This window comes from Streptomyces broussonetiae, from assembly GCF_009796285.1.
In the GTDB taxonomy this organism is placed as follows: Bacteria; Actinomycetota; Actinomycetes; order Streptomycetales; family Streptomycetaceae; genus Streptomyces; species Streptomyces broussonetiae.
Genome location: NZ_CP047020.1, coordinates 2,331,204 through 2,445,804, shown reverse-complemented (window position 1 = coordinate 2,445,804; position 114,601 = coordinate 2,331,204). Strand labels below are relative to the sequence as shown.

Sequence of the window (114,601 nt, the reverse complement as noted above, 5' to 3'; positions counted from 1 at the left end):
GCGCGCGCTCCCACGCTCGACTTCGCTCGCGCGGGAGGTACCCCCATCGCTCATGATCGCTCCCTTGCGCTCCTGCGGCGCGTCTGCCGCGCTCCCTATTCCTATGTATCACCGTAGGAATCGGCGAGGGTGCGCGCAAGAGGGATCCGGCTACTCCGTCCGGGGGACCACGAAGGCTGGCCGGAACCAGACTTCAGACGGATTCGGGAGGCCGGAACGGTGTTCTAATCTCGCGAGCATGCCGTGGACGCCGTGGACCCGCAGAACGCTCACCGCACTGACGGTGTGTGTCCTGCTGCCGCTCGCAGCGACGGGCTGCGCGAGCGGCCATGCCCAGCAGGGCCTGCAGTCGCCCTCGCCGGTCGGCAAGGTCCTGGGCAACACCGACGGGGCCGGCCGGCATCTGCGCGAGGTCGACAGGAAGGACGCGCCCGAGGTCGAGGTCGAGGTGACGGCGGACGCCCGCGGCAGCTGGGACGTGCGCCTCACCTTCCGCCACTTCCGCTGCTCCGCGCCCGGCGCCGGGCGCGGAGCGGTCACCGGGCGCGGACTGGCGTACCTCTTCGTCGACGGCCGCGAGGCCGCCCGGCTGCGCTCCCCCGACTACCGCCTGCCCGGCCGCCTCGTCCCGCACGGCACCCACCACGTCACCGCGCGCCTGTACGCCGACGACGGCACCGCGTGGGCCGTACACGGCAGGCCGGTGCAGAGCACCGCGGACATCACCGTGTCGGACACCGAGCCCCCGCAGCCCCCCGCGCCCTCCTCGACGCCCACCTCCGGGGCGACCCCCGCGCGGTCCCCGGGGGCCGCTGTCGGGCCCACGATGGCGGGCTCCCCGGTGCGATGAGTGCACCGGCCACCTTTGTCCGTACGAGAGGGCGAGGTTCACCGGATCCCGGCGGAGAGGCATCATGAAGCCCGTGCCCCACGCGACATCGCTCCGCCGCGCGCCCGTCCAGCGGCGCAGCGCCGAACGCCTGACCAGGATCCTCGACGCCTGCGCCGAACTCCTCGACGAGGTCGGCTACGACGCCCTGAGCACCCGTGCGGTCGCCCAGCGCGCCGGTGTGCCCATCGGCTCCGTCTACCGCTTCTTCGGCAACAAACGGCAGATGGCCGACGCCCTCGCCCAGCGCAACCTCGAGCGGTACACCGAGCGCGTCACCGAGCGGCTGAAGGGGGCCCAGGAGGGGGACTGGCGGGCCGCGATGGACGCCGTTCTGGACGAGTACATCGCCATGAAGCGCACCGCGCCCGGCTTCTCCCTGGTCGACTTCGGCAACCAGATCCCGGTCGGCGTCCGCCAGGGCGAGCCCAACACCCGGGTCGCCGACCGGCTGATCCGCCTGCTCTCCGGCTACGTCGACCGCGCCCCGGACGACGATCTGCGCCGGGTCTTCCTGGTCGCCGTCGAGAGCGCGGACACCCTTGTCCAGCTGGCCTTCCGTACGGATCCGGAAGGGGACGAGGCGATCATCGCCGAGACCCGGGACCTGCTGCGGGCGTATCTGGGACGCGTACTCGACTGAGGGATCCGCTCGGCATCCGCCTCACGGGGCTCCCCACCATGCCTACCGGTCGGTATGCTCGCCGCGAGCCCGTACGCGCTCGCCCGGCACCGTCGCCGACCCCCCGGGAGGACCCGTGTCCCGCACCGCCCTGCGTATCTGCCCCCTCTGCGAGGCCACCTGCGGACTGACTCTCAGTATCGAGGGCACACGTGTCACCGGCGCCCGCGGCGACCGCGAGGACGTCTTCAGCAAGGGGTTCATCTGCCCCAAGGGTGCCTGCTTCGGCGCCGTCGACGGGGACCCCGACCGGCTGTGCACCCCGCTGGTCCGGGTCGACGGGCGCCTGCGCGAGGCGAGTTGGCAGGAGGCCTTCGACGCGGTCGCCGCCGGCCTGCGCCCGGTCGTGGAGCGGTACGGCGCCGACTCCGTCGGCGTGGTCCTCGGCAACCCCAATGTGCACACCGTGGCCGGCGCCCTCTACCCGCAGGTCCTGCTCGCCGCCCTGCGCACCCGTAGCCTGTTCACCGCCTCCACGGTCGACCAGATGCCCAAGCACGTCTCCAGCGGGCTGCTCTTCGGTGACGCCAACGCGATCCCGGTGCCGGACCTGGACCACACCGGCCATCTGCTCCTCATAGGGGCCAACCCCCTGGAGTCCAACGGCAGTCTGTGCACCGCCCCCGACTTCCCGGGCAGGCTCAAGGCGCTCAGGGCCCGCGGCGGCCGGCTGATCGTGGTGGACCCGCGCCGCACCCGCACCGCGAAGCTGGCCGACCGGCACCTGGCGATCCGGCCCGGCACCGACGCCCTGTTGCTCGCCGCGATGGTCACCGTGCTGTTCGAGGAGGGGCTGACCGATCTCGGCCACCTCGCCCCGCACGTCCGGGACGTCGACGAACTCCGGGAAGCGGTACGCGACTTCACCCCCGAGGCCGTGGCGGGGGCCTGTGACGTCGACGCGGACGTCATCCGCACCCTCGCCCGCGAACTGGCCGCCGCCCCCACCGCCGCCGTCTACGCCCGCATCGGCAGCTGCACCGTCCCGCACGGCACCCTGGCGAGCTGGCTGGTGGACGTCCTCAACATCCTCACCGGCAACCTGGACCGGCCCGGCGGTGCCCTCTTCCCGCAGGCCGCCACCGACAGGACTCCCCGCCCGGCGGGCCCCGGCCATGGCTTCGCGCTCGGCCGCTGGCGTTCCCGGGTCCGCCACCTACCCGAGGCCAAGGGCGAGTTGCCGCTCTCCGCGCTGGCCGAGGAGATCGACACCCCGACCGACGAGGGCGAACCGGTACGCGCGCTGATCGCCGTCGCCGCCAACCCGGTACTGTCCGCACCCGACGGCGACCGCCTCGACCGGGCCCTCGACTCCCTCGACTTCATGGTCAGCGTCGACCCGTACCTCAACGAGACCTCGCGCCACGCCCACGTCGTCCTGCCCCCGCCCCCGCCGTCCCAGAGCCCGCACCACGACTTCGCCTTCAACACCCTCGCCGTCCGCAACCAGGTCCGCTATTCCCGCGCGGCCGTCCCGCTGGAGCCCGGCCGCATGGCCGAGAGCGAGATACTCGCCCGGCTGATCCTCGCGGCCACCGGCATGCACGGCACCGACCCCGGCGCCGTGGACGCGATGGTCATCGACCGGACCCTCGGCAAGGCCGTGCGGGACGAGAACTCCCCGGTGCACGGCCGTGCACCGGAGGAACTCGCCGCCCGGCTCACCGGTGACACGGGCCCCGAGCGGCGCCTCGACATGATGCTGCGCCTCGGCCCCTACGGCGACGGCTTCGGCGCGCGCCCCGACGGGCTGACCCTCGCCGAACTGCTCGCCCACCCGCACGGCATCGACCTCGGCCCGCTGCGCCCCCGGCTGCCGCAGCCGCTCAAGACCCGTAGTGGCAAGGTCGAGCTGCTGCCCGGGCCGATCGCCGCCGACCTGCCCCGGCTGCGGCAGGCGCTGGGGGAGCGGCCCGAGGGGCTCGTCCTCGTCGGCCGCCGCCATCTGCGCTCCAACAACAGCTGGATGCACAACGTGCCCGCGCTCACCGGCGGCTCCAACCGCTGCACCCTGCACATCCACCCCGAGGACGCGGCCCGGCTCGGCGTGCGCGACGGGGCGGACGTGCGCGTCAAGGGCGCCGGAGGAGAGGTGGTGGCCCCCGCCGAGGTCACCGACGGGGTCCGGCCGGGGGTGGTGAGTCTGCCGCACGGCTGGGGGCACGACCGCCCCGGCACCCGCCTCAGCCATGCCGCGTCCGGTCCGGGCGTCAACGTCAACCAGCTCCTCGACGGCAGCATGCTCGACCCGCTGTCCGGCAACGCTGTCTTGAACGGCATCCCCGTCCAGCTCACCGCAAGCCTGTGACCTGGACTTTCGCGCTTATTGCTCGCACGTCAACGTCTTGTTAACGCCAGATGGCCGGGCCTAACGTCGTCGCACCGCCGACCCCCAGGTGGGATGTTCAAGGGCGAACGTTAGGTATCCACTCATGCTGACCATCCTCGGCTTCGCCATGATCGCGACCTTCCTGGTCCTGATCATGCTGAAGAAGATGTCGCCGATCGCGGCGCTCGTGCTCATCCCGGCGCTCTTCTGCGTGTTCGTGGGCAAGGGCGCGCGGCTCGGCGACTACGTCATCGACGGCGTCACCGGCCTCGCGCCCACGGCCGCGATGCTCATGTTCGCGATCGTCTACTTCGGTGTGATGATCGACGTCGGCCTCTTCGACCCGATCGTGCGGGGCATCCTGAGGTTCTGCAAGGCCGACCCGCTGCGCATCGTCGTCGGTACCGCGCTCCTCGCCGCGATCGTCTCCCTGGACGGCGACGGCTCCACCACCTTCATGATCACCGTCTCGGCGATGTACCCGCTGTACAAGCGCCTGAAGATGTCCCTGGTCGTGATGACCGGTGTGGCGGCCATGGCCAACGGCGTGATGAACACACTGCCGTGGGGCGGCCCGACCGCCCGCGCCGCCACCGCGCTCAAGGTCGACGCGAGCGACATCTTCGTGCCGATGATCCCGGCCCTGGCCGTGGGCCTGCTGTTCGTCCTCGTCCTCGCCTACGTCCTCGGCCGCCGCGAGCGCGGCCGGCTCGGTGTGCTCACGCCGGACGAGGTGTTCGTCGAGGAGAAGGAGACGGTGCTGGTCGGTGCCGGTTCGGCCAAGTCCCCGGCGGGTACCGGGGGTTCGGGCTCCGGCACCGGCGCGGAGCGTCCCGAGGGCGAGGACTTCCAGGGCCTCGACCCCGACCGTCCCACCCTGCGCCCCAGGCTGTACTGGTTCAACGCGCTGCTCACGGTCGCCCTGCTCACCGTCATGATCATGGAGTGGCTGCCGATCCCGGTGCTCTTCCTGCTCGGCGCGGCCCTCGCCCTCACCGTCAACTTCCCGCACATGCCCGACCAGAGGGCCCGGATCGCCGCCCACGCCGAGAACGTCCTCAACGTCTCCGGCATGGTCTTCGCCGCCGCCGTCTTCACCGGCGTCCTGCAGGGCACCGGCATGGTCGACCACATGGCGAAGTGGCTGGTGGACAACGTCCCCGACGGCTTGGGCCCGCACATGGCCCTCGTCACGGGCGTGCTGAGCATCCCGCTCACGTACTTCATGTCCAACGACGGCTTCTACTTCGGCATCCTGCCGGTGCTCGCCGAGGCGGGCCACGCGCACGGCGTCTCGACGCTGGAGATCGCCCGCGCCTCGATCATCGGCCAGCCCCTGCACATGTCCAGCCCGCTCGTCCCGGCCGTCTACGTCCTGGTCGGCATGGCCAAGGTGGAGTTCGGCGACCACACCCGGTTCGTGGTCAAGTGGGCCGCCCTGACATCCCTGGTCGTGCTCGGGGCAGGAATTCTCTTCGGCATCGTCTGACCGTCCGGGGACGCGACAGCGTCCTGAGCCTCCAGGGAGGGACCGACCCATGGCGCCCGGTGCGAACCGCGGCTGGCTGCTCCGCCTCGTCATCGCCTTCGGCTTCGCACAGGGAGCGGTGTCGATGGCCCGGCCCGCCGTCTCCTACCGGGCCCTCGCCCTCGGCGCCGACGAACGGGCGGTGGGTGTGATCGCGGGCGTGTACGCGCTGTTGCCCCTCTTCGCCGCCGTGCCGCTCGGCCGGCGCACCGACCACGGCCGGTGCGCGCCGCTGCTCCCGGCGGGCGTGGTCCTCATCGCCGGCGGCTGCGCGCTGAGCGGAGCGGTGAACTCCCTGTGGGCGATGGCCCTGTGGAGCGGGGTGATGGGCCTCGGCCACCTCTGCTTCGTCATCGGCGCCCAGTCGCTCGTCGCCCGCCAGTCGGCACCCCACGAGCAGGACCGCAACTTCGGGCACTTCACCATCGGCGCCTCGCTGGGCCAGCTGCTCGGACCCGTCGCCGCCGGCGTTCTGATCGGCGGCCCGGACATGGCGGGCAGCAGCGCCCGTGCGCTGGTGGTGGCGGGCGCGGGCGCGGCGGTCGCCTTCAGCTCGCTGTGGCGCATCGAGGACCGTACGGCCGTCGGCCCCCGCGTCCCGCGCGGCGCACGCATCCCGGTCGGCGGGATCCTGCGCGCCCGCGGCGTCCCCGCCGGCATGCTCATCAGCCTCTCCGTGCTGTCCGCCACCGACATCCTCACCGCCTACCTCCCGGTGGTCGGCGAGCACCGGGGCATCGCCCCCTCGGTGATCGGTGTCCTGCTCAGCCTCCGCGCCGGCGCCACGATCGCCTGCCGTCTGGTCCTCACCCCGCTGCTGCGGCTGCTGGGCCGGCCCGCGCTGCTCACCGCGACCTGCTTCCTCGCGGCGTTGCTGTGCGCCGGGATCGCTCTCGCCCTGCCGGTGTGGGCGCTCGGTGTGCTGCTCACGGCGCTCGGCTTCTGCCTCGGTGTGGGCCAGCCGCTGTCGATGACGACGGTGGTGCAGGCCGCGCCCGACGAAGCCCGTTCCACGGCGCTGGCCCTGCGGCTGACCGGCAACCGGCTCGGCCAGGTCGCGGCCCCGGCCGCCGCCGGCCTGGTCGCCGGGGTGGCGGGCGTGGCTGCTCCGTTCGTGCTGCTGGGGGCGTTGCTGCTGCTGTCCTCGGGGGTGGCGTTGCGGTCGCCGGAGAGGCCGGAGAAGGAGGCGGGGCCAGAGGGGCCGCGGGGGCGGGGACGGGCTGCGCGGCAGGGGAGGACCGCGGGGCAGGGGCCGACGCGTCCGGGATTGCGCCGCACGAGGGATCTCTGACGGCCCACCGGGTGTCGGTGCGTCAGTCATGGTGTGCATCAAGCACAGTCCAGTCGAAAGAACGATTTGTATGAAAATCGTCTGACTCGGAGGAATGTGCATGCCCACCACGACCTCACCACGTGCCTTCCGCTCCCGTGCGGGCGCCACTGTCGTCCTCACCGCCCTCGCCGTGGCGGGTGCGTCGTGGGTGGTGGCACCGACCGCGGCGGCCCAGGGGGAGAACGGCGATATCAGGGTGCACAGCGTAGGCGTCCCCTACGGTGTGACGAAGGACGAGCCGACGGTCTGCAAGTTCTACCTCGACGCCGTCAACTTCGACATCCTGCCCAATGTCGCCTACATCATCCAGGCGCAGCCCCCGCTGCCCACCTCCGCCACCATCACCGGTGTCATCCAGTTCGCCAGCGGCGCCGGGCACACCGACGCGATCGGCCTGACCGACGGGCAGTACAAGCTCACCTGGGTCGCGGCGGGTTCGGTCAAGGAGAAGCTCTTCCGCGTCAACTGCCACGACCGGCACGAAGACCCGCACGCTCCGAACGGTCAGATCGAGGACCACCGCGACCACCGGCAGGAGGAGGGGCCGGGCTGGGCGAGGAAGGACGACAACGATCCGCCGAGGGGCGGTGTGCACGCGGGCGGCGGCGGGCTCATCGACAAGGCCGCCGCCTACTCGCCCGTGGCTGCCGCGGGTGCCGTGGGTCTGATCGCGGTCGGCGCTGCCGTGTACGTCCGGCGGAACCGCCGGCGGCCTCATGGCGCCGCGTAGGCGCAGACGCAGGCCCTGGCACCGGACCCGCGTCTACCGCCTCACCAGGACGGCCCTGCTGGTGACCGTCCTGGTGACGGTGGGGAGCCGGTGCGGGGGCGGGCACGCCGGGCCTGGCGGTGCCGGTGGCCCGGGCGCGGTGGCGGCCGTCGGCGGCCCGGGCGGGAAGAAGTCCTGCGAGCCCCCTTCCGGGCCTGCGCCCGGTCCGCTGCCCCGGTCCCGGCCGAAGTCCTTCCGCATTCCCTACCTGGGTGTCGACGCGCCGATCACCGGCATCGGGCTCGACAAGGACCGGCAGTTGGAGACTCCGCCCGTGGACAGGCCCCAGCTGGTCGGCTGGTACCAGCGCGGCCCCACGCCGGGCGAGTCCGGCACCGCGATCGCCGTCGGCCACCGGGACACCATGACCGGCCCCGCCGTCTTCGCCCTGCTCGCCCAGGCCGAGCCCTGCAAGCTCATCGAGGTCACGCGTGACGACGGCCGTACCGCCGTCTACACCGTGGACAAGGTGAAGGTCTACGACAAGACGGGCTTCCCGGACAAGGAGGTCTATGCGCCGGCCGGGCGGCCGGAACTCCGCATCCTGACCTGCGGTGGCTACTACAGCCGCAGGACGGGCTACACCAGCAACGTGGTCGTCTTCGCCCACCTGACCGCGACCAAGTGACGGGCCGCACCGGCGCCATCGGCGGTCGGCCCCCCCGGTGACCCGGTCGTATGCGCCGCCCCGGGGGGAGGAGTGGGCGCGGCCCGGCCCGGCGATGATGTCCGGGAACGTCCGGCGACGGCGGGCCATGTATGGCGCCGAAAAACTAACGCCGCTAGTTTGTGTGCCGGACGACGCGGATCCGCCGGGAGGAAGCAGCATGAAGGCACACGACGGCCTGTACATCGACGGCGCCTGGCGCCCCGCCGGGAGCAGGGACGTGATCGAGGTCGTGAACCCGGCCGACGAGCAGGTCATCGGCCGCGTCCCGGCCGGCGGGGCGCTGGACGTCGACACCGCCGTCCGCGCGGCCCGGGCCGCGCTGCCCGCCTGGGCCGCCACACCCGCGGCCGAGCGCGCTGCACGCCTCAGCGCGCTCCGGGACGTCCTCGTGGCCCGCAAGGACGAGATCGCCGGGACCGTCACCGCCGAGCTGGGCTCGCCGCTGTCGTTCTCCCAGGCCGTGCACGCGGCCGTGCCGATCGCGGTCGCGGGCTCCTACGCCGAGCTGGCCGCCACCCACCCCTTCGAGGAGAAGGTCGGCAACTCCACCGTCCTGCACGAGCCGATCGGCGTCGTCGGCGCGATCACCCCCTGGAACTACCCGCTCCACCAGATCGTCGCCAAGGTCGCCCCGGCTCTCGCCGCCGGCTGCACGATCGTCCTCAAGCCTGCCGAGGACACCCCGCTCACCGCCCAGCTGTTCGCCGAGGCCGTCCATGAGGCGGGCGTCCCGGCCGGTGTGTTCAACCTGGTCACCGGCCTCGGCCCGGTCGCCGGGCAGGCCCTTGCCGAGCACCCGGGCGTCGACCTGGTCTCCTTCACCGGCTCCACGGCCGTGGGCCGGCGGATCGGCGCGGCGGCCGGTGCCGCGGTGAAGAGGGTGGCCCTCGAACTCGGCGGCAAGTCCGCCAACGTCATCCTGCCGAGCGCCGACCTCGCCAGGGCGGTGAACGTCGGCGTGGCCAACGTGATGTCCAATTCCGGCCAGACGTGCAGCGCCTGGACCCGCATGCTGGTCCATCGCGACCAGTACGACGAGGCCGTCGAACTGGCCCGGACGGCCGCCGCCAAGTACGCCGACCGCATCGGCCCGGTCGTCAACGCCAAGCAGCAGGCACGCGTGCGCGGCTACATCGACAAGGGCATCGCCGAGGGCGCCCGCCTGGTCGTCGGCGGACCCGAATCCCCGCACGAGAAGGGCTACTTCGTCAGCCCCACGGTCTTCGCGGACGTGACCCCGGAGATGACCGTCGCCCAGGAGGAGATCTTCGGCCCCGTCCTGTCCGTCCTGCGCTACGAGGACGAGGAGGACGCCCTGCGCATCGCCAACGGCACGGTGTACGGCCTCGCGGGCGCCGTCTGGGCCGGTGACGAGGCCGAGGCGGTCGCCTTCGCCCGCCGCATGGACACCGGCCAGGTCGACATCAACGGCGGCCGGTTCAACCCGCTGGCTCCGTTCGGCGGTTACAAGCAGTCCGGAGTCGGCCGGGAACTCGGCACACACGGACTCGCCGAGTACCTCCAGACCAAGTCCCTCCAGTTCTAAGGAAGTACGCGACCCATGGCCGTACGAGCCGCCGTCCTGCCCGCCATCGGCGCCCCCCTGGAGATCACCGCTGTCGACCTGCCCGACCCGGGCCCCGGACAGGTCCGCGTCCGCCTCGCCGCCGCCGGTGTCTGCCACTCCGACCTGTCCCTGTCCAACGGCACCATGCGGGTGCCGGTCCCGGCCGTCCTCGGCCACGAGGGCGCGGGCACGGTCGTGGCCGTGGGCGAGGGGGTCACCCATGTGGCACCAGGTGCCCCCGCGGTCCTCAACTGGGCCCCCTCCTGCGGCCGTTGCCATGCCTGCGCACTCGGCGAGGTCTGGCTGTGCGCCAACGCGCTGAACGGCGCCGCCGACGTCTACGCCCGCACCGCCGACGGCACCGACCTCCACCCCGGCCTGAACGTGGCCGCGTTCGCCGAGGAGACGGTGGTCTCCGCGTCCTGCGTCCTCCCGCTCCCGCAGGGCGTACCGCTGGTGGACGCCGCCCTCCTCGGCTGCGCCGTCCTCACCGGCTACGGCGCCGTCCACCACTCGGCGAAGGTGCGCCCCGGCGAGACGGTCGCGGTGTTCGGTGCGGGCGGGGTCGGCCTGGCCACCCTCCAGTCGGCCCGTATCGCCGGCGCGTCCCGCATCATCGCCGTCGACGTCTCGCCGCAGAAGGAGGAACTGGCCCGGGCGGCGGGCGCGACGGACTACGTCCTCGCCTCCGACACGACCGCACGCGAGATCCGCGCCCTCACCGGCAAGCAGGGCGTCGACGTCTCGGTGGAGTGCGTGGGCCGCGCGGTGAGCATCCGCGCCGCCTGGGACGCCACCCGCCGGGGCGGCCGTACGACGGTCGTCGGCATCGGCGGCAAGGACCAGGAGGTCACCTTCAACGCCCTGGAGATCTTCCACTGGGGCCGCACCCTGTCCGGCTGCGTCTACGGCAACACCGACCCGGCCCGCGATGTGCCGGTGCTCGCCGAGCACGTACGGGAGGGCCGACTGGACCTCTCCGCGCTCGTCACCGAGCGGATCGCCCTCGAGGGCATCCCGGCCGCCTTCGAGAACATGCTCGCCGGCAAGGGCGGCCGGGCGCTGGTGGTCTTCTGACGCCGTGCGTCCTCCGCCGGGCGGCGCGGTGCCTCAGGCGACCCTCTCGGGTCGCGGCTCTTCTCCGGCCGCGACCCGAACCGTCCGCCCGCCGCGCGAGCGGGACCGCGAGACGGCCACACCCGCCAGACACAGCACTCCGCCGGCCAGCGTGACCATGCCCGGCACCTCGCCGAGCACCAGCCACGACATCAGCACCACCAGCGCGGGCACGGCGTACGTCGTCACGCCCATCCGGCTCGCGGTCGTGCGGGCGAGGGCGTAGGCCCAGGTCGTGAAGGCCAGCGCGGTCGGAAAGACGCCCAGATAGACCATGTCCAGGGTCGCCGACACGGGCGCGCGGGCCACCTCGTGCGTCAGCTGGCCGGCGAACGGCAGGCAGGCCACGGCACCGGTCAGACACCCGAACGTCGTCACCTGCAGGGCGCTCCCGCGTCCCAGGGCCGGCTTCTGTGCGACGACACCGCAGGCGTACCCCACCGCGGCGAGCAGGCACAGGACCACTCCGAACAGGGAGGACCCGTCGCCGCCCGTCATCGACAGGCCCACGGTCACCGCCCCGGCGAACGACACGGCCAGCCCGGCCAGCAGCCGGGGCGGCATCGGATCGCCGAGGAAGCGGGCACCCAGGAGGGCGAGCAGCAGCGGGCCGATGTTCACGACGAGGGCCGCGGTGCCCGCGTCCACCTGCTGCTCGCCCCAGTTCAGCAGGACCATGTAGCAGCCGAACCACAGCACACCGGAGAGCAGGATCCCGCGCCAGGCGGCCCTGGGTGGCAGTCCTTCGCGGCGTACGGCCCAGAAGACCCCCAGAGCGAGGGCGCCGGTCGCCAGCCGGCCGAGGGCCAGCGCGCCGGGCGAGTAGGCCTCACCCGCACGCCGGACCGCCACGAAGGCCGACGCCCACAGGACCACGGTCACACAGGCGGCGCCCGTCGCGAGTGTCCGAGGCCGGTTCCCGATGGTGTTCATCATGCTCCCGAGGCTAGGTGTCGTCCGTGGTGCGGACCGGCGGAAATCGGACGCCGCCGTCACAGCGGGCGGCGCGGTGCGCGACCAAGGAGAACTCTCCACCCCCGTGGGCGAGTTCACTGCCATGCCGACGGACGGATGCCGAGCAGCGCCGCCAACTCCCGTTCCCCCGACGGAGTCACCTGCACCGCCCGCTCCGACCCGATCCGCACGCACCACCCCGCGTCCAGCGCATGCCGGCACAGCGCGGCGCCCGCCGCCCCCGCGAGATGGGGCCGGCGCTCGGTCCAGTCCAGGCACGCACGGGCCAGCGGGCGCCGGCTCGACAGGTCGAGGGTGATGCCGGCCGTACCGAACCACTCCACCCCCGCGTCCGTGAGCGCGAAGCCCGTGTCCTGCCGCAGCAGCCCCCGCAGGGTCAGGGCGTCCGTGACCGCCGTCCCGAGTCGCCCGGCGAGGTGGTCGTAGCAGGTACGGCCCCGCGCCATCGCGGACCTGGTGCTCGACTCGCGCAGTGAACGCGGACGCCCGGCCGCCGCGGGCACCTGCGCCGCGAGACCCTCCACGAGCCCCGCAACGCGCGCGTCGGCCAGCCGCACATAACGATGGCGGCCCTGGCGCTCCTGCGCGAGCAGGCCCCCGGCCACCAACTTGTCCAGGTGCTCACTGAGCGTCGACGCGGCGACCCCGGCATGCCGGGCCAGCTCGCCGGCGGTCCAGGCGCGCCCGTCGAGCAGGGCCAGCAGGCACGCCGCCCGGGTCTCGTCGGCGACCAGCGAGGCGAGCGAGGCGAGGCCGGCGGCCTGCGGATCCTTGGCGGTCATGCCTGTCAGCATGCGCCACGGACACTTCGGCCTCCACCGAACTACTGCTGCACGTCCTGCCCGGCCTGCTCGTACTGCTGCGCCAGTCCGTCCAGCAGTGCCGTCAGCCCCGTCTCGAAGGCCCGCTCGTCGATCTTCTCCTGCTGCTCGGCGAGGAGGTGGGCCTGGCCGAGGCGGGGATAGTCGGCCGGGTCGTACGCGCTCGCGTCGTCCACGAAGCCGCCCGCGAACGAGCCGAGCGCCGAGCCCATGATGAAGTACCGCATCAGCGCGCCGATGGAGGTCGCCTGGGCGGGCGTCCAGCCCGCGTCGACCATCGCGCCGTAGACCGCGTCGGCGAGGTGGAGCGCGGCGGGACGGCGTCCCGGGCCCCGGGCCAGCACCGGGACGATGTTCGGGTGGTCGCGCAGGGCGGCCCGGTAGGACACGGCCCAGTCGTGCAGCGCGGTGCGCCAGTCGCGGCCGTCCTCGAACATCGCCAGGTCCACCAGGGCGCTCACCGAGTCCGCGACCGCCTCCAGGATCTCGTCCTTGGTGCGGAAGTGGTTGTAGAGCGAGGGCCCGCTCACGCCCAGCTCGGCGGCGAGCCGACGGGTGGAGACGGCCGCCAGCCCCTCCCGGTCCACGAGGTCCCGGGCCGTCTCGACGATCCGGTCGGTGCTGAGGAGGGGCTTGCGCGGTCGGGCCATGGCGCACATAGTAGGGCTGCGAACAGAAACTAGCAGTGCTAATTTAAATGTACGGTTTTCAAGATCCAGCGTCCGTGACGTCTTCTGTGGGGTGATCTCGTGGTGAACCTGGAGCTGAGCGAGGAGCAGGCCGCCGTACGGCAGCTCGCCCGGGACTTCGTGGCGCGCGAGATCGTCCCGAACGTCGTGGCGTGGGACCGCGCCGAGGAGGTCGACCGGGGCATCGTGAAGAAACTCGGCGAGGTCGGCTTCCTCGGACTGACCATCGACGAGGAGTACGGCGGCAGTGGCGGCGATCATCTCGCGTACTGCCTGGTCACCGAGGAACTGGGGCGCGGTGACTCCTCCGTGCGGGGGATCGTCTCCGTCTCCCTCGGGCTCGTCGCCAAGACGATCGCCGCCTGGGGCGACGAGGGGCAGAGGCGCCGCTGGCTGCCCGGTCTGACGTCCGGCGCGTACGTCGGCTGCTTCGGCCTCACCGAGCCCGGCACCGGCTCCGACGCGGGCAACCTCACCACCCGGGCCGTGCGCGACGGCGACGACTACGTCGTCAACGGCACGAAGACGTTCATCACGAACGGGACCTGGGCGGACGTCGTCCTGCTCTTCGCCCGCTCCACCGACGCCCCCGGTCACAAGGGTGTCAGTGCCTTTCTCGTGCCCACCGACACCCCGGGCCTGACCCGCCGCACCATCCACGGCAAGCTCGGCCTGCGCGGCCAGACCACCGCGGAACTCGCCTTCGAGGACGTCCGGGTGCCGGCCTCCGCGCTGCTGGGGGAGGAGGGCAAGGGTTTCTCCGTCGCCATGTCGGCGCTGGCCAAGGGGCGGATGTCGGTGGCGGCCGGCTGTGTCGGCATCGCCCAGGCCGCGCTGGACGCGGCCGTGAAGTACGCGGGTGAGCGCGAGCAGTTCGGCAAGCCGATCGCCCACCACCAGCTGGTGCAGGAGCTGATCAGCGACATCGCGGTCGACGTGGACGCCGCCCGGCTGCTGACCTGGCGGGTCGCCGACCTGATCGACCGGGGGCAGCCGTTCGCCGTCGAGTCCTCCAAGGCCAAGCTGTTCGCCTCCGAGGCCGCCGTGCGCGCCGCCAACAACGCCCTGCAGGTCTTCGGCGGTTACGGCTACATCGACGAGTACCCGGCCGGCAAACTCCTGCGCGACGCCCGTGTGATGACGCTCTACGAGGGCACCAGCCAGATCCAGAAGCTCCTCATCGGCCGTTCCCTGACCGGGGTTTCGGCTTTCTGAGTACGTGCCTGAGTACGTGGGCGGATGTGGCGCGGACCACGTCCGCCGATGCTCGTCCTCATGAGTGACACATCGGTCAAGCAGCAGAGCACGGCCGCCTTCTACGGCCAGTCCGTCGCCTCCTTCGCCATCGCGATGGCGGCCACGGCCATCGGCATCTACCAGCTCGACACCAACGCCTGGGTCCGGGCCTTCCTCGCGATCGCCGTCCTCTACCTCGTCACCTCCGCCTTCACCCTCGCCAAGGTGATCCGGGACCGCCAGGAGGCCGGGCAGATCGTCAGCCGGGTCGACCAGGCGCGCCTGGACAAGCTCCTCTCCGAGCACGACCCCTTCGAGAAGATCTGAACCGCGAAGATCCGAGCAGGCATGCTAAGCGCCCGCTCACCTTGGGCGGTATGGTGGTGCTCCTGTCACCGAGAGGGGCGAGCGAGCGATGAGTACGGCGGAGGAGACGGCCGGCGGCGAAATGGAGCCGTGGGAAGAGGTCACCCCTGACGCGGCGCGGCGGCTGCTCGTCGCCGCCGTGGAGGCCTTCGCCGAGCGCGGCTACCACGCGACGACGACCCGTGACATCGCGGGCCGGGCCGGCATGAGCCCGGCCGCGCTCTACATCCACTACAAGACCAAGGAAGAGCTGCTCCACCGGATCAGCCGGATCGGCCACGACAAGGCCCTCGACATCCTGCGTACGGCGGCGCGGCGGGAGGGCAGCGCGGCCGAGCGGCTGGCCGACGCGGTCAGCTCCTTCGTCCGCTGGCACGCGGGCCGGCGCACCACCGCACGGGTCGTGCAGTACGAACTCGACGCCCTCGGTCCCGAGGCCCGCGCCGAGATCGTCGCGCTGCGCCGGCAGGTCGACGCCGAGGTGCGCGGGATCATCGAGGACGGCGTGGCCGCGGGCGAGTTCGACGTGCTGGACGTCCAGGGCACCACGCTCGCCGTGCTGTCGCTGTGCATCGACGTGGCCCGCTGGTTCACCGTGGACGGGCCGCGCACCCCCGAGGAGGTCGGCGTGCTCTACGCCGACCTCGTGCTGCGGATGGTGGGCGCCGCGTAGGGCGCCCACCGGGTCACACGTAGTACCGGGACACCGATTCCGCGACGCACACCGGCTTGTCGCCGCCCTCGCGCTCCACCGTGAAGGCGACCGTCACCTGGACGCCCCCGGTGACGTCCTCGACGCCGGTGATCTTCGCGGTGGCGCGCAGCCGGGAGCCGACGGGTACCGGGGCGGGGAAGCGGACCTTGTTCGTGCCGTAGTTCACGCCCATCTTCACGCCCTCGACCTGGATCAGCTGCGGGCCGAACAGCGGCAGCAGCGACAGGGTCAGGTAGCCGTGCGCGATGGTGGTCCCGAACGGCCCCGCCGCGGCCTTCTCCGGGTCCACATGGATCCACTGGTGGTCCCCCGTGGCGTCGGCGAACAGGTCGATCCGCTTCTGGTCGACCTCCAGCCAGTCCGTGTGGCCCAGCTGCTCGCCCACGGCCGCCTTCAGCTCGTCGGGGGAGGTGAAGGTCCTCGGTTCTGCCATGTTCCCGGCCTCTCGCTCGCATGTCTAAGCAACTGCTTAGCATGCTCGGGTGTGCGGCGCCTGTCAACGGACCGCGAGCCGGATCGGGTCGGTAGTCTCGGAGGAGTGCCCCAGATTCCCGAGAAGATCCACGAGCTGACCGTGGGCCAGTTGTCCGCGCGCAGCGGCGCCGCGGTCTCCGCCCTGCACTTCTACGAGTCCAAGGGGCTGATCAGCAGCCGCCGCACCACGGGCAACCAGCGCCGCTACAGCCGGGACACCCTGCGCCGGGTCGCCTTCGTCCGCGCGGCCCAGCGGGTCGGCATTCCGCTGGCCACGATCAGGGAAGCCCTGGCCGAGCTTCCCGAGGAGCGGACGCCGACCCGCGACGACTGGGCGCGGCTGTCACAGAAGTGGCGCTCGGAGCTGGACGAGCGCATCAAGCAGCTGAACCGTCTGCGCGATCATCTGACCGACTGCATCGGGTGCGGGTGTCTGTCGCTGGACAACTGTGTCCTGTCCAACCCGGACGACGTGTTCGGCGAGCGGCTCACGGGGTCCCGGCTGCTGGCGGAGGGGCGCTGACCGCTGCGCCGGTCCGGGGCGCCTACTCGTACTCGGTCCCGCCCTTGCGCGTCAGGTACGCCGGGCTCACCGCCTTCGCTATCGCCCGGCCCCCGGTCACCGTGCTGTGGCGCTCCACCGCGGGCCGTACGACCACGCCCTCGCGCAGATGCAGCCCCTGCCCGGACACGGTCTCCCGGCCGCTCGCGAACTCCCGGACCCGCTCGATGTCGTACGGCCCCGTGTACAGCCGGGGCACCACCGGCAGCTCCCCTCCAGCAGCCCGGCCGCGTCCAGCCACCGCACCGAGCCGTCGATCTCGGCCGCCACGTCGAACGCCGCGTACCCCAGCGTGGCGCGCCGCCCGTCCGCGCCGTACGTCAGGTCCTGCACCCCCGCTCCGTACACCTCCCCGAAGACGCCGACCCGCGCGGCGCCCAGCCGCTCGCAGAGCCTCGCCGCGACCTCGGCGACGCCGTGCGCGCGCACCGCCCGCCAGTACAGGTTCCGCGGGTCCTCCCGCAGCGCCAGCGACCTGGCGCCGAAGCCCTTGGAGGAGACGTACACCCGTCCCTCGCCGGCGACATACGTCAGCAGGCACGCCGAACCGTGCAGCTTCTCCGTCAGGACGACGGGCTCGCCCGGCGTGAACATCTCCGGATAGCGCTGGATGTTCTCGATGTCGACCCACGGCAGCAGTGCGGGGGCGGACTCGACCTCGCCGTCCATGGTCGGCGGGACGAGCGGCACCCACTTGCTGATGCCCAGCCGCTCGGCGAAGTCCGTCCCCTCGGCCGCCGCGCGCGTCAGGTCGACGTCCGCGAGCGCCGTCGGGCGGCACACGATGCCCTGGGACAGCTCGCCCCGCAGCCGCACTGCCTTGACCCGGTTGGCCTCGCCGCCCGCCAGCCGCCCGGTCAGTCCGAGTTCCTCGATCAGCCCGGGCGGCAGCACGGACTGCTCGGGGATGTAGACGGCGGCGTCGCCGGTGCGGTAGGCGCCCTTGGCGACGACCGCTCGGTACAGGCCCACCTGGGCCAGCTCGAGCGCGTCGGCGTTCGGGTGCTCGTGAACGGTCAGCACTTCGGCGGTGACGCGCAGCGTCGACATCGCAACTCCTCGGACGAGTGGGCACGTTGACAGCCCTCAGGCGTGTTTCATCGCGTCCCACTGTCCGGGCCCCAAACGGGTGGAGCCAGCGGATTGGCGGCTGCTACCTTCGTGGTCCCTGCCTGCGCGCAGGCGCAGGGACCGTGCGCGCTGGACCAGCCCCTCTCTCGCCAACTTGCCCTCTCCGCAAGCGCGTTGGCCGTCCAACAGCGGCAGTGTGTCCTCCAGGCCGATCCGGGCGCGAACCGGGCCGCATCCTCGGCGCCGGGACCGGATGCCCGCCGCGACGCCCACGCCCAGGTCCGGCAACTGCTCGGCGACGGCTTCGGCGCCCGGCTCATGCCGGTTGACCGAGGCGAGGTCGGGCCGCACCGACCGGCCGCGCACCCGGGCGAGCCGGGCCGTGGTGGGGCGCACAGTTCCCTGCGCCCCTCGGGGGCGCAGGAAACCCCCCACAGTTCAGGCCGACATCAGCAGTCCACCGCGTCGCGCGTACTCCAGCGTTCGCGGGGTGAGGACGGGCCGGGGCACAAGGATGCCGCAGTCCGTGCAGACGGGGCCGGACGAGGGCTCGTGGTCCAGGCCATAGCGCCAGACCAGGCGGTCGGCGCCGCACACCGGGCAGGACGCGCCCGGTTCGCGCTCCAGGGCGGCAATCAGACGACGAAGCACCTCCGCGAGCGGCTCGCCGGGGTGCACCCGCGGGTCGTCGCACCACGCGACCCCGAAGCCGCCCCAGGTCAGCCGGTGCCAGTCGTCCACGCTGCCCGGCCGGCGCAGTCCGTCGTGCTTCTCCTTCCTGCGCCGCTCGGTGAAGTCGGTCTCGTAGGCGAGCCAGACGGAACGGGCCTCCTCCAGCTCCTGCAGTGCGGCCACGAGCCGCGCCGGGTCCGGAGAGCGGTCCTCGGGGGCGAAGCCCGCCCGGGAGCACAGATGGTCCCAGGTCGCCCGATGCCCGTAAGGGGCGAACTTCTCAAGGCACTTGCGCAGTGAGTACCGCCGCAGTGCCAGATCGCAGCCCGGATCGCGTACCTGTCTCGCCAGACTCCGGAAACCGGCCATCGCCCTGCACCTCCGTCACACCTGCACCTGTACTTCGGTCACTTCGGCGTCATCGCACGGACGTCGTCGAGTAGACGTATCGACAGGCCATTCGGCTCCATCTCTTCGCGTGCGGGTCTCGTGCGTTCTTCCTGTGGACTCCAAAAAGTGACGCATGCTCATCTTCAAACTCGGGGATACCGGCGGTAACGTTCGCGCACCCCTGTCGCGAGGAGCTGCCATGCCACGGCGAACCCCACACACCGCCCTTGACAGACTGAGAACGTCCCGCCGCTTCACCAGGTTCCTGAAGTCCGCGTCGATCTGCGTCCTCGTCGCCGGACTCCTCTCTCCCCTCACCCAGACGGCGTCCGCCGCCGAGGCCACCGCGTCGAACGACTACTGCGGCGGCCAGTGCTCGGACATCCTGCCGCCCGGCGAGAACGGCAACGCGACGCTTGCGCAGATCCTGCTCAACCAGGCCTTCGGTACCCAGCCTTCGCACGCCGAGGACCAGCTGGGCCCGTACGCGAACCTGGCCACCGGCTACAAGGGCCTGACCGACGCGACGATCAACAACTTCTTCAACGACTCGTCGTTCGGTGTCCCCTCCGACCAGGTCGCCTCCAGCGAGAACCCGGCCGGCCGCAGCGACGTGACCATCGTCCGGGACAAGAAGACCGGTGTGCCGCACATCACGGGCGCCACCCGATACGGCACCGAGTTCGGCGCCGGATACGCGGCGGCCGAGGACCGGCTGTGGCTCATGGACGTCTTCCGGCACGTCGGCCGCGGCCAGCTGACCTCCTTCGCCGGCGGTGCCGCCGCCAACCAGGGCCTGGAGCAGGAGTTCTACCGCAACGCGCCGTACACCGAGGCCGACCTGCAGGCGCAGATCGACAACGCGGTGGCCGACAACGGCGCCCGGGGCCAGCAGGCCCTCGCCGACGCCAACGCCTACCTCGCCGGCATCAACTCCTACATCGACGCCTCGGACAGCGGCCGTTACTTCCCCGGCGAGTACGACCTGACCGGCCACAAGGACCCGATCACCAACGCCGGCACCATCGGCCACTTCAAGATCACCGACCTGGTGGCGCTGGCCTCCGTCATCGGCTCGCTGTTCGGCTCCGGCGGCGGCGGTGAGGTCAACAACGCCGTGTCCCTGCTGGCCGCGCAGCAGAAGTACGGGGTCGACGAGGGCACCAAGGTCTGGGAGTCCTTCCGCGAGCGCAACGACCCCGAGGCCGTCCTGACCGTCCACGACGGCGAGAGCTTCCCGTACGTCACCAAGCCCGCCGACGCCAAGGGCGAGGCCCTGCCGGACCCCGGCTCGGTCGCCCAGGAACCGCTCGTCTACGACCGTACGGGCAGCGCGGCCACCACGGCTGCCAAGAGCGCCTCCACCAGTGCCGCCAGGACGACACTCAGCTCCGCCCACCGCGGGATGTCCAACGCGCTCGTCGTCAGCGGCAAGTACACCGCCAGCGGTCATCCGATCGCCGTCTTCGGGCCGCAGACCGGGTACTTCGCCCCGCAGCTGCTCATGCTCCAGGAGATCCAGGGGCCGGGCATCAGCGCGCGCGGCGCCTCCTTCGCGGGCCTGAGCATGTACGTCGAACTCGGCCGCGGCCAGGACTACTCGTGGTCCGCGACCACCTCGGGCCAGGACATCATCGACACGTACGCCGTCGAACTGTGCCAGGACGACTACCACTACCTGTACCACGGCACCTGCACGGCCATGGACGAGGTCGAGCAGAAGAACTCCTGGTCACCGACGACGGCCGACAGCACCCCGGCCGGTTCGTACACCATGAAGGTCTGGCGCACGAAGTACGGGCCGGTGGAGTACCGGGCGACCGTCGGCGGCAAGAAGGTCGCCTACACCACGCTGCGCTCGTCGTACCTGCACGAGGCCGACTCGATCATCGGCTTCCAGATGCTGAACGACCCCGGTTTCGTCAAGGGGCCCAAGGACTTCCAGAGCGCCGCCCAGCACATCAACTACACCTTCAACTGGTTCTACGCCGACTCCCAGCACACCGCGTACTACAACAGCGGTGACAACCCGGTACGGGCCGCCGGCGTCGACGCCGAGTTCCCGGTCTGGGCGCAGCCCGCGTACGAGTGGCAGAACTGGAACCCGGACACCAACACGGCCGACTACACCCCGGCCTCCGCCCACCCCAACTCCGTCGACCAGGACTACTACGTCTCCTGGAACAACAAACAGGCCAAGGACTACACCGCCGCGGCCTGGGGCGACGGCTCCGTGCACCGCGGGAACCTGCTGGACGACCGGGTGAAGAAGCTGGTCGCGGCCGGCGGGGTGACCCGGACCGAACTGGTGCAGGCCATGGCGGACGCGGCCCTCGCCGACCTGCGTGCCGAGGACGTGCTGCCCAAGCTGCTCAAGGTGATCAACTCCTCGCCGGTGACCGACTCCACGGCGGCCGGCGCGGTGAGCAAGCTCCAGGCCTGGGTCACCGCGGGCGCCAAGCGCACGGAGACCTCGGCAGGTTCGAAGTCGTACGCCGACGCCGACGCGATCCGAATCCTGGACGCCTGGTGGCCCCTGCTGGTCAAGGCGGAGTTCGAACCGGGCCTCGGCAGCGATCTGTACACCGACCTCACCTACAACCTGTCGATCGACGAGACCCCGTCGGCCGGACACGGCCCGACCGGCTCGCACGCCGGAAGCTCCTTCCAGTTCGGCTGGTGGAGCTATGTCGACAAGGACATCCGGGCGGTGCTCGGCGAGAACGTGCAGGGCGGGCTGGCCGAGAAGTACTGCGGCGGAGGTGACCTCGGCTCCTGCAGGAACATCCTGATCAGCACCCTGGACCAGGCCGCCGGCATGACCGCCGCCCAGGTCTACCCGGGCGACAGCCTGTGCTCGGCCGGCGACCAGTGGTGCGCCGACTCGATCGTGCAGCGCACCCTGGGCGGCATCAAGCACGGCAACATCAGCTGGCAGAACCGGCCGACCTTCCAGCAGGTGGTCGAGTACACCTCGCACCGCTGAAACAGGCGTGGGCGAACCGGTGCCGGCCCCCCTGCGGGGGCCGGCACCGGGCGGCCGACGGCCGCCTGCGGCGGGTCACGTGATGCGGCCCGCCGCCAGGATCACCCGAGCCAGCTCGGGGTGCACGATGTCGCTGTGCGCCCCGGCCGGCGCCCCGCCGAGGCGGACGACCGAGGCCGCGTCGATGCTCACGCACCCGGTCGCCGGAAGCGCCGACGCCAGCGCGGTCGCGAGGTCCAGCCGCACGGTCCCCGGCACCGCCTGCACCCCGTCGTGCCCCATGGCGCCCCACTCGGGCCCCAGCACGGCCGCGATCTCGCTGCCCACGCACGAGCGGTCGTCCCCGGACAGCCGGGAGGCCAGCGGATAGAACGTGCCGAGCGCCGCGTCGAAGTGCGAGTAGCAGCTCACCAGCGGACCGTCGATCCGACGCTGCAGGTCCTTCAACGCCCCCGACCTGTCCGGGGCCTGCGGCACCCGCTCCGCGAACGCGTAGTGCGAGAAGGCGCCCTGCAGCAGCGTCACCGACTTCACCGCGCGCACGCCGTCCGGCAGCCCGCGCAGCGCGAACGACACCAGCCGTCCGCCGAAACTGTGCCCGGCCAGATGCACCCGCACCCCGGGCGCGGCGTCGGCCAACCTGCCGATCGCGGGCCCGAGTCCGCGCTCGCCGACCGTCCCGGCGCGCCGCTTCATCGTGTAGTACGTCGCCTGCCGCAGCAGTTCCTTGGCGCCGTTCCAGGGGTTCGGGATGCTGAAGCCCTCGGCGGGCGCCCCGGCGGACCGGACCGACGCGAGCGCCTCGGCGAACTCCTCGCACGCGCTCGCCGGGTCCCCGGTGAACACGCGCGGCTCGCCGTCCTCCTCGGTGTCGGCGACCCCGGGCCGGTTCTCCCCGTCGATCAGCTGCCGGACCAGCCCGCCGAACTGCGTCAACCCCTCGGGCCCGCCCGGCCGTTCGTCCAGCATGCGGGCCAGCTGGTCGATCAAGGACGTCCGGTCCGGGAAGACCGCGACCAGGGCGCGCCGGGTGTCCGGATCCAGCCCCGCCGTCGGGGGCGGCGCCAGTGCGGCCGACTCGGGGAAGTCGGGGATCGGCTCGTCGCTGAACCGCATCGACGGCCAGATCACGCCCACGTATCCGAGCCGCGCGTGCGGGGCGAGCCCCGGGACCGGGGCGAAGAAACGGCGGTACAGGGCGGTCGCGCTCGAACGGTCGTCGTTCCAGCCGTGTGCGAAGACGATCAGGTCACGGACGCCGCGCTCCGTGACCTGCGCCACCAGTTGGTCGCGTTCGGGGCCGTCCACGTCCCCGTCGGCGTCGAAGGTCAGCTCCCAGTAGGGAGTCACGCTCATCCCAGGATCCGCCATGCCGGGCTCCCTCGTCCTCCCGGAAAGGATGCGTGACGACGTGTCACGGACACATCGTCCTGCTCCGGGGCGGGCTTGGCCATACAGAGGTCCTCATGTGTAGAGGAGATATTCCCTTCGAGTCCGCCGGAACGCGGCCAGTTCGCCTTGCCAGGCACCGGCCACCTGGTCGGCGCTCGCCCCCGCGTCGATCATCGTGCGCACCCGGGCCGAACCGGTGAGTGTGTCGATCCAGTGGTCCGACCGCCAGGCGAACCCGTCCCAGACCTTCTTCGCGGTCACCAGCAGGCCGATCCCGGTGCGTACCGGGTCGTAGACCTCCCGGTCCGTCACATGGATCTGCAGCCCGCCGACCGTCCTGCCCTCGAACTTGGAGAACGTCGGCGTGAAGTACGCCTCCCTGAACCGCACGCCGGGCAGCGCGAGTTCGTTCGCGGCGGCGGCCCAGCGGCCGTCGATGCCCTCGGCGCCGAGCAGTTCGAAGGGCCGGGTGGTGCCCCTGCCCTCCGAGAGCGTGGTGCCCTCGAACATGCAGGTACCGCTGTAGACGAGCGCCGTGTCCGGGGTCGGCATGTTCGGGCTCGGCGGCACCCACGGCAGCGCGGAGGTGTCGTACCAGTCCGACCGCTGCCACCCGCTCATCAGGACGGTGTCCAGCACGACCGGTCTGCCCAGGAACTCCCCGTTGAACAGCCGCGCCAGCTCCGCGACCGTCATCCCGTGCGCCTGCGCGATCGGCTGCCGGCCGACGAAGGTGGCGAACTCCCTGTGCAGGACCGGCCCTTGGGCCTTACGGCCGGTCACCGGGTTGGGCCGGTCCAGGACGACGAAGCGCTTGCCCGCGAGCTGCGCGGCCTCCATGCAGTCGTAGAGCGTCCAGATGTACGTGTAGAAGCGCGCGCCGACGTCCTGGATGTCGAAGACGACCGTGTCGACGGCGGCGGTGGTGAAGACGTCGGCGAGTACCTGGCCGCTCTTGAGGTATGTGTCGTACACCGGCAGGCCGGTCGCCGGGTCGGTGGAGCGGCCCTCGGAGCCGCCCGCCTGCGCGGTGCCTCGGAAGCCGTGCTCGGGGCCGAAGACCGCCGTCAGCCTCACCCGGGGGTCCCCGTGCATCACGTCGACGATGTGGGACGCGTCCTTGGTGATGCCGGTGGGGTTGGTGACGATGCCGACGCGCTGGTCCTTCAGCAGGGAGTAACCGTCGGCTGCGAGTCTCTCGAAGCCGGTGTGCAGCCCGTCGCGATGATGGTGGGGGCGTGGGGCAGCTGCCAGCGTGGCCGATGCGAGAAGGTTCCGTCGGGACAGATGCATGCCTTGAGGTTGGTTCGGTCACCCTTCCCTTTACACATACCGACTGGTTAGTCTGGCGAGCGCTGAGCCGAGTCGCGTCGTGTCGAAGGAGACCGATGGTGGAAGCCGTGCAGGATGCGGGAGTGGTCGTCACGGGGGCGGGCGGGGGGATCGGGGCCGCACTGGCCCGGCGGTTCGCCGCCGAGGGGGCGCGGGTCGTCGTGAACGATCTGGATGCCCAGAAGGCGAAGGCGGTGGCCGAGGAGATCGGCGGTACCGCCGTGCCCGGCGACGCCTCCGCGATCGTCGGGGCGGCCCGGGACGCACTCGGCGGCACCATCGACGTCTACTGCGCGAACGCCGGAGTCGCCTTCGGGGACGGTGGCGAGGGCGGGCCGCTGGACGAGAGGTCCTGGGGGGCCGCCTGGGACGTCAACGTGATGGCGCACGTCCGCGCCGCCCATGAACTGCTGCCCGACTGGCTGGAGCGCGGCCGTGGGCGGTTCGTGTCCACCGTGTCGGCCGCCGGGCTGCTCACCATGATCGGCGCCCCCTCCTACAGCGTCACCAAGCACGGCGCCTACGCCTTCGCCGAATGGCTGTCGCTCACGTACCGCCACCGGGGCCTGCGGGTGCACGCCATCTGTCCGCAGGGCGTGCGGACGGACATGCTGGCCGCGACCGGCAGCGCCGGGGACCTGGTGCTCCAGCCGACCGCGATCGAGCCGGCGGCCGTGGCGGACGCCCTGTTCCGGGGGATCGAGGAGGACCGCTTCCTGATCCTGCCGCACCCCGAGGTTGCCGAGTACTACCAGGCCCGGGCCGCCGAACCGGACCGATGGCTGAGCGGCATGAACCACCTCCAGCGCAAGTGGGAGGAGGCCCGGTGAGCACCTCCGGCTACGCCGACCGGCCCTGGCTGGCCCTGCTCGACGACGCCCAGCGCGGGCCGATCGAGCCCGCGGACTCGTTGGTGCACGCACTGCGCACCGCTGTCGCCGAGGCCTCCGACCGCACCTTCCTGGCCTACTTCGACGCCCGTCTGAGCTATCGCCAGGTGGACGAGCTGACCGACTCCGTCGCCGCCCACCTGGCCGCGCGCGGGCTGGAGCGCGGCGACCGGGTGGCCGTGCTGCTGCAGAACTCCCCGCACTTCGTGCTCGCGGTCCTCGGCGCCTGGAAGGCCGGCGCGACCGTCGTCCCGGTCAACCCCATGTACAAGTCGGCCGAGGTGGGTCACGTCCTGCGGGACGGCGAGGTCACCGCACTGGTCTGCTCCGACCGGGCCTGGGAGTCGTACCTGAGGGACACGGCCGCCCGGTCGCCGGTGCGGATCGTGCTCACCGGGTGCGAGTTGGACTTCCAGACGCGCAACGACGCGCGCGTGCTCCGTTTCGAGCGGCTGCCGCAGGCGCCCGACGCCGACGACCTGGTCACCGTCGCCCGGCAGGGTGGTACGGCGCCTGCCGACCGCGATCCGCGCCCCGACGACATCGCGCTGATCAGCTACACCTCCGGCACCAGCGGCACACCCAAGGGCGCCACCAACACCCACGGCAACATCATGCACAACGCCGAGCGGCAGAGCACCGGGCTCGGGCTGCCCGAGGCCCCCGTCTACTACGCGCTCGCGCCGCTGTTCCACATCACCGGCATGGTCTGCCAGTTCGGTGCCTGCCTGAACAGCGCCGGCACGCTGGCGCTCACCTACCGATTCGAGCCCGGACTCGTCCTGGAGGCCTTCGCCGAGCACCAGCCGCACTACACGGTGGGCCCCTCCACCGCCTTCATGGCGCTCGCCGCCCACCCGGACGCCACCCGCGAGCACTTCGCCTCCTTCGTGAACATCTCCTCGGGCGGCGCCCCGGTGCCACCGGCCCTGGTGGAGGGGTTCCGGGAGCGTTTCGGGCCGTACATCCGGGTCGGCTACGGACTCACCGAGTGCACCGCCCCCTGCGCCGCCGTCCCGCCCGGCCTGGAGGCGCCCGTGGACCCCGTCTCCGGGACGCTGTCGGTCGGGGTGCCCGGCGCTGACGCGTTCGTGCGGATCCTGGACGAGCAGGGCGCGGAGGTGCCGTTCGGGGAGCAGGGCGAGATCGTCGTACGCGGTCCGCAGGTGGTTCCCGGCTACTGGCGCCGCCCGGACGCCACCGCCGAGACCTTCCCCGACGGCGAGCTGCGCACCGGCGACATCGGCTTCATGGACGAGCAGGGCTGGCTCTACGTCGTCGACCGCAAGAAGGACATGATCAACGCGTCCGGCTTCAAGGTGTGGCCGCGCGAGGTCGAGGACGTGCTGTACACCCATCCGGCGGTGCGTGAGGCGGCCGTCGTCGGTGTGCCCGACGGCTACCGTGGCGAGACGGTCAAGGCCTTTGTCAGCCTGCGTCCGGGCGCCGAGGCGGACCCGGATGAACTCGCGGTGTACTGCAAGGAGAGACTTGCCGCCTACAAATACCCGCGGCAGGTGGAGGTCCTGCCCGACCTGCCCAAGACGGCGAGTGGCAAGATCCTCCGTCGGGAACTGCGTTCCCGCCCGCACGAGACTCGATGATCAGCAAGGAAAGGCAGGTGGCGGCTGTGCCCAGGACGACGGACGGGGACGGCACACCCGTCCCGCAGCGGCTGCTGGCCGCCGCCACCCGGCTCTTCGCGGAGCAGGGCTACGACCGCACCTCCGTGCAGGAGATCGTGGAGGCGGCAGGCGTCACCAAGGGGGCGCTGTACCACTACTTCGGCTCCAAGGACGACCTGCTGCACGAGGTGTACGCGCGCGTGCTGCGCCTCCAGATGGAGCGGCTCGACCACTTCGCCGACATGGACGCGCCGGTCGAGCAGCGGCTGCGGGGCGCCGCGGCGGACGTGGTCGTCACGACGATCGAGAACCTCGACGACGCGATGATCTTCTTCCGCTCGATGCACCATCTGAGCCCGGAGAAGAGCAAGCAGGTCCGCGCCGAGCGCCGGCGCTACCACGAGCGGTTCCGCGCGCTGGTCGAGGAGGGCCAGAAGGAGGGCGTCTTCGCCACGGCGACCCCGGCCGACCTGGTCGTGGACTACCACTTCGGCTCGGTCCACCACCTGTCGACCTGGTACCGCCCGGACGGCCCGCTCACCCCGCAGCAGGTCGCCGACCACCTCGCCGACCTGCTGCTGCGGGCGCTGCGGCCGTAGCGTCGTCCCGCTGTGCCGGTGAGGGGCGGTCACCCTGGGCGACCGCCCCTCACCTGTGTTCCGTTACAGGTACTTCTTCAGCTCCCGTCGCGCCAGCGACCGCTGGTGGACCTCGTCCGGGCCGTCGGCGAGCATCAGGGTGCGGGCGCTCGCATACAGCTCGGCCAGCGGGAAGTCCTGGCTCACCCCGCCCGCGCCGTGCAGCTGGATGGCCCGGTCCAGGATGCCGACCACCGCGCGCGGAGTGGCGATCTTGATGGCCTGGATCTCCGTGTGGGCGCCCTTGTTGCCGACCGTGTCCATCAGCCAGGCCGTCTTGAGTACCAGCAGCCGCAACTGCTCGACGGTCACCCGGGCGTCGGCGATCCAGTTCTGGACGACTCCCTGCTGGGCCAGCGCCTTGCCGAACGCGTTGCGCGAGACCGCCCGTCGGCACATCAGCTCGATCGCCCGCTCGGCCATGCCGATCAGCCGCATGCAGTGGTGGATCCGGCCGGGGCCGAGCCGGGCCTGGGCGATGGCGAAGCCGCCGCCCTCCTCGCCGACGAGGTTCGACACGGGCACGCGCGCGTGGTCGAAGACCACCTCGGCATGGCCGCCGTGCGAGTGGTCCTCGTAGCCGAAGACCTGCATGGCGCGCCTGACGGTCACGCCCGGGGTGTCGCGCGGCACCAGGACCATCGACTGCTGGCGGCGGATGTCGGGCCCGTCGGGGTCCGTCTTGCCCATCACGATGAAGATCCTGCAGTCCGGGTTCATCGCGCCGGAGATGTACCACTTGCGGCCGGTGATGACGTACTCGTCACCGTCCCGCTCTATGTGCGTGGTGATGTTCGTGGCGTCCGAGGAGGCCACCTCCGGCTCGGTCATCGCGAACGCCGAGCGGATCTCACCGGCCAGCAGCGGCTCCAGCCACTGCTTCCTCTGCTGCTCGTTGCCGAACTGGGCCAGCACCTCCATGTTGCCCGTGTCGGGTGCGGCGCAGTTCGTCGCGGTGGGTGCGAGATGCGGGGAGCGTCCGGTGATCTCGGCCAGCGGTGCGTACTGCAGGTTCGTCAGCCCGGCGCCGTACTCCGCGTCGGGCAGGAAGAGGTTCCACAGGCCCTGCCTGCGGGCCTCGGCCTTCAGCTCCTCGACCACGGCGGGAGTGTCCCAGGGCGAGGCGAGCGCGGCCCGCTGCTCCTCGGCGACCGGCTCGGCGGGGTGGACGTACTCGTCCATGAAGGCGAGCAGCTTGGCACGCAGTTCCTCGGTACGCGCGTCGAACGCGAAGTCCATGAGCGGTCAGCCTTCCTGAAGAGTGGTCAGTCCGTGGTCGATGAAGACGGGTACGAGGTCGCCGATCCGGTCGAAGCCGCGTCCGACCGTCTGGCCGAGCGTGTACCGGTAGTGGATGCCCTCCAGGATCACGGCGAGCTTGAACCAGGCGAACGCCGTGTACCAGGAGACGGCGGACACGTCGCGCCCCGAGCGCGCGGCATACCGCTCGACCAGCTCCTGCGGCGTGGGATGCCCGACGGCCGTGGCGGTCGTGGAGATGGGGGAGTCGGGCAGTTCCAGCGGCCGGCTGTACATCACCAGCAGGCCCAGGTCGGTGAGCGGGTCGCCGAGCGTGGACATCTCCCAGTCGAGGATGGCCCTGATCCGGTCGTCGTCGCCGATCAGGACGTTGTCGAGGCGGTAGTCGCCGTGGACGACGGTGGGGGCGGGCGAGACGGGCAGGGACCGGCCGAGGGCCGCGTGCAGCTCGTCGATGCCGGGCAGGTCGCGGTTGCGGGAGGCGTCCAGCTGCTTGCCCCAGCGCCGCAGCTGCCGGTCCAGGAAGCCCTCGGGGCGGCCGAAGTCCGAAAGGCCCACCTCGGCGGGATCCACCGCGTGCAGCTCGACGAGCGTGTCGACCAGGGAGAGCACCGCGTTGCGGGTGCGCTCGGCGCCCAGCGGGGCCAGCTGGTCCGCCGTGCGGTACGGGGTGCCCTCGACGAACTCCATGACGTAGAACGGCGCCCCGAGCACCTCCTCGTCCTCGCACAGCAGCACCGGGCGGGGGACCGGTACCCGGGTCGGGTGCAGGGCGCTGATCACGCGGTGCTCGCGCTTCATGTCGTGCGCGGTGGCCAGCACATGGCCGAGCGGGGGCCGCCGGACGACCCACTTCGAGGTGCCGTCGCAGACCGCGTAGGTGAGGTTCGACCGTCCGCCCTCGATCAGCCGGCCGGTCAGGGGGCCGTTCGAGAGACCGGGGTGCTCGCGGTCGAGCAGGGCGCGCAGCCGGTCCAGGTCGAGTCCGGGCGGGTGGTCGGCGCTCATACATCACTCCTACGAACGGGTGAACAGGACCCATTCATGATGCCGACCGGTCGGTATGTCGTCCAGTGCATGCGACCGACATCAGGTCGAACGTGACCGGGGCCACGATAGACCGACGGCCCCCCGGCGTGCTGCCCGGGGAGCCGTCGGCCCTGTTCGGCTCGGGGTCAGTGGTCGTCCCAGTGGTCCCCGTGCTCGGCGTGCCGGTGTCCGTCGTGCAGATAGTCGACGTGGTCGCCGTGGCGCACCTGTGCGTGCCCGCACTCGTCGTGGTGCACGTGTTCATGGCCCGCGTGCCGGACGTGCCCGGCCGGCTCGCACTCGTCCCAGTGGCCCTCGTGCTCGCGATGCAGATGGCCGTCGTGCGCGTAGTCCAGGTGGTCGCCGTGCGGCACGGCGCTGTGCCCGCAGTCCGGACCGTGCCGGTGCGTGCCGTGTTGGGCGTGTTCGCGGTGAAGGGTGGTCATGGTGCTCACCTTCGGGGGGCAGGGTCTCGCCTTCGGGGGCGGGTTTCCAACGACGCACAGGCTACGCGCGATTCGCGCATATCCCGACATATCGGCCACGTGGCGTAAGGGGTGCCACTAGGCGACCAGGATCACGGCGCACACCGCGAGACCCATCGCGTACAGCATCGCCGCGGTTGCGTGCCGGGGTGCGAGCGCGAGCGGGTGGGGGCCTGCCGACAGGGAGCGGATCCGGTGGTGGGCCACGCCCAGAAAGCCCAGGAAGAGCACGCAGCACAGGGCGCAGACGGCGATGCCGCCGGCCGAGGCGCCACCGTGCAGGGCCGCCTTGACCGCGAGTACGGCGGTCACGGTGGCCGAGAGGGTCGTACGACGCCACGCCAGCCGGGTGCGCTCCGGTTGCAGCCCCGGATCGCGCCCGGGCGCGCTCACCTCGTCCATCCGAGCAGCACCGCGACGATCATCGCCACGGCCACCACCGCGATGACCAGGCTCAGCACCGCGGGGAACCGGGAGGCGGGCAGGTCCTCGCCGCGCCGGATCGCCCGCTCGCAGCGCACCCAGTGGTTCACCGCGCGCAGGGAACACAGCACACCGGCCCCGAGCAGGGCGAGTGCGAGACCGACCCGCCAGGCCCAGCGCAGGTTCGGCAGGAACTGGTCCACCGCGAATCCGCCGCCGATCAGTGCGAGCGCGGTGCGCAGCCAGGCGAGGAAGGTGCGCTCGTTGGCCAGCGAGAACCGGTAGTCGGGTGTACCGCCCTCGTCCCGCACCAGCTCCGGCGCGAACCACAGCCGCACGTTCCGCACGAATTCGCTCACGCCGCCGACCCTACCGGCGTCTCACCTGCTGGAACGGAATGCCCTCAGCCGCTCGTACGCCGCCAGTCCGTCCGGCACCCACTCCCACTCGCCGAGCCGCCGCTCGACCTCCTCGTCGGGCAGGAAGTCATGCCACTGGACCTCCTCCGCCTGGGGGCGCACGGGCAGTTCGCAGCGCACCTCGTACACCGCCGACCACCAGCTGCTCCCGGCGCCGTCGTCGTACAGGAACTTGAAGAGGAACGAGGGCCGGGGCAGCCCGCGCACGCCCAGTTCCTCCTCGGCCTCCCGCAGCGCGGCCTCGTCGTAGGACTCGCCGGCCCCCACGACCCCGCCGACGAAGGTGTCGTACAGGGAGGGGAAGACCAGCTTGGTGGCGGTGCGCCGGTGCACGAAGAGCCGGCCGTCCGCGTCCCGGGCCTCGACGAAGACACAGCGGTGGCGCAGGCCCCGGGCGTACGCCTCGCCGCGCGGGACCCGGTCGACGACCCGGTCGTTCTCGTCGACGATGTCGAGGATCTCCTCAGCAGGGTTCATGCCCCCATCCAAGCAGGGGGGTTCAGCGCCGCTGGAGATCCCGTGCCGAGGGCTCCGCCTCCGCCGTACCGGACGGCATCGCCGGGTGCAGCCCGAGCAGCACGATGCCCACGACCACGGCCGCGAGCCCGGCCGCCTCCCAGGCCAGCGCCCCGGTGTCGGTGCGCAGCCGGTCGCCGAGGAAGCCCACCCCGCACAGGATCCCGGCCAGCGGCTCCGCCGCGGTGAGCGCGGGCAGCGACATACGCAGCGGGGCCGTCTCGAACGCGCTCTGCACCAGGACCAGCCCGGTCACCCCGCACACCAGCACGCCGTACGGCTGCCAGCCGGTGAACAGTTCCGTGAGGCCGCCCGCCGAGAAGCGGGTGCCGCTCACCCGGGTCAGCGCGTCCTGCACGCCGTACAGCAGTCCGGCCGCGGTGGCGAGCAGCACCGGGCCCCAGCTCAGCCGGGAGCGCTTGCCGTACGTCGTGAGCACCAGGGCCGCCCCGACCATGGCGCCGATGATCAGCCAGTGCCGCAGCGGATCGGTGACGGCGTGGCCGGCGCGCGGCTCGCCCGCCGTGATGAACGCGCTCACCCCGCCCGCGAGCAGCAGCAGCCCCGCCCAGCCCTGGCGGCCCAGGGGCTGTTTCGTCTGGTACCGGGAGAGGGCGAGCGCGAACAGCAGGTTGGTCGCGAGCAGCGGTTCGACCAGGGAGATCTCACCCTTGCCGAGGGCGATCGCGCCCAGCACCATGCCGGACGCCATCAGCGCGAGCCCGCCCAGCCAGCGCGGCACCCGCATCAGGTCCAGCAGCAGCCGGAAGGACAGGAAGTCGCTGAGCGGCGCCTTCTCGGCGGCGTTCTGCTGGAGCACGAATCCGAAACCCAGGCAGCAGGCAGCACTCACGGCGAGAAGGAGAACCAGAACGGACACGCTGCGTACCTCGATCATCCGGGGGGACCACGGGCGTGTAATGGCCGACTGTAGCGCCCCCGGGACGGCATTGACCCGGAAGCGCCTGCAACCGGGCGGTCGGTTCGCCATGCTGCGTGGCTCGGCCGTCCCGCGCCATGGCGTACGCCACAGCGGCCCGCCCGGATTCCCGGCCCGCGACCGGGCCCACCTGCGCCGGGATTCTCAAGTTCCGCTTCCAAAACGGTAGTTGAAGCCGGCAACACCGGTGTTCCGCTTGACGCAAACCTTGGCTGGGGGTTTGCTGTGCGTGATCGGTCGATGGCAGCCCGAGAAACAGGAAGTCCCGCGGTGCCCCTACTCCCACCTCTGCTCGGCACCGGCCGGGTCCCGGCGGACCGGTCCGGGGGCACTGCCCCGGACGGCGTGGCCCCGGACGGCCCGGGCGCCTACGACGACGCCCTGGACGACGCCGAACTGCGCACCGCACGCGCCGCGTTGGCCCAGGGCCGCCGCCAGGCCGCCCGCTCCCTGCTGCTGCACACCGGCGACGACTGGGACCGCAGGGGACACCGCCTCACCGTGCTCGCCCAGGAGCCGTACGCCATCGCCTGGGCCCGGGAGTGGCTGCTCGCCGAGCCGGGCTCCGCCGACGCCGGTGTGCTGTTCGCCCTCGCCCAGGTCCACCGCGCCCTGCGCGGCAAGGAGGAGCCCGACCGGGCCCGCGAGGCCTGCGCCGCGGCCGCCGCGCTCGCCCCCGCCGACCCCACCCCCTGGTTCGGCCTGCTCCAGCTTGCCCGCACCCTCGGTCCCGAGCGCGAGGTGCTCGGCGTCTTCGCCGAGGTGCGCCGCCGCCACCCCGAGCACCACCACGGCTACCACCTGCTCCTCGCCCGGCTCGCCGAACGGCCCGCGGGCGGCCGGGGCGCCGAGACCCACGAGGTGTACGACCTGGCCGAGCTGGCCGCCGCCGAAGCCCCGGCGGACTCCCCGCTCGCCGTACTGCCGCTCGTCGCGTACGCCGAGCGCTACCGCGTCCTCGCCGCCACCGGCCTGGCCCCGGCCGACCCGGCCGCCTCCGGGCACTGGTCCGGCCCCCGGGCCCGCCGGATCCTCGGCACCTGCTTCGACTGGTGGCTGGAGTGGGAGCACGACGAGCACCCCCGCCGCCACATCGACCTCAACCACCTCGCGTTCGCGCTGTCCTGCGCCGGCCGCCCGGCCGAGGCGGCGGCCCTGTTCCAGCGCATCGGCCCACACGCCACCCCGGCGCCCTGGTCCTACGCGCACCGCGATCCGTGCGCCGCCTTCCGCGAGGCCCGCGCCCGCGCGCTGGGACACTGAACAACCCGGCCGGGTGAGCCGTACAGATGGCCGTACAGGCCGGTGAGACCCGCGTTTCCGAGATCGGCGTAAGAAGTGATTACGGAAGTCTGACCGGTGCCCCGATCCCCTGGCCCCGCGGGGCCCCGAGTGCTCGAATGAATACGTGAACTCTGAACAATCCGAGGAGCGGGACGGCGAGCCGGGCGGCAGGCCCGTCGGCCGTCGTGTCTTTCTCGGCACCCTCGGTCTGGGCGCGCTCGGCGTGGTCACCGCGCCCGTGCTGCAACGCGGCCTGGAGGGCTTCCTCGGCAGCGTCGCCGGCAAGGACCCCACCGGACTGACCGGCCTGCTGCCCAACGGCGGCGGCTTCCGGTACTACTCCGTCGCCGCGTCGGTGCCGCACAAGAACGCCGCCGACTACCGGCTGACGATCGACGGCCTGGTCGACCACCCGCGCACCTACACCCTGGACGACCTGCGCGCCCTGCCGCAGACCCGGCTGGTCAAGGACGTCCAGTGCGTCACCGGCTGGCGGGTGCCAGGCACCCCCTTCGAGGGTGTCCGCCTCTCCCGGCTGCTGGACGCCGCCGGAATCCACTCCTCCGCCAAGGCCCTGCGCTTCACCTGTTTCGACGGCACCTACACCGAGAGCCTCACCCTCGACCAGGCCCGCCGCCCGGACATGCTGGTCGCGCTGCGCATGCAGGACAAGGACATCGGACACGACCACGGCGGCCCGGTCCGCCTCTACGTCGCCCCCATGTACTTCTACAAGTCCGCCAAGTGGCTGTCCGGCATCACGGTCACCGACCGGGTCGAGCCCGGTTACTGGGAGCACCTCGGCTACGACGTCGACGCCTGGGTCGGCAAGTCGAACGGACGGACCGATGACCCTACAAGCTGACACCCCCGCCCCGCCCGCCGCCCGGATCCGCCGCTTCAGCCGGGCCGAACGCTGGGTGCACCGCACGACGGCCGTGCTGATGGGCGTGTGCGTGGCGACGGCCGCGGTCCTCTACATCCCGCAGCTGGCGATCATGGTCGGGCGCCGGGAGCTGGTCGTCCGGGTCCACGAGTTGGCGGGCCTCGCCCTGCCGGTGCCGGTCCTGCTCGGCCTCGCCTCCCGGGCCTTCCGGGCCGACCTGCGCTTCCTCAACCGCTTCGGGCCGCACGACCGGCTCTGGCTGCACGCGGCGCTGGTCCGCGACAAGCGCCCCTCCTCGCGGCCGGCCGGCAAGTTCAACGCCGGCCAGAAGATCTACGCGGCCTGGATCGGCGGCGCCACGCTGGTCATGCTCGGCACCGGGCTGCTGATGTGGTTCACCCATCTCGCCCCGTTGATGTGGCGCACCTCGGCCACCTTCGTCCATGACTGGCTGGCCCTGACGATCGGGGTGGTCCTGGCGGGGCACATCGGCATGGCCCTGGGCGACCCGGAGGCGAGAAGGGGGCTGCGCACGGGGACGGTGAGCAGGCAGTGGGCGAAGCGGGAGCATCCGCTCTGGCGTCCCTGACGTCAGGTCAGAACTCCAGCAGCACCTTGCAGGACCGCTCCCGGTCGGCGGCCAGCGCGAACGCGTCCTCGGCCGCCCGTACCGGCACCACCGCACTGACCAGCCCGTCGAACTCCCCCTTCGCCGCGAGCAGTGCCAGGGCGTCGTCGAACTCGGCCGCGAAGCGGAACGCGCCCCGCAGCTCGATCTCCCGGCTCACCAGCAGGTTTCCGGCAAGCGGGCTCGGCCCGGGCGGCAGCATCCCGAGCTGGACGACCACGCCGCCGCGCCGTACCCGCCGCAGGCACGTGTCGAGCCCGGCCGCGACCCCCGACGCTTCGACGGCCACGTCCACCTCGTCCGGCCATCCGGCATCCTCGGGATCGTCGGCCCGCACGAGCGTGTCGGCGCCGGCGACGGCCGCGTACCCGAGTGCCTGCGGCACGAGGTCGGTCACGGTCACGCGGGCCGCACCGGCCTCCTTCGCCGCCGCGACCACCAGGCACCCGATCGGCCCGGCCCCGGTCACCAGCACATGCCGGCCGGCCACGTCCCCGGCCCGCCGCACCGCGTGCAACGCCACCGACAACGGCTCGGCGAGCACGGCGCGGCGCAGCCCGAGCCCGTCCGGAAGCTCCCTCAGCTGTCCGGCGGGTACGGCCACTCGTTCCGCGAACCCGCCCTGTACGTGCGGGAGGCGGGCCGCGCTGCCCAGATAGCGGGTGTCCCGGCACACGTTCGCGCGCCCGTCCGCGCACTCCGGGCAGTGCCCGCAGGGGGTGGCGGGGTGCACGGCGACCGCCGTACCCGGCGCGGGACCCGCGGCCCCGGCGCCGTAGGACTCCACCGTGCCCACCACCTCGTGTCCGAGCACCATCGGCTCGCGGAGGCGGAAGTCCCCGACGCCGCCATGCCGCCAGTAGTGCAGATCGGAGCCGCAGATCCCGCCGTAGCGGACGGCGACCAGGGCCTGGCCGGGACCGGGGACGGGCGGGGCGAGCCGAGCGACCCGCAGGTCGCCCGCTCCGTGGATCACACAACCCAGCATTGCCGTGGCCCCTTTCCTGAGGTCCAAAGGCCTAAAGGACGCTCGTCATGCCGCCGTCGACGTACAGGATCTGGCCGCCGACGAAGTCGGCCGCGGGCGAGGCCAGGAAGAGCACCCCGCCCACCAGGTCCTCGGTGCGGCCCCAGCGGCCGGCCGGGGTGCGCCGACGCACCCATGCGCTGAACTCCTCGTCCTCCACCAGGGGCCGGGTCAGCTCGGTCTCGATGTAGCCCGGGCCCAGCCCGTTGACCTGGACACCGTAGGGGCCCCAGTCCGCACACATGCCCTTGGTGAGCATCTTCAGCGCGCCCTTGGTGGCGGCGTAGGGCGCGATGCCGGGCCGTACCACCTCGCTCTGCAGTGAGCAGATGTTGATGATCTTGCCGTGGCCGCGTTCCGTCATCCGGCGGGCCGCCTCGCGGCCGACGAGGAAGGCGCTGGTGAGGTTGGTGTCCAGGATCCGGTGCCAGTCGGCGTCCGCGAACTTCAGGAGCGGGGCGCGCAGTTGCATGCCCGCGTTGTTCACCAGGATGTCCAGCGGGCCCACCCGCTCCTCGACATCCGCGATCCCGGCGGCCACCGAGGCGCCGTCGGTCACGTCGAAGACCGCCGTGTGGATCCGGTTCCCGGGCAGTTCCGCCGCGGCCTCGGCCAGCCGGGCGCCGTCCCGTCCGTTGAGGACCACCGTGCACCCGGCCTCGGCCAGGCCACGGGCCAGCGCGTGGCCGATGCCCCTGCTGGAGCCCGTGACCAGGGCCGTGCGGCCGCTGATGTCGAAGAGAGGATGACTCATCCCCGTACTCCTAGACGATCAGTGAGAGGAGCAGGACCAGGGCGCCGCCGACCACCGAGAGGATCGTCTCCATGATCGACCAGGTCTTGACGGTCTGCCCGACACTCAGCCCGAAGTACTCCTTCACCAGCCAGAAGCCGGCGTCGTTGACGAAGCTGAAGAAGAGCGAGCCGGCGCCGATCGCCAGGACGAGCAGAGCGGTGTGGGTGGTCGAGGTGCCGGCCGCGAGCGGTGCGACCAGACCGGCGGCCGAGACCGTCGCCACCGTCGCCGAGCCCGTCGCCAGCCGGATCACCACGGCGATCAGCCAGGCGAGCAGCACCGCCGGGATCGACCAGTTCTTGGAGATGTCCAGGATCATCTGGCCCACGCCGGAGTCGATCAGCGTCTGCTTGAAGCCGCCGCCCGCGCCGACGATCAGCATGATGCCGGCGATCGGCATCAGGCCCTTCTCGACCGTCTGCTGGAGCCGGTCCCTGCTGAAACCGGCGGGCCGGCCCAGCGTGAAGAAGCCGACGATCACAGCCGCGAGGAGCGCGATCAGCGGGGAGCCGATCACGTCGAAGACGCGCTGGGTCCGGTTGGCGGGGTCGTCGACGACGATGTCCACCAGCGCCTTGAGCAGCATCAGCACCACGGGCAGCAGCACCGTCGCGAGTGTCGCACCGAAGCCCGGACGGCGCTCGAGCTCCTCCGAGGGGCGCTGCGGGAGCATCCGGTCCGGAGCCGGGACGTCCACCCAGCGGGCCGCGACCTTCGAGAACAGCGGCCCGGCGATGATCACTGTCGGGACGGCGACCAGGATGCCGAACGCCAGCGTCACGCCGAGGTTGGCCTTGAGCGCGGCGATCGCGACCAGCGGGCCGGGGTGTGGGGGGATCAGGCCGTGCATCACGGACAGACCGGCGAGGGCCGGGATGCCGATGCGCATCAGGGAGTAGTTCCCGCGCTTGGCGACCATCAGTACGACCGGGATCAGCAGCACGATGCCGACCTCGAAGAACAGCGGCAGGCCGATCACGGAGGCGATGAGCACCATCGCCCAGGGCATCGCGCGCGCGCCGGCCTTGGCGAGGATGGTGTCGACGATCTGGTCGGCGCCGCCGGAGTCGGCGAGCAGTCGGCCGAGGGTCGCGCCGAGCGCGATCAGGACGCCGACGCTCGCGACCGTGGAGCCGAGCCCGGTGGTGAAGCTCGTGATCACCTTGTCCAGCGGTGCCCCTGCCGCCGCCCCGAGCGCCAGTGACCCGATGGTCAGCGCCAGGAAGGCATGGAGCTTGAACTTGGTGATGAGCAGGACGATCACGGCGATGCCCACCAGCACGGCTATGCCCAGCTGGGCGTGTCCGGCGGAGGTGATCGGCGCAGGCGCGTCCGCTGCCAGCATCTCGACGCTGAGTCTGGTCACGGGGGTTCCCTTGCGGTTACGGGGGACTTTTCGGGGGTGTCCCGCGGGGGGAGGGGTGGGGTTACGCGGATGCGGCTGCTTACGCGGATGCCGCGGGAAGCCCGGCCAGCGCCCGTACGGCGCGGTCGGCGATCTCCTCGGGACTGCCGCTGACGTCGACGGCGACACCCGCCTCGTCCGGCTCCAGGGGCTCGAGCGTGGCGAACTGGGAGTCCAGCAGCGCGGTCGGCATGAAGTGCCCCTGCCGGTGGCCCATCCGGTCCTCGATCAGCTTCCGGTCGCCCGTGAGGTGCACGAACACGACTCCCGGAGCCGCGGCCCTGAGCCGGTCGCGGTACGACCGCTTCAGCGCCGAGCTGCTGACCACCCCGCCCAGCCCGGCCCGCTCGTGCGCCCAGTGCCCGATGGCGTCCAGCCACGGCCACCGGTCGGCGTCGTCGAGCGGGATCCCGGCCGACATCTTGGCGATGTTGGCCGGCGGATGGAAGTCGTCGCCCTCGGCGTACGGGACGCCCAGCCGCGCGGCGAGCAAGGGACCGATGGTGGTCTTGCCCGTCCCCGCGACGCCCATCACGACGACGACCTGGGGGGTACGCATTACTGCCTCGCTGTCTTCCTCGACATCCGACGCCACATCGGCGTCGCCACACTGAAACCTATTAGGTACGACGAATTCAAGAGGCTGTGACATATAAGTCTGACTTTTTCCCTCGGTGATCCAGGTCGTACGCTGAGTGCATGAGCACACCGGGCCGAGGGCTGCACGGCCGTGTCCTGGACACCCTCGGCCCCGCGATCACAGCGGGCGAGTACCCGCCGGGCAGCGTCCTGCGTACGGACGAACTCGCCCAGCAGTTCGAGGTCTCACGCTCTGTGATGCGCGAGGCGGTCCGCGTGCTCGAATCCATGCACCTGGTCGAGTCCCGCCGCCGGGTCGGTGTGACCGTCCGTCCCAAGGCCGAGTGGAACGTCTACGACCCGCAGGTCATCCGCTGGCGCCTCGCGGGCGCCGACCGCCCGCACCAGCTGCGCTCGCTGACCGTGCTGCGCTCCGCGGTCGAACCGGTCGCCGCGGGCCTCGCCGCGCGCAACGCGACGGCCGCGCAGTGCGCCGAACTCACCGAGTGCGCGCTCGGCATGGTGGCCAACTCACGTGGCCACAAGCTCGAGCAGTACCTGATCCACGACGTGGCGTTCCACCACGTCGTGCTGACCGCCTCGGGCAACGAGATGTTCGCCCGCCTGGGCGACGTCGTCGCCGAGGTGCTGGCCGGCCGCACCCATCACGAGGTCATGTTCGAGGACCCCGACCCGGCGGCGGTCACCCTGCACGTCCAGGTCGCGGAGGCGGTCCGCGCGGGCGACGCGCCCCGCGCCGAGGAACTGACCCGGCAGATCACCGTGGGCGCCCTGCGGGAACTGGACATCCTGGCGCCGTAGCCGGCTCAGTCCAGGAACTCCCCGTCCACGTACACCCACGCCCCGTCCACCCGCTCGAACCGGCTGCGCTCGTGCAGCGAACCGCCCCGGTAGGAGGCGCGGAACGTCACGGTGCCCGTGGTGTGGAAGGCGGAGCCGTCGGTGCTGTCCAGGATCTCCAGCCCCGTCCACCGCATCCGCGGATCGAGGTCGAGCCGCTCCGGGCGGGTCCGCGGGTGCCAGGTGCGCAGCAGGTACCCGGTGTCCCCCTGCACGAACGCGCTGTACCGCGAGCGCATCAGCAGCTCGGCGGTCGGCGCGCCCGTGGTCCCCGCATGGAAACGCCCGCAGCAGGCGTCGTAGGACCGGGGGAGCCCGCAGGGGCAGGTGCGCGAGGTCATGCCCCCCATTCTGCCCGCACCGGGGCAGGCGCCCGCAGCAGGACAGGCGCCCGCTCGAGGGCGGGTGCACAGTGGAAGGGCAGCAGCTCAGGGAGGCGAGACGGGCGATGACCGATCCCATGCGCAGTCGTCCTCCGGCCGTCAAGGAGTGGCGACTGAACCTGTATTTGTCCGAGCACGACCCGGACACCACGGCACGGATCGTGCTGGACACCGGAGACAACGTCCTGGAGAGCCGCGCCGAGGCCCGCCGCAACCCCTACGACCCCGACGTACCGGAGATCGGCGACGAACTCGCGGCCGGGCGGGCGCTCATCGCCATGGGCCGGGTCCTGCTGCGCGCCGCTGACGGGGACATGAAGGCGGTGGGGGCGGTCGACATGGAGGAACCGTCGCCGCTGTGGCTGGACCGGGAATGACGTCCCTCAGCCCCCCTTGCGCAGGAACGCGCGCAGCCTGGTCAGCGGCCAGGTGTTGATCACGTCGTCCCGGGTGAGCCAGCCGCGCTGGGCGGTGCCGACGCCGTAGCGCAGCGCGGCGAGCTGCGGAACGGCGTGGGCGTCGGTGTTCACGGCGAACTTCACCCCGTGCTCCCTGGCCCGCAGGATGTCCTCGTCGCGCAGGTCGAGCCGGTCCGGCTGGGCGTTGACCTCCAGCGCGGTACCGGTACGCGCGCAGGTCTCGAACACCGTGTCCCAGTCGGCCTCGACGCCCGGCCGCCTGCCGATCAGCCGGGTCGTCGGGTGCCCGAGTATGTTCACGTGCGGGTTCTCGCAGGCCCGCACCAGCCGCCGGGTCATCGCCGCCCGGCCCAGGTCGAAGTGCGAGTGCAGCGAGGCCACGCACAGGTCGAAGCCGGCCAGGAACTCCGGCGGCCAGTCCACCCCGCCGTCCGGATCGATGTTGAGTTCCGTGCCGTGCAGCAGGCGCATCCGGCGGTGGGTGCCGTCCAGCTCCCGCAGCCGCTCCCGCTGGGCGAGGATCTTCTCGTCGGTCATGCGCTGCATGTACAGGTTGGGCGCGTGGTCGGTGACCGCGTAGTACGCGTAGCCGCGCTCGGCCGCTGCCGCCACCATCTCCTCCAGCGGGGCCAGGCCGTCGGTGAGGTCGGTGTGGGTGTGCAGGTCACCGCGGACGTCGTGCTCGCTCACCACCTCGGGCAGCTCACCGTGCAGGGCCGCCTCGATCTCCCCGCGGTCCTCCCGCAGCGTCGGCGGGATCCACGCCAGCCCCAGCCGCTCGTACACCTCCTCCTCGGTGCGGGAGGCCAGCGACTGCCCGCTCTCGGCGTCGAACAGGCCGTACTCGGACAGCTTCAGGCCCTGGTGCACGGCAAGGGTGCGGGTGCGGATGTTGTGCGCCTTGGAACCGGTGAAGTACTGCATCCCGGCGCCCCACGACTGCGGCGGCAATACCCGCAGATCGACCTGGAGCCCCTTGCCGGTGCGGATCGACGTCTTCTTCCTGCCCCGCGCGATCACCTCGGCGGTGCCCGGCAGTTCGCACAGCGCCGCCATGAACCGCTCCGACCGCTGCGCCGCCACGAGGACGTCCAGGTCCCCTACGGTCTCCCGCATCCGGCGCAGCGAGCCCGCGTAGGTGCAGCGCCTGCACCCGGTCAGCCCGGACAACTCGGCGACGATCTCCTCGGCGGTGTCCAGGGCCAGTGACAGCGGCACCCGGGCGCCGGCCTGCTGGAGCAGCTCGATGCCGTGCCGGATGTTCTCCTGCGTCCTCTCGCCGAAACCCTTGAGATCGGCCAGCCTGTCCGCCTCGATCGCCGCGGCCAGCTCGGTCACCGAGGAGATGTGCAGGTCCTCGTAGAGCCGCAGCGCCTTCTTCGGGCCCAGGCCGGGGATCGAGATCAGCTCCCGGACCCCCGCCGGGATCTTCGCCCGGCGCTCCTCGACCACGGCCATCTTCCCCGTGCGCAGGTACTCGATCACCTTGTCGGCGATCGACCGGCCCACGTTGGGGATCTCCCGCAGACCGGCGGCGTCCAGCTGGGCGACGTCGGCCGGGTACCCGCCGATGGCGCGCGCCGCCTTCTCGTAGGCGCGCGCCTTGAAGGCGTCGCCTCCCGTGATCGCGACGAGGTCCGCGTACTCCCGCAGGAGCGCCTCGACCTCTTCGTTCGGCCGGGCCACCCTCCAAGTCTACGGAGCCGCCCCGAGTACCGGCAGCGGCGGCAGCTTCGCCCCGTACACCCACGCCTCGAACAGCGCGGCCGTCGGCGCGTCCGTGAACCGGGCCACGTGCTCGGCGAACGCGGCCGTCGTCACCGTGCCGCCCCGGTGCAGCCGCACCCAGTCGCGCAGCATGCGGAAGAACGCGTCGTCGCCCAGTGCACAGCGCACCGCGTGCAGGGCCAGGCCGCCGCGCTCGTAGAGCCGGTCGTCGAACATCTGCCGGCGCCCCGGATCGGCCAACCGCAGATCCTGCGGCTGCGCGGCCAGCAACCCGTGTGCGGTGGCGGCCAGTTGCTGGGCGCCACGGCCCCCCGAACGCTCGGACCACAGCCATTCCGCGTACTTGGCGAGGCCCTCGTTCAGCCAGATGTGCCGCCAGTCGGCGACGGACACGCAGTTGCCGAACCACTGGTGCGCCAGCTCGTGCGCCACCAGCCGCTCCGAACCCCGGGCACCGTCCACGTGGTTGGAGCCGAACAGCGACAACCCCTGTGCCTCGACGGGCACATCGAGTTCCTCCTCGGTCACCGCGACCGCGTACTCGTCGAACGGGTACGGCCCGAACAGCTCCTGGAACAGCTCCATCATCGCGGGCTGCCGCGCGAAGTCCCGGGAGAACTGCGGCAGCAGATGCGCCGGGATGTGCCCGTGCTGCGGCACCCCGCCCGGCCCCGGGTCGCCCAGCAGCACCGTCTGGTACCTGCCGATCGCGAGGCCGACGAGATAGCTCGACGTGGGTGCGGACTGCTCGTACACCCAGGTGGTCGTGGATGCCTTCGTCGTCCGGGTCAGCAGACGCCCGCCCGCGACCACCGCGTACGGCGACGGCGTGGTGACCGAGATCAGGTAGGACGCCTTGTCGGCGGGCCGGTCGTTGCACGGGTACCAGGACGGCGCCCCGACCGGCTGGCTCGCCACCAGCGCCCCGTCGGCCAGTTCCTCCCAGCCGATCCCGCCGAAGGGGCTGGTCACCGGCTTCGGGTTGCCGGACCAGTGCACCTCGACGGTGAACGCGGCTCCGGCCCGGATCGGCTTGGCCGGCCTGACCCGCAGCCGGCCGGCACGGTGCGTGTAGTGCGGCTGCCGGCCGTCCACCCGGATCCGGCCGATCCTGAAGTCGGCCAGGTTCAGCTGGAATTCGGCCAGCGCCGCCCGTCCCGCGATGGCGTTGATCCGGGCCGTGCCGGACAGCCGGTTCGGACCCGGGCGGTAGTCCAGCACCAGCTCATAGCGGTGCACCCGGTAGCGGGGGTCACCGTTGTCCGGGAAGTACGGGTCCCGATCGACCGACTGCTGAACTGCCACTGCTGTGCCTGCTCCCTGCGCTGTGCCACCACTGGGCGCCGCTGCCGTACCCGGGCGGCCCGCGTTCAGGGACGCCACGCCTCGATCGGGTTGCCGAGCCAGCGGGTGTCGTCCGGAACGGACTCCGCGGCCATGACGAGCGACGCGGGACCCAGAGTCGTACGGGCCCCGACCGTGCTGCCGGGCAGCACGATCCCGCCAGGGCCCAGCGTGGCGCCCTCACGGAGAACCACAGTATCCGTCCGCAAGATCCGGTCGTGGAAGAGGTGTGTCTGGAGTACACAGCCGCGATTGACGGTGGCCGCGTCCTCAAGAGTCACCAGGTCCGCCTCCGGCAGCCAGTAGCTCTCCACCCACACGCCCTTGCCGATGTGCGCCCCGAGCCCGCGCAGCCACGCCGTCACCACCGGCGTTCCGGGCACGCTCCCGGCCAGCCACGGCACCGCCAGCACCTCGACGAACGTGTCCGCCAGCTCGTCGCGCCACACGAAGGAACTCCACAGCGGATGCTCGCCGGTCCGGTGCCGCCCCACGAGCAGCCACTTGGCCAGCACGGACCCGAGGGCGGCCGTGACACCGGCCGCGAGCAGCACGAGCCCGGACAGCGCCGGCCCCCACGGCCCCAGCGCACACAGCGCCGCCACCGTCGCCGCGGTCAGCGCCGCCGAGCACAGCACCGGCACGATCCGGCACAGCTCCACCAGACCCCGCGCCCACAGCAGCCGGGCGGGCGGGTCGTAGGTTCGGCTCTGGTCGCCGTCGGCGGCGCTGCGCGGCAGCTTGACCGGCGGCAGCCCCAGGTACGAGGTGCCCTTCTTCGCCTTCTTCGGCGTCGCCGACAGCACCCCGACCAGGCCGCCCTCCGGCACGCTGCGGCCCGGCGCGGTCATCCCGGAGTTCCCGAGGAAGGCCCGCCGCCCGATCTCCGCGCGCCCGATCCGCACCCAGCCGCCGCCCAGCTCGTACGGCGCGGTCAGCGTGTCGTCGGCCAGGAACGCGCCGTCGCCGACGGTGGTCAGGCTCGGCAGCGCGAGCACGGTCGACACCTCGGCGCGCCGCCCGATCCGCATCCCCAGCAGCCGCAGCCACACCGGCGTGACCAGCCCGGCGTACAGCGGGAACAGCGTCTCGCGCGAGCGGTCCATCAGCTGCGTCACCGTCCACGCCTGCCAGCCGACCCGGCTGTGCGTGGGGTGCGTGCCCTCGCGCAGACCGAGGCTCAGCGCCCGTACGGCGACCAGGATCAGCAGCGCGTACGCCAGCCCGTACGCGAGCGTGGCCGGGACCAGAGCGAGCGCCGCCCCGCGCAGGGCCTCCCCGACGGCCGCGCCGGGCGCCACGAAGAGCCGGGCGACCAGCAGCGCGGCCACCCCCGCGGCCAGCGGCAGGGCGCTCAGCGCGAGCCCGGTGAGCCCGTACATGACCCGCCAGTACGTGCCCCGCTGCGGGCGTTCCTTCGGCCAGTTGCGCTTGGCCTTGCCGAGCTTCACCGCGGGTGCACCCGCCCAGCGCTGGCCGGTCGGGACCTGCCCGCCGACCGCCGAACCGGGAGCCACCTCGGCCCGCTTGCCGACCCGGGCGCCCGGGAACAGCATGCTGCGGGTGCCGACGGTGGCGTGCGCGCCCACCTTGACCGAGCCGACCACCAGCCGGTCGCCGTCCAGCCAGTACCCGGACAGGTCGACCTCGGACTCGACGGCCGCGCCCCGGCCCAGCTTGAGCATGCCGGTGACCGGCGGCAGCGAGTGCAGGTCCACGTCCTGGCCCACCTTCGCGCCCAGCGCCCGGGCATACCGCTCCAGCCAGGAGCCGGTCAGCGTGGTCGCCCCACTGAACTCGGCCAGCCGCTCGGCCGTCCACAGCCGCAGATGCACGCCCCCGCCGCGCGGGTACCGTCCGGGCTCCAGTCCCCGCAGCAGCAGCCGTGCCCCGCCCGCCGCGAGCGCGATCCGGCCCGGCGGAGTGAAGAGCACCAGCGCGCCGGCGCCGAGCAGCCACCACGGGGCGGTCGGCAGCCAGGCGTACCCCGGCAGCAGATTTCCGACGGCGGCCAGGACCAGCGTCCAGCGCAGCCCGAGCAGTGTGAAGAGCGGAAGCAGCAGCAGGAGCTGAAGGGCCTGGGCGCGGACCGGCACCGGCGCGACCGTACGGGTCCCGTTGGCGTCCTGCGCCGACTCCTGCAGTCGGCGGGCCAGCTTGCGCAAGGTGGGCTGCTGGTAGATGTCGAGGACGGCGGCGCTCGGGTAGCGGGTGCGCAGCCGGGTGGTGAGCTGGGCGGCGGCCAGGCTGCCGCCGCCGATCGCGAAGAAGTCGTCGGAGGCGCTGGTCACCGGGATGCCCAGCACCTCGGCCCACTGCTCGGCGAGCCACGCCTCGGTGCCGTACAGGTCGGCCTTGGGCGTCTCGACGCCCTCCAGCGGCCAGGGCAGGGCGTTACGGTCCACCTTCCCGGACGTCCGGGTCGGCAGCTCGGCGACCGGCGCGAGCAGCGGCACCAGCGCGGCGGGCAGCTCGGCGCGCAGCTTCTCGACGGCGACCGCCTGGTCCCAGCCGTCCTGGGTGACGACATAGCCCACCAGCAGCTGATTGCCGCTGCGGGCGGTGCGCACGGCGGCCGCGGCCCCGGCGACACCGGGCAGCGCCTGGAGCGCGGCATCCACCTCGCCCAGCTCGATCCGCCGCCCCCCGAGCTTGATCTGCTCGTCGGCCCGCCCGAGGAAGATCAGTCCCTCGGGCTCCGCTCTGACCAGATCCCCGCTCCGGTAGGCCCGCTCCCACCCCAGCGACTCGAGCGGCGCGTACTTCTCCGCGTCCTTCTCGGCGTCGAGATACCGCGCGAGCCCGACCCCGCCGATCACCAGCTGCCCACTGCCGCCCATGGCCACGGGCTCGCCGTCGTCGTCGACGACGGCGAGTTCCCAGCCGTCCAGGGGCAGCCCGATCCGGATCGGCTCCTCGCCGGTCAGCAGGGAGGCACAGGCCACGACGGTCGCCTCGGTCGGCCCGTAGGTGTTCCACACCTCGCGCCCCTCGGTGACCAGCCGCTGCGCCAGCTCGGGCGGACAGGCCTCCCCGCCGAAGATCAGCAGCCGTACGTCGTTCAGGGTCTCCGGCTCCCACAGCGCGGCCAGCGTCGGCACCGTGGACACCACAGTGATCTCCTGCTCGACCAGCCACGGCCCGAGATCGGCACCACTCCTGACCTGCGACCGGGGCACCGGCACCAGACAGGCGCCGTAGCGCCAGGCCAGCCACATCTCCTCGCAGGACGCGTCGAAGGAGACGGACAGCCCGGCCATCACCCGGTCCCCGGGCCCGATCGGCTCCTCGGTGAGGAAGAGGGCCGCCTCGGCGTCCACGAACGCGGCGGCACTGCGGTGGGTGACGGCGACGCCCTTGGGCTTCCCGGTGGACCCGGAGGTGAAGATGATCCACGCGTCGTGCCCGGTTCCGGGCCGCGCGGCGGGTGCGCCGGTGGTGCCCTGGACGCCGATGGCGTGCCCGGCCCCGATGACGGCCCGCACCGCCGCCTCGCCGAACACCAGCTCGGCCCGCTCGTCCGGATCCTCGGCGTCCACGGGCACGTAGGCGGCGCCGACCGTGAGCACGGCGAGAATCGCGACGTACAGATCGTTGGTCCCGGAGGGCACCCGCACGCCGACCCGGTCGCCGAGCCCGACCCCGTGCTCGGCGAGTCGCCGCCGCAGCCGCTCCACCTCGACGGCCAGCGCACGATAGGTGAGACACGTCGTACCGTCGTCCAGGGCGGGCTCGTCCGGGTAGGTCCGCACGGTCGCCTCGAACACGTCGACCAGGGTCCGCGGCCGGGCGGCGGACCCCGCGGAGAACCGCGCCCTGTCGCCGAACTCCGTGCGGATCTCTTCATCGAGCAGGCCGAGAGCACTGCTCTCGTCTATGGCTGCCATCGGTCCTCGCGTCTGGTCCGGCTGAGTTACAAACCAGAAATTTTAGTACGACGCTAGGCGCCACTTCTGGGTCCGGCCACTCGGGAGGCCGGTACCGGCCGGTGTGAAAGAGTCGGCTCCAGGCCGCTGAGCTGGCCTTCTTCGCGCCGCACGAGACATGTCCCACACACAGCCAAGAAGTGGGCATACAAGGGCAGTTGGTGTGCGAACCTGCTCAGGACACAAGCAAAAGGGCCCCTGATGAAACAGGGGCCCCAGCTGGTGTCCGAGGGGGGACTTGAACCCCCACGCCCGATAAAGGGCACTAGCACCTCAAGCTAGCGCGTCTGCCATTCCGCCACCCGGACAAGGTGTCTGTCGTGCGGGAGATCCCTTTTGGCGGGGCGTCCCTCGCGGCGACGAAGGAAACATTACCAGGCTTTCTGGGGTGTCTGATCACCCCCTGTTCCCGGGGCCGGTCGCGCGTGAACGGCGTGTGACCGGGCCGGGACCGCTCTTGGGTGACGGCCGGAGCGGAGAGAGGATGAGGAGGACCACCAGCAGTGACAGTGGTCCACCAGTAGTGACAGCGGTCCACCAGTAGTGACAGCGGGAGGAACAGCGTGAGCGAGACGGACACGGCCAGGAGCGTCACCGGCGAGGACGAGGTCGTGGACCTCTGCCGCGAGCTGATCCGATTCGACACCAGCAACTACGGCGACCACTCGGGCCCCGGCGAGCGCCGGGCCGCCGAGTGGACCGCAGAGAAGCTCGCCGAGGTCGGGCTGGAGCCGAAGATCTACGAGTCCCACCCCGGTCGCGCCTCGACCGTGGCCCGCATCGAGGGGGAGGACCCCTCGCGGCCCGCACTGCTCATCCACGGCCACCTGGACGTCGTCCCGGCCAACGCCGACGACTGGACCCACCACCCGTTCTCCGGTGAGATCGCCGACGGGTGCGTGTGGGGGCGCGGGGCCGTCGACATGAAGGACATGGACGCGATGACCCTCGCGGTCGTGCGCGACCGGCTCAGGAGCGGCCGGCGGCCCCCGCGGGACATCGTGGTCGCCTTCCTCGCCGACGAGGAGGCCGGCGGCACCTACGGTGCCCGCCACCTGGTCGACCGCCACCCCGAGCTGTTCGAGGGCGTCACCGAGGCGATCAGCGAGGTCGGCGGTTTCTCGTTCACGGTGAACGAGCAGCGCCGGCTCTATCTGATCCAGACGGCCGAGAAGGGCATGCACTGGATGAAGCTGACCGTGGCCGGCACCGCCGGGCACGGCTCGATGATCCACCGGGACAACGCCATCACCGAGCTGTCCGAGGCCGTGGCCCGGGTCGGCCGGCACAAGTTCCCGGTGCGGGTCACCAAGACCACCCGGGCCTTCCTCGACGAGCTGGGCGACGCGCTCGGCACCGAGCTGGACCCGGAGAACATGGAGGCCACCCTCGCCAAGCTCGGCGGCATCGCCAAGCTGATCGGTGCGACGCTGAGCAACACGGCCAACCCCACCCAGCTGAACGCCGGTTACAAGGTCAACGTCATCCCGGGCGAGGCCACCGCGCACATCGACGGCCGGTTCCTGCCCGGCTACGAGGAGGAGTTCCTCGACGACCTCGACCGGCTGCTCGGACCGCACGTCCGGCGCGAGGACCTGCACGCCGACAAGGCGGTCGAGACCGGCTTCGAGGGGGCGCTGGTGGAGGCCATGCAGTCCGCGCTACTGGCCGAGGACCCCACCGCCAAGGCGATTCCGTACATGCTCTCGGGCGGTACCGACGCCAAGTCCTTCGACGACCTCGGCATCCGCGGCTTCGGCTTCGCCCCGCTGAAGCTGCCGCCGGAGCTGGACTTCGCGGGCATGTTCCACGGTGTGGACGAGCGGGTGCCGGTGGACGGCCTGCAGTTCGGCGTGCGCGTGCTGGACCGGTTCATCGACGCGTCGTGAGGCTCTGCCCTGGAGCAATCGGGCGCGCGTACGAGCGCGACTGAGAAGAGTGAATCCGACCATAAGCTCGTAGCTCCATTACTCCCTCCTCGTTACACGTGATGCGATCCCGCACCTTGGGATCGCATTGCCAACAAGGAGGAATAATGATCAAGAAGGTCGTCGCTGCTGCGGCTGCCACCGGTGGGCTGGTTCTCGCGGGCGCGGGTCTGGCTGTCGCCGACTCCGGTGCTCAGGGTGCCGCCGTGCACTCCCCGGGTGTCGTTTCCGGCAATGTCGTCCAGGTGCCCGTGCATGTCCCGGTGAACGTGTGCGGCAACACGATCAACGTGATCGGGCTCCTGAACCCCGCCTTCGGCAACACCTGCATCAACAAGTGACGCAGGCTCCCTGAGGGGGCGTCTGTGACAAGCCGTCGGCCCCGGAGTGCGCCCCATGCGCTCCGGGGCCGACCGGCCTTTCCTGGAGAAGCGAAGGCAGGGGGGAACCAACATGCGACACAGCACGCGCAAGGGCCTGATGACGATGGCCGCAGCGACCGGGGTGATCGCCGCCGCGAGCGGCTACGCCCACGCGGACTCCGGCGCCACGGGCGCCGCGACCGGCTCACCCGGCGTACTGTCCGGCAACACGGTGCAGGCTCCGGTGCACGTGCCGGTGAACGTCTGCGGCAACACCGTGAACGTCATCGGACTGCTCAACCCGGCGGTGGGCAACAAGTGCGCCAATTACGGCGGCACTTCGGGGAACCACGGTGGCTCCGGAGGCTCGGGCGGTTCACACGCGGGCGGCCACACCGGCGGCTCTCCCGGTGTCGGCTCCGGCAACACCGTGCAGGTACCGATCGACGTCCCCGTGAACGTCTGCGGCAACAGCGTGAACGTCATCGGCGCGGGGAACGCCACCACCGGCAACGACTGTGCCAACGGCGGCGGCGATCAGCACGGCCGGCCACCGGGGGGCGGCCACGGCAACCCGCCGGGCCACCCGGGCCACCCGGGTCACCCCGGCCACCCGGGTCACCCCGGCCACCCGGGTCACCCCGGGAACCCGGGAGGTCCGACGACCCCACCCGGTCAGGGAGGTCACACGCCTCACCGGCCACAGGGGTCGCACGGATCCCACGGGACCTCCCAGGTCGCGCAGCAGGGCGGCAGTGGTGCCCAGCTCCCGGGCACGGCCCAGCTCGCGCACACCGGCAGCGACCTGCCGCTCGGCCTCGCGCTGCCGGCCGGCGCGGGCGCGCTGCTCGCGGGCGCGGTGCTCTACCGCAAGGCGCGGGCCGCGGCCTAGGCGGCAACACCGGCCACGGACAAGTCCGTACGGCACTGTGGGCCGTACGGCGGCGGTGAGCCGGGCGGCGCGGAAAACGGAGCGGGCCCTGCCGTGCCGGCCGGGCCCGCTCCGTTCATCTCTCCAGCCTCACCACGTGGCACGCACCTGGCGGATGATCCGTCGGCGCAACCGCACCCTGCGGCTGCCGTCGCGCATCAGGCTCAGTCGGTCCAACTCCCAGTGTCCGTACTCGGCATGGTCCGTCAGCAGACGTGTGGCCTCCTTGCGGGAGACCCCGCGAGGCACGTACACGTCGACAAATTCGTATTCCGGCATCGCATCTATTGTGCGGGCTGGGGCCCGGTACGGATAGCGTCTGCACTATGTCTGATGCTGCGCAGCCCACCGCTGCCGAGGTACGTGCCGCCGCCGAGGCGGTCAAGACCGCGCTCGACCGTCATCTGGCGGCGGTCGAACGCAGGTCGGGGGAGGACGACCCGGCTGTCTCCGAGGCGTTCAACCAGCTGGCCGCGGCCGCCGAGGTGTACGACGAGCTGCTCTACGACCGCTATGACGAGGTCACGCCCTTCGAGATCCCCGGTACGGACGAGTTGCCGCCGTACGCGGGTCCCGAGGAACCGGGCGCGATCAGTGTGCTGATCCGCCGCGACTACGCCGTTGCGGAACCCCAGCGGCTCCTCGCGCAGGCCCAGCGGGTCGAGTCGGCGGAGTACGACGAGGCCGGTGGCTCGGCCGAGGGCGCCGCCGGCACGGTCCCCGGGGCGCTGGGTGTTCTCTTCGGCGAGTTCGAACCGGACGAGATCGCCTCCCGGCACAAGGAGTTCGGCCTGGAGGAGGGCGACTCCACGCTCTGGGTCACCGCGGCGGAGGAGACCCCGGAGGCCGGGGAGTGGCTGGAGGCGCCGTTCGAGCACATCGACCCGCAAGGGGTGGTGTGCCGGTTCGACGTGAGCGCGGTGTTCGACGACGAGGAGGACACCGACGAGGACGACGAAGATCTCGAGTTCGTCGAGGCTGACGAGGAGGACGAGGTCGTGGTCGACGCCGAGAGGTGAGACCGGCCGGCGGTGCCGTGGGGCCTGAGGCCGGTACGGCACCGCCGGACCCGGCTCAGCCGCCTGCCGGCACCTGTGTGCGCAGCAGCGTCGGCAAGCGGGTCGTGCGCGGCTTGGCCAGGGTCTGCGCCACCGCGCTCGGCAGGGCCTGCTCCACTCCGTGGACCACGGACAGATGCCGCTCCGCCCGGCCGAACGCCGTGTACACCCATGGCCGGCTGAGTGCCTGGGCCGCGTCGCCGGGCAGCACCACGACCGCCGCCGGCCAGCGGGCGCCCACGGCCTGGTGCGCGGTCAGCGCCCAGCCGTGCCGTACGGACCCCTCCACCCGCTCGCGCGGGACGACCACGGGGGCGCCCGCGCACGCCAGGTGCAGCCCCTCGGTGTCGGCCTTCACCACCACGCCCGGCACCGTACGACCCGGTGCGGGGGCATAGGCGATCCGGTCGCCGGGGTCGAAGCCGCCGAAGCGGCCGGGGCCGGGGTTGAGGCGCTCCTTCAGAGCGGCGTTGAGGGCACGGGTGCCCGCGGCTCCACCGTGCCCCGGGGTGATCACCACGGTCTGGTCGGCCGGGATCCCGATGGCCCGCGGCACCGAGTCCACGACCAGTTGGACCGTCCGGTGCACGGCCTCGCCCGCGTCCCGTACCGGGACGATGACTACCTCCTTGCCCGGGGCTTCGACCTGGCTCAGCTCGCCGATGCCGATGCCCGAGACCAGCTCGCCGATCGGCCCCGGGTCGGGGACGCGGGAGGCGATCTGCGGGCAGGCGCGGGCGGTGAGCAGATCGGCGAAGACCCGGCCGGGGCCGGCCGACCACAGCACCGCCGGGTCGCCGCTGAGCACCATCCGGGCCCCGTCCGGCAGCGACTCCACCAGCATCGCGGCGCTCTCCACGTCGAGCTGCGGCGCGTCCAGCACGATCAGCAGGTCCAGCTCCAGGGCGCCGTCCGCGTCCCGGCCCGGGCCTTCGGCACCGGACAGCAGACCGGCCACCGTGCCCACACCGCGCTCCGCCGCGTCGGCGTCGGCCCCGCCCGGCAGCGCGGCCAGCCGTCGGCGGCCGTCGGGCGTGTGGCAGACGGCGAAGGCCCGCAGGCCGACGGCGCGGGCGGCGTCGAGCAGCGCGGCCGGTTCGGCACGGGCCGCCTCCGCGCCGGTGTGCAGCACCAGGCCGTGCCCGGCGACCGCGCGGACCAGCTCGGCCGTGCCGCCCGAGGCGGCGTCGGCGGCTGCCTGCCAGGCCTGTTCGGCGTCCTTGGACAGCGAGTTCACCAGCCGGGCCAGGCCGTCGGCGAGGCTTTCCTCGGCGAGTGCGTAGCGCTCCAGGCCGACGAGCACGCGGACCGGGCGCTCCTCTTCCTGGCCCTCGCCCTCGTCCGCTCCCTGAGGGGCGGTGCCCGTGGGGTCCTCCAAAGCGTCCTGGAAGGCCAGGGCCTCGGCCTCGGCGAGCGTGTCCTGCACCGCCGCGTCCGGGTCGGGCACGCCCTGCCGGTCCAGCGCCGCGGTGAGCGTGGGCAGGTCCAGCGCGGTGTGCCCGGCCAGGGCCGCCTGCTCCAGCAGCCAGACGGTCACCGCCCGGCCCCGCCGCTCGTCGTCCGGGCCGCAGGCGCCGCCGAGCAGCGCCCGCGCGAAGCCGTCGGCCTGATCGGGCCGAACGCCGCCGATCCGCAGCAACTGCCAGGGGTCCTCGCGCAGCGCGCTGTCGGCGCCTTCGCCGAGCGCCGCCGCCACCTGCGGGGCCAGCGCCTCGGGCGCGCCGCCCTCGGCGAGCACCCCGCGGACGCTCTCCACGGTGTGCTGTGCGGGCGCGCCGGAGGTGACGACGGCCGGGGCAGGGGTGGGCTGCGGCCGGCGCGCCGGCTCCGGGGCCGGGCGGCGCGGGGCCGGCGCGGACTCGGCGAACACCGTGGCCGTCGGCTTCTCGCCGCTCTCCACGGCCCGGACCGCCGCGAGCAGATCGGCCGCCGTGCCGCTCAACTTGGTGCCGCTCTCGATCGCGCCCTGCTTCTCGGCCTTGCGCCGCTCGATCCGCTCCCGCTCGACCCGCTGCGCGGCCAACTCGGCCTCCGCCTCGGACAGCCGGCCTGCGGAGCCGTCACCGTCGCCGCCGCTCGCGCCTTCGGCCTTGCCCTCGCCCTCGCCGAAGCCGCCCCCGGCCCCGTGCGGGTCGGTGCCCTCCGCGGGACTCTCCCGGGGCTCGGGCGCGGGCTCGGGCGCGGTTTCGGCGCCCGGGGCCTCGGGTGTGTCCGGCGTCCCCGGCCCGGCTTCCTCCGTGGTCTCCGGCTCCGTGCTCACAGCGTGCTCCAGTCGTGATCGGGATAGCGGTGCACGGGCGCCGACACGTCGTCCAGCGCCCTGCAGATCTCGTCAGGAAGATTAAGGGCCTCCACTGACAATGCCGCCGTGAGCTGCTGCGCGTTGCGCGCGCCGATGATCGGGGCGGTCACCCCCGGACGGTCCCGGACCCAGGCCAGGGCCACCTGGAGCGGGGTGACGGCGAGCCCGTCGGCGGCCGTCGTCACCGCGTCCACGATGCGGGTCGCCGTGTCGTCGAGATACGGCTCGACGAAGGGCGCCAGATGCTCGGAGGCGCCGCGCGAGTCCGCGGGAGTGGTGTGCCGGTACTTGCCGGTCAGCACGCCCCGGCCGAGCGGTGACGAGGGCAGCAGGCCGACACCGAGGTCGAGCGCTGCGGGCAGCACCTCGCGCTCGACGCCCCGCTGGAGCAGCGAGTACTCCATCTGCGTGCTGGCCAGCCGGGTGCGGGTGCCGGGCGCCGCGAGCTGCCAGGTGGCCGCCTTGGCGAGCTGCCAGCCGCAGAAGTTGGAGACGCCGGCGTAGCGCGTACGGCCGCTGCTGACCGCTATGTCCAGTGCCTGGAGCGTCTCCTCCAAGGGGGTGTCGGGGTCGTAGGCGTGCACGTGCCACAGGTCGACGTGGTCCGTGCCCAGGCGGGCCAGGGAGGCGTCGAGCGCGGCGAGCAGATGGCCGCGGGAGCCGTCGAAACGCCGGTCGGGGTCGGGGACGCTGCCCGCCTTGGTGGAGATCACCAGGTCGCGCCGCGGCACCAGGCCCTCCATCAACTGCCCGAGCAGATACTCCGACTCCCCGTCGCCGTACACGTCCGCGGTGTCGACGAGCGTCCCGCCGGCTTCCCAGAACGCCTTCAGCATGTCCGCGGCGTCGTGCTGGTCGGTGTCCCGGCCCCAGGTGAGGGTGCCGAGGCCGATCCGGGACACGCGCAGGCCGGTACGGCCGAGATGCCTCTGCTCCATGACCGCGAGATTACTGGCCAGAACTGCTGCCGTGGGTGGCCTGTGGACAACCCGCTCCCAGGGGTGCGCGGGCGCGCGGTTGCGCGGGTCCCCTGCCCCCGGCCCCCGTCCCCGCGCTAGGGTCGCCCCCACAGGGACGTTACTCATGGGTAAGGGGAAATCGGCCATGCAGCTCGGTATCAACCTCGGCTACTGGGGTGCCGGAATGGACGGGGACAATCTGGCCGTGGCCCAGGAGGCCGACCGGCTGGGGTTCTCCGTGTGCTGGGCCGCAGAGGCGTACGGCTCCGACGCGGCCACGGTGCTCAGCTGGGTCGCCGCGCAGACCGAGCGCATCGACGTCGGCTCGGCCATCTTCCAGATCCCGGCGCGGCAGCCCGCGATGACCGCGATGACGGCCGCGACACTCGACTCGCTGTCCGGTGGGCGGTTCCGGCTCGGGCTCGGGGTGTCCGGGCCGCAGGTCTCCGAGGGCTGGTACGGCGTCAAGTTCGACAAGCCGCTGGCGCGCACGCGTGAGTACGTGGAGATCGTCCGCAAGGCGATGACGCGCGAGCGGCTGTCGTACGAGGGCGAGCACTGGACGCTGCCGCTGCCGGACGGCCCGGGCAAGCCGATCAAGCTGACTGTGCACCCGCAGCGCGAGCACATCCCGCTGTACATCGCCGCGATCGGCCCGAAGAACCTGGAGCAGACCGGCGAGATCGCGGACGGCGCCCTGCTGATCTTCCCCTCCGCCGAGCACCTGGAGGAGACCACGATCACGTACCTGCGCGCGGGGCGCGAGAAGGCGGGAAAGACCCTCGACGGGTTCGACGTCTGTCCGACCCTGCCGATCGCCGTCGGCGACGACAAGGACGTGGCCCGCCTCGCCGACACCTTCCGCCCCTACACCGCCCTGTACGTCGGCGGCATGGGCAGCGCCAAGCAGAACTTCTACAACCAGCTCGCCCGGCGCATGGGGTACGAGAAGGAGGCCGCCGAGATCCAGGAGAAGTACCTGGCCGGGGACAAGCAGGCCGCCGCGGCCGCGGTCCCGCAGGACCTGATCGACAAGACGACGCTGCTGGGCTCCGTCGACCGGATCGCCGACCGGATGAAGGCCTACGCCGCCGCCGGAGTCACGACCCTCAGCCTCAACCCCGCGGGCTTCACGCTGGAGGAGCGGCTCGCCTCCCTGCGGGCCGGGCGCGAAGCCCTGGAGCGCGCCGGGCTCGCGTAGCAGGGCGCCGGTCACACATGTCAGCGGCCGTGGTGGGGGCTCGGGGGTCTTCCCCGCCACGGCCGTCACCGGGAACAACGCGCCGCGCGCCATGCGGTTACGACCCCGGCGTTCCTTCTTTCGGCCGAGTTGTCGGACACCCGTGTTGCGACTCCACTCCGCTCGCATTTCACTCGTTCTTTACGGAATGTCCTGAAGAACGACGAATATCGCGGAATGTCGCGGAATGTTGCGGAGAGGTGGTCTCGATGCTCTCGGCCAGGAGTCTGTTCCAGGAGATCCTCGACCACGACGAGTCCTTCCGGCTGTTCTGCTCCATTGCCGCCGGTGGGGAGTCCCAGGGTGGCTGGGAGAACGGACGGATCGCCGCCCTCGTACCGCACAGCGAACGCACCCTCGCCCCCAAGATCGCCCGCCACGGCGCCGACGAGGACAAACACGGACGCATCTTCCACGCCTTGCTGAAGAAGCGCGGGCTCACCCCCGTCGCCGTACCGCCCGAGACCGACTACACGATGCTCCTGGAACGGCGCGGCATCGGTCTCGCCCACGACAAGCTGCGGCGCGACGAGCCGCTCGGCGTGCGCGACATCATCGTCTACCTCTCCCACAGCCGCGTCACCGAGCAGCGCGCCGCCGACCAGATGCTGATGCTCCGCCGGCACTTCGCCGACCACCCCGAGGTGGGCAGGGCGGTCCGGATGATCTCGGCCGACGAGAACAACCACCTCGCCTACACGCACGAGGAGCTGCTCCGGTTCGCCGCCGCCGGGCACGGGCGGCTGATCCAGCGCACCCTGCGCGCGTACGCGCTCGCCGAGATCGCGACCTACCGGGACGTCAGCCTCGCCGTGATGACCCGCATGGCTCGCATCCTGGGCTGGCCACGGGCGAAGTCCGCGCTGCTGGCGGCCGGCATCCACGCGGTCTACGGGTACGAGCGCCTCGCCGGCTGGCGCCGCATGGCCGACCTGCGCATGCCCGAGCGCCGTGACGCCCTCGGCGGACCCGCCGCCCCGGCCCACGAGTTCGCGTGAGCCGCGAGGAGGAAGCCCCCGCACAAGGGCTCTACAGCCAGCCGCGCTGCTTGAACGTGCGGTACAGCAGCACCTCGAACACCGCCATCAGCAGGATCACCGCCGGGTACGCCCACAGCCAGTGCAGCTCCGGCATGTGGTCGAAGTTCATGCCGTAGATACCGGCGATCATCGTGGGGACCGCCGCCATCGCCGCCCACGCGGAGATCTTGCGCATGTCGTCGTTCTGCCGGACGCTCATCTGCGCCAGATGTGCCGAGAGAATGTCGGACACCAGCCGGTCCAGCGCCTCCACGGAGTCGTTCACACGCAGCAGATGGTCACCCACGTCCCGGAAGAAGGGCCGTGCCTTGTCGTGCACGAAGGGCACCCCGGCGCCGAGCGCTCCGGTGCCGGCCAGCCTGCTCAGCGGCACCGCCAGCGGCCCGGTCGCCCGGCGGAACTCCAACACCTGCCGCTTGAAGGTGTAGATCCGGGACGCGGTGTACCGCGAGCCGCCCCGCTCCGGCTGGAACACCTCCGTCTCCAGCTCCTCCAGGTCGGCCTGCAGCTCCGTGGCCACGTCCAGATAGTGGTCGACCACGGCGTCGGAGATCGCGTACAGCACCGCGGTGGGGCCCTTGTCGAGCATCTCCGGCTCCTCCTCCAGCCGGTGCCGTACGGCGGCCAGCGGCGAGCCCTCGCCGTGGCGCACCGTCACCACGAAGCAGTCCCCGCTGAAGACCATGATCTCGCCGGACGAGACGGCGTCGCTCTCGGCCTCGTAGACGACCGGTTTCAGCACCATGAACAGCGAGTCGTCGTACACCTCCAGCTTTGGCCGCTGATGTGCCTTGAGCGCGTCCTCGACGGCCAGCGGATGCAGGTCGAACTCCCGCGTGACCAGGTCGAACTCGTGCTCCGACGGCTCGTACAGCCCGATCCAGACGAACCCGCCCGCCGCCCGCGCCTCGTCCAGCGCGTCGGACAGGTCCTCCGGGCCTTCGGTGCGGTGCCCGTGCCGGTAGATGGCGCAGTCCACGATCACGGAGCGCATTCTCCCCTCGCCCGGCCACCGGCGCACGCGCTGTTGCGCCTACCCTGGGCCGCATGCCCACGCTGATCCTCGTAAGGCACGGACGTTCCACCGCCAACACCTCCGGCGTGCTCGCCGGGTGGACGCCAGGCGTCACCCTGGACGAGCGGGGCGCCGCTCAGGCCGCCGCGCTGCCCGCGCGGCTCGCGGGCCTGCCGCTCTGCGAGGTCGTCGCCAGCCCGCTGGAGCGCTGTCAGGAGACCGTACGACCGCTGCTCGAAGCCCGCCCGGGACTGCGCCTGAGCACCGACGAGCGGATCGGGGAGTGCCACTACGGCGACTGGTCCGGCCGCAAGCTCGCCGAGCTGAAGGACGAGCCGCTGATGGAGGTCGTCCAGGCCCATCCGTCGGCCGCCGCGTTCCCCGGCGGAGAGTCCCTGCGGGCCATGCAGACCCGCGCCGCCGAGGCCGTACGGGAGTGGAACGTGCGCGTGGAGCGCGATCACGGCGCCGACGCCGTGTATCTCATGTGCTCGCACGGCGACATCATCAAGTCCCTCGTCGCCGACGCCCTCGGGCTCCATCTCGACCTCTTCCAGCGGATCTCCGTGGAGCCCTGTTCCGTCACCGCGATCCGCTACACACGCCTGAGGCCGTACCTGATCCGCCTCGGCGACACCGGGAACTTCGCCTCCCTCGCCCCTCGCGAGGAACCGGGTGACGGACCGGCCGAGGGCGACGCACCGGTCGGGGGTGGTGCGGGCGCACCGTGATCGTCGGCCGCAGTAGGGTGAAGCGATCCACCACAGTCGCGTACCCGCGTGGCCAGCACCGCTGAAACTCTCGAATCCAGGAGACAGGACGTGTCCCGTCAGGTGTTCCTCTACGATCCGCCGGACCGCTTCGTGGCCGGTACGGTCGGACTGCCCGGGCGCCGTACGTTCTTCCTCCAGGCCACGGCAGGTTCCCGGGTGACCAGCGTGGCCCTGGAGAAGACCCAGGTCGCCGCGCTCGCCGAGCGCATGGACGAGCTGCTCGACGAGGTCGTGCGGCGCAGCGGCGGCAGCGCGGCCGTCCCCGCCATGGCGCCCGCCGAGATCGCCGACACCGACCCGCTGGACACCCCGGTCGAGGAGGAGTTCCGCGTCGGCACCATGGCGCTGGCCTGGGACGGCGAGGAACAGCGCATGATCGTCGAGGCGCAGGCCCTCGTGGAGCTGGACGCCGACACCGAGGAGGATCTCGCCGAGGCCGAGGAGCGACTGCTCCAGGACGAGGAGAACGGGCCCCCGATGCTGCGGGTCCGGCTGACCGGTGCGCAGGCCCGTGCCTTCGCCAAGCGCGCCCTCGACGTCGTCAACGCCGGGCGGCCGCCGTGTCCGCTGTGCAGCCTCCCGCTCGATCCGGAAGGACACGTATGTCCGCGTCAGAACGGATACCGCCGGGGAGCGTGACGGCCCCCGGCACCGCCGACGCGGAGCTGCTCGCGTGCGGTGAGCTGACCGTTCGCGGCCGGATCCGCGAGGCGTCGAACGCCGCGCTGTTCTGCACGGTCGCCCTCGACGGCCGGGAAGCCTCCTGCGTGTACAAGCCGGTGGCCGGGGAGCGCCCGCTGTGGGACTTCCCCGACGGCACGCTCGCCGGCCGCGAGGTGGCCTCCTACGAGGTCTCCGAGGCCACCGGCTGGGGGCTCGTGCCGCCGACCGTGCTGCGCGACGGCCCGTACGGCGAGGGCATGTGCCAGCTGTGGATCGACGTCCAGGCCGAGGCGGACCTGCTCGCCCTGGTGGACGCCGAGGAACCGGAGCCGGGCTGGAAGGCGGTCGGTCTCGCCGACGTCGGCGAGGGCCGCACCGCGCTGCTCGTGCACGCCGACGACGAGCGGCTGCGCCGGCTCGCCGTCCTGGACGCCGTGATCAACAACGCCGACCGCAAGGGCGGCCATCTGCTGCCCACCACAGGCGGCCGGCTCTACGGCATCGACCACGGCGTCACCTTCAACGTCGAGAACAAGCTGCGCACGCTGCTGTGGGGCTGGGCGGGGGAGCCGCTGACCGCGGAGGCCGTAGGCGTCCTGCAGGGCCTGCGGGAGGGCCTGGGCGGGCCGCTGGGCGGGCGGCTCGGCGGACTGATCACCCCGGCCGAGATCGACGCCACACGCGCGCGTGTCGAGGCGTTGCTCACCTCGGGGGTGCACCCGGAGCCGAGCGGGGAGTGGCCCGCGATCCCCTGGCCGCCGGTGTGAGCACACCGGCCGCGGACGCGCAAGAGCGTCCCACCGGCCATCCGGCTCGATCCCGTTCGTATAGGCAGCTCGTGGCCGGGTTAGGCTCATGTACATGCATGCCTGGCCCGCTTCCGAGGTCCCCGCCCTGCCTGGTCAGGGCCGCGACCTGAGGATCCACGACACCGCGACCGGCGGCCTCGTCACCCTCGACCCCGGTCCCGTCGCCCGTATCTACGTCTGCGGCATCACCCCGTACGACGCGACCCACATCGGTCACGCGGCGACCTACAACGCGTTCGACCTCGTTCAGCGCGTGTGGCTCGACACCAAGCGGCAGGTTCACTACGTCCAGAACGTCACCGACGTCGACGATCCGCTCCTCGAGCGCGCGGAGCGGGACGGCGTCGACTGGGTCGCCCTCGCCGAGAAGGAGACGGCCCTGTTCCGCGAGGACATGACGGCTCTGCGGATGCTCCCGCCCCAGCACTACATAGGCGCCGTCGAGGCGATACCCGGCATCGTCCCGCTCGTGGAGCGGCTGCGCGAGATAGGCGCGGCCTACGAGCTGGAGGGTGACATCTACTTCTCCGTCGAGTCCGATCCGAACTTCGGCAAGGTCTCCAACCTCGACGCGGCCGCGATGCGGCTGCTGTCCGCCGAGCGCGGCGGCGACCCGGACCGTCCGGGCAAGAAGAACCCGCTCGACCCGATGCTGTGGATGGCGGCCCGCGAGGGCGAGCCCAGCTGGGACGGCCGCTCCCTCGGCCGGGGCCGGCCCGGCTGGCACATCGAGTGCGTGGCCATCGCCCTCGACCACCTCGGCATGGGCTTCGACGTCCAGGGCGGCGGCTCCGACCTCGCCTTCCCGCACCACGAGATGGGCGCCTCGCACGCCCAGGTGCTCACCGGCGAGTTCCCCATGGCCAAGGCGTACGTCCACGCCGGCATGGTCGCCCTGCACGGCGAGAAGATGTCGAAGTCCAAGGGCAACCTGGTCTTCGTCTCGAAGCTGCGCCGCGAGGGCGTCGACCCGGCCGCGATCCGGCTCGCCCTGCTGGCCCACCACTACCGCGCCGACTGGGAGTGGACCGACCAGGTCCTCCAGGACGCCGTGGCTCGCCTCGGCCGCTGGCGCTCCGCCGTCTCCCGGCCCGACGGTCCGTCCGCCGACGCGCTCGTCGAGGAGATCCGTGAGGCTCTCGCGAACGACCTCGACGCACCCGCCGCGCTGGTTGCCGTGGACCGCTGGGTGCAGCGGCAGGAGCAGGAGGGCGGCACGGACACCGGTGCCCCCGGGCTGGTGACGCGAGCGGTGGACGCGCTGCTGGGAGCGGCGATCTAGTTCGTCCGCTCCGGAACACGCCGGCTCCGGAACACCCCGGGAAACGCCGAAAAACGCCGGAACACAGCAGAAGGGGCGGTACGCGTCAGGCGTACCGCCCCTTCTGCTGTGCCCTCTGCTGCGCTTTCCGCTACTCCTCGGAGTCCTCGTCGTCCTCGGAACCGCCGGCGGCATCCGGCTTCGGCGGTTTCGGCGGACGCGGCTTCCCGCCGGGGTTGTCCCGCAGCCAGGAGCCCGTGTCCGTGCCGTCCGCCGTGGCGTGGCCGCCCGGCGGGCTGACGTCCCTGCGCCGCAGGTACCGCTCGAACTCGCGGGCGATCGCCTCACCGGACGCCTCCGGCAGCTCGGCGGTGTCCCGGGCCTCCTCCAGCGTCTGCACGTACTCGGCGACCTCGCTGTCCTCCGCGGCCAGCTGGTCCACGCCCACCTGCCAGGCACGCGCGTCCTCGGGCAGCTCGCCCTGCGGGATGCGCAGGTCCAGCAGGTCCTCCAGCCGGTTGAGCAGCGCCAGCGTGGCCTTGGGGTTGGGCGGCTGGGAGACGTAGTGCGGGACGGCCGCCCACAGCGACACCGCCGGGACGCCCGCGTGCGTGCACGCCTCCTGCAGGACGCCGACGATGCCCGTCGGGCCCTCGTACTTGGTCTCCTCCAGGTCCATCCGCTGGGCCAGGTCCGGGTCGGACGTGACCCCGCTGACCGGCACCGGACGCGTGTGCGGGGTGTCACCGAGCAGGGCGCCCAGGATGACCACCAGCTCCACGCCCAGCTCGTGCGCGAAGCCCAGCAGCTCGTTGCAGAACGAACGCCAGCGCATGGACGGTTCGATACCGCGGACCAGCACCAGATCACGCGGCTTCTCGCCGCCGACCCTGACCACCGACAGCCTGGTCGTCGGCCATGTGATCTTGCGCACTCCGCCGTCCATGAACACCGTGGGGCGGTTCACCTGGAAGTCGTAGTAGTCCTCGGCGTCCAGCGCCGCGAACACCTCGCCCTTCCACTCGCGTTCCAGATGCGCGACCGCCGTGGAGGCGGCGTCGCCGGCATCGTTCCAGCCCTCGAACGCGGCCACCATGACTGGGTCGATCAGCTCGGGAACCCCCTCCAGCTCGATCACCCAGTGCCTCCTTCCGACGTGCCCTCGCCTGACTCACCAACCTTACGGCGTCCGGCGGGGGCGCCCGCAGCCCCCTTGCACGGGGGAGTGAACGGATCACTGCCCCGATCGTCAGTGCGGAACACCCTCGGCCGACCGGGACCTCACAGCGTGCTGCGGAGCCACTGCTCCACGCTCGCGATGTGCACGGTGGCCCAGGAGCGGGCCGCCTCCGCGTCCCGGTCGCGCAGCGCGGCCAGGATCGCCCGGTGCTCGCGCAGCGTGCGGCCGACCGCGTCCTCCTGGGTGAGACCCCGCCAGATCCGCGCCCGCGTGGTCGGCCCCGACAGACCGTCCAGCAGCGAGCACAGCACCGAGTTGCCCGCGCCGCGCACGATGCCGCGATGGAACTCCAGGTCGGCGGCGACCAGTTCCTCCACCGAGGGCTCGGCGCCCAGCACGTCCAACTGGGCCGACAGCGCGTCCAGTTGCTGCTCGCTGATCCGGAAGGCCGCCATCGCCGTCGCGGCCGGCTCCAGGATCCGGCGCACCGCCAGGAACTCCAGCACGGTGTCGTCGCGGTGGAAGTCCACGACGAAGCTCAGTGCCTCCAGCAGCAGTTGTGGATCGAGGCTGGTGACATAGGTGCCGTCGCCCTGGCGCACGTCCAGGATCCGGATCAGCGACAGAGCCCGTACGGCCTCCCGCAGCGAGTTGCGGGACAGGCCGAGTTCGGCGGCCAGTTCGCTCTCCTTGGGCAGCCGGTCGCCGGGGCGCAGTGCACCGGAGACGATCATGCCCTTGATCTTCTCGATCGCCTCGTCGGTGACTGCCATGACCGGCCTCCTGTCGCCCGCACCCCGCGCCCCATGCGCTCAGACATCGGATGTCTCAGCACATTATGCGGGCCCTTCCTGAGGCCGTTCGGGTGAGCGCGAGACGGCGTCGAGCACCGCCCGCTCGTCCAGCGTGAGCAGGCGCCGGTCGCGCATCAGCACCCGGCCGTCCACCACCGTGTCCCGTACGTCCGCCGCCTGCGCCGTGTACGCCAGCGTCGACCAGGGGTCGTGCGCCGGGCGCAGGTGTGGTGCGTCCAGGTCGAGCACGACCATGTCGGCCCGCTTGCCCGGCTCCAGTGAGCCCAGGTGGTCGCCCAGGCCCAGCGCCCGGGCGCCCCCGATCGTCGCCATCCGCACGGCCTGCTCGGCGCCGACCGCCGTGGGGTCGCCGTCCGCCTTGTGCACCAGCGCCGCGAGCCGCACCGCGCCCAGCACGTCCAGCGTGTTGGAGCTGACGGCCCCGTCCGTGCCCAGGCCCACGGTGACACCCGCACCCAGCAGCTGCGGGACCGGGGCGATCCCGCAGCCGAGCTTCAGGTTGGAGACCGGGCAGTGGGCGACCGCCGTGCCCGTGCGGGCCAGGGCGGCGATCTCCGGACCGGTCAGATCGACGGCGTGGGCGAGCACGACGTCCGGGCCGAGCAGGCCGAGCGAGTCCAGCAGTTCGACCGGTCGTCTGCCCTGCCGGCTCACGACGGTGGCCACCTCGGCGGCGTTCTCGGCCGCGTGCACATGCAGCAGCGCGCCGAACTCCCGGGCCAGGGCTGCCACTTCGGTGAGCTGGGCGGGGGAGAGGGTGTAGGTGGAGTGGGCGAACAGGGCCGGCCGGTGCCCGGGCCGGCCCGGGCCGCGCCGCTCGAGGTCCCGGCGGGCCCAGGCGATCCGGTCCGCGTAGGCGCGGCCGTCGGGCGAGGCCGGGACGTCGATGAACGTCGGCCCGGCGAACAGGCGCCAGCCCGCCTCGCGGGCCGCGCTCTCGGCCGCCTCGTGGAACCAGTACATGTCGAGCGCCGAGGTCACCCCGGCCCGTACGCTCTCGGCGATCGCGAGCCGCACGGCCGCCGCGACGGTGTCCGGCGCCAGCTGCTCGCTCTCCCACTTGAGCACCCGCCCCAGGAACCCCTGGAGGGTGACGTCGTCGGCGCTGCCGCGCAGCAGGGTCATCGCGAGGTGGGTGTGGCTGTTGACGAGCCCGGGCAGGACGAGACAGCCGGAGGCGTCAACGCACTCCTTCGCCGTGAACCCCGTGCGCAGCTCCTCGGCGGCCCCGACGGCGACGATCTCGCCCTCCCGCACGGCGACCGCCCCGTCCGCCACGACCGTTCCGGCCGCGTCCACGGTGAGGACCGTACCGCCGTGCACCAGCAGGTCGACGTTCATGCCACGTCCCCCTCGGCCAGCAGCCGCAGCGCCTGCAGACAGACGACGGCACCCCGCTCGACACCGGCCGCGACGACCTCCCGGTGCGGATCGTAGGCACCGGTCGACAACGGTGTGTCCCGGTCGGCCAGTTCGTCGGCGTTGACCCCGTCGATGACCACGGCCCCGCCTGCGACCAGCCCCCGCAGCGAGGCCGTGACCAGCAGTGCCGACAGCTCCATCTCGATCGCGGCGAGCCCGGCGCCCCGGTAGGAGAACAGCGGGATCAGCCCCGGCTGGAAGGCGGCCCGCGTCCAGACCACCCCCCGGTGATGCGGGACTTGTGCCGCGCGCGCCGCCCGCTGGAGCGCGAGCACCGCCTCGGGCGCCGAGTACGCCGGGTACTCCGGCGGCAGCAGCTGCTGGGTGACCCCGTCGTCCCGTACGGCCGCCTCGGCGACGACCAGGTCCCCGTCGGCGATCCCGGGCCGCATCGCGCCCGCCGTACCGAACCGCAGCATGGTCCGCACCCCGGCGTCGGCCAGCTCCTGGAACAGCAGGACGGCCCCGGGCGCTCCCACCCCGTGCGAGGCGACGGCCACCGGCAGCCCCTGCCAACCGCCGCGGAACACCCGGTACTCGCGCTGGTACGACACCTCCTCGGCGCCGTCGAGCAGCTCGGCCACGGCAGCGGCCCGGGCCGGGTCCCCGACCACGAGCGCGTGCGCCGGCAGCCCGGTGCGCGGCACCCGGGTCACGGGCAGCAGATCCTGTGTCATGCGGTGACTCCAGAAGAGGCGGTACGGCGACTGCGGCGGCCCCACCCCCCGGAGGCAGGCCGGCCGCGTGCGCCGGCCCGGGCAGCGGGAACAACGTCACACTACCCAGCGCGACCTGTGCCCACCTGAGGACGGAAAGGGGCGGCCCCACCACGGTGGAGCCGCCCCTTTCCTGCGCCCGACTACTTCTTGTCGAGCAGATCCTGCACCTTGCCCCGGACCTCGTCCGTGGCCAGACCCCGGATCGTCAGCGTCGTACGACGGCGCAGCACGTCGTCCGCCGTCTCGGCCCACTCGTGGTCACGGGCCCAGACGACCTGCGCCCAGATCTCCGGTGCGTCGGGGTGCACGCGCTCGGCCAGCTCCGGGTTCTCGTTCGCCAGCCGGGCGATGTCGAAGGCGAGCGACCCGTAGTGCGTCGCCAGGTGCTTCGCGGTGTCGGCGGCCATGCGCGGGCCGGGCGCCGGGTGGTCGACCAGCAACCGGTGCGCGACCGCGCGCGGGTTGGCGACACCGGGCAGCGGCAGCTTCTTCGGCAGCGAGGAGATCGGCTCGAAGTCGTCGCCGAGCGGGTGACCCGGCAGCGCCTCCAGCTTCTTCATGATCGTACGGCCGATGTGCCGGAAGGTGGTCCACTTGCCGCCCGCGACGGACAGCATGCCGCCCCTGCCCTCGGTCACCACGGTCTCGCGCTTGGCCTTGGCGGTGTCGCCGGGGCCGCCCGGCAGCACGCGCAGACCGGCGAAGGCGTAGGTGATCAGGTCACGCTGGAGCTGCTGGTCCCGGACGGAGAACGCGGCCTCGTCCAGGATCTGGGCTATGTCGTTGTCGTTGACGGCGACGTCGGCCGGGTCGCCCTCGTACTCCTCGTCGGTGGTGCCGAGCAGGAGCATGTCCTCCCAGGGGAGGGCGAAGGTGATGCGGTACTTGTCGATCGGGGTCGCGAGCGCGGCCTTCCACGGGGCGGTGCGCTTGAGGACCAGGTGCGCGCCCTTGGACAGGCGGATGGACGGGGCCGCGTTCGGGTCCTCCATCCGGCGCAGGTGGTCGACCCAGGGGCCGGTCGCGTTGAGCACCAGGCGGGCGTTCACGCCGAACTCCTCGCCGGAGACCGCGTCCTTCAGCTCGGCACCGGTGACCCGGCCCTTGGTGAAGCGCAGGCCGGTGACCTGGGCGTGGTTGAGGACGACCGCGCCCGCCTCGGCGGCCGCGCGGACCGTCATCAGCGCCATGCGCGCGTCGTTCATCTGGTCGTCGCCGTACACGGCCACGGCCTTGAGGTTCTCGGTGCGCAGCTCGGGCACGTCCTGCGCCGCCTTGGCGGGGGAGAGCAGGTGGCCGACGCCGTCGCCGAACGCGGAGAGCGCGGAGTAGGCGAAGACGCCCGCGCCGAGCTTCGCCGCGCCGTGCGGCCCGCCCTTGTACACGGGGAGGTAGAAGGTGAGCGGGTTCGCCAGGTGGGGGGCCACCTGGCGGGAGACCGCACGGCGCTCGAAGTGGTTCTCCGCCACCAGCTTCACCGCGCCGGTCTGCAGGTAGCGCAGACCGCCGTGGAGCAGCTTGGAGGAGGCGGAGGAGGTGGCACCGGCGAAGTCGCCGGCGTCGACCAGCGCCACCCTGAGCCCGGACTGTGCGGCGTGCCAGGCGGTGGAGATGCCCAGGATGCCGCCGCCGATCACAAGAAGGTCGTACGACGCCTTGGAGAGCTGCTCCCTGGTCTCGGCACGGCTCGGGTTGGAGCCGGAGGCCGGGTGCGTCCCCAGGGCAGGCACGGACAGGGTGGACTGACTGGTCATGTCGGGTACTTACTCCTCGTCAGAGCTGGTCTGCGGGGCAGCTCAGCTCTCGTCCTCGATCCAGCCCATGGTCCGGTCGACGGCCTTGAGCCAGTTCTTGTACTCACGGTCGCGGGTCTCCGCGTCCATGCGGGGGGTCCACTCGGCGGCCCGGCGCCAGTTGGCGCGCAGCTCGTCGGTGCTGGACCAGAAGCCGACGGCGAGACCGGCGGCGTAGGCGGCGCCGAGGCAGGTGGTCTCCGCGACCATCGGGCGCACCACGGGCGCGTCCAGGACGTCGGAGAGCGTCTGCATCAGCAGGTTGTTGGCGGTCATGCCACCGTCGACCTTGAGGGCCACCAGCTCGTCGCCGGAGTCCTTGACCATGGCGTCGGCGATCTCCCGGGTCTGCCAGGCGGTGGCCTCCAGGACGGCGCGCGCGAGGTGCGCCTTGGTGACGTACCTGGTCAGACCGGCGATCACACCGCGGGCGTCGGAGCGCCAGTGCGGGGCGAACAGGCCCGAGAAGGCCGGCACGAAGTAGGCACCACCGTTGTCCTCGACCGAGAGCGCGAGGGTCTCGATCTCGGCGGCGGTGGAGATGAGGCCCATCTGGTCGCGCATCCACTGCACCAGCGAGCCGGTGACGGCGATCGAGCCCTCCAGGGCATAGACCGTCTTCTGGTCGCCGATCTTGTAACCGACGGTGGTCAGCAGGCCGGCGTAGGAGTTGATGATCTTGTCGCCGGTGTTCATCACCATGAAGGTGCCGGTGCCGTAGGTCGACTTGGTCTCGCCCTCGGCGAAGCAGCACTGGCCGAACAGGGCCGCCTGCTGGTCGCCGAGCGCGGAGGCGACCGGGATGCCGCCGAGCAGCTCGCCGAGCCTGCCGCCGGTGACCTCGCCGTAGACCTCGGCGGAGGAGCGGATCTCGGGCAGGATCTGCAGCGGCACGCCGATGGACTCGGCGATCTTCTCGTCCCACTCCATCGTGTGCAGGTTCATGAGAAGAGTGCGGGAGGCGTTGGTGACGTCGGTGACGTGGCGGCCGCCGTTGGTACCGCCGGTCAGGTTCCAGATGACCCAGGTGTCCATGGTGCCGAAGAGGATGTCGCCGGCCTCGGCGCGCTCCTTCAGGCCCTCGACGTTGTCCAGCAGCCAGCGGGCCTTGGGCCCGGCGAAGTACGAGGCCAGCGGCAGGCCGGTCTCGCGGCGGAAACGGTCCTGGCCGACGTTGCGGCCCAGCTCCCGGCACAGGGCGTCGGTGCGGGTGTCCTGCCAGACGATGGCGTTGTAGACGGGCTCACCGGTGTTCTTGTCCCACAGCACGGTGGTCTCGCGCTGGTTGGTGATGCCGATGGCCTTGATGTCGTCACGGGTGATGCCGGCCTTGGCGATGGCCCCGGCGACGACTTCCTGGACGTTGGTCCAGATCTCGTTGGCGTTGTGCTCGACCCAGCCCGGCTTGGGGAAGATCTGCTCGTGCTCCTTCTGGTCGACGGAGACGATACGGCCGTCGCGGTCGAAGACGATGCAGCGCGAGGAGGTGGTGCCCTGGTCGATGGCGGCGATGAACGGGCCTGCGGTGTGGGCGTCGGTCACTGTGTACTCCTGAAAGATCCGTGGTGAGGGGCGATACGTACGGCGCGTGTCTGCGGATTCAGCGGGGCTGCTTCCTAAGCGAACGCGACGTTGTAGATGCCTGCAGCGATCGCGCCGCCGATCAGCGGACCGACCACCGGGATCCAGGCGTAGCTCCAGTCGGAACCGCCCTTGTTGGGCAGCGGCAGAAGGGCGTGCACGATGCGCGGGCCCAGGTCACGGGCCGGGTTGATCGCGTAGCCCGTCGGGCCGCCGAGGGAGAGACCGATCGACACCACCACGAGCGCGGTGACCAGACCGCCGAGGACGCCGAGGCCGTTGCCCTTGTCATTGAGGCCCTGAGTGAGGACCGCGAGGATCAGTACGACAGTGCCGATGATCTCCGTCGCGAGGTTCTGCGCCGCGTTCCGGATCTCCGGACCGGTGGAGAAGATACCGAGGACCGGGCCGGCACCCTGCTCCTCGGCCTCGACCGCCTTGGCCGTGGTGGCCTGTGCGCCCGGACCGCCGACGATCTCCTTGTCGGTCAGGTGGGCGTGGAACTGGCCGTAGTAGGCGACCCACACCAGGGCCGCGCCGATCATCGCGCCGAGCAGCTGGCCGGCGAGATAGACCGGGACGTTGCTCCAGTCGCTGTTCTTGATGGCCAGGGCGATGGTGACGGCCGGGTTGAGGTGCGCTCCGGACAGGGGTCCGGAGATGTACACGGCCGTCATGACGGCGAAGCCCCACCCGAAGGCGATGGCGAGCCAACCGGCGTTACGGGCCTTGGAGGCCTTCAGCGTGACGGCCGCACAGACGCCGCCGCCGAGCAGGATGAGTATGGCGGTACCGATGGTCTCGCCGATGAAGATGTCGGAGCTGGACACCCGCGACTCCTTTGTCCTTCGTCCAGGGGTAACCGAACCCCGGGTCCCTCCGGGAGTTCTGGCGCCCTCGGGGGTGAGAGCGATGCCGGCCCTTGGCGTTGTCACACTCTAGCGCGTATTGCCGGTAGGTGTTCGACAATGCCGACCGATGGACGGGAGTCTGCTTCGGCGTTACGCACGCGTCAAGGGTTCTGTTATCGAAAACAGGATCGTTATTGATCGATTCCGGTTATCTCTCATCGCGCACCGACACGGGTGCTGGCGCGGGTTGTCGCCCGATATGTCCACTTCAGGGTAGGGCGGGAACCGGAACGCCGCCCGGCGTCCCGGTCAACTCCCAGCAGTGCGCCCGGCGCTCAGAACCGTCCCGCGCCCAGGTCCCGGGAGACCGCGCGGGCGCAGTCGCGCACCGCCGCGATCAGCTCGGGACGCAGCTCGCCGTCCCGGCGCAGGCGCTCCACGGCGCCGGTGATGCCGACGGCGCCCACGGGCATCCGGCGCCGGTCGTGGATGGGTGCGGCGATGGACGCCACGCCCTCCCAGGTCTCCTCCACGTCGGCCGCGTACCCACGCGCGCGCGTGACGTCCAGGAGGTGCTCGAAGTCGTCGTGGCCGCAGATCGTGCGGTCCGTGAAGGGCTTGCGTTCGGTGTCGAGCGCCTCGCTGTGCGCCACCGGGTCGTACGCGGAGAGCACCTTGCCCAGCGCGGTGGAGTGCAGCGGCTGCATGGCGCCGATCTCCAGCACCTGTCGGCTGTCGTCCGGCCGGAAGACGTGGTGCACGATCAGCACGCCCTGCTGGTGCAGGACCCCCAGGTGCACGCTCTCGCCGCTGGAGCGGGCCAGGTCGTCGGTCCACACCAGGGCCCGCGCCCGCAGCTCGTGCACATCCAGATAGGTGGTGCCGAGGCGCAGCAGCTCCGCGCCCAGCTGATACCGCCCGGAGGCCTCGTCCTGTTCCACGAACCCCTCCTGCTGGAGGGTGCGCAAGATGCCGTGGGCGGTGCCCTTGGCGAGGCCCAGTGACGAGGCGATGTCCGACAGGCCCAGTCTCCGCTCGCCGCCCGCGAGCAGCCGCAGCATCGCGGCCGCCCGTTCGAGCGACTGGATGTTCCGTGCCATCGCCGTCCTGCCTCCGTCCCCTTGTGGCTGCCGTCGAACGCGGGGCGCGTCGTCTCTTGGTGCCGACTGTCGTCGTGCGCCGTCCTGAGACGAGCCAATCCAGCGTTCGGCAATGTCGAACACTACCGGTCCATGCCGACCTCTCGCTAATGGTCGGTCGACACCTGTTACATCACACGTGGCCCGGGTGTGGCGCGGGGGCCACCCTCGTCCGCCTCGTGGACGCCGGTGCCCATCCAAGCCGACTCCCGGTTACCCTGACGCCGTGCGGCATCTCCGCCCGTCAGGGAGAAGCCGCATAGCCGACAGCCGTCGCATCTAGGGAGCCCCTTCATGGCCTCGTTGCCACCGTCCCCTTCCGCCGACAGCCGGACCCGTGTGTCCGCGCTCCGAGAGGCGCTCGCCAGCCGTGTGGTGGTCGCCGACGGAGCCATGGGCACCATGCTCCAGGCCCAGGACCCGACCCTGGAGGACTTCCAGCAGCTCGAGGGCTGCAACGAGATCCTCAATCTGACCCGTCCCGACATCGTGCGTTCGGTGCACGAGGCGTACTTCGCGGTCGGGGTCGACTGCGTCGAGACGAACACCTTCGGGGCCAACCACGCGGCGATGGCGGAGTACGACATCGCCGATCGGGTGTACGAGCTGTCCGAGGCCGGCGCCCGCATCGCTCGCGAGACCGCCGACGAGTTCTCCGCCGGGGACGGCCGCCGGCGCTGGGTCCTCGGTTCCATCGGCCCCGGCACCAAGCTGCCCACCCTCGGGCACATCGACTACACCACCCTCCGGGACGGCTTCCAGGCCAACGCGGAGGGGCTGCTGACGGGCGGTGCCGACGCCCTGATCGTGGAGACCACCCAGGACCTCCTCCAGACCAAGGCCTCCGTCCTCGGCGCCCGGCGCGCCATGGAGCGCCTCGGCATCGAGGTGCCGCTGCTGGTGTCCATGGCCTTCGAGACCACCGGCACCATGCTGCTGGGCTCGGAGATCGGTGCGGCGCTGACCGCCCTGGAGCCGCTGGGCATCGACATGATCGGCCTGAACTGCTCCACCGGCCCGGCCGAGATGAGTGAACACCTGCGTCATCTTGCCCGGCACTCGCGTATCCCGCTGCTGTGCATGCCGAACGCCGGCCTGCCCGTCCTGACCAAGGACGGCGCGCACTTCCCGCTCGGCCCCGAGGGGCTGGCCGAGGCCCAGGAGAACTTCGTCCGGGACTACGGCCTCTCGCTCGTGGGTGGCTGCTGTGGTACGACGCCGGAGCATCTGCGTCAGGTGGTCGAGCGGGTGCGTGGTGTCGTTCCGCCGGTGCGGGAGCCGCGTCCGGAGCCGGGGGCTGCTTCCCTTTACCAGTCGGTGCCGTTCCGGCAGGACACCTCGTATCTGGCGATCGGTGAGCGGACGAACGCCAATGGGTCGAAGAAGTTCCGTGAGGCCATGCTGGAGGGCCGCTGGGACGACTGTGTGGAGCTGGCGCGGGAGCAGATCCGTGAGGGCGCGCACATGCTGGATCTGTGTGTGGACTATGTCGGGCGTGACGGTGTGGCCGACATGGAGGAGCTGGCGGGCCGTTTTGCGACCGCGTCCACGTTGCCGGTGGTGCTGGACTCCACCGAGGTCGAGGTGATCCGGGCCGGGCTGGAGAAGCTGGGCGGCCGTGCGGTGATCAACTCGGTGAACTACGAGGACGGTGACGGCCCGGAGTCTCGTTTCGCGCGGGTCACGAGGCTGGCGCAGGAGCATGGTGCGGCGTTGATCGCGCTGACGATCGACGAGGAGGGCCAGGCCCGTACGCCGCAGAAGAAGGTGGAGATCGCGGAGCGGTTGATCGCCGATCTGACGGGGAACTGGGGCATCCGCGAGTCGGACATTCTCATCGACACGCTGACCTTCACGATCTGCACGGGTCAGGAGGAGTCGCGTGGGGACGGTGTCGCGACCATCGAGGCGATCCGGGAGCTCAAGCGCCGTCACCCGGACGTGCAGACCACGTTGGGGCTGTCGAACATCTCCTTCGGTCTCAACCCGGCCGCGCGGATCCTGCTGAACTCGGTCTTTCTCGACGAGTGCGTCAAGGCGGGTCTGGACTCGGCGATCGTGCACGCGTCGAAGATCCTGCCGATCGCCCGGTTCAGCGAGGAGGAGGTACAGACCGCCCTGGACCTGGTCCATGACCGGCGGCGTGAGGGCTATGACCCGCTGCAGAAGCTCATGCAGCTGTTCGAGGGGGCCACGGCGAAGTCGCTGAAGGCGGGCAGGGCCGAGGAGCTGGCGGCGCTGCCGTTGGAGGAGCGGCTCAAGCGGCGGATCGTCGACGGGGAGCGCAACGGGCTCGAGCAGGATCTGGACGAGGCCCTGCGGGAGCGTCCGGCCCTCGACATCGTCAACGAGACGTTGCTGGACGGTATGAAGGTGGTCGGTGAGCTGTTCGGCTCCGGTCAGATGCAGCTGCCGTTCGTCCTGCAGTCCGCCGAGGTGATGAAGGCGGCCGTCGCGCACCTCGAGCCGCACATGGAGAAGTCGGACACCGAGGGCAAGGGCACGATCGTGCTGGCGACCGTGCGCGGTGACGTGCACGACATCGGTAAGAACCTCGTCGACATCATCCTGTCCAACAACGGCTACAACGTCGTCAACCTCGGTATCAAGCAGCCCGTCTCGGCGATCCTGGAGGCTGCCGACGAGCACGACGCCGATGTGATCGGCATGTCCGGCCTGCTGGTCAAGTCCACGGTGATCATGAAGGAGAACCTGGAGGAGCTGAACCAGCGCGGGCTTGCGGCCCGGTTCCCGGTCATCCTGGGCGGTGCCGCCCTGACCCGCGCCTATGTCGAGCAGGACCTGCACGAACTGTACGAGGGCGAGGTCCGCTACGCCCGTGACGCCTTCGAGGGCCTGCGCCTGATGGACGCCCTCATCGGCGTCAAGCGCGGGGTGCCCGGAGCGAAGCTGCCCGAACTCAAGCAGCGCCGGGTGCGGCAGAGCGCCGCCGTCGAGGTCGAGGAGCGGCCCGAGGAGGGCCATGTCCGCTCCGACGTCGCCGTCGACAACCCGGTGCCCGCTCCGCCGTTCTGGGGCACCCGGGTGGTGAAGGGCATCCAGCTCAGGGAGTACGCGAGCTGGCTGGACGAGGGCGCCCTGTTCAAGGGCCAGTGGGGGCTCAAGCAGGCCCGCACCGGCGAGGGGCCGTCGTACGAGGAACTGGTCGAGAGCGAGGGCCGGCCGCGGCTGCGGGGGCTGCTGGACCGGCTGCAGACGGAGAACCTGCTGGAAGCGGCCGTCGTCCACGGCTACTTCCCCTGTGTCTCCAAGGACGACGACCTGATCATCCTGGACGAGCAGGGCAACGAGCGCACCCGGTTCACCTTCCCGCGCCAGCGCCGCGGCCGGCGGCTGTGCCTGGCCGACTTCTTCCGCCCGGAGGAGTCCGGCGAGACCGACGTGGTCGGCCTGCAGGTCGTCACCGTCGGCTCCCGCATCGGCGAGGAGACGGCCAGGCTGTTCGAGGCCAACTCCTACCGTGACTACCTCGAACTGCACGGCCTGTCCGTGCAGCTGGCGGAGGCACTCGCCGAGTACTGGCACGCCCGCGTCCGCAGCGAACTCGGCTTCGCGGGGGAGGACCCGGCCGACATGGAGGACATGTTCGCCCTGAAGTACCGTGGCGCCCGTTTCTCCCTCGGCTACGGCGCCTGCCCCAACCTGGAGGACCGCGCCAAGATCGCCGAGCTGCTGCGGCCCGAGCGGATCGGCGTGCAGCTGTCCGAGGAGTTCCAGCTGCACCCCGAGCAGTCCACCGACGCCATCGTGATCCACCACCCGGAGGCGAAGTACTTCAACGCCCGCTGAGCCCTCCGGCCTGCGCAGGAGTTTCCAGGGGTCCCCCGGCCTCGAGTGGTAAACGAGGCGCTCCGCGCACCGGAGACGTACACTTGTCGGCCCATTGCAGGCCGGTTCCCGCGCGGGAACCGGCCTGCTCGTCCCGCAAGGAGGTGCGTGGATGACCAGCACGGTCCCCGCGCTCGGAACCCGTACGGCCGAAGGCTCGACGTTGCAGGCGGTGCTCCTCGACATGGATGGCACCCTCGTGGACACCGAGGGGTTCTGGTGGGACGTCGAGGTCGAGGTCTTCGCCGCCCTCGGCCACCCCCTGGACGATTCCTGGCGCCATGTCGTGGTCGGCGGCCCGATGACCCGCAGTGCCGGCTTCCTCATCGAGGCCACCGGCGCCGACATCACTCTCGCCGAGCTGACCGTCCTGCTCAACGAGGGCTTCGAGGACCGCATCGGCCGCACCCTGCCGCTGATGCCGGGCGCCGCCCGCCTGCTCGCCGAGCTGCACGAGCAGGCCGTTCCCACGGCGCTGGTCTCGGCCTCCCACCGGCGCATCATCGACCGTGTGCTGACCGTGCTCGGCCCGCACCACTTCGCCCTGTCCGTCGCGGGCGACGAGGTCTCACGCACCAAGCCCTTCCCGGACCCCTATCTGCTCGCCGCGGCGGGGCTGGGTGCGGCACCGGCCCGCTGCGCCGTCGTCGAGGACACCTCGACCGGGGTCGCCGCCGCAGAGGCCGCGGGCTGCCGGGTGGTCGCCGTACCCTCCGTCGCGCCCATCGCGCCCGCCGAGGGGCGCACCGTCGTGACCTCCCTGGAAGAGGTCGACCTGGCATTTCTGCGCGGCCTGATGACGGAAATGCGCTAGCCGTTCACCCAGCGTATAAAGTCCGCCGTTCGCCGGCCCGCAAAGTCCATTGACCGCACTGGACAAATTTCCGGGGAAGTCCACGCGAGTGGAATTCGCGCCAAGCCGCGCGGCTGAATTCTGCTGACTGCCCGCACAGTTGGGGATGTGACGTTCCCCACCCCTGGAGGTCTCGACATTACGGCTCGAGTGTGCTGGCTGGCCCGGTTCGGCGGGGATCGGCGGATCCTTGTGTCCCGATTGGGGGGAGGCTGCACTAATCCTGTCGCTGTCGGTTTTTCGGTGTGTCCGCAGCCGGTTCCACTGCGTGATGACGGGTCAACTCCCGCGGCCGTGAGCCCGGCTGCGAGCGCGGACTAATCTCATCGCGAGAACATCGCCGTATCACCCGTGTTCCGCCGCATCACCCCTGCATGTCGGATACACGGACCGAACTGCTCTGGAGAAACTCCCGCATGAACCGCAAGACTTTGGTGCTGCCGGCGGTCGTCGGCCTGCTCACGCCGGTTCTGGCCGCGTGCGGCGGATCCGGCAGCGGGGGCAAGAGCGGTGACGCCATCGTTGTCGGCACCACGGACCAGTTCACGGCCACCAAGGACGCCCCGGCACCCCTCGACCCGGCCTATGCCTACGACGTCGGCACCTGGAACATCCTGCGCCAGACCCAGCAGACGCTGATGGCCCAGCCCAAGGGCGAGGGCGACCCCGTTCCGGACGCCGCCGAGAGCTGCGGTTTCACCGACAGCGGCAGCGAGCGCTACGCCTGCAAGCTGCGGGACGGCCTGAAGTTCGCGAACGGTGACCCGGTGACCGCCGAGGACGTCAAGTACTCCATCGAGCGCGTCCTGCGCATCAAGTCGGACAGCGGTGTCTCCTCGCTGCTCAACACCATCGACACGGTCGAGACGCAGGGCGACCGTGAGGTCGTCTTCCACCTCAAGACGGCCGACGCCACCTTCCCGTACAAGCTGTCCACCCCGGTCGCGGGCATCGTCGAGCCCAAGGACTACGAGAAGGGCAAGCTGCGCGACGGCTTCTCGGTGGACGGCTCCGGCCCCTACACCTTCCAGGCCGACGTCAAGAACAACTCGATCGTCAGCGCCACCTTCACCAAGAACCCTTCCTACAAGGGCAGCGTGACGGTGAACAACAGCAAGGTCGTGATCCGCTCCTTCGACTCCGCCGACGCCATGGGCGCGGCGATCGACAAGGGCGACATCGACGTCATGACCCGCACCATGACGCCCGCGCAGATCCAGAAGCTGGACGCCGGCAGCGACAGCAAGGTCGACCTCGTCGACATGCCGGGCCTCGAGATCCGCTACCTGGCCTTCAACACCAATGCGCCCAGCGTGAAGTCCAAGGCCGTGCGCCAGGCCATGGCCCAGCTCATCGACCGCGGCGAACTGGTCAACAAGGTCTACGGCACCCAGGCCGAGCCGCTGTACTCGCTCGTCCCGGCCACCATCACCGGCCACTCCAACTCGTTCTTCAACAAGTACGGCAACCCCAGCGCCGCCAAGGCCAAGGACCTGCTCACCAAGGCCGGTATCACCACCCCGGTCAAGATGACCCTGCACTACACCACCGACCACTACGGCGCGGCCACGAAGCAGGAGTTCGAGGACCTGCAGAAGCAGCTCAACAACAGTGGCCTGTTCGACGTCTCCGTCCAGGGCCACCCCTGGACCGAGTTCCGGCCCGCCGAGCAGAAGGGCCGGTACGACGTCTACGGCATGGGCTGGTTCCCCGACTTCCCGGACGCCGACAACTTCCTCGCGCCCTTCCTGGACAAGGACAACTTCCTCGGCTCGCCGTACTCCAACACCACGATCCAGCGCACGCTGATCCCGGAGTCCCGCCGCGAGGCGGACCGGCTCGCCGCCTCCAAGAGCCTGACCGAGATCCAGGACCAGGTCGCCGAGGACGTCCCGATCCTGCCGCTGTGGCAGGGCAAGCAGTACGTGGCCGCACGGGGCGACATCACGGGCACGGCATACGCCCTCAACTCCTCCTCGACACTTCAGCTGTGGGAGCTCGGCCGTGGTGTGAGCGGCTGACGGCTCTCCTCATCCGGGGCCAGGACGGCGCCCCGGGCCCGGGGCCAGGACGCTGGCCCCGGGTGACGGAACCGACGACGAAGGCACATGCAGTGAACATGCGCAACCAGTGGCCGGTCCTGCCCATCGTGGCGGGGCTGGCCTCCGGCCTGTTGACCGGCTGCGGTTCGGGGACCGGTGATTCCGGAGGTACCGGCTCGCCCGTGGTGATGGGGATGTCGGACGACGTCCTCGCCACGGACCCGGCGTCCGGCTACGACCCCGGCTCCTGGCTGTTGTTCGACAACGTCTTCCAGTCGCTGCTCAGCTTCCCCAAGGGAGGCACCGAGCCCCAGCCCGAACTGGCCAAGCAGTGCACGTTCACCGACAGCCGCGCCATGGTCTACCAGTGCGACCTCAAGGACGGCCTGAAGTTCAGCAACGGTGACGCTCTCACCTCCGAGGACGTCAAGTTCTCCTTCGACCGCATGCTCAGGATCAACGACGCTTCGGGGCCCGCGATCATGTTCCCGATGCTCGGCTCGGTCGACACACCGAACGCCAGGACCGTGGTCTTCCGTCTGAAGGTTCCCGACGCCACGTTCCCCAGCAAGCTCGCCTCCGGCGCCGGCTCCATCGTGGACCACAGCCAGTACGACGCGAACGGCCTGCGCAAGGACGGCAAGGCCGTCGGCTCCGGCCCGTACAAGCTGGACTCCTTCGACAAGGACAAGGCCGTCTTCTCGGTCAACGGCAACTACACGGGCACCGCCAAGGTCAAGAACTCCGGCGTCACGCTCAAGTTCTTCCACGGCGACCGCGCCGCCCTGAAGAAGGCCCTCCTCGACGGCAAGATCGACCTCGCCTACCGAGGCCTGTCCGCGTCCGACATCGCCGGTCTCGACCAGCAGGGCGACAGCAACGGCGTGGCCGTCGTCGAGGGCAGCAGCGCCGAGGTCCAGCACCTGGTCTTCAACATGAAGGACCCGGTCGCCGGAAAGCTCGGCGTCCGCAAGGCCATGGCCTACCTCCTCGACCGCGACGCCCTGATCAAGAACGTCTACCAGGGCACCGCGACCCCGCTGTACTCGATCATTCCGGCGGGCATCGTCGGCCACAACACGGCCTTCTTCGACACCTACGGCGCCCGCCCGTCCCAGGCCAAGGCCGCCGCCGCGCTGCACGCCGACGGCGTCAGCGGCAAGGTGAAGCTCACCCTGTGGTCCACGCCGTCGCGTTACGGCCCCGCCACCGACGAGGAGCTGAAGGCCATCGCCGGACAGCTCAACGCCAGCGGCCTGTTCGACGCCGACGTCAAGTCGGTCGCCTTCGACCAGTACGAGAAGGACATCGCCGCCGGCAAGTACGGCGTCTACGTCAAGGGCTGGGTGCCGGACTACCCGGACGCCGACAACTTCACGGCGCCGTTCTTCGGCAAGGGCAACGTGCTGGACAACAACTACAGCAACCCGACCATCACCGGCTCGCTCATCCCCGACACGGCCGCGCAGAGCGACCGCGGCGCCACCGACAAGGACTTCGGCAAGCTGCAGGACATCGTCGCCGCCGAACTTCCCGTCCTGCCCGTGTGGCAGGCCAAGCAGTACGCGGTCGCCCGCGACGGCGTCTACGGCCTGGAGTACTGCCTGGACGCCTCCACGGTGTTCCGGTTCTGGGAACTGAGCAAGAGCTGAGCTACGGACGCACAGGGCGCCGCCTCCTTCAGGGAGGCAGCGCCCTGTGCTGTCGCCGGGTCTACTGCGCGCCGGGGCGCACCAGCCCGCTCTCGTACGCGTACACCGCTGCCTGCACCCGGTCCCTGAGCCCCAGCTTGGTGAGCACATGCCCCACATGGGTCTTCACCGTCGTCTCGCTGACGAACAGATCGGCGGCGATCTCCGCGTTGGACAGCCCGCGCGCCACCAGCTTCAGCACCTCCACCTCGCGGTCGGTGAGGGTGTGCAGGGTGTCCGGCACCGGCTCCTCACCGGAGGGCAGATGCGTGGCGTACTTGTCCAGCAGCCGGCGTGTGATGCTCGGTGCCAGCATCGCCTCGCCGCCCGCGACCACACGGATCGCCTGCACCAGCTCGTTGGCGGGCGCGTCCTTCAGCAGGAAGCCACTGGCGCCGGCGCGCAGCGCCTCCACCACGTACTCGTCGAGGTCGAACGTGGTCAGCACGAGTACCTTCGCCGGGCCGGACCGGTCGGGCCCGGTGATCTGCCGGGTCGCCTCCACCCCGTCCATCCGCGGCATGCGGATGTCCATCAGCACGACGTCCGGCTGCAGGGCCCGTACCTGATCGAGGGCCTGCAGGCCGTCACCGGCCTCGCCCACGACCGCGATGTCCTGCTCGGCCTCCAGGATCATCCGGAAACCCGTACGCAGCAGGGGCTGGTCGTCGACCAGTAGGACGCGGATGGCCACGTGACACTCCTTCGCTAGTCCGGCCCCATTCTGCCCTGCGACCCGGTCCCCGACTCGGCCGCCCTCACCGGCAGCGGATAGGGCGGGGGAGTGCCGCCGAACTCCGGGCAGTGCGCCTGGTGGTCGCACCAGCCGCACAGCTTGGTCCGGCGGGGGCGCCACTCGCCGGTCTCCGTGGCCTGCCGGATGGCGTCCCACAACGCGTGCAGCTTGCGCTCCACCCGCTCCAGGTCGGCGAGGACGGGGTCGTACGTCAGCACGTCTCCGCTGCCGAGATAGACGAGCTGGAGCCGCCGCGGTACGACCTGCTTCAGCCGCCAGACCACGAGGGCGTAGAACTTCATCTGGAACAGCGCGCCCTCGGCGTACTCCGGCCGGGGCGCCTTGCCCGTCTTGTAGTCGACGATCCGCACCTCACCCGTGGGGGCCACGTCGACCCGGTCGATGATGCCGCGCAGCCGCAGCCCCGACTCCAGCTCGGCCTCGACGAACAACTCCCGCTCGGCGGGCTCCAGGCGCGTCGGATCCTCCAGCGTGAACCAGCGCTCCACCAGGTGCTCGGCCTCGTCGAGCCACTGTGCCAGCCGCTCGCCCTCCGGGTCGTCGGCGAACAGCTCGGTCACCTCCGGCCTGCTCTCCCGCAGCCGGTCCCACTGGCCCGGGATCAGCGCCTTGGCGCGTGGCGCGGTCCGCTCCACGGCGGGTGCGTCGAACAGCCGCTCCAGCACGGCGTGCACCAGCGTGCCTCTCGTCGCCGCCTCGCTCGGCTTCTCGGGCAGCCGGTCGATCACCCGGAACCGGTACAGCAGCGGGCACTGCATGAAGTCACCGGCCCGGGAGGGCGACAGGGAGGTGGGCGCCGTGGCGGGCCGCTCGGCCGCCGCGTCCTCGAAGCTGCTGTCCATGCCCACAGACCTTACGGCCCACCACTGACAGTGACCCACCCGCCGGCCGCGCAGACCGCGCGACCGCGCGGCAAACACAAGGGGTGCCGGGGCGAAACGCGCCACCACCGCCGCATACCATCGACCTCAGACCCTTCCGCCCGGCAGGCGCGGAAGACGCTTCGAACGAGGGGACACCGTGGACGTGAGCGGCGGGAGCGGGCAGCCGCGGTCCGGCAATGACGAGCCGACCGAGCACCCCGCAGGTCCTACGGCCCCGGCGACCGGCCCCGCCGACCACCCCGGGCCAGCCCCGCACCACGCCCCGACGCCCGGTCCCGACACCCCGGCCCCGCCCCGGACCCCGGACAGCGACCCTGGGGCCGCGAACACAGGGCACGAGGATGCCGCGCACGACCCGACCCGGAACGAAGGTGCGGCGGGAGACACGGAGCCCCGGCAGGAGGACACCGAAGCTGCCCGGGACGAAGACGCGGCGGTGACCGCGGAGTCCCGGGACGAGGGCGCCGGGGCTGTCAGGGGCGAGGATGCCGGGTTCGGTGGTGCCGACAGCTCCGCCACCACCACCGGCGTCGCGACCGGTACTTCCGGCCACCCCGACACCGGCTCTGCCTCCGGTACTTCCGGCCACCCCGACACCGGCTCTGCCTCCGGTGCCTCCGGCCACCCCGACGTCACCCCCGCCCACGGCACGACCACCCACGGTGCCCCGGTCGCCTCGTCCCGTGACGCGGACCGTACCGACCGGCCCCGCGAGGCGGCCCACTCCGACCACCGCTCTCTCGCCCACTCCGGCATCGCCAAGGGCGAGCCGCCCCAGCCGCGGCCCAAGGAGCCCGGCGGGGGCATCCTCATGGGCCGGCCCTTCGGGGTGCCGGTGTACGTGGCGCCCAGCTGGTTCCTCGTCGCCGCGTTGATCACCTGGGTCTTCGGCGGGCAGCTCGACCGCGTGCTGCCCGAGCTGGGTTTCGCCCGCTACCTGGTCTCGCTGTTCTTCGCCGTCGCCTTCTACGCATCCGTCCTGGTCCACGAGCTGGCCCACACGGTCGCCGCGATCCGCTTCAAGCTCCCGGTCCGCCGTATCCAGCTGCAGTTCTTCGGCGGTGTCTCCGAGATCGAGAAGGAGGCCGAGACCCCGGGCCGGGAGTTCGTCCTGGCCTTCGTCGGGCCGCTGCTCTCGCTCGTCCTCGCGGCGGTCTTCTACCTCGCCATGAAGCCGTTCGAGCCCCGCTCCGTCCCAGGTGTCCTGCTCGCCGGGCTGATGATCTCGAACCTGATCGTGGCGGCCTTCAACCTCCTGCCCGGCCTGCCCCTCGACGGCGGCCGCATGCTCCGCGCCGTCGTCTGGAAGATCACCGGCAGGCCGATGAGCGGCACCGTCGCCGCCGCCTGGGTCGGCCGAGCCCTCGCCGTAGCGGTCCTGATCGGCCTGCCCCTGCTCAACCAGTCCGGCGCCCTCGGCGGCGACGGCGCGGACACGGGCGGCATGGACACCGTCACCGACGCCCTGCTCGCCGCCATCCTCGCCGCGATCATCTGGACCGGCGCGGGCAACAGCCTGCGCATGGCCCGGCTGCGGGAACACCTCCCCGAGCTGCGCGCCCGCACGCTCACCCGCCGCGCCGTACCGGTCCAGACCGACACCCCGCTCTCCGAGGCCCTGCGCCGCGCCAACGCCGCCGGCGCCCGCGCCCTGGTCGTGGTGGACGCCCATGGAAACCCCCTCTCCCTCGTCCGCGAGGCCGCCATCGTCGGCGTACCCGAACACCGCCGCCCCTGGGTCGCGGTCAGCGGCCTCGCCCAGGAACTCACCGACGGCATGCGCGTCTCCGCCGAGCTGGCCGGCGAGGACCTGCTGGACGTCCTGCGGGCCACCCCGGCCACCGAGTACCTGGTCGTCGAGGAGACCGGCGAGATCTACGGCGTGCTGTCCGCCGCCGACGTCGAGCGCGCCTTCGTGAAGGCGATGGCCCGCCCGTCCGCCTAGTGGTCGGCGGCCCCCGCCGGGGCCGGTAGTCTGTTCACATGTCCGAACCGACCGGTGCCGCCCGCAGGCGCGGGCCCTTCAAGGTCGGGGACCAGGTACAGCTGACCGACCCCAAGGGCCGCCACTACACGTTCACGCTCGAAGCCGGGAAGAACTTCCACACCCACAAGGGCTCCTTCCCGCACGACGAACTGATCGGTGCTCCCGAGGGCAGCGTTGTCCGCACCACCGGCAACGTGGCCTACCTCGCGCTGCGCCCCCTGCTCCCCGACTACGTCCTGTCCATGCCCCGCGGGGCAGCCGTCGTCTACCCCAAGGACGCGGGGCAGATCCTCGCCTTCGCCGACATCTTCCCCGGCGCGCGCGTCGTGGAGGCCGGCGTCGGCTCAGGCTCGCTCAGCAGCTTCCTGCTGCGCGCCATCGGCGACCAGGGCATGCTGCACTCCTACGAGCGCCGTGAGGACTTCGCCGAGATCGCGCAGGCGAACGTGGAGCGCTACTTCGGCGGCCCGCACCCCGCCTGGCAGCTCACCGTGGGCGACCTCCAGGACAACCTGTCCGACACCGACGTCGACCGCGTCATCCTCGACATGCTCGCCCCCTGGGAGTGCCTGGAGGCCGTCTCCAAGGCGCTCGTCCCGGGCGGCATCCTGTGCTGCTACGTCGCCACCACCACCCAGCTCGCGCGGACCGTGGAGTCCATCCGGGAGATCGGCTGCTTCAATGAGCCGACCGCCTGGGAGACCATGATCCGCAACTGGCACATCGAGGGCCTGGCCGTCCGCCCGGACCACCGGATGATCGGTCACACCGGCTTCCTGCTCACCGCCCGCCGCCTCGCGGACGGCGTCGAGCCGCCCATGCGCCGACGCCGCCCCGCCAAGGGCGCCTACGGCGAGGACTACGCCGGACCCAACGCCGACGGAGCCGCCGGCCGCTGACCGGCCGTGCACACAGCTCAACGCCAGGGCGCCGTGCCCGAGTTCCCGCCGAGCGAGGGGAACTCGGGCACGGCGCCCGTTCGTTGACTTCGTTGACGGTGCACCGGGGTGCCCCGCGCCCCCACGGGCGTGTACGCCCGCACGCGCGCCGGCGGTTCGCTTGCGGGAACCCCGGACCCCGCCGTTCCCCCGCACTGTGACGTGTGGCACGATGCTGGCCACCCCACCGGCACAGCCCTCACGGGAGACACTCCTAGTGCAGCAATCCGCCGTTCCGGAGCTTGCCCACACCCAGACCAGGCCCATCCACTGGGTTGCCACCGCCACGGCTGTCGCCGGCGTCGTGGCCCTCTCCTCCGTCGTACAACCGGGATCGGCCACAGCCGCGACCGGCACGCACACCACCGCCGCCCCCGCGGTCGTCGCACCGCCCAGTACGGCCGGCGTGGTCTTCCCGCTGCACTGCGGTCCGGCGAAGGCGGTGGTCGCGAAGCAGGCCACCGGGGACCTGGACGGCGACGGCAGGCCGGAAACGGTTGCGGTCGTGCACTGCGACGCCGCCATGGGCACCTCGCCGGACGGGGTCTACGTCGTCACCCGCCCGTCGGACGGCGGCAAGCCGCGCGTGGTCGCCACCCTCGTGGACCCGCGGGACCGGGTCACGGTCACCGATTTCTCCATACGCGTGCGTGCGGTCGGCGCGACCCTGCTCGGCTACTCCTCGGACGCCGTCCCCAACTGCTGCCCCGACCTCAAGACCCCGGTCAAGTGGCAGTGGAACGGCAGCGCGTTCGTCCGCTCCACGGACGCCCCGGTCCACAGCGTCTGACACCGGGCCCGGCGCCGGGACTCAGCCCGCGTCGGGCCCGTACACCTCGACCCTGTCCGAAACCCGGCGCACATGGATGCACTCGCCGGGGCACTCCTTGGCCGAGTCCACCACGTCGGTCAGCAGCGGCAGTGGTACCGGCACGGTCGCCCCCGCGTCCTGGAGCAGTTCGTCGTCGGCGCCCTTCACATAGGCCAGCCCGTCGATGTCCAGCTCGAACACCTCCGGGGCGTACTGGGCGCAGATCCCGTCGCCGGTACACAGGTCCTGGTCGATCCAGACCTCCAGCGCCTCGCCGCCCGGGGCCTCCTGCTGCACGGTCACTTCTCCTGCCCTTCCGGTTCGCCGGGCGGTCCGGCGGCCCTGAGGCCAGCCGGGTCCGCTCCAGCGGCTGTTGAACACCCCCGACCCTACCTCCGCCGCTTTCGGGCCTTCTTTCGCCGGTGACCGGGTTTCCGCCCGATCCCGCTCGGGTACGACCGCCCGACCAGGACGGCATGTCCCGGCCACGGGGACGACCACCTCAGGTCCGGCCGACCGTGACCCCGTCCGCCCGGGCCGTCGCTCTGCGTGATGACTGTACGGTTGCGCTGCCGGCTGCCCGCATACGGGCCGACCGGCCCGGGGCGGACAACTCCGGCCAGCTTTGAAGGAATTCGACCACGCGATGCCCGGAACAAGCTGCTTCCACATCACGTTGAGTGGGTATCCCCTCCGTGCGAGGGAGAGCGCACCGGGTGACCGACGACACACCTTGACAGTCTTGGTGATCTAGGGGTTTCAATCGACACCCACCCAGGTAGGGTCTGGAAGCGTCCAGCTCCCCTTGGAGGAGGTGAGGACCGTGGCAGCCCACGACGACGACATGAACCGCGGCATCCGCCCGGGACGAGGGTCCGACGACCCGGCCGGGCAGATCGCCTACCTTGAGCAGGAGATCGCCGTCCTGCGACGCAAGCTCGCCGACTCTCCGCGACACACGAGGATTCTCGAAGAGCGGATCGTCGAGCTGCAGACCAACCTGGCCGGCGTGTCCGCCCAGAACGAACGACTGGCCAACACCCTCCGCGAGGCCCGCGACCAGATCGTGGCCCTCAAGGAAGAGGTCGACCGGCTCGCCCAGCCGCCGGCCGGCTTCGGAGTCTTCCTGCAGGCCAACGAGGACGGCACCGCCGACATCTTCACCGGTGGCCGCAAACTCCGGGTGAACGTCAGCCCAAGCGTCGACCTCGACGATCTGCGGCGCGGCCAGGAGGTCATGCTCAACGAGGCACTCAACGTGGTCGAGGCCATGGAGTACGAGAGCGTCGGCGACATCGTCACCCTCAAGGAGATCCTCGAGGACGGCGAGCGTGCCCTCGTGCTGGGGCACACCGACGAGGAGCGGGTGGTGCGGCTCGCCGAGCCGCTGCTGGACGTCACCATCCGCCCCGGCGACGCCCTGCTGCTCGAGCCCCGCTCCGGCTATGTCTACGAGGTCGTGCCCAAGAGCGAGGTCGAGGAACTCGTCCTCGAAGAGGTCCCCGACATCGGCTACGAGCAGATCGGTGGTCTCGGCAACCAGATCGAGGCCATCCGCGACGCGGTCGAGCTGCCGTACCTCTACCCGGACCTGTTCAAGGAGCACGAGCTGCGCCCGCCCAAGGGCGTGCTGCTCTACGGCCCGCCCGGCTGCGGCAAGACACTGATCGCCAAGGCCGTCGCGAACTCGCTGGCCAAGAAGGTCGCCGAGGTCACCGGCCAGGCCGCGGGCAAGAGCTTCTTCCTGAACATCAAGGGCCCCGAGCTGCTCAACAAGTACGTCGGCGAGACCGAGCGGCAGATCCGCCTCGTCTTCCAGCGTGCGCGTGAGAAGGCCAGCGAGGGCACGCCCGTCATCGTCTTCTTCGACGAGATGGAGTCCCTCTTCCGCACCCGCGGCTCCGGCGTCAGCTCGGACGTGGAGAACACCATCGTCCCGCAGCTGCTCGCCGAGATCGACGGCGTCGAGGGCCTGCAGAACGTGGTCGTGATCGGCGCCTCCAACCGCGAGGACATGATCGACCCCGCCATCCTGCGCCCCGGCCGGCTCGACGTGAAGATCAAGATCGAGCGGCCGGACGCCGAGGCGGCCAAGGACATCTTCGGCAAGTACCTCACCGAGCGCCTCCCGCTGCACGCCGACGACCTCGGCGAGCACGGCGGCAGCAAGGAGACGACCGTCCAGAGCATGATCCAGACGGCGGTCGAGCACATGTACGCCGAGTCCGAGGAGAACCGCTTCCTGGAGGTCACCTACGCCAACGGCGACAAGGAAGTCCTCTACTTCAAGGACTTCAACTCCGGCGCCATGATCGAGAACATCGTGGGCCGCGCCAAGAAGATGGCGATCAAGGACTTCCTCGAGAAGAACCAGAAGGGTCTTCGCGTCTCCCACCTGCTGCAGGCCTGCGTGGACGAGTTCAAGGAGAACGAGGACCTGCCCAACACCACCAACCCGGACGACTGGGCCCGGATCTCCGGAAAGAAGGGCGAACGGATCGTGTACATCCGTACCCTCATCACCGGAAAGCAGGGCGCGGACACCGGACGCTCCATCGACACGGTGGCGAACACCGGTCAGTACCTGTAAGAGCAGGGCGGCTGCGGGTGCCCTCGCCGGGTACCCGCAGCCTTCTGTTTTTCTGGCCACGACCGGAGCAGGCAATGACGCAAATGATCTCCCCACCAGCGCAAAGGCGTTCTAGGCTCGTTCCTACCGCCGAGTCGCGCAGTGCGGGGACGGGCACCGCACACGCACCGGAGCGCCAGCGGTACTTGAGCGGCGCCCACGACCGAGGGTGCCGCCGGGCAAGGAGGGCCGCATGACCGTACGGCGAGTAATGGGCATCGAGACGGAGTACGGGATCTCCGTCCCCGGCCACCCCAATGCCAATGCCATGCTCACCTCGTCCCAGATCGTCAACGCCTACGCGGCGGCGATGCACCGGGCCCGCCGGGCCCGCTGGGACTTCGAGGAGGAGAACCCGCTGCGCGACGCGCGAGGCTTCGACCTCGCCAGGGAGGCGGCCGACTCCAGCCAGCTCACCGACGAGGACATCGGCCTCGCCAACGTGATCCTCACCAATGGCGCGCGTCTGTACGTCGACCACGCACACCCCGAATACAGCGCCCCCGAGGTGACCAACCCCCGCGACGCCGTCCTGTGGGACAAGGCCGGTGAGCGCATCATGGCCGAGGCCGCCGAGCGGGCCGCACAGCTTCCCGGTGCCCAGCCGATCCACCTCTACAAGAACAACACCGACAACAAGGGCGCCTCCTACGGCACGCACGAGAACTACCTGATGAAGCGGGAGACCCCCTTCTCGGACATCGTGCGTCACCTCACGCCCTTCTTCGTCTCCCGCCAGGTCTTCGCCGGAGCGGGCCGCGTCGGCATCGGCCAGGACGGGCACGAGCACGGCTTCCAGATCAGCCAGCGCGCCGACTACTTCGAGGTCGAGGTGGGCCTCGAGACGACGCTCAAGCGCCCGATCATCAACACACGGGACGAGCCGCACGCGGACGCCGAGAAGTACCGCCGGCTGCACGTGATCATCGGCGACGCCAACCTGTCGGAGATCTCGACGTACCTCAAGCTGGGCACGACCGCCCTGGTCCTGTCCATGATCGAGGACGGCTTCATCGCGGTGGACCTGGCGGTCGACCAGCCCGTGCGCACGCTGCACCAGGTCTCCCACGACCCTGGCCTCAAGCGCCTGGTCACCCTCCGCAGCGGCCGCACACTCACCGCGGTCCAGTTGCAGATGGAGTACTTCGAGCTGTCGCGCAAGTACGTGGAGGAGCGCTACGGCGCGGACGCGGACGAGCAGACCAAGGACGTCCTCACCCGCTGGGAGGACACCCTGAACCGCCTGGAGAACGACCCGATGAGCCTCGCCGGAGAGCTGGACTGGGTCGCCAAGCGCGAGCTGATGGAGGGCTACCGCCGCCGTGACGGCCTCGACTGGGACGCCGCGCGACTGCACCTGGTCGACCTCCAGTACGCCGACGTACGCGCCGAGAAGGGCCTGTACAACCGTCTGGCGGCCCGTGGCCGCATGAAGCGGCTGCTGGACGAGAGCGAGGTCGACCGGGCCCGTACGAAGCCGCCGGAGGACACGCGTGCGTACTTCCGCGGCCGCTGCCTGGAGCAGTACGCGGACGACGTCGCCGCCGCGAGCTGGGACTCGGTCATCTTCGACCTCCCCGGCCGGGACTCGTTGCAGCGCGTCCCAACCCTGGAACCGCTACGCGGAACGCGAAATCACGTCAAGGAGCTGCTGGACCGCTGCCGCACGGCGGAAGACCTGGTCAGGGTCTTGTCGGGGGGCTGAGCAGGGCCGGCGGGAGCGGGCGGCGCCCCGGGGGGCCGGGGTGGAAATCCCGCCGTCCGGGAATCATCGAGGTGGCCCCCGTACGTTGTGGAAACTGCGGGGCCGATGTCGGACCCGGCTTGTAGGGTCTGATCATCACCGATCGGCAGGCGAACTGAGCGGGGTGAGGGATATGGCAACCAAGGACACCGGCGGCGGCCAGCAGAAGGCCACACGCTCCACCGAGGAGGTCGAGGAGCAGGCGCAGGACGCGCAGGCGCAGGGCGACCTCAAGGAACGTCACGAGAAACTGTCCGACGACGTGGACTCCGTCCTGGACGAGATTGATGACGTCCTGGAGGAGAACGCCGAGGACTTCGTGCGCTCCTTCGTTCAAAAGGGCGGGCAGTAGGCCGTCCTTGCCTTCGAATCCCAGGTTCGAGGGTGGGGGAGTCGTGAGTGGCCGATGAGCGGACAACGGAGAGCTGCTCGCGGCCGGAGAAGTCCGGGCCGCGAGCAGTCTTCGTTTCCGATACCGGCTCCGGCCGGGCATGTGGATCACCACTGGGACCCGGGTAGGGTCCGTGGCATATCGCTTACTTGGAAGGAAACTTGTGGAAGCCAATACTCGTGGCACCGGGCGTCTACCAGCTGCCTTCCTGACGCCAGGCTCTTCTTCGTTCATGGACTTCCTCTCCGAGCACCAGCCCGAGCTGCTGCCCGGCAACCGACAGCTGCCGCCCACCCAGGGCGTGCTCGAGGCGCCGCACGGCACGACGATCGTGGCCGTGACGTTCCCGGGCGGCGTGGTGCTCGCCGGTGACCGCCGGGCGACCATGGGCAACGTCATCGCCCAGCGGGACATCGAGAAGGTCTTCCCGGCGGACGAGTACTCGGCGGTCGGCATCGCCGGCACCGCCGGTCTGGCCGTCGAGATGGTGAAGCTCTTCCAGCTGGAGCTGGAGCACTTCGAGAAGGTCGAGGGCGCCCAGCTGTCCCTGGAGGGCAAGGCGAACCGGCTGTCGACGATGATCCGCTCCAACCTCGGCATGGCCATGCAGGGCCTGGCCGTGGTCCCGCTCTTCGCCGGATACGACCTGGACCGCGGGAAGGGGCGCATCTTCTCCTACGACGTCACGGGAGGCCGCAGCGAAGAGCACAACTTCGCGGCGACGGGCTCCGGCTCGATCTTCGCGCGTGGTGCGATGAAGAAGCTGTTCCGTGACGACCTGGCCGAGGAGCAGGCCACCACGCTGGTCGTCCAGGCCCTCTACGACGCGGCAGACGACGACTCGGCGACCGGTGGTCCCGATGTCGCCCGCCGGATCTACCCGATCATCACCGTGATCACCGAGGACGGCTTCCGCCGGCTCACCGAGGACGAGTCCTCGGAGCTGTCCCGTGCGGTGCTCCAGCGCCGTCTGGTGGAGCCCGACGGCCCCAGGGCCGCCCTGCTCTGAAGCAGCGGGCCCCGGTTCTTATCAAGGTGATCCAGTGACCATGACAGAAAGGGACGGATAACCGGTGTCGACGCCGTTCTATGTCTCACCCCAGCAGGCCATGGCCGACCGCGCCGAGTACGCCCGCAAGGGCATCGCCCGCGGTCGCAGCCTTGTCGTGCTCCAGTACGCCGACGGCATCGTGTTCGTCGGCGAGAATCCGTCACGGGCGCTGCACAAGTTCAGCGAGATCTACGACCGGATCGGCTTCGCGGCCGCCGGCAAGTACAACGAGTACGAGAACCTCCGGATCGGCGGTGTCCGCTACGCCGACCTGCGCGGCTACACCTACGACCGGGACGACGTCACCGCTCGCGGTCTCGCCAACGTCTACGCCCAGACGCTGGGCACGATCTTCTCCTCGGCGGCCGAGAAGCCGTACGAGGTGGAGCTGGTCGTGGCGGAGGTGGGGGAGACCCCCGAGGGCGACCAGATCTACCGGCTGCCGCACGACGGCTCGATCGTGGACGAGCACGGCTCCGTCGCGGTCGGTGGCAACGCGGAGCTGATCAGCAACTACCTGGACCAGCGCCACCAGGACGGCATGACCCTGGCCGAGGCGCTCAAGCTGGCCGTGCAGGCCCTGTCCCGCGAGTCGAACGGCACCCAGCGGGAGATCCCCGCCGAGCGCCTGGAGGTCGCGGTGCTGGACCGCACGCGCCCGCAGAAGCGCAAGTTCAAGCGCATTGTCGGCCGTCAGCTCGCCCGCCTGCTGGAGGCGCAGGGCGCGGCCACCGAGGCGGAGAGCGCCGAGGAGCCCGAGGAGTCCGAGGAGGAGTAGTCCGCCTCCCCCTCCTGCTCGTGTGTGCCCCGGCCGGTCTCCTGGCCGGGGCACACACGAGCGCAGGACAACCTTCACGAGCCGACCCTCAAGAGCGGACCCTCAAGGGCCGCACCGGGCGCCGGGTCCACCATCCGGGTCGCGGCGCAGGCGGGCGCCCCGCGCGGTCAGCGGGTCCTATGGCCCGGTGGCGGCGCCGTGGAGCCCCGGACGACCAGTTCCACCGGGATGTCACCGCCCTCGGGCGTACGGCCCTCCAGGACGGCCAGCAGGGCCCGCATACCGCGCTCGCCGAACAGCTCGGCGTCCAGGCGTACCGTCGTCAGCTCCGGGTCGAGGGCGGTGGCCAGGCCGAGGTCGTCGACGCCGGTGACCGAGACGTCGTCCGGGATGCGCAGGCCGAGGCGGCGCAGGGCCTTGTAGGCGCCGGCGGCGAGTTTGTCGTCGTCGCAGACCACGGCGGTGGGGCGGGGGCCGGGTGCGGTGAGCGCGGCCTCGGTGGCGGCCAGGGCGCCCTCGATGGAGATCGGGGCACGGGCGGTGCGGACCTCGGTGCCGGATACGGCAGCCATGCGTGCCGCCAGCTCCCGCGCGCGCAGTTCGAAGGTCCAGGACGGCACATCGGCGGCCAGGTGCAGCACCCGGCGGTGGCCGAGGTCCAGCAGATGACCGGTGACCTGGCGGACACCGTCGGCGATGTCCAGGTTGACGGTGGCCGCGCCGAGGCTGCCCTCGGGGTCGCTGTCGAGCATGACGAGGGGCAGCTGGTCGCCGCGGATCGCGGTCAGGGCGTCGGCGGCCATGGAGGAGGCGATGACGCCGTCCAGGGCGGCCTGCGCGGAGGCGAAGGGGTCGCGGGCGGGGCCGATGCCCTCGGGAGAGGGATAGAGCACGACGCCGAAGCCGTTTTCGGCCGCCACGCGCGCGGCACCCGTGTACACACCGGCGAAGAACTCCGTCGTCAGGGCCGGGACGACCAGCAGGACCGTGCGGGTGCGGCCGAGGCGGAGGTTGCGGGCGGCGAGGTTGGGACGGTAGCCGAGGTCGCGCGCGGCCTCCCGGACGCGCTCGGCGGTGGCCTCGGAGACCCGGCCGCGCCACTTGTCGCCGAGCACGAGCGAGACGGCGGCCTGCGAGACCCCGGCCGCGTGCGCGACGTCACGGCTGGTCGGGCGGGTGCTGCTGCGTGCCACCGCGGGCCCGCTCCCCTCTTGTGGATCGTTCGCCTGGACTGTGAACAGCCCACATGGTACGTATGAGGAGAGAAGTTATACGTAACACGTCGGGTCGTCGAGACGTCCCGGGCGAGCCATTGGAGGGCGGGAATTGGCCACGGGATACCTGGAGATACTCCGGGCGCGGCACGCGCTGCGGCTGCTCACCGGCACACTGGTGGGCCGGCTGCCCAACGCGACCGCCGCGATCGCCATGGTGCTGTTCGTCCGGGCCCAGGGCGGCACCTACAGCCTCGCGGGCGCTCTCGCGGCGGTCTACGGCGTCGCCAACGCCGTCGGCCAGCCGGTCCTCGGCCGGCTCGTGGACCTGCGCGGCCAGCCGCGCGTCCAGCTGCCCGCGGCGGTCCTCGCGGCCCTGTCCATGAGCGTCTTCGCCTTCTGTGGCATCGACCCGCTGCCGCTCGCCTATGTCTCCGTCGCCGCGGCCGGGCTGTTCACCCCGCCGCTGGAGGGCGGTCTGCGTGCCCTGTGGCCGTCCGTGGTGCGCGGCGAGGAGCAGGTGCACACCGCCTACGCCATGGACGCGATCGCGCAGGAGGTCATGTTCACCGTCGGGCCGCTGCTGGTGACCCTGTGCGTGTCCCTGTGGGACGAACGCGCCGCCCTGCTGGTGCTCAACGGCCTGGGCGTGCTCGGCGCGCTCTCGGTGGTCCTCTCACCGCCCTCGCGCGCGTGGCGCTCCGCCCCGCGCGAGGCGCACTGGCTCGGCGCCCTGCGCTCGCCCGGTCTGCTCGTCCTGCTCGGCGCCTTCCTGTTCGTCGGCATCGCGCTCGGCTCCATCACGGTGGCGTCGGTGTCGTACGCCGACGCGCACGGCGGTGACGCGGTCTACGGCTGGATGATGGCCGGGCTCGGCCTCGGTGCGCTCGTCGGGGGCACCGCCTACGGCGCCCGCCGGTGGGCCGGTGCGCCCGAGCGGCGACTGACGTTCCTCGTGGCGCTTCTGGCGGTGTGTTACCTGCCGTTGACGCTGCAGCCGGACGCGGTGCCCATGGTGCTGCTCACGGTGGTCGCGGGAGTGTTCCTCGCACCCTGTATCGCCTGTGCGTTCATCGTCGTGGACCGGCACGCGCCGAGCGGGACCGTCACCGAGGCGTTCTCCTGGCTTGTGACGACGTTCACCGTGGGTGCCTCGGTGGGAACGGGCCTTGCGGGCCCCGTGGTCCAGGCCGGCGGCACGGAGTGGGGCTTCGCGGTTCCCGGTGCGGCCGGAGCCGTGTCCCTGCTGGTCCTGCTCGCCACCGGACGGGTCCTCGCAGCTCCCGCGCCGGGCGGGGTCGTTGCGGCTTCACCGGAAAATGATCCAAATCGTGCCGTCGAACCCCGTTTCAGCTCGGAGGATCGGGCGTAATGTTCAGTCATGGACCGCCGCATTTTCGGGCTGGAGAACGAGTACGGCGTCACGTGCACGTTCAGGGGACAGCGGCGCCTGTCTCCTGACGAGGTGGCGCGGTACCTCTTCCGCCGTGTCGTGTCATGGGGCCGCAGCAGCAATGTCTTTCTGCGAAACGGCGCCCGGCTCTATCTCGACGTGGGCTCACATCCGGAATACGCGACACCCGAATGTGACAACGTGATCGAACTGGTCACCCACGACAAGGCCGGCGAGCGCATTCTCGAAGGACTCCTGGTGGACGCGGAACGACGCCTGCACGAGGAGGGAATCGCAGGCGACGTCTACCTCTTCAAGAACAACACCGACTCGGCGGGCAACTCCTACGGCTGCCACGAGAACTATCTGGTGGCACGGCACGGGGAGTTCTCCCGGCTCGCGGACATCCTCATCCCCTTCCTGGTCACCCGGCAGCTGCTGTGCGGCGCCGGCAAGGTGCTCCAGACGCCGCGCGGCGCCGTGTACTGCGTCAGCCAGCGCGCCGAGCACATCTGGGAGGGCGTCTCCTCGGCGACGACCCGCTCGAGGCCCATCATCAACACCCGCGACGAACCGCACGCGGACGCCGAGCGCTACCGTCGGCTGCATGTGATCGTCGGCGACTCCAACATGTCCGAGACGACCATGCTGCTCAAGGTCGGCGCCACCGACCTGGTGCTGCGCATGATCGAGGCGGGCACCGTGATGCGCGACCTGACCCTGGAGAACCCGATCCGGGCGATCCGCGAGGTCAGCCACGACATCACCGGCCGGCGCAAGGTGCGCCTGGCCAGCGGCCGTGAGGCCTCCGCGCTGGAGGTGCAGCGCGAGTACTTCGACAAGGCGGTGGACTTCTGCGACCGCCGCGGCATCCGCACCGGCACGGTCGCCCAGGTCCTGGAGCTGTGGGGCCGCACCCTCGACGCGATCGAGACCGAGGAACTGGACCGGATCGGCACCGAGATCGACTGGGTCATGAAGTACAAGCTCATCGAGCGGTACCGGGCCAAGCACAACATGACGATGTCGCATCCCCGGGTCGCGCAGATAGACCTCGCCTACCACGACATCCACCGCCGTCGTGGCCTGTACTACCTGCTGGAGCGCAAGGGTCAAGCCACCCGGATCTGCAACGACTTGAAGATCTTCGAGGGCAAGTCGGTTCCCCCGCAGACCACTCGGGCGCGCCTGCGCGGCGACTTCATCCGCAGGGCGCAGGAACAGCGCAGGGACTTCACGGTCGACTGGGTCCACCTCAAGCTCAACGACCAGGCACAGCGCACCGTGTTGTGCAAGGACCCGTTCCGTTCGGTGGACGACCGGGTGGAGAAGCTGATCGCCGGAATGTAGCGAAAAGAGGGAGAGTCAAGCGTTTCCGGACCGAAATACCGGAACGCCACACGGGCGTCGTACGTTTCCCGTACGGCGCCCTTCTCGCGTCGTAGAGTTGCGCGCACGCCATCCACAAGATCGACCGATTACGAGGCCCTTCCGTGCGCCGACGCTCCCTCCTCCTCGCCGCCGTACCCGCGGGACTGGTCACCCTCTCCGCGTGCGGTGACAACAAGTCCGCCTCCAGCAAGGCCGGCGCCTCGCCGTCCCCGTCCCCGTCGGTGTCCATGGCTCCTCCGCCGAAGATCGTGACAGGGCCCCTGCCGGCGATCACGGCGGGCACGCGGTTCGGCGAGAAGCCGACCGTGGCCAAGGGCACGGGCGAGCCGTCGAAGGACCTGGCGGTCAGGACGGCGATCGCGGGCAGTGGCCGCACGGTCGCCGAGAACGACTTCATCCAGGCGAACTACCTGGGCCAGATCTGGGACACGGGCAAGGTCTTCGACAACTCCTACGACCGGCACAGCCCGCTGGTGATGCAGCTCGGCCGGGGCGGCATCATCGACGGCTGGTTCTTCGCGCTCACAGGCAAGAAGACCGGCAGCCGTATCGAGATCGCCGTGCCGCCCACCTGGGGCTACGGCAAGACGGGCAATGCGCAGGCGGGCATCAAGGGCACCGACACGCTGGTGTTCGTCATCGACCTGATCGACTCCTTCAACTCCAAGAGTTCCGCCAAGGGCAAGCAGGTCCCGCAGACCGACGCGGCCCTGCCGAAGGTGGCCACCAACACCGACGGCGATGTCCCCAAGGTCACCGTGCCGAGGACGGACCCGCCGAAGAAGCTCGTCGCGAACTACGTCCTGGAGGGCGACGGCGCCGAGGTCAAGGCCGACCAGACGGTCCTGTGCCAGTTCCAGGGCCTGGTCTGGGACGGCGGCAAGACCTTCCAGCGGACGTACGGCTCGGGCCGGCTCAGCCAGATCTCCCTCGAGCAGATGCAGCAGGTGGTCAAGGGCCTGGCCCAGGGCCTGACCGGCAAGAAGGTCGGCAGCCGGGTGCTGATCGTCGTCCCGCCGGAGCTGGGCTACGGCAACAACCCGCCGACCGGCGGTGTCATCAAGAAGGGGTCCACCCTCGTGTTCACGGTGGACATCCTCGCGGCGATGTAGCCGCCGGTGCCCGCGGCGGGCGGGCCGGGTGCCGAGGTGAAAGACTGTCCGTGATTCGTGTCGTACACAAGCAGGAGCTTTTGACGTGAGCATCGACAAGCCCGAGATCGACTTCCCGGGCGGCGAGCCCCCGAAGGACCTTGAGATCAAGGACATCTGGGAGGGCGAGGGCGAGGTCGCGCAGGCCGGCCAGACCGTCACCGTGCACTACGTGGGCGTCACCTTCGAGACGGGTGAGGAGTTCGACGCCAGCTGGAACCGCAACGCTCCGTTCCGTTTCCCGCTCGGCGCCGGCCGGGTCATCCAGGGCTGGGACCGGGGCGTGCAGGGCATGAAGGTCGGTGGCCGCCGCCAGCTGACCATCCCCGCCCACCTCGCCTACGGCGACCAGAGCCCGACCCCGCTCATCCCGGCGGGTTCGACCCTGATCTTCGTGGTCGACCTCCTCGGCGTCTGATCGGATCCGATCGCTTGGGGCCCATGCCTGTCCGGGCATGGGCCCTCGCTTTTGCCACCGCCCCGAGGAGCGGTACGGTCATCGGTCGGAAGCATGAAAAGGGGAGGCGAAGGGCGTCGATGGCCATTGCCAAGGCCGAGCGGCTGATGAACCTCGCGCTGTGCCTGCTCGGGGCGCGGCGGCCGCTGAGCAAGCGTGAGCTGCGTGATTCGATCGAGGCATACGTCGAGGCCGTCAGGCCGGAAAGTGGCGCCGCCGGCTCGGACGACTCCTTCAACCGCATGTTCGAGCGGGACAAGGACGACCTGCGCGAGCTGGGTCTGGTCATCGACACGGTGGAGAACCTCGACGGCGAGGTCGGCTACCTCGCCCGCCGCGACAGCAACCGCCTGCCCCCGATCACCCTGGACGCCGAGGAGGCCGCGGCCCTCGGCCTGGCCGCCAAGGTGTGGCAGCAGGCCCGGCTCGCCGGTGCCGCCAGCGGCGCCCTGCAGAAGCTGCGCGCCGCGGGTCTGCCCGAGGACGTCGACCCGTACGAGGTACACGGCGCGCTCGAACCCCGCATCCCCGTGCACGAGACCGCCTTCGAGCCGCTGATGCTGGCCTGCCGCGACCGCCGCCCGGTGCTCTTCGAGTACCGCAAGGCCTCCGCCGCGCGCCCCGAGCCCCGGCATGTGGAGCCCTGGGCGCTGGAGTGCTGGCGCGGGCACTGGTACCTGGCCGGTTTCGACCGCGACCGGGGCGCCGAGCGCGTCTTCCGGCTCTCGAGGATCACCGGCAGGGTCCGCTCGCGCGGCACGGGCTTCACCGCGCCTGTGCCCGACGTCGTCACCGTGCGCGAGACCGTGGCGAGCTGGGCGGGCGAGATCGCCGACCGCTCGGCGCTGATCCGGCTGCGCACCGGCTCCGGTTACCCCCTGCGGGCGAAGGCCACCAAGGTCCGGGAACTCGGCGACGGCTGGGACGAGTTGGAGATTCCGTACGGGCACGGGCTGGATGCCTGGCTGGTCGAGTTCGGGCCGGACGTGGTGGTCCTGGAGCCGGCCGAGCTGCGCGCGGACGTGGTGGACCGGCTGCGTGCCGTGGCCAAGGGCTGAAGGGGAGCGCAACCATGGCAGGCAAACCGGTCAGGCCCGTGAACGCCATCGACCAGACCCGGCGGATGCTCTCCCTCGTCACCTACCTGAGAGAGCGCCCCGGCGCGCGGATCGCGGACGTCGCCCGGGCCTTCGGCATCACCGAGGACGAGCTGGTCGCCGACCTCGATCTGCTGCCCATGTGCGGCACCAGCTTCCGCGGCGGCGACCTTCTGGACATCGACACCGACGGCGAGCGCATCTGGTGGCACAACCCGGCCGCGCTCGGTGAGGAGGCCGCCGAGCCGCTCCGGCTCGCCGCCGACGAGGCCACCGCCCTGCTGGTCGCCGCCCGCGCGGTCGCCACCCTGCCCGGCCTGCGTGAGAGCGACCGGCAGGCGCTGCTGCGGGCCACCGCCAAGGTGGAGACCGCGGCGGGCGAGGCCGCCGGCGCCAGCGCCCGGCTGTCGGTGACCTTCGAGTCCGAGGGCGGTGTCTTCGCCGACGTCGACCGGGCGATCTCCGAGCGCCGCCGGCTGTGGATCCGCTACTACTCCCCGGCCCGCGACGAGGTCACCGAGCGCGAGATCGACCCCATCCGCCTCGTCAGCGTCGGACACACCTATGTCGAGGCCTGGTGCCGCCGCTCCGAGGCGCGGCGCACCTTCCGGCTCGACCGGGTCGCCGAGATCCGGGTCCTGGACGAGCCCTCCGCGCCGCCCGAGATGGAGCTGCGCGACCTCTCCGAGGCCCTGGTGCAGCCGGCCGCCGAGGACCCGGAGGTCGTCGTCGAGGTCGGTCCCGGCGGCCGCTGGGTCGCCGAGTACTACCCGCACGACAGCGCCGATGAGCTTCCCGACGGCGGGCTGCGTATCACTCTGCGCACCCCCGACCCGGCCTCGCTGCGCCGCCTGGCACTGCGCCTCGGTGCCGACGGCCGGATCGTCTCCCCGCCGGAGCTGGCCGCGAGCGCCCGCACGGCGGCGACGGAGGCCTTGGCGGCGTACGGCGTGCGGTAGCCGACAGAGCCCCCGAAAGGGTGCGGGGCCGCGTGCGCCCTGCGGCTTTGCCGCGCTGGGCCCCGGGCTCGAGCGGGGCCGGGAACGCGGGGGAGCGACCGGCCACGGCGGCGTCGCGGACGCGAGACGGCATGGCGCGGCACTTCCGGCGGCGCGCTCGGTGTACGACCGGAAGCGCGCTTGGCGAACGACCAGAAGAAGGAGCGAGGCCTGTGAGCGAGTCTCCGGTGTCCGGTGCGGGCGAGATGACGGTGGCGGCCGCCTTCGCCGGGATGAGGAGAGTGGCCCCCGTGGTGTTCAAGGCGGGCTGCCCGGACTGCCGGGGCCGCTTCGAGCTGGCCGCGAGCGCGCTGCGCCTCGCCATCGGCGCGTCCAGCCGGACCACGTTCTACTCCTTCACCTGCCCCGACTGCGGCGCCGCCGTCCGCAAGCCCGCCGGGGAACGCATCGTCGAACTGCTCACCGGCGGCGGGGTCAGGACCCTGCGGCTGCACTCCACGGTGTAGGCGGTCGCGGCACTCGGGTGGGGACGCACTAGTCTCGACGTCATGTTCTGGCCGATGTTCGCGGTGGCGGTGGGTTTCCTGGGTCTTGCTGTCCTGGGGGTGCTCGCCGTCCGGGTCTTCCTGGAGGCGCGGCGCCTCGGGGAGCAGGTCGCGGACTCCGCCCGCCGCATCAACAGGGCGGCCGAGGACCTGGAGCGGGCCGCAGTCAGCGTGGCCGGTGCCGTGGACGCCTTGTGAGTCCCGCCGGGGGGACTTCCGCCAGCGTCGGCGATCCACGTGCTTTGCGGCACTTCGCCCTGTCACCTTGGCCGTCCGGCCAGGTACGCTGCTGGTCGCGGCCCGGAGTACGAGGCGCGGTCCGCAGAGGGAGCGGGAGTACGCACGGGGATTGTTCCACGTTCACCCCCGGGCGATACGATCGCTGCCAGCACGATGGTCAGACATTTGTCCGACCGGTCGGACATGCCCCGCCGCCCCGCCTCAGTGAGAAGGTGAAGACTTATGTTCCGCAACGCACTTGAGCCGTGGCACATTGTGCTGCTGATTCTGGTGATCGTCCTCGTGTTCGGCTCCAAGAAGCTCCCGGACATGGCGCGCTCGCTCGGCAAGTCCGCGCGCATTCTCAAGAGCGAGGCCAAGGCGATGAAGGACGAGGGCAAGCAGTCCACCGCTTCCGCCGAGGCCAAGCCCGCCGAGGAGCCGTCCCCGGCCCAGCGCACGATCCAGGCGGCGCCCGGCGACGTGACCAGCTCGCGTCCCGTCAACGAGCCGACCGACACGACCCAGCGCTGACGCGAGGACCGGGGCATCCGGTCCGCTGCACGAGATGAGGATGTGGGTTGCTCAAGTCTGCCCGCAAGCAGGAGAGGGATCCCGAGGGGCGTATGCCGCTCGCGGATCACTTGCGTGAGCTGCGCAACCGGCTCGCGAAGGCTGTCCTGGCGATCGCCGTCGTCACGATCGTGGCCGCCTTTTTCTACCAGGACATCATCAACTTCATCACCGCGCCGCTCCTGCACTCGGTCGGCTGCACGCAGTCCTTCGGGGAGCTGGCGAAGTCCAAGGACGTCCACTGTGCGCACCTCACGGTCAGCGGCCTGCTGACGCCCTTCACACTGGCGCTGAAGGCCTCGCTGACCGCCGGTGTCGTGGTGGCGTCGCCGATCTGGCTCTACCAGCTGTGGGCGTTCGTCGCGCCGGGCCTGCACCGCCACGAGAAGAGGTACGCCTACGCGTTCGTGGGCTTCGGCTTCCCGCTCTTCATCGGCGGCGGCTACCTCGCCTACCACGTGCTGCCCACCACGGCGAAGGTGATGATCGATCTCACGCCCAAGGGCGCGGAGAACCTGCTGCCGCTGGACAACATGCTCGACCTGGTGACGCGCATGGTGGTGGTGTTCGGCCTCGCCTTCGAGATGCCGCTCCTGCTCGTCATGCTCAACCTCACCGGCATCCTGTCCGGCAAGCGCATGCTCGGCTGGTGGCGCGGCATGGTGGTCGGCATCGCCGCTTTCGCGGCCGTGGCCACGCCCGGCGCCGACCCGATCTCGATGCTGGCGCTTGCGACGCCGATCTGGGTGCTGTTCTTCATCGCCGTGGGCGTCTCGCTGTTCAACGACCGGCGCAGGGCCCGCCGGGCGGCGGAGGGCCCGGGCGACGACGAGGCCTCCGAGCTGGACCTCACGCCCGAGGACATCGGTGAGGTCGAGGCCGTGAGCGCGGGCCGCGCTCCCGAGCCGCCGGACACGGACCGGGTCAACGGCTACGACGACGTGACCTGATCCCGCACCCGCACCGCACCGCGCACGCTGCCCCCGCCCAGCTGGACGGGGGCAGCCTCATGTCCCGGGAGCGCACGATCGGGATAATGATCGTCCGGTTGTCAGTGGGGCCCGGTACGCTCGAAAGCACGATGACAGAGGACCTCTCACCGGCCGAGCGGTACGCGGCAGCCCGCACGCGGGCAGCCGAGCAGGCCACCGCGCTCGCGTCCTTCCGCGAGATGTACGACTTCGGCCTCGACCCCTTCCAGATCGAGGCCTGCGCGGCGCTCGAGGAGGGGAAGGGCGTGCTGGTGGCCGCCCCCACCGGCTCGGGCAAGACGATCGTGGGCGAGTTCGCCGTCCACCTCGCCCTGCGGCAGGGCAAGAAGTGCTTCTACACGACACCGATCAAGGCGCTGTCGAACCAGAAGTACGCCGACCTGTGCCGGCGCTACGGCACCGACAAGGTCGGCCTCCTCACCGGCGACAACAGCGTGAACTCCGACGCCCCGGTGGTCGTGATGACCACCGAGGTGCTGCGGAACATGCTGTATGCGGGATCCCAGACCCTGCTCGGCCTCGGCCACGTGGTCATGGACGAGGTCCACTACCTCTCCGACCGCTTCCGCGGCGCCGTCTGGGAGGAGGTGATCATCCACCTGCCGGAGTCGGTGACCCTGGTGTCGCTCTCCGCCACCGTCTCCAACGCCGAGGAGTTCGGTGACTGGCTGGACACCGTCCGGGGGGACACCGAGGTGATCGTCTCCGAGCACCGGCCCGTGCCGCTGTTCCAGCACGTGCTCGCCGGGCGCCGCATGTACGACCTGTTCGAGGAGGGCGAGGGGCACAAGAAGGCCGTCAACCCCGACCTGGTCCGCCTGGCCCGGATGGAGGCCACCCGGCCGTCGTACCAGGACCGCAGGCGCGGCCGGGCGATGCGCGAGGCCGACCGGGAGCGTGAGCGCAGACAGCGCTCGCGCGTGTGGACGCCGGGCCGCCCCGAGGTCATCGAGCGGCTGGACTCCGAGGGCCTGCTCCCTGCCATCACCTTCATCTTCAGCCGGGCCGCCTGCGAGGCCGCCGTCCAGCAGTGCCTGTACGCGGGCCTCAGGCTCAACGACGAGGAGGCGCGCGAAAAGGTCCGTGCCCTGGTCGAGGAGCGCACCGCCGCCATTCCCTCCGAGGACCTGCACGTCCTTGGCTACTACGAGTGGCTGGAAGGCCTGGAGCGCGGTATCGCCGCCCACCACGCGGGCATGCTGCCCACCTTCAAGGAGGTCGTGGAGGAACTGTTCGTGCGCGGCCTGGTCAAGGCCGTCTTCGCCACCGAGACCCTCGCCCTCGGCATCAACATGCCCGCCCGTTCAGTGGTGTTGGAGAAGCTCGTCAAGTGGAACGGCGAGCAGCACGCCGACATCACCCCGGGCGAGTACACCCAGCTGACCGGCCGCGCCGGACGCCGGGGCATCGACATCGAGGGCCACGCGGTCGTGCTGTGGCAGCGCGGGATGAGCCCGGAGCACCTGGCCGGCCTCGCGGGCACGCGTACGTACCCGCTGCGCTCCAGCTTCAAGCCCTCGTACAACATGGCGGTCAACCTGGTCGAGCAGTTCGGCCGACACCGCTCGCGCGAGCTGCTGGAGACCTCCTTCGCCCAGTTCCAGGCGGACAAGTCCGTCGTCGGGATCTCCCGCCAGGTGCAGCGCAACGAGGAGGGGCTCGAGGGCTACAAGGAGTCGATGACCTGCCACCTCGGCGACTTCGACGAGTACGCGCGACTGCGCCGCGAGCTGAAGGACCGTGAGACCGAACTGGCCCGGCAGGGCGTCAACCAGAGGCGCGCCGAGGCCGCGAGCGCCCTGGAGAAGCTCAAGCCGGGCGATGTCATCCACGTGCCCACGGGCAAGTACGCCGGTCTCGCGCTCGTGCTGGACCCGGGCCTGCCGGCCGGCCGGGCCACCGGGCACCGCGGCTTCGACCACCACGACGGCCCGCGCCCGCTGGTGCTGACCGCCGAACGGCAGGTCAAGCGGCTGGCGTCGATGGACTTCCCGGTGCCCGTCGAGCCGCTGGACCGGATGCGGATCCCCAAGAGCTTCAACCCGCGCTCGCCGCAGTCCCGTAGGGACCTCGCCTCCGCGCTGCGCACCAAGGCCGGGCACATCCCGCCGGAGCGGTCCCGCAAGAAGCGTTCGCAGGCCGCCGACGACCGGGAGATCGCCCGGCTGCGCACGGCGATCCGGGCCCACCCCTGCCACGGCTGCAACGACCGTGAGGACCACGCCCGTTGGGCCGAGCGCTACCACCGGCTGCTGCGGGACACCTCGCAGCTGGAGCGCCGGATCGAGGGCCGTACGAACACCATCGCGCGGACCTTCGACCGGATCGTGGCCCTGCTCACCGAGCTGGACTACCTGCGCGGCGACGAGGTCACCGAGCACGGCAAACGCCTCGCGCGGCTGTACGGCGAACTCGACCTGCTGGCCAGCGAGTGCCTGCGTGAGGGCGTCTGGGAGGGCCTCGGCCCCGCCGAACTGGCCGCGTGCGTCTCGGCGTTGGTCTACGAGGCCAGGGCGAGCGACGAAGCGATGGCGCCCAAGCTGCCCTCCGGCAAGGCGAAGGCCGCGCTCGGCGAGATGGTCCGGATCTGGGGCCGGCTCGACGCCCTGGAGGAGGAGTTCCGGATCAACCAGACCGAGGGCGTCGGACAGCGCGAGCCGGATCTCGGCTTCGCCTGGGCCGCGTACATGTGGGCCTCGGGCAAGGGGCTCGACGAGGTGCTGCGCGAGGCGGAGATGCCCGCCGGCGACTTCGTGCGGTGGTGCAAGCAGGTGATCGACGTGCTGGGCCAGATCTCCGCGGCTTCTCCTGTGGAGGGCTCGACGGTGGCGAAGGCCGCGCGCAAGGCCGTGGACCAGTTGCTGCGGGGTGTGGTCGCCTACTCGTCCGTGGGGTGACCTGTCTTTTCGCGGGTGCGGGTGGACTGTGGTTGATGCCGCGGTTCCCCGCGCCCCTTCAGGCTTGCCCTTCTGCTCACTCCATACGGTGAGTCACTTTCGCATGCCCATATGTCGTTACTGCATGTGTTCGAATGAATGCTGAGCGTACAAAAAGACAGAGCGTACTCCTGTTGCGGGGGCGATTTCAGGTGCTTGCTGAATATGACACGGCGATGATCCGGTCGGACTAAGCTCGCCCGCGGCGCACCGAGTTGAGGTGAATTCGTGCGTCTGTTCCCAAACTTGCGATAGATCCCAACGGTTCCATGAACCTTCCCCTCACAAGCACCCCCGACACCCAGCCGATTCGTCTCAGAAGGCATCCATGGTGAGTGTTCAGAAGCCTCCCGGTCGCCGCGAACGTCCCTACGCGCGTGTGCTGTTGCCGCCGGCCATACTGATGGCCGCCGCGACCGGGGCGGCGGCCGCCCTGGCGCCGGCGTCCGCCCGGATCGCCGTCGGCGCGGTCGGGGCCCTGGCCCTGCTCCTGGTCCTCGCCACGGGAGCGGAGGCTGCCCGCCGCGGCCGCAGACTCCGCGAGGAACAGGCCGAGCACGCCCGTCACGCCGCGTATCTGGAACACCGGATCGGCGCGCAGGACGAGCTGATCGACAAGTTCGCCACCGACATCATCCCCACCGGTCTGGCGCGACTGCGCGCCGGCGAGCACCTCCGGGACGTCCTGGCCAACATCTACGACGTCGACCCCGAGCTGCGCGCGCTGCCGCCCATGTACCGCGAGATGTTCCGGGTCGCGCTGCGCGGCGCCGACCGCGAGATCTCGATGCGTGACGCCACCGAGCGCTCCTTCGTGACCATCGCGCGCCGCGTCCAGGCCATCGTCCATCAACAGGCCAAGGAACTGCGGGAGATGGAGGAGGACCACGGGCGCAACCCCGAGGTCTTCGACGACCTGCTGCGCATCGACCACGGCACCTCGCTGATCGGCCGTCTCGCCGACACCATCTCCGTCCTCGGCGGCGGCCGGCCCGGCCGCCAGTGGCCCCTGCCGGTCTCCCTCTACAGCACGCTGCGCGGCGCCATGTCGCGCATCCTGGAGTACCGCCGAATCCAGCTGAACTCCATCGTCAACATCAACATCAAGGGCACCGCCGTCGAGCCGGTCATCCACGCCGCCGCCGAACTCCTGGACAACGCCACCCGCTACTCGCCGCCCTCGACCAAGGTGCACGTCACCGCCACCGAGGTGCAGACCGGCATCGTCATCGAGATCGAGGACGCCGGCGTCAGTCTCAACGAGGAGTCCCGCGCCCGCATCGAGCAGATGATCGAGGACGCCAAGAACGGTGACGACGCCCACAACCTCGGCGAGAACCCGCGCCTCGGCCTCGCCGTCGTCGGCCGCCTGTCCAAGATGTTCGACATGGACGTCTCGCTGCGGGCCTCGGCCTACGGCGGCGTCCGCGCGATCCTCATCGTGCCGCGGGTCATGACGACCACCGAACCCGGTGTGGGAGCCGCTCACGGCATCGGTGCCACGGGCATCCCCATGAAGGAGCTGGGCGCCGTGGACGGCCCCAAGCGCCGGCCCAAGAAACGGCGTCCGACCAGCCCCAAGATCCCCGCGGGCATCTCCATGGAGGACGACGTCCCGGTCGTCACCGAGTGGACGGCGGGCGGCCTGCCGCAGCGCCGCAGCCGGGTGAAGACCCCGCTCAGCCAGCGGTACGCCGAACAGGCCGAGATCGAGCAGGCCGAGCGCGAGGGAAGGCCGACCATCTGGTCGCAGCCCAGGCCCGAACCGGCGCCCGAGCCCGAGATGGACCCCGAGATCAAGAAGCTCAGGCAGCGGCCGATCGGCCAGGGCATCGAGGACTTCTGGAACGGGCTGCGCAAGGGCATGCCCGAGGGTGCCACCGGGCCCGAGCTGACCGACTTCACGAGGCACCCGGAAAAGTACGTGCACCTGCTCAACGACTATGCGGACGAGCCCGTCGAGGGCACCACCGAGGCCGACGACGAGGGGGACCTCAAGTGATCCAGCAGCGAGGCAACATCGACTGGATGCTCAAGCAGCTCAACGACGGCGTGCCGGGTATCGAGATGATCGTGGTCCTCTCCGCCGACGGACTGCGCATCGCCCGCTACGGCGGCGACCCCGACGCCGCCGACCGGGTGGCCGCCGCCTGCGCGGGCGTGCAGAGCCTGGCCGGCGCCATCATCCAGGAGCTCCCGGGCGCCGGCGACATGCAGGTCGTCGTCTTCGAGATCGACGGCGGCTACTTCTACCTCATGAACGCCGGTGACAACGCTTTCCTCGCCGTACTCGCCGATGTGACCTGCGAGCCCGGCCGGATGAGCGGCATGATGCGCGACCTCGTCGTCCGGATCGGGGCCCATCTCACCAGTCCGCCCCGGCGGAACGGGCAGACCGTATGACTCCTCCACGACGCAAACGGCGCCAGCCGCAACCGCCGCCCCTTCCCGAGCAGCCGAAGCCGTCCCCGCCCGGGGCGGCGGACGGCCAGGCCGAGCCCAAGAACCCCGAACGGCTCTACGCCTTCGCCGAGTCCCAGGACGGCGCGCGCGCCGAACTCGACCTCGTGACCCTGATCGTGGCGCGCTCCGCACCCAAGCCGGACGGCTCGCCGGAGCAGGCGGCGGTGCTGCGGCTGTGTGCCGCCCCCCTGTCGGTGGCCGAGCTGTCGGCCTATCTGAGCCTGCCGTTCAGCGCGATGACCGTACTGATCACCGACATGATCACGGCCGGACTGGTGCAGGCGCGCTCCCCGATCGTCCGCCAGGCGCTCCCCGACCGTTCACTCCTCGAAGCGGTGATGCATGGACTTCAACGGCTCTGACACCCTCCCCGGACCGCGCACCGAGGATCATCTGCCGCACACGGCCGAGACGGCGGTGAAGGTCGTGATCGTGGGTGGCTTCGGCGTCGGCAAGACCACCATGGTCGGTTCCGTCAGCGAGATCAGACCGCTGACCACCGAGGAGACCATGACGCAGGCCGGTATCGGCGTGGACGACAACTACGGCTCCGAGACGAAGACGGCCACCACCGTGGCCATGGACTTCGGCCGCATCAGCGTCACCGACAAGCTGGTGCTCTATCTGTTCGGCACCCCCGGCCAGGAGCGCTTCTGGTTCCTGTGGAACGGCCTGTTCGAGGGCGCGCTCGGCGCGGTCGTCCTCGTCGACACCCGGCGCCTGGAAGTCAGCTTCGACGTCATGGGCCGGCTGGAGGAGCGCGGCGTGCCCTTCGTCGTGGCCGTCAACACCTTCCCGGACGCGCCCCGTTACCCGCTCGATGAACTGCGCACCGCGCTGGACCTGACCCCGGAGATCCCGATCATGGAGTGCGACGTACGCCGGCGCGCCTCCAGCAAGGACGTGCTGATGAACCTGATGCGGTTCCTGCACGCCATCGCCCTGTCCCGGGCCGCCCTCGGCTGACCCGCCACCGATCCACCCTCACACCTTTTTCCGTTCCGGAGCGACACCGTGACGTCTGAATCCCCGTCCCTGTCCGACACCGACCCCGCTTTCGGCCCGCCGCCCGGCTGCCCCGCGCACGGCATCGGCCCCGGCGTGCCCCACCGGCTCTACGGCCCCGACGCGGCGGATCTGGGCGACCTCTACGAGCGCCTGCGCGAGGAGCACGGCGCCGTGGCGCCCGCGCTGCTCCACGAGGACGTACCGATGTGGGTGGTCCTCGGGCACGCCGAGAACCTCCACATGGTCCGCAGCTCCTCCGTGTACACCCGCGACAGCCGGCTCTGGACCCCGCTGGCGCAGGGCATGGTCAAGCCCGACCACCCGCTCATGCCGCACATTGCCTGGCAGCCGATCTGCTCCCACGCCGAGGGCGACGAGCACCAGCGACTGCGCGCGGCGGTCACCGCGGCCATGGCCACCATCGACCACCGCAGCATGCGCCGGCACATCGGCCGTTACACCCAGGGCCTGGTCAACAGCTTCTGCGAGCGGGGCCGGGCCGACCTGGTCTCCCAGTTCGCCGAGCATCTGCCCATGGCCGTCATGTGCGAGATCCTCGGCATGTCCGAGGAGTACAACGACCGGATGGTGCAGGCCGCCCGGGACGCCCTCAAGGGCACTGAGACCGCCATCCAGAGCCATGCGTACGTCATGGACGCACTGAGCCGGCTCACCACCCGGCGCCGCGCCCGGCCCGAGGACGACTTCACCAGCCACCTCATCACCCACCCGGCCGGACTCACCGACGACGAGGTCCGCGAACACCTGCGGCTCGTCCTCTTCGCGGCCTACGAGGCCACCGCGAACCTCCTCGCCAACGCCCTGCGCATGGTCCTGACCGAGCCGGGCTTCCGGGCGCAGCTCAGCGGCGGCCAGATGACCGTGCCGGAGGCGATCGAGCAGTCCCTGTGGGACGAGCCGCCGTTCAGCACCGTTCTCGGCTACTTCGCCAAGCAGGACACCGAGCTGGGCGGGCAGCGCATCCGCAAGGGCGACGGGCTGCTCTTCGCGCCCGCGCCGGGCAACCTCGACCCGCGGATCCGCCCCGACCTGTCCGCGAGCATGCAGGGCAACCGTTCGCACCTCGCGTTCGGCGGCGGCCCGCACGAGTGTCCCGGTCAGGACATCGGCCGCGCCATCGCCGACGTCGGTGTCGACGCGCTGCTGATGCGGCTGCCCGACGTCCAACTCAATTGTGCCGAGGGGGAGTTGCGCTGGCGGTCGTCGATCGCCTCCCGGCACCTGGTGTCCCTGCCCGTGCGATTCGAGCCCAAGCCGCAGCAGGACGTCGACCTCCCGCCGCGGCCCATGGCGGTCTCGGCACCGCACTCCGGCCGGCAGGCCGGCCCCCGCCGCACGGACCAGGCCGCGACGCCGCAGCCCCGGCCCACCCCCGCACGCCCGGTCCTGCCGGAGCCGTTGCCCGCGGCGCCCGGACCGGTCCGGCCGCGGGGGTTCTGGCGGCGGCTGCTGCACTGGTGGCGAGGCGAGTAAGGACGCTACGACGCCCAGGCGTGGAGCACTCGCCCGCTGGCGAACGTGTGCTCCACGCCGGTGACCGGGTCGGCGAACTCCAGCCGCCGTGCGAGCAGTTGCAGCGGCCGGCCGAAGTCGTCGGCCGGTACCGGACCGGTCACCTCGGGGTACAGCGGATCGCCGAGGATGGGCACGCCGAGCGCGCTGAGGTGTACCCGCAGCTGATGGGTCTGCCCGGTCGCCGGCAGGAGCCGGTAGCGGCCCAACCCGCCGCGGCACTCGGCCAGTTCCACATAGGTCTCGGCGTTCGGCTCGCCCTCGACCTCCCGGGCGGCCGGCACCCCGCGCTCCTTCACGATCCGGCTGCGCACGGTCCGGGGGAGTGCCAGCGCGGGGTCGTACGGTGCGACGGCCTCGTACTCCTTGCGCACCCGTCGGTCCCGGAACAGATTCTGGTAGGCGCCGCGCTCCTCGGGCCGTACGGTGAACAGCACCAGCCCCGCCGTCAGCCGGTCCAGGCGGTGCGCGGCGGTCAGCGTCGGGATGTCCAGCTCGCGGCGCAGCCGGGCCAGCGCGGTCTCGGTGACATGGGTGCCGCGCGGGGTCGTCGCGAGGAAGTGCGGCTTGTCGGCCACGACGATGTGTGCGTCCCGGTACACCACCTCGACCGGGAACGGCACCGTCACCTCGGCGGGCAGCTCACGGTGGAACCACACGAACATGCCCGGCTCGTACGGTGCGTCCGGCGCCACCGCGAGGCCGTCGGCCCCGATGATCAGCCCCGCGTCGAACAGGCCCGCGACCGTCCCCGGCGCGGCGCCGCTGAGCCGCTGCACCAGATACTCCCGCACGGTGGCCCACGCCCCGCCGTACGGCAGCCGGATCCGCACCGGATCCACTCCGTCGCGCTGGGGGAGCGGAGCGGGCGGGGGCGGGGTACGGCGTCTCATCGAGGTCAAGGGTACGAGGTGGGGGCCGGCGGACCCCGCGGGCCGGGCGGATGCCCGCCGGAGGCCCGCAGGAAGCCGGAGGGAAAAGGGATGGGCCGGCGGACACGCGGTCGGCAGTATGTGGATCGTGCCGTATCTCAACAGCCCGGTCGTACCGGCAGGAACCCTCGCCCGTGTCCCACAGCCCGCCCTTCCCGCCGGTGACGGACTGCTGCTGCGTCCCTGGCGGGCCGAGGACGCGCCCGCCGTGCACGCCGCCTTCCAGGACCCGTTGATGCACCAGTGGCACATCAGCGCCTGTGACTCCGAGGAGGAGGCCGCCGGGTGGATCGCCGAGTGGCACAGGCAGTGGACGGACGAGCGGAAGGCCCAGTGGGCCGTCGTCGACGCGGACGGCGATGGCCTGCTGGGCCGGGTCGCGCTGCGCGAGATCGTGCTGGGCGACGGCGTCGCCGAGGTCGCCTACTGGACGGTGGCACGGGCGCGGGGCCGGGGTGTCGCGGTCCGGGCCGTCACCGCCCTGTCCCGGTGGGCGTTCGAGGAGATCGGGCTCCACCGCCTCGAACTCTCGCACGCCGTTGCCAACGAGGCTTCCTGCCGTGTGGCCCTGAAGGCCGGCTTCGCCCCGGAGGGCACCAAGCGCAGCGCCCTCCTCCACCCCGACGGCTGGCACGACATGCACCTCCACGCGCGCGTGCGCGGCGACTGAGCCGCGGCCGTCCTGCGTCGCTGCCGGCGGCCGGCGGGAAGGCCACCGGTGTGAAGATGTAGGGCATGCCGTCCTACGACCTCGCGGGCCGACTCGTCGTCGGCGTCGCCTCCAGTGCCCTGTTCGATCTGCGCGAGTCGGACGCGGTCTTCCGCGAGCAGGGCGAGGAGGCGTACCGGGCCTACCAGGAGACGCACCTGGACGACACGCTCCGGCCCGGGGTCGCGTTCGCCTTCCTGCGCAGACTGCTGTCGCTGAACGACCTCGGCGAGCCGGGAGACCCGCTCGTCGAGGTCATCATCCTCTCCCACAACGACCCCGACACCGGGCTGCGGGTCATGCGGTCGATCCAGGCCCATGAACTGCCCATCAGCCGGGCCGTGTTCATGCAGGGCAGGTCGCCGTACGCGTTCATGACCGCGCTGAACATGTCCCTGTTCCTGTCCGCCAACGGCGACGACGTGCGCGAGGCCGTCGCCGCGGGCCTGCCGGCCGGCCATGTGCTCGGATCGTCGTACGCGGACGACCCCGCCGACCGGGAACTGCGCATCGCGTTCGACTTCGACGGGGTGCTCGCCAGTGACGCCGCCGAGCAGGTGTACCAGTCGGGCGGTCTGGAGGAGTTCCGTGCGCACGAGGCCCGTAACGCGGCGACCCCGCACGATCCCGGGCCGCTGCGGGACTTCCTCGCCGGGGTGAACCGGATACAGCGCCGCGAGGAGGAACGGAGCAAGGCCGACCCGGACTACCCGAGCCGGGTGCACGTCTCGATCGTGACCGCGCGCAACGCGCCGGCGCACGAGCGGGCGGTGCGCAGCCTCAAGCAGTGGGGCGTGCGGGTCAACGGCGCGTTCTTCCTCGGCGGGATCGAGAAGGGCGCGGTGATGAAGGTGCTCAGACCGCACATCTTCTTCGACGACCAGGTCAGCCACCTGGAGAGCACCTCGCGGACCACGCCCAGCGTGCACGTCCCGTTCGGCAGGATCAACGAGGCGGGGGGCTGACAGGGGCCGACATGAGGAGCGGCGGCACCCCTGCCGGGTGCCGCCGCGCAGGTCGCCCGCGCCTACGCGGCCGCCGCGCCGCTCTCCTGCTCGGCCTCGATGCGGGCGTTCCACTCCCGCTTGGAGGCCTGCCAGCCGTCCTCGTCGTGGCCCATGCGCCAGTAGCCGGAGATCGACAGGTCCTCGCGCGGGATCTGCTTCTCGACCCGCAGCAGCCGCCGCAGCTCCTTCACAAAGCCCGCCTCACCGTGCACGAACGCCTGCGGCCGGCCCTCGGGGAAGTCCAGTGCGCGGACGGCCGCGACCAGTGCCTCGCCCACCGGCCGGTCCCCGCGGTGCAGCCAGACGACCTCCACGTCGGAGTCGATCTTCTGCTCCTCCTCGGCCCCGGACACCTCCACGAAGACGTTCGCACGGGAGCCGGCGGGCAGCGCCTCCAGGGCCCGGGCGATCGCGGGCAGCGCGCTCTCGTCACCGGCGAGCAGATGCCAGTCGGCCTCCGGGTCGGGGGCGTAGGCGCCGCCGGGTCCCATGAAGCGCACCGTCTCGCCGGGCCGGACACGGGTGGCCCACGGGCCGGCCAGGCCCTCGTCGCCGTGGACGACGAAGTCCAGCGTCAGCTCCCGCGGTCCGGGATCCCAGGCGCGCACGGTGTAGGTCCGGGTGACCGGCCACTGCTCCCGGGGGAACTCCTCGCGGATCCGCTCCAGGTCGAAGGGCTCCGGATACCGCACACCCTCGGGGCCGAACAGCAGTTTCACGTAGTGGTCGGTGCAGGTGTCCGCCGCGAAGTCGGCGAGGCCCTCCCCGCCGAGCACCACGCGCTGCATGTGCGGGGTCAGCCGCTCGGTGCGAACAACCTGGGCGGTACGGGGCTTGCGAGGCTTACGTCCCGGGCGCTCTGCCATCACGGCCTCCTGTGAAATTGGTTAGGTTTACCTAAGTTAGCATCTCGTTCTCCTTCCCCACCTCTTCTCTGCGGGCCCAGCGAGCGCCCTTTGCCGGAACTTTTCGGTCAAGGTCACCCGGCCAGCGTGGCCAGCAGCCGCTGCAGGGAGCCGCCGAGCCCCCACCGCTCGGCCAGCCGCTCCAGCTCTGCCGGGTCGCGCGGGGCGTGCGGCAGGGCCGTGTCGACGTCCGGCACCGGGACGTCGGCGGCCACCCGGACCACCTCGGGTGCGACGGCCACGTACGGCCGGGCCTCGTCGAGCCGCTTGCGCTGCGACGGCGTGAGTCTCGCCTTCGGGTCGTCCAGCGCCGACATGATCCCGTCCAGGTCGCCGAACTCGGCCAGCAGCTTGGCGGCCGTCTTCTCGCCGATTCCGGCCACACCCGGCAGGCCGTCGCTCGGGTCGCCGCGCAGCAGCGCCAGATCCGCGTACCCCCGCCCGTCCACGCCGTACTTCTCGCGCAGCACCGCCTCGTCGGTCAGCTGGAGCGTGCCGACGCCCTTGAGCGGGTACAGCACCCGGATCCCGCGCGCGTCGTCCACCAGCTGGTACAGGTCGCGGTCGCCGGTGACGATGTCCACCGGGCCCTTCGCGTGCGCGGTGAACGTGCCGATCACGTCGTCCGCCTCGTACCCGGCGACGCCGACCCGCGCGATGCCGATCGCGTCCAGCACGTCCTCGATGACCGGCACCTGTGGGGCCAGGGTGTCCGGCACCTCCTCCTCGTCCGGGCCCGCCTCGTGCTCCTCGGCGACCCGGTGCGCCTTGTACGTGGGGATGAGGTCCACCCGCCACTGCGGGCGCCAGTCGGC

105 protein-coding genes, 1 tRNA gene and 1 pseudogene (2 of these 107 only partly in view) are annotated in these 114,601 nt (G+C 71.3%); 62 read left to right on the top strand and 45 right to left on the bottom strand.

Annotation, left to right across the window (positions count from 1 at the left end; all coding sequences use genetic code 11):
• Positions 1-54, bottom strand: partial view of a homogentisate 1,2-dioxygenase gene (hmgA, locus tag GQF42_RS11305; RefSeq protein WP_158919501.1) — the 5' end (the start) only. It extends 1,302 nt beyond the left edge of the window; 54 of the gene's 1,356 nt are visible here — the first part of the coding sequence; the start codon lies at positions 52-54; its stop codon lies off the left edge, out of view.
• A 184-nt stretch (positions 55-238) separates the two neighbouring features.
• Between hmgA and GQF42_RS11300 the strand changes: the two genes are divergently transcribed.
• The 9 genes from GQF42_RS11300 to GQF42_RS11260 all read left to right on the top strand — a co-directional run bounded on the left by GQF42_RS11300 (position 239) and on the right by GQF42_RS11260 (position 10,844).
• Complete coding sequence (locus GQF42_RS11300; protein ID WP_158919500.1) at positions 239-850, top strand: hypothetical protein; 612 nt, start codon at positions 239-241, stop codon at positions 848-850.
• Between the two features lie 64 nt (positions 851-914).
• Positions 915-1,532, top strand: a complete 618-nt coding sequence (locus GQF42_RS11295; RefSeq protein WP_158919499.1) for a TetR/AcrR family transcriptional regulator — start codon at positions 915-917, stop codon at positions 1,530-1,532.
• Between the two features lie 115 nt (positions 1,533-1,647).
• On the top strand, positions 1,648-3,879 hold the full coding sequence (locus GQF42_RS11290) for a molybdopterin oxidoreductase family protein (protein ID WP_158919498.1): 2,232 nt from the start codon (positions 1,648-1,650) through the stop codon (positions 3,877-3,879).
• A 124-nt stretch (positions 3,880-4,003) separates the two neighbouring features.
• Positions 4,004-5,389: a CitMHS family transporter gene (locus GQF42_RS11285; RefSeq protein WP_158919497.1), complete on the top strand. Its 1,386-nt coding sequence runs from the start codon at positions 4,004-4,006 to the stop codon at positions 5,387-5,389.
• Positions 5,390-5,438: 49 nt separating this feature from the next.
• Positions 5,439-6,719 carry an MFS transporter gene (locus GQF42_RS11280; protein ID WP_158919496.1) on the top strand — a complete coding sequence of 427 codons (1,281 nt, stop codon included), beginning with the start codon at positions 5,439-5,441 and terminating at the stop codon, positions 6,717-6,719.
• Positions 6,720-6,819: 100 nt separating this feature from the next.
• Positions 6,820-7,491 (top strand): hypothetical protein, encoded by a 672-nt coding sequence (locus GQF42_RS11275; protein WP_158919495.1) that lies wholly within the window; start codon positions 6,820-6,822, stop codon positions 7,489-7,491.
• Positions 7,478-8,158 (top strand): class F sortase, encoded by a 681-nt coding sequence (locus tag GQF42_RS11270; protein WP_158919494.1) that lies wholly within the window; start codon positions 7,478-7,480, stop codon positions 8,156-8,158. The genes GQF42_RS11275 and GQF42_RS11270 overlap by 14 nt, the downstream gene beginning before the upstream one ends.
• A gap of 199 nt (positions 8,159-8,357) precedes the next feature.
• Complete coding sequence (locus GQF42_RS11265) at positions 8,358-9,746, top strand: aldehyde dehydrogenase family protein (RefSeq protein WP_158919493.1); 1,389 nt, start codon at positions 8,358-8,360, stop codon at positions 9,744-9,746.
• A gap of 15 nt (positions 9,747-9,761) precedes the next feature.
• Entirely contained in the window at positions 9,762-10,844 is a 1,083-nt protein-coding gene (locus tag GQF42_RS11260; RefSeq protein WP_158919492.1) for a Zn-dependent alcohol dehydrogenase, read from the top strand.
• A gap of 33 nt (positions 10,845-10,877) precedes the next feature.
• Here the strand turns inward: GQF42_RS11260 and GQF42_RS11255 are convergent, their stop codons facing one another.
• From GQF42_RS11255 to GQF42_RS11245, 3 genes are all read right to left on the bottom strand, one after another.
• A complete protein-coding gene (locus GQF42_RS11255; protein WP_199273046.1) occupies positions 10,878-11,816 on the bottom strand; it encodes a DMT family transporter in 939 nt (312 codons plus the stop codon).
• Between the two features lie 116 nt (positions 11,817-11,932).
• Positions 11,933-12,640 (bottom strand): ArsR/SmtB family transcription factor, encoded by a 708-nt coding sequence (locus GQF42_RS11250; protein WP_158919490.1) that lies wholly within the window; start codon positions 12,638-12,640, stop codon positions 11,933-11,935.
• Positions 12,641-12,681: 41 nt separating this feature from the next.
• Complete coding sequence (locus tag GQF42_RS11245) at positions 12,682-13,329, bottom strand: TetR/AcrR family transcriptional regulator (protein WP_158919489.1); 648 nt, start codon at positions 13,327-13,329, stop codon at positions 12,682-12,684.
• A gap of 102 nt (positions 13,330-13,431) precedes the next feature.
• Between GQF42_RS11245 and GQF42_RS11240 the strand changes: the two genes are divergently transcribed.
• The 3 genes from GQF42_RS11240 (at position 13,432) to GQF42_RS11230 (ending at position 15,643) form a co-directional block, all read left to right on the top strand.
• Entirely contained in the window at positions 13,432-14,583 is a 1,152-nt protein-coding gene (locus GQF42_RS11240; protein ID WP_158930024.1) for an acyl-CoA dehydrogenase family protein, read from the top strand.
• Positions 14,584-14,643: 60 nt separating this feature from the next.
• Complete coding sequence (locus GQF42_RS11235; RefSeq protein WP_158919488.1) at positions 14,644-14,931, top strand: YiaA/YiaB family inner membrane protein; 288 nt, start codon at positions 14,644-14,646, stop codon at positions 14,929-14,931.
• A gap of 88 nt (positions 14,932-15,019) precedes the next feature.
• Positions 15,020-15,643, top strand: a complete 624-nt coding sequence (locus GQF42_RS11230; protein WP_158919487.1) for a TetR/AcrR family transcriptional regulator — start codon at positions 15,020-15,022, stop codon at positions 15,641-15,643.
• A gap of 13 nt (positions 15,644-15,656) precedes the next feature.
• Here GQF42_RS11230 and GQF42_RS11225 read toward each other — a convergent pair whose 3' ends face one another.
• The gene (locus tag GQF42_RS11225; RefSeq protein WP_158919486.1) at positions 15,657-16,118 is read right to left on the bottom strand and encodes a MaoC family dehydratase; all 462 of its coding nucleotides are present in this window, start codon (positions 16,116-16,118) and stop codon (positions 15,657-15,659) included.
• Positions 16,119-16,223: 105 nt separating this feature from the next.
• Here GQF42_RS11225 and soxR point away from each other — a divergent pair, with 105 nt between their 5' ends.
• On the top strand, positions 16,224-16,682 hold the full coding sequence (gene soxR / locus GQF42_RS11220; RefSeq protein ID WP_158919485.1) for a redox-sensitive transcriptional activator SoxR: 459 nt from the start codon (positions 16,224-16,226) through the stop codon (positions 16,680-16,682).
• Positions 16,683-16,704: 22 nt separating this feature from the next.
• On the opposite strand, the pseudogene GQF42_RS11215 reads toward soxR, so the two are convergent.
• From GQF42_RS11215 to GQF42_RS11205, 3 genes and pseudogenes are all read right to left on the bottom strand, one after another.
• Positions 16,705-17,771, bottom strand: a pseudogene (locus GQF42_RS11215) (RNA ligase (ATP)).
• A 36-nt stretch (positions 17,772-17,807) separates the two neighbouring features.
• On the bottom strand, positions 17,808-18,188 hold the full coding sequence (locus tag GQF42_RS11210; protein ID WP_158919484.1) for a hypothetical protein: 381 nt from the start codon (positions 18,186-18,188) through the stop codon (positions 17,808-17,810).
• Between the two features lie 42 nt (positions 18,189-18,230).
• A complete protein-coding gene (locus GQF42_RS11205) occupies positions 18,231-18,833 on the bottom strand; it encodes a hypothetical protein (protein ID WP_158919483.1) in 603 nt (200 codons plus the stop codon).
• Positions 18,834-19,053: 220 nt separating this feature from the next.
• Here GQF42_RS11205 and GQF42_RS11200 point away from each other — a divergent pair, with 220 nt between their 5' ends.
• Positions 19,054-21,840, top strand: a complete 2,787-nt coding sequence (locus GQF42_RS11200; RefSeq protein WP_158919482.1) for a penicillin acylase family protein — start codon at positions 19,054-19,056, stop codon at positions 21,838-21,840.
• A 75-nt stretch (positions 21,841-21,915) separates the two neighbouring features.
• Here the strand turns inward: GQF42_RS11200 and GQF42_RS11195 are convergent, their stop codons facing one another.
• Together GQF42_RS11195 and GQF42_RS11190 are read right to left on the bottom strand one after the other, a co-directional pair.
• The gene (locus tag GQF42_RS11195; protein ID WP_199272644.1) at positions 21,916-23,211 is read right to left on the bottom strand and encodes a serine-threonine protein kinase; all 1,296 of its coding nucleotides are present in this window, start codon (positions 23,209-23,211) and stop codon (positions 21,916-21,918) included.
• Between the two features lie 93 nt (positions 23,212-23,304).
• A complete protein-coding gene (locus tag GQF42_RS11190; protein WP_158919481.1) occupies positions 23,305-24,525 on the bottom strand; it encodes an exo-beta-N-acetylmuramidase NamZ family protein in 1,221 nt (406 codons plus the stop codon).
• A 95-nt stretch (positions 24,526-24,620) separates the two neighbouring features.
• On the opposite strand from GQF42_RS11190, the gene GQF42_RS11185 reads away from it, so the two are divergent.
• From GQF42_RS11185 to GQF42_RS11175, 3 genes are read left to right on the top strand one after another with little or no spacing between them, the layout of a single operon-like run.
• Positions 24,621-25,394: an SDR family oxidoreductase gene (locus GQF42_RS11185; RefSeq protein WP_158919480.1), complete on the top strand. Its 774-nt coding sequence runs from the start codon at positions 24,621-24,623 to the stop codon at positions 25,392-25,394.
• Positions 25,391-27,058, top strand: a complete 1,668-nt coding sequence (locus GQF42_RS11180; RefSeq protein ID WP_158919479.1) for a class I adenylate-forming enzyme family protein — start codon at positions 25,391-25,393, stop codon at positions 27,056-27,058. Before GQF42_RS11185 ends, GQF42_RS11180 begins: the two co-directional genes overlap by 4 nt.
• Positions 27,059-27,084: 26 nt before the next feature.
• Positions 27,085-27,678 carry a TetR/AcrR family transcriptional regulator gene (locus tag GQF42_RS11175; protein ID WP_158930020.1) on the top strand — a complete coding sequence of 198 codons (594 nt, stop codon included), beginning with the start codon at positions 27,085-27,087 and terminating at the stop codon, positions 27,676-27,678.
• Positions 27,679-27,741: 63 nt separating this feature from the next.
• Here the strand turns inward: GQF42_RS11175 and GQF42_RS11170 are convergent, their stop codons facing one another.
• The 7 genes from GQF42_RS11170 to GQF42_RS11140 all read right to left on the bottom strand — a co-directional run bounded on the left by GQF42_RS11170 (position 27,742) and on the right by GQF42_RS11140 (position 32,729).
• Positions 27,742-28,956 carry an acyl-CoA dehydrogenase family protein gene (locus GQF42_RS11170; RefSeq protein WP_158919478.1) on the bottom strand — a complete coding sequence of 405 codons (1,215 nt, stop codon included), beginning with the start codon at positions 28,954-28,956 and terminating at the stop codon, positions 27,742-27,744.
• Between the two features lie 6 nt (positions 28,957-28,962).
• The gene (locus GQF42_RS11165) at positions 28,963-29,985 is read right to left on the bottom strand and encodes a phosphotransferase family protein (RefSeq protein WP_158919477.1); all 1,023 of its coding nucleotides are present in this window, start codon (positions 29,983-29,985) and stop codon (positions 28,963-28,965) included.
• A 167-nt stretch (positions 29,986-30,152) separates the two neighbouring features.
• Positions 30,153-30,452, bottom strand: coding sequence for a hypothetical protein (locus GQF42_RS11160; protein ID WP_158919476.1), 300 nt, complete (start codon positions 30,450-30,452; stop codon positions 30,153-30,155).
• A gap of 117 nt (positions 30,453-30,569) precedes the next feature.
• Positions 30,570-30,893, bottom strand: coding sequence for a DUF202 domain-containing protein (locus tag GQF42_RS11155; protein ID WP_158919475.1), 324 nt, complete (start codon positions 30,891-30,893; stop codon positions 30,570-30,572).
• On the bottom strand, positions 30,881-31,273 hold the full coding sequence (locus tag GQF42_RS11150; RefSeq protein WP_158919474.1) for a YidH family protein: 393 nt from the start codon (positions 31,271-31,273) through the stop codon (positions 30,881-30,883). Before GQF42_RS11150 ends, GQF42_RS11155 begins: the two co-directional genes overlap by 13 nt.
• A 21-nt stretch (positions 31,274-31,294) precedes the next feature.
• Positions 31,295-31,810: an NUDIX domain-containing protein gene (locus tag GQF42_RS11145; protein ID WP_158919473.1), complete on the bottom strand. Its 516-nt coding sequence runs from the start codon at positions 31,808-31,810 to the stop codon at positions 31,295-31,297.
• Positions 31,811-31,832: 22 nt separating this feature from the next.
• Positions 31,833-32,729, bottom strand: a complete 897-nt coding sequence (locus GQF42_RS11140) for a DMT family transporter (protein WP_158919472.1) — start codon at positions 32,727-32,729, stop codon at positions 31,833-31,835.
• Between the two features lie 330 nt (positions 32,730-33,059).
• Between GQF42_RS11140 and GQF42_RS11135 the strand changes: the two genes are divergently transcribed.
• The 3 genes from GQF42_RS11135 to GQF42_RS11125 all read left to right on the top strand — a co-directional run bounded on the left by GQF42_RS11135 (position 33,060) and on the right by GQF42_RS11125 (position 35,548).
• Entirely contained in the window at positions 33,060-34,052 is a 993-nt protein-coding gene (locus GQF42_RS11135; RefSeq protein WP_158919471.1) for a hypothetical protein, read from the top strand.
• A 145-nt stretch (positions 34,053-34,197) separates the two neighbouring features.
• Positions 34,198-34,938 (top strand): molybdopterin-dependent oxidoreductase, encoded by a 741-nt coding sequence (locus GQF42_RS11130; RefSeq protein WP_158919470.1) that lies wholly within the window; start codon positions 34,198-34,200, stop codon positions 34,936-34,938.
• Positions 34,922-35,548, top strand: coding sequence for a cytochrome b/b6 domain-containing protein (locus GQF42_RS11125; RefSeq protein WP_158919469.1), 627 nt, complete (start codon positions 34,922-34,924; stop codon positions 35,546-35,548). The genes GQF42_RS11130 and GQF42_RS11125 overlap by 17 nt, the downstream gene beginning before the upstream one ends.
• 7 nt (positions 35,549-35,555) lie before the next feature.
• Here GQF42_RS11125 and GQF42_RS11120 read toward each other — a convergent pair whose 3' ends face one another.
• The 4 genes from GQF42_RS11120 to GQF42_RS11105 all read right to left on the bottom strand — a co-directional run bounded on the left by GQF42_RS11120 (position 35,556) and on the right by GQF42_RS11105 (position 39,374).
• A complete protein-coding gene (locus GQF42_RS11120) occupies positions 35,556-36,575 on the bottom strand; it encodes an L-idonate 5-dehydrogenase (protein WP_158919468.1) in 1,020 nt (339 codons plus the stop codon).
• Between the two features lie 31 nt (positions 36,576-36,606).
• The gene (locus tag GQF42_RS11115) at positions 36,607-37,368 is read right to left on the bottom strand and encodes an SDR family oxidoreductase (protein WP_158919467.1); all 762 of its coding nucleotides are present in this window, start codon (positions 37,366-37,368) and stop codon (positions 36,607-36,609) included.
• 10 nt (positions 37,369-37,378) lie between these two features.
• Positions 37,379-38,776, bottom strand: coding sequence for a GntT/GntP/DsdX family permease (locus GQF42_RS11110; protein ID WP_158919466.1), 1,398 nt, complete (start codon positions 38,774-38,776; stop codon positions 37,379-37,381).
• Positions 38,777-38,855: 79 nt separating this feature from the next.
• The gene (locus GQF42_RS11105; protein WP_158919465.1) at positions 38,856-39,374 is read right to left on the bottom strand and encodes a gluconokinase; all 519 of its coding nucleotides are present in this window, start codon (positions 39,372-39,374) and stop codon (positions 38,856-38,858) included.
• Positions 39,375-39,514: 140 nt separating this feature from the next.
• Between GQF42_RS11105 and GQF42_RS11100 the strand changes: the two genes are divergently transcribed.
• Positions 39,515-40,216: a FadR/GntR family transcriptional regulator gene (locus tag GQF42_RS11100; protein ID WP_158919464.1), complete on the top strand. Its 702-nt coding sequence runs from the start codon at positions 39,515-39,517 to the stop codon at positions 40,214-40,216.
• 5 nt (positions 40,217-40,221) lie between these two features.
• On the opposite strand, the gene GQF42_RS11095 is transcribed toward GQF42_RS11100, so the two are convergent.
• Positions 40,222-40,605 carry a YchJ family protein gene (locus tag GQF42_RS11095; protein ID WP_375990656.1) on the bottom strand — a complete coding sequence of 128 codons (384 nt, stop codon included), beginning with the start codon at positions 40,603-40,605 and terminating at the stop codon, positions 40,222-40,224.
• A gap of 98 nt (positions 40,606-40,703) precedes the next feature.
• Here GQF42_RS11095 and GQF42_RS11090 point away from each other — a divergent pair, with 98 nt between their 5' ends.
• Entirely contained in the window at positions 40,704-41,015 is a 312-nt protein-coding gene (locus tag GQF42_RS11090) for a dsRBD fold-containing protein (RefSeq protein WP_158919462.1), read from the top strand.
• Positions 41,016-41,021: 6 nt separating this feature from the next.
• Here GQF42_RS11090 and polX read toward each other — a convergent pair whose 3' ends face one another.
• The 4 genes from polX to GQF42_RS11070 form a co-directional block, all read right to left on the bottom strand.
• Entirely contained in the window at positions 41,022-42,743 is a 1,722-nt protein-coding gene (polX, locus tag GQF42_RS11085; protein ID WP_158919461.1) for a DNA polymerase/3'-5' exonuclease PolX, read from the bottom strand.
• Between the two features lie 9 nt (positions 42,744-42,752).
• A complete protein-coding gene (locus GQF42_RS11080; protein WP_158919460.1) occupies positions 42,753-44,090 on the bottom strand; it encodes a M1 family metallopeptidase in 1,338 nt (445 codons plus the stop codon).
• Positions 44,091-44,155: 65 nt separating this feature from the next.
• Positions 44,156-48,016 carry a Pls/PosA family non-ribosomal peptide synthetase gene (locus GQF42_RS11075; protein ID WP_158919459.1) on the bottom strand — a complete coding sequence of 1,287 codons (3,861 nt, stop codon included), beginning with the start codon at positions 48,014-48,016 and terminating at the stop codon, positions 44,156-44,158.
• A gap of 259 nt (positions 48,017-48,275) precedes the next feature.
• Positions 48,276-48,363 (bottom strand) — tRNA-Leu (locus GQF42_RS11070).
• Between the two features lie 255 nt (positions 48,364-48,618).
• Between GQF42_RS11070 and GQF42_RS11065 the strand changes: the two genes are divergently transcribed.
• The 3 genes from GQF42_RS11065 to GQF42_RS11055 all read left to right on the top strand — a co-directional run bounded on the left by GQF42_RS11065 (position 48,619) and on the right by GQF42_RS11055 (position 51,237).
• Positions 48,619-49,944, top strand: a complete 1,326-nt coding sequence (locus GQF42_RS11065; protein WP_158919458.1) for a M20/M25/M40 family metallo-hydrolase — start codon at positions 48,619-48,621, stop codon at positions 49,942-49,944.
• A gap of 146 nt (positions 49,945-50,090) precedes the next feature.
• On the top strand, positions 50,091-50,324 hold the full coding sequence (gene chpH / locus GQF42_RS11060) for a chaplin ChpH (RefSeq protein ID WP_158919457.1): 234 nt from the start codon (positions 50,091-50,093) through the stop codon (positions 50,322-50,324).
• Positions 50,325-50,436: 112 nt separating this feature from the next.
• On the top strand, positions 50,437-51,237 hold the full coding sequence (locus GQF42_RS11055; protein WP_158919456.1) for a chaplin: 801 nt from the start codon (positions 50,437-50,439) through the stop codon (positions 51,235-51,237).
• Between the two features lie 129 nt (positions 51,238-51,366).
• Here GQF42_RS11055 and GQF42_RS11050 read toward each other — a convergent pair whose 3' ends face one another.
• Positions 51,367-51,555 (bottom strand): DUF5703 family protein, encoded by a 189-nt coding sequence (locus tag GQF42_RS11050; RefSeq protein ID WP_046732800.1) that lies wholly within the window; start codon positions 51,553-51,555, stop codon positions 51,367-51,369.
• A 47-nt stretch (positions 51,556-51,602) separates the two neighbouring features.
• Between GQF42_RS11050 and GQF42_RS11045 the strand changes: the two genes are divergently transcribed.
• Complete coding sequence (locus GQF42_RS11045) at positions 51,603-52,295, top strand: hypothetical protein (protein ID WP_158919455.1); 693 nt, start codon at positions 51,603-51,605, stop codon at positions 52,293-52,295.
• Between the two features lie 55 nt (positions 52,296-52,350).
• Here the strand turns inward: GQF42_RS11045 and GQF42_RS11040 are convergent, their stop codons facing one another.
• Positions 52,351-54,594, bottom strand: a complete 2,244-nt coding sequence (locus GQF42_RS11040; RefSeq protein WP_158919454.1) for a helix-hairpin-helix domain-containing protein — start codon at positions 54,592-54,594, stop codon at positions 52,351-52,353.
• Entirely contained in the window at positions 54,591-55,574 is a 984-nt protein-coding gene (locus GQF42_RS11035) for an aldo/keto reductase (protein WP_158919453.1), read from the bottom strand. The genes GQF42_RS11040 and GQF42_RS11035 overlap by 4 nt, the downstream gene beginning before the upstream one ends.
• Before the next feature lie 166 nt (positions 55,575-55,740).
• On the opposite strand from GQF42_RS11035, the gene GQF42_RS11030 reads away from it, so the two are divergent.
• Positions 55,741-56,796: an LLM class F420-dependent oxidoreductase gene (locus tag GQF42_RS11030; RefSeq protein WP_158919452.1), complete on the top strand. Its 1,056-nt coding sequence runs from the start codon at positions 55,741-55,743 to the stop codon at positions 56,794-56,796.
• A gap of 248 nt (positions 56,797-57,044) precedes the next feature.
• Positions 57,045-57,833, top strand: a complete 789-nt coding sequence (locus tag GQF42_RS11025; RefSeq protein ID WP_158919451.1) for a ferritin-like domain-containing protein — start codon at positions 57,045-57,047, stop codon at positions 57,831-57,833.
• A 31-nt stretch (positions 57,834-57,864) separates the two neighbouring features.
• Here GQF42_RS11025 and corA read toward each other — a convergent pair whose 3' ends face one another.
• Positions 57,865-58,860, bottom strand: coding sequence for a magnesium/cobalt transporter CorA (corA, locus tag GQF42_RS11020; RefSeq protein ID WP_199272643.1), 996 nt, complete (start codon positions 58,858-58,860; stop codon positions 57,865-57,867).
• A 62-nt stretch (positions 58,861-58,922) separates the two neighbouring features.
• Between corA and GQF42_RS11015 the strand changes: the two genes are divergently transcribed.
• The 4 genes from GQF42_RS11015 (at position 58,923) to mshC (ending at position 62,417) form a co-directional block, all read left to right on the top strand.
• Entirely contained in the window at positions 58,923-59,621 is a 699-nt protein-coding gene (locus GQF42_RS11015) for a histidine phosphatase family protein (RefSeq protein WP_158919449.1), read from the top strand.
• Between the two features lie 90 nt (positions 59,622-59,711).
• Entirely contained in the window at positions 59,712-60,302 is a 591-nt protein-coding gene (locus GQF42_RS11010) for a DUF3090 domain-containing protein (RefSeq protein WP_158919448.1), read from the top strand.
• The gene (locus GQF42_RS11005; protein WP_199272642.1) at positions 60,266-61,093 is read left to right on the top strand and encodes an SCO1664 family protein; all 828 of its coding nucleotides are present in this window, start codon (positions 60,266-60,268) and stop codon (positions 61,091-61,093) included. Before GQF42_RS11010 ends, GQF42_RS11005 begins: the two co-directional genes overlap by 37 nt.
• 94 nt (positions 61,094-61,187) lie before the next feature.
• Positions 61,188-62,417, top strand: coding sequence for a cysteine--1-D-myo-inosityl 2-amino-2-deoxy-alpha-D-glucopyranoside ligase (gene mshC / locus GQF42_RS11000; RefSeq protein ID WP_158919447.1), 1,230 nt, complete (start codon positions 61,188-61,190; stop codon positions 62,415-62,417).
• Between the two features lie 130 nt (positions 62,418-62,547).
• Here the strand turns inward: mshC and GQF42_RS10995 are convergent, their stop codons facing one another.
• The 8 genes from GQF42_RS10995 to GQF42_RS10960 form a co-directional block, all read right to left on the bottom strand.
• A complete protein-coding gene (locus GQF42_RS10995) occupies positions 62,548-63,534 on the bottom strand; it encodes a PAC2 family protein (protein ID WP_158919446.1) in 987 nt (328 codons plus the stop codon).
• A 143-nt stretch (positions 63,535-63,677) separates the two neighbouring features.
• The gene (locus tag GQF42_RS10990) at positions 63,678-64,349 is read right to left on the bottom strand and encodes a FadR/GntR family transcriptional regulator (protein WP_158919445.1); all 672 of its coding nucleotides are present in this window, start codon (positions 64,347-64,349) and stop codon (positions 63,678-63,680) included.
• A gap of 63 nt (positions 64,350-64,412) precedes the next feature.
• Positions 64,413-65,732: an amidohydrolase gene (locus GQF42_RS10985; RefSeq protein WP_158919444.1), complete on the bottom strand. Its 1,320-nt coding sequence runs from the start codon at positions 65,730-65,732 to the stop codon at positions 64,413-64,415.
• The gene (locus tag GQF42_RS10980) at positions 65,729-66,490 is read right to left on the bottom strand and encodes a phosphorylase family protein (protein WP_158919443.1); all 762 of its coding nucleotides are present in this window, start codon (positions 66,488-66,490) and stop codon (positions 65,729-65,731) included. The genes GQF42_RS10985 and GQF42_RS10980 overlap by 4 nt, the downstream gene beginning before the upstream one ends.
• Before the next feature lie 182 nt (positions 66,491-66,672).
• Positions 66,673-68,286 (bottom strand): glycerol-3-phosphate dehydrogenase/oxidase, encoded by a 1,614-nt coding sequence (locus GQF42_RS10975; RefSeq protein WP_158919442.1) that lies wholly within the window; start codon positions 68,284-68,286, stop codon positions 66,673-66,675.
• 42 nt (positions 68,287-68,328) lie between these two features.
• A complete protein-coding gene (gene glpK / locus GQF42_RS10970) occupies positions 68,329-69,867 on the bottom strand; it encodes a glycerol kinase GlpK (protein ID WP_158919441.1) in 1,539 nt (512 codons plus the stop codon).
• A 74-nt stretch (positions 69,868-69,941) separates the two neighbouring features.
• Positions 69,942-70,736: an MIP/aquaporin family protein gene (locus GQF42_RS10965; protein WP_158919440.1), complete on the bottom strand. Its 795-nt coding sequence runs from the start codon at positions 70,734-70,736 to the stop codon at positions 69,942-69,944.
• A gap of 356 nt (positions 70,737-71,092) precedes the next feature.
• Positions 71,093-71,857, bottom strand: a complete 765-nt coding sequence (locus GQF42_RS10960; RefSeq protein WP_158919439.1) for an IclR family transcriptional regulator — start codon at positions 71,855-71,857, stop codon at positions 71,093-71,095.
• Positions 71,858-72,190: 333 nt separating this feature from the next.
• Here GQF42_RS10960 and metH point away from each other — a divergent pair, with 333 nt between their 5' ends.
• The 4 genes from metH to GQF42_RS10940 all read left to right on the top strand — a co-directional run bounded on the left by metH (position 72,191) and on the right by GQF42_RS10940 (position 80,292).
• Positions 72,191-75,706 (top strand): methionine synthase, encoded by a 3,516-nt coding sequence (metH, locus tag GQF42_RS10955; RefSeq protein WP_158919438.1) that lies wholly within the window; start codon positions 72,191-72,193, stop codon positions 75,704-75,706.
• A gap of 151 nt (positions 75,707-75,857) precedes the next feature.
• Positions 75,858-76,559 carry an HAD family hydrolase gene (locus tag GQF42_RS10950; protein ID WP_158919437.1) on the top strand — a complete coding sequence of 234 codons (702 nt, stop codon included), beginning with the start codon at positions 75,858-75,860 and terminating at the stop codon, positions 76,557-76,559.
• Between the two features lie 455 nt (positions 76,560-77,014).
• Positions 77,015-78,619 carry an ABC transporter substrate-binding protein gene (locus GQF42_RS10945; RefSeq protein WP_158919436.1) on the top strand — a complete coding sequence of 535 codons (1,605 nt, stop codon included), beginning with the start codon at positions 77,015-77,017 and terminating at the stop codon, positions 78,617-78,619.
• A 92-nt stretch (positions 78,620-78,711) separates the two neighbouring features.
• The gene (locus GQF42_RS10940; RefSeq protein ID WP_158919435.1) at positions 78,712-80,292 is read left to right on the top strand and encodes an ABC transporter substrate-binding protein; all 1,581 of its coding nucleotides are present in this window, start codon (positions 78,712-78,714) and stop codon (positions 80,290-80,292) included.
• 61 nt (positions 80,293-80,353) lie between these two features.
• Here GQF42_RS10940 and GQF42_RS10935 read toward each other — a convergent pair whose 3' ends face one another.
• Both GQF42_RS10935 and GQF42_RS10930 read right to left on the bottom strand, forming a co-directional pair.
• On the bottom strand, positions 80,354-81,025 hold the full coding sequence (locus tag GQF42_RS10935) for a response regulator (protein ID WP_158919434.1): 672 nt from the start codon (positions 81,023-81,025) through the stop codon (positions 80,354-80,356).
• Positions 81,026-81,039: 14 nt separating this feature from the next.
• Positions 81,040-81,930, bottom strand: coding sequence for a RecB family exonuclease (locus tag GQF42_RS10930; RefSeq protein WP_158919433.1), 891 nt, complete (start codon positions 81,928-81,930; stop codon positions 81,040-81,042).
• Positions 81,931-82,408: 478 nt separating this feature from the next.
• Between GQF42_RS10930 and GQF42_RS10925 the strand changes: the two genes are divergently transcribed.
• The 3 genes from GQF42_RS10925 (at position 82,409) to GQF42_RS10915 (ending at position 85,687) form a co-directional block, all read left to right on the top strand.
• Positions 82,409-83,917, top strand: coding sequence for a site-2 protease family protein (locus GQF42_RS10925; RefSeq protein WP_407699488.1), 1,509 nt, complete (start codon positions 82,409-82,411; stop codon positions 83,915-83,917).
• 38 nt (positions 83,918-83,955) lie between these two features.
• Complete coding sequence (locus GQF42_RS10920) at positions 83,956-84,858, top strand: tRNA (adenine-N1)-methyltransferase (RefSeq protein WP_158919431.1); 903 nt, start codon at positions 83,956-83,958, stop codon at positions 84,856-84,858.
• 256 nt (positions 84,859-85,114) lie between these two features.
• Positions 85,115-85,687, top strand: coding sequence for a hypothetical protein (locus tag GQF42_RS10915; RefSeq protein WP_158919430.1), 573 nt, complete (start codon positions 85,115-85,117; stop codon positions 85,685-85,687).
• Positions 85,688-85,708: 21 nt separating this feature from the next.
• On the opposite strand, the gene GQF42_RS10910 is transcribed toward GQF42_RS10915, so the two are convergent.
• The gene (locus tag GQF42_RS10910) at positions 85,709-86,011 is read right to left on the bottom strand and encodes a ferredoxin (RefSeq protein ID WP_158919429.1); all 303 of its coding nucleotides are present in this window, start codon (positions 86,009-86,011) and stop codon (positions 85,709-85,711) included.
• Between the two features lie 520 nt (positions 86,012-86,531).
• Between GQF42_RS10910 and arc the strand changes: the two genes are divergently transcribed.
• From arc to prcA, 5 genes are all read left to right on the top strand, one after another.
• Positions 86,532-88,298: a proteasome ATPase gene (gene arc, locus GQF42_RS10900; RefSeq protein ID WP_158919428.1), complete on the top strand. Its 1,767-nt coding sequence runs from the start codon at positions 86,532-86,534 to the stop codon at positions 88,296-88,298.
• A 232-nt stretch (positions 88,299-88,530) separates the two neighbouring features.
• Entirely contained in the window at positions 88,531-90,042 is a 1,512-nt protein-coding gene (gene dop, locus GQF42_RS10895) for a depupylase/deamidase Dop (protein WP_375994959.1), read from the top strand.
• A 172-nt stretch (positions 90,043-90,214) separates the two neighbouring features.
• Complete coding sequence (locus tag GQF42_RS10890; protein WP_030744708.1) at positions 90,215-90,433, top strand: ubiquitin-like protein Pup; 219 nt, start codon at positions 90,215-90,217, stop codon at positions 90,431-90,433.
• 202 nt (positions 90,434-90,635) lie between these two features.
• Entirely contained in the window at positions 90,636-91,481 is an 846-nt protein-coding gene (gene prcB, locus GQF42_RS10885; protein WP_158919427.1) for a proteasome subunit beta, read from the top strand.
• Positions 91,482-91,545: 64 nt separating this feature from the next.
• A complete protein-coding gene (gene prcA, locus GQF42_RS10880; RefSeq protein ID WP_158919426.1) occupies positions 91,546-92,301 on the top strand; it encodes a proteasome subunit alpha in 756 nt (251 codons plus the stop codon).
• A gap of 167 nt (positions 92,302-92,468) precedes the next feature.
• Here prcA and GQF42_RS10875 read toward each other — a convergent pair whose 3' ends face one another.
• Positions 92,469-93,494, bottom strand: coding sequence for a LacI family DNA-binding transcriptional regulator (locus tag GQF42_RS10875; protein WP_158919425.1), 1,026 nt, complete (start codon positions 93,492-93,494; stop codon positions 92,469-92,471).
• Between the two features lie 133 nt (positions 93,495-93,627).
• On the opposite strand from GQF42_RS10875, the gene GQF42_RS10870 reads away from it, so the two are divergent.
• The 16 genes from GQF42_RS10870 (at position 93,628) to GQF42_RS10795 (ending at position 110,194) form a co-directional block, all read left to right on the top strand.
• The gene (locus GQF42_RS10870; RefSeq protein WP_158919424.1) at positions 93,628-94,887 is read left to right on the top strand and encodes an MFS transporter; all 1,260 of its coding nucleotides are present in this window, start codon (positions 93,628-93,630) and stop codon (positions 94,885-94,887) included.
• 9 nt (positions 94,888-94,896) lie between these two features.
• Positions 94,897-96,258 carry a Pup--protein ligase gene (pafA, locus tag GQF42_RS10865; RefSeq protein WP_158919423.1) on the top strand — a complete coding sequence of 454 codons (1,362 nt, stop codon included), beginning with the start codon at positions 94,897-94,899 and terminating at the stop codon, positions 96,256-96,258.
• A gap of 143 nt (positions 96,259-96,401) precedes the next feature.
• Positions 96,402-97,412, top strand: coding sequence for an FKBP-type peptidyl-prolyl cis-trans isomerase (locus GQF42_RS10860; protein ID WP_158919422.1), 1,011 nt, complete (start codon positions 96,402-96,404; stop codon positions 97,410-97,412).
• An 85-nt stretch (positions 97,413-97,497) separates the two neighbouring features.
• The gene (locus GQF42_RS10855; protein ID WP_158919421.1) at positions 97,498-97,869 is read left to right on the top strand and encodes an FKBP-type peptidyl-prolyl cis-trans isomerase; all 372 of its coding nucleotides are present in this window, start codon (positions 97,498-97,500) and stop codon (positions 97,867-97,869) included.
• A 119-nt stretch (positions 97,870-97,988) separates the two neighbouring features.
• Complete coding sequence (locus GQF42_RS10850; protein ID WP_158919420.1) at positions 97,989-98,966, top strand: helix-turn-helix transcriptional regulator; 978 nt, start codon at positions 97,989-97,991, stop codon at positions 98,964-98,966.
• Between the two features lie 14 nt (positions 98,967-98,980).
• Positions 98,981-99,964 carry a helix-turn-helix transcriptional regulator gene (locus GQF42_RS10845; RefSeq protein WP_158919419.1) on the top strand — a complete coding sequence of 328 codons (984 nt, stop codon included), beginning with the start codon at positions 98,981-98,983 and terminating at the stop codon, positions 99,962-99,964.
• Positions 99,965-100,209: 245 nt separating this feature from the next.
• Positions 100,210-100,470 (top strand): hypothetical protein, encoded by a 261-nt coding sequence (locus tag GQF42_RS10840; protein ID WP_158930014.1) that lies wholly within the window; start codon positions 100,210-100,212, stop codon positions 100,468-100,470.
• Between the two features lie 42 nt (positions 100,471-100,512).
• On the top strand, positions 100,513-100,707 hold the full coding sequence (locus tag GQF42_RS10835; RefSeq protein WP_158919418.1) for a hypothetical protein: 195 nt from the start codon (positions 100,513-100,515) through the stop codon (positions 100,705-100,707).
• A gap of 264 nt (positions 100,708-100,971) precedes the next feature.
• Positions 100,972-101,262, top strand: coding sequence for a Sec-independent protein translocase subunit TatA (tatA, locus tag GQF42_RS10830; protein ID WP_158919417.1), 291 nt, complete (start codon positions 100,972-100,974; stop codon positions 101,260-101,262).
• A 47-nt stretch (positions 101,263-101,309) separates the two neighbouring features.
• On the top strand, positions 101,310-102,251 hold the full coding sequence (tatC, locus tag GQF42_RS10825) for a twin-arginine translocase subunit TatC (RefSeq protein WP_199272640.1): 942 nt from the start codon (positions 101,310-101,312) through the stop codon (positions 102,249-102,251).
• Positions 102,252-102,337: 86 nt separating this feature from the next.
• Positions 102,338-105,190 carry a DEAD/DEAH box helicase gene (locus GQF42_RS10820; protein ID WP_158919416.1) on the top strand — a complete coding sequence of 951 codons (2,853 nt, stop codon included), beginning with the start codon at positions 102,338-102,340 and terminating at the stop codon, positions 105,188-105,190.
• A gap of 367 nt (positions 105,191-105,557) precedes the next feature.
• On the top strand, positions 105,558-107,231 hold the full coding sequence (locus GQF42_RS10815; protein WP_199272639.1) for an ATP-binding protein: 1,674 nt from the start codon (positions 105,558-105,560) through the stop codon (positions 107,229-107,231).
• The gene (locus tag GQF42_RS10810) at positions 107,228-107,632 is read left to right on the top strand and encodes a roadblock/LC7 domain-containing protein (protein WP_067134384.1); all 405 of its coding nucleotides are present in this window, start codon (positions 107,228-107,230) and stop codon (positions 107,630-107,632) included. Before GQF42_RS10815 ends, GQF42_RS10810 begins: the two co-directional genes overlap by 4 nt.
• A complete protein-coding gene (locus tag GQF42_RS10805; RefSeq protein ID WP_158919415.1) occupies positions 107,629-108,054 on the top strand; it encodes a DUF742 domain-containing protein in 426 nt (141 codons plus the stop codon). Before GQF42_RS10810 ends, GQF42_RS10805 begins: the two co-directional genes overlap by 4 nt.
• Positions 108,035-108,658 (top strand): GTP-binding protein, encoded by a 624-nt coding sequence (locus tag GQF42_RS10800; RefSeq protein WP_158919414.1) that lies wholly within the window; start codon positions 108,035-108,037, stop codon positions 108,656-108,658. The genes GQF42_RS10805 and GQF42_RS10800 overlap by 20 nt, the downstream gene beginning before the upstream one ends.
• Before the next feature lie 48 nt (positions 108,659-108,706).
• On the top strand, positions 108,707-110,194 hold the full coding sequence (locus GQF42_RS10795; protein ID WP_158919413.1) for a cytochrome P450: 1,488 nt from the start codon (positions 108,707-108,709) through the stop codon (positions 110,192-110,194).
• Between the two features lie 5 nt (positions 110,195-110,199).
• Here GQF42_RS10795 and GQF42_RS10790 read toward each other — a convergent pair whose 3' ends face one another.
• Complete coding sequence (locus tag GQF42_RS10790) at positions 110,200-111,126, bottom strand: RluA family pseudouridine synthase (RefSeq protein ID WP_158919412.1); 927 nt, start codon at positions 111,124-111,126, stop codon at positions 110,200-110,202.
• A 127-nt stretch (positions 111,127-111,253) separates the two neighbouring features.
• On the opposite strand from GQF42_RS10790, the gene GQF42_RS10785 reads away from it, so the two are divergent.
• Positions 111,254-111,835, top strand: a complete 582-nt coding sequence (locus GQF42_RS10785; protein WP_158919411.1) for a GNAT family N-acetyltransferase — start codon at positions 111,254-111,256, stop codon at positions 111,833-111,835.
• 65 nt (positions 111,836-111,900) lie between these two features.
• Positions 111,901-112,839 carry a 5'-nucleotidase gene (locus GQF42_RS10780; protein ID WP_158919410.1) on the top strand — a complete coding sequence of 313 codons (939 nt, stop codon included), beginning with the start codon at positions 111,901-111,903 and terminating at the stop codon, positions 112,837-112,839.
• Positions 112,840-112,901: 62 nt separating this feature from the next.
• Here GQF42_RS10780 and GQF42_RS10775 read toward each other — a convergent pair whose 3' ends face one another.
• Together GQF42_RS10775 and GQF42_RS10770 are read right to left on the bottom strand one after the other, a co-directional pair.
• Complete coding sequence (locus GQF42_RS10775; RefSeq protein ID WP_158919409.1) at positions 112,902-113,747, bottom strand: siderophore-interacting protein; 846 nt, start codon at positions 113,745-113,747, stop codon at positions 112,902-112,904.
• 113 nt (positions 113,748-113,860) lie between these two features.
• Positions 113,861-114,601: the 3' portion of a 5'-3' exonuclease gene (locus tag GQF42_RS10770; protein ID WP_158919408.1), read on the bottom strand. It continues 180 nt past the right edge of the window; only the last 741 of its 921 coding nucleotides appear in the window; the start codon falls outside the window, past its right edge; the stop codon is at positions 113,861-113,863.

Excerpts from the sequence above, each read along its gene's own strand:
- GQF42_RS11025 (WP_158919451.1), top strand. The coding sequence starts at position 57,045 with ATGCTCTCGGCCAGGAGTCTGTTCCAGGAGATCCTCGACCACGACGAG.
- GQF42_RS10820 (WP_158919416.1), top strand. The coding sequence starts at position 102,338 with ATGATCGTCCGGTTGTCAGTGGGGCCCGGTACGCTCGAAAGCACGATG.
- GQF42_RS10960 (WP_158919439.1), bottom strand. The coding sequence starts at position 71,857 with ATGGCACGGAACATCCAGTCGCTCGAACGGGCGGCCGCGATGCTGCGG.
- GQF42_RS11075 (WP_158919459.1), bottom strand. The coding sequence starts at position 48,016 with ATGGCAGCCATAGACGAGAGCAGTGCTCTCGGCCTGCTCGATGAAGAG.
- GQF42_RS11125 (WP_158919469.1), top strand. The coding sequence starts at position 34,922 with ATGACCCTACAAGCTGACACCCCCGCCCCGCCCGCCGCCCGGATCCGC.
- GQF42_RS11155 (WP_158919475.1), bottom strand. The coding sequence starts at position 30,893 with ATGGACGAGGTGAGCGCGCCCGGGCGCGATCCGGGGCTGCAACCGGAG.
- GQF42_RS11160 (WP_158919476.1), bottom strand. The coding sequence starts at position 30,452 with ATGACCACCCTTCACCGCGAACACGCCCAACACGGCACGCACCGGCAC.
- GQF42_RS11005 (WP_199272642.1), top strand. The coding sequence starts at position 60,266 with ATGTCCGCGTCAGAACGGATACCGCCGGGGAGCGTGACGGCCCCCGGC.
- GQF42_RS11015 (WP_158919449.1), top strand. The coding sequence starts at position 58,923 with ATGCCCACGCTGATCCTCGTAAGGCACGGACGTTCCACCGCCAACACC.
- GQF42_RS11270 (WP_158919494.1), top strand. The coding sequence starts at position 7,478 with ATGGCGCCGCGTAGGCGCAGACGCAGGCCCTGGCACCGGACCCGCGTC.
- GQF42_RS10840 (WP_158930014.1), top strand. The coding sequence starts at position 100,210 with ATGACGGTGGCGGCCGCCTTCGCCGGGATGAGGAGAGTGGCCCCCGTG.
- GQF42_RS10800 (WP_158919414.1), top strand. The coding sequence starts at position 108,035 with ATGGACTTCAACGGCTCTGACACCCTCCCCGGACCGCGCACCGAGGAT.
- GQF42_RS11145 (WP_158919473.1), bottom strand. The coding sequence starts at position 31,810 with ATGAACCCTGCTGAGGAGATCCTCGACATCGTCGACGAGAACGACCGG.
- GQF42_RS11170 (WP_158919478.1), bottom strand. The coding sequence starts at position 28,956 with ATGGACTTCGCGTTCGACGCGCGTACCGAGGAACTGCGTGCCAAGCTG.
- GQF42_RS11120 (WP_158919468.1), bottom strand. The coding sequence starts at position 36,575 with ATGCTGGGTTGTGTGATCCACGGAGCGGGCGACCTGCGGGTCGCTCGG.
- GQF42_RS11090 (WP_158919462.1), top strand. The coding sequence starts at position 40,704 with ATGACCGATCCCATGCGCAGTCGTCCTCCGGCCGTCAAGGAGTGGCGA.
- GQF42_RS11050 (WP_046732800.1), bottom strand. The coding sequence starts at position 51,555 with ATGCCGGAATACGAATTTGTCGACGTGTACGTGCCTCGCGGGGTCTCC.
- GQF42_RS10815 (WP_199272639.1), top strand. The coding sequence starts at position 105,558 with ATGGTGAGTGTTCAGAAGCCTCCCGGTCGCCGCGAACGTCCCTACGCG.
- GQF42_RS11245 (WP_158919489.1), bottom strand. The coding sequence starts at position 13,329 with ATGGCCCGACCGCGCAAGCCCCTCCTCAGCACCGACCGGATCGTCGAG.
- tatA (WP_158919417.1), top strand. The coding sequence starts at position 100,972 with ATGTTCCGCAACGCACTTGAGCCGTGGCACATTGTGCTGCTGATTCTG.
- GQF42_RS10845 (WP_158919419.1), top strand. The coding sequence starts at position 98,981 with ATGGCAGGCAAACCGGTCAGGCCCGTGAACGCCATCGACCAGACCCGG.
- GQF42_RS11265 (WP_158919493.1), top strand. The coding sequence starts at position 8,358 with ATGAAGGCACACGACGGCCTGTACATCGACGGCGCCTGGCGCCCCGCC.
- GQF42_RS11105 (WP_158919465.1), bottom strand. The coding sequence starts at position 39,374 with ATGCGTACCCCCCAGGTCGTCGTCGTGATGGGCGTCGCGGGGACGGGC.
- mshC (WP_158919447.1), top strand. The coding sequence starts at position 61,188 with ATGCATGCCTGGCCCGCTTCCGAGGTCCCCGCCCTGCCTGGTCAGGGC.
- GQF42_RS11030 (WP_158919452.1), top strand. The coding sequence starts at position 55,741 with ATGCAGCTCGGTATCAACCTCGGCTACTGGGGTGCCGGAATGGACGGG.
- GQF42_RS10920 (WP_158919431.1), top strand. The coding sequence starts at position 83,956 with ATGTCCGAACCGACCGGTGCCGCCCGCAGGCGCGGGCCCTTCAAGGTC.
- GQF42_RS11185 (WP_158919480.1), top strand. The coding sequence starts at position 24,621 with ATGGTGGAAGCCGTGCAGGATGCGGGAGTGGTCGTCACGGGGGCGGGC.
- GQF42_RS10980 (WP_158919443.1), bottom strand. The coding sequence starts at position 66,490 with ATGACACAGGATCTGCTGCCCGTGACCCGGGTGCCGCGCACCGGGCTG.
- GQF42_RS10975 (WP_158919442.1), bottom strand. The coding sequence starts at position 68,286 with ATGACCAGTCAGTCCACCCTGTCCGTGCCTGCCCTGGGGACGCACCCG.
- GQF42_RS11095 (WP_375990656.1), bottom strand. The coding sequence starts at position 40,605 with ATGGGGGGCATGACCTCGCGCACCTGCCCCTGCGGGCTCCCCCGGTCC.
- GQF42_RS11275 (WP_158919495.1), top strand. The coding sequence starts at position 6,820 with ATGCCCACCACGACCTCACCACGTGCCTTCCGCTCCCGTGCGGGCGCC.
- GQF42_RS11230 (WP_158919487.1), top strand. The coding sequence starts at position 15,020 with ATGAGTACGGCGGAGGAGACGGCCGGCGGCGAAATGGAGCCGTGGGAA.
- GQF42_RS11195 (WP_199272644.1), bottom strand. The coding sequence starts at position 23,211 with ATGGCGGATCCTGGGATGAGCGTGACTCCCTACTGGGAGCTGACCTTC.
- GQF42_RS10930 (WP_158919433.1), bottom strand. The coding sequence starts at position 81,930 with ATGGACAGCAGCTTCGAGGACGCGGCGGCCGAGCGGCCCGCCACGGCG.
- GQF42_RS10835 (WP_158919418.1), top strand. The coding sequence starts at position 100,513 with ATGTTCTGGCCGATGTTCGCGGTGGCGGTGGGTTTCCTGGGTCTTGCT.
- GQF42_RS11235 (WP_158919488.1), top strand. The coding sequence starts at position 14,644 with ATGAGTGACACATCGGTCAAGCAGCAGAGCACGGCCGCCTTCTACGGC.
- GQF42_RS11190 (WP_158919481.1), bottom strand. The coding sequence starts at position 24,525 with ATGCATCTGTCCCGACGGAACCTTCTCGCATCGGCCACGCTGGCAGCT.
- GQF42_RS11055 (WP_158919456.1), top strand. The coding sequence starts at position 50,437 with ATGCGACACAGCACGCGCAAGGGCCTGATGACGATGGCCGCAGCGACC.
- GQF42_RS11045 (WP_158919455.1), top strand. The coding sequence starts at position 51,603 with ATGTCTGATGCTGCGCAGCCCACCGCTGCCGAGGTACGTGCCGCCGCC.
- GQF42_RS10985 (WP_158919444.1), bottom strand. The coding sequence starts at position 65,732 with ATGAACGTCGACCTGCTGGTGCACGGCGGTACGGTCCTCACCGTGGAC.
- GQF42_RS11100 (WP_158919464.1), top strand. The coding sequence starts at position 39,515 with ATGAGCACACCGGGCCGAGGGCTGCACGGCCGTGTCCTGGACACCCTC.
- GQF42_RS11260 (WP_158919492.1), top strand. The coding sequence starts at position 9,762 with ATGGCCGTACGAGCCGCCGTCCTGCCCGCCATCGGCGCCCCCCTGGAG.
- GQF42_RS10890 (WP_030744708.1), top strand. The coding sequence starts at position 90,215 with ATGGCAACCAAGGACACCGGCGGCGGCCAGCAGAAGGCCACACGCTCC.
- GQF42_RS10780 (WP_158919410.1), top strand. The coding sequence starts at position 111,901 with ATGCCGTCCTACGACCTCGCGGGCCGACTCGTCGTCGGCGTCGCCTCC.
- chpH (WP_158919457.1), top strand. The coding sequence starts at position 50,091 with ATGATCAAGAAGGTCGTCGCTGCTGCGGCTGCCACCGGTGGGCTGGTT.
- metH (WP_158919438.1), top strand. The coding sequence starts at position 72,191 with ATGGCCTCGTTGCCACCGTCCCCTTCCGCCGACAGCCGGACCCGTGTG.
- GQF42_RS10850 (WP_158919420.1), top strand. The coding sequence starts at position 97,989 with ATGGCCATTGCCAAGGCCGAGCGGCTGATGAACCTCGCGCTGTGCCTG.
- GQF42_RS10775 (WP_158919409.1), bottom strand. The coding sequence starts at position 113,747 with ATGGCAGAGCGCCCGGGACGTAAGCCTCGCAAGCCCCGTACCGCCCAG.
- GQF42_RS11280 (WP_158919496.1), top strand. The coding sequence starts at position 5,439 with ATGGCGCCCGGTGCGAACCGCGGCTGGCTGCTCCGCCTCGTCATCGCC.
- GQF42_RS11295 (WP_158919499.1), top strand. The coding sequence starts at position 915 with ATGAAGCCCGTGCCCCACGCGACATCGCTCCGCCGCGCGCCCGTCCAG.
- GQF42_RS11205 (WP_158919483.1), bottom strand. The coding sequence starts at position 18,833 with ATGGCCGGTTTCCGGAGTCTGGCGAGACAGGTACGCGATCCGGGCTGC.
- GQF42_RS10945 (WP_158919436.1), top strand. The coding sequence starts at position 77,015 with ATGAACCGCAAGACTTTGGTGCTGCCGGCGGTCGTCGGCCTGCTCACG.
- GQF42_RS10990 (WP_158919445.1), bottom strand. The coding sequence starts at position 64,349 with ATGGCAGTCACCGACGAGGCGATCGAGAAGATCAAGGGCATGATCGTC.
- GQF42_RS11255 (WP_199273046.1), bottom strand. The coding sequence starts at position 11,816 with ATGAACACCATCGGGAACCGGCCTCGGACACTCGCGACGGGCGCCGCC.
- GQF42_RS11300 (WP_158919500.1), top strand. The coding sequence starts at position 239 with ATGCCGTGGACGCCGTGGACCCGCAGAACGCTCACCGCACTGACGGTG.
- dop (WP_375994959.1), top strand. The coding sequence starts at position 88,531 with ATGACCGTACGGCGAGTAATGGGCATCGAGACGGAGTACGGGATCTCC.
- GQF42_RS11225 (WP_158919486.1), bottom strand. The coding sequence starts at position 16,118 with ATGGCAGAACCGAGGACCTTCACCTCCCCCGACGAGCTGAAGGCGGCC.
- GQF42_RS10790 (WP_158919412.1), bottom strand. The coding sequence starts at position 111,126 with ATGAGACGCCGTACCCCGCCCCCGCCCGCTCCGCTCCCCCAGCGCGAC.
- GQF42_RS11285 (WP_158919497.1), top strand. The coding sequence starts at position 4,004 with ATGCTGACCATCCTCGGCTTCGCCATGATCGCGACCTTCCTGGTCCTG.
- GQF42_RS11165 (WP_158919477.1), bottom strand. The coding sequence starts at position 29,985 with ATGAGCGCCGACCACCCGCCCGGACTCGACCTGGACCGGCTGCGCGCC.
- GQF42_RS10805 (WP_158919415.1), top strand. The coding sequence starts at position 107,629 with ATGACTCCTCCACGACGCAAACGGCGCCAGCCGCAACCGCCGCCCCTT.
- pafA (WP_158919423.1), top strand. The coding sequence starts at position 94,897 with ATGGACCGCCGCATTTTCGGGCTGGAGAACGAGTACGGCGTCACGTGC.
- GQF42_RS10950 (WP_158919437.1), top strand. The coding sequence starts at position 75,858 with ATGACCAGCACGGTCCCCGCGCTCGGAACCCGTACGGCCGAAGGCTCG.
- GQF42_RS11200 (WP_158919482.1), top strand. The coding sequence starts at position 19,054 with ATGCCACGGCGAACCCCACACACCGCCCTTGACAGACTGAGAACGTCC.
- GQF42_RS11250 (WP_158919490.1), bottom strand. The coding sequence starts at position 12,640 with ATGACCGCCAAGGATCCGCAGGCCGCCGGCCTCGCCTCGCTCGCCTCG.
- GQF42_RS11035 (WP_158919453.1), bottom strand. The coding sequence starts at position 55,574 with ATGGAGCAGAGGCATCTCGGCCGTACCGGCCTGCGCGTGTCCCGGATC.
- GQF42_RS11115 (WP_158919467.1), bottom strand. The coding sequence starts at position 37,368 with ATGAGTCATCCTCTCTTCGACATCAGCGGCCGCACGGCCCTGGTCACG.